This window comes from Burkholderia sp. AU33545, assembly GCF_020419685.1.
Taxonomy (GTDB): Bacteria; Pseudomonadota; Gammaproteobacteria; order Burkholderiales; family Burkholderiaceae; genus Burkholderia; species Burkholderia diffusa.
The window spans coordinates 1-115,343 of sequence record NZ_JAIZRQ010000002.1 but is presented as its reverse complement, the minus strand read 5'-3'; the positions used below and the strand labels follow the sequence as shown (position 1 = coordinate 115,343).

The following is a 115,343-nucleotide window of genomic DNA, read 5'->3' as shown; positions in this document are numbered from 1 at the left end:
AACGCCGTGCAGGTGGTCGATCTCGCGATCAAGCACCGGCTGCGCGCGGTCAGCTACGGCCGCGGGCCGGACGCGAAGACGATCCGCCGCTTCAAGGACGCCGGCATCGTCTGCATGCCGACCGTCGGCGCGCCGAAGCACGCGGCGAAGGCGGTCGAGCTCGGCGCGGACGTCGTGACGGTGCAGGGCGCGGAAGGCGGCGGCCACACGGGCTCGGTGCCGACCACGCTGCTGCTGCCGAAGGTGCTCGACGCGGTGCGCGTGCCGGTGGTCGCGGCCGGCGGGTTCTTCGACGGGCGCGGGCTGGCTGCCGCGCTCGCGTACGGCGCGGCCGGCATCGCGATGGGCACGCGCTTCCTGATGAGCGCCGAATCGCCGGTGCCGCGCGCGACGCTCGACCGGTACGTCGCGGTCGGCGACCCGGCGCGGATCCGCGTGTCGGACGCGCTCGACGGGCTGCCGCAACGCATGATCGACAACCCGTATCTGCTGAAGCTCGAGCGCTTCGGCCCGCTGCGCCGCACGCTGTACGCGCTGAAGACGGCCGAAGCCTGGCGCCGTCAGAACGGGCTGCGCACGACCGACATGCTGGGCCTCGCGATCAAGGCGCTGCGCTCGCACGACTACACGGCGAGCCAGACGCTGATGGCCGCGAACGCGCCGTTCCTGATTCAGCGCGCGATCGTCGAGGGGCGGCCGGACGAGGGCGTGCTGCCGAGCGGCCAGGCGGCCGCGATGATCGGCGCGATCGAATCGTGCGACGCGCTGATCGCGCGGATCGTCGCGGAAGCCGGCGAGCGGCTCGACGCGCTGGCCGCGTTGCGCGGCGCGACGGCGACCCACGCGGCTTGAAAGACATCACAGGGAGGCAGTGGAGATGACTACATCCAAACAACCGGGCGGCGCGATGCCGTTCCGGATCGAGCGCGCCGACGGCATCGCCGAACTGGTGATCGCCCATCCGCCCGTGAACGCGCTCGATGCGCAGGGCTGGCATGCGCTCGCGCGGGCACTCGATGCGCTCGGCGAGGACGACGACGTGCGCGTGATCGTCGTGCGCGGCGAAGGCCGTGGCTTCTGCGCGGGCGTCGACATCAAGGAGCTGGCCGCGCATCCGGAACGGATCGTGTCGGTCAACGCGGGCAACTACGAGACGTTCCGCGCGGTGCACCGCAACCCGAAGCCGGTGATCGCGGCTGTTCACGGCTTCGTGCTCGGCGGTGGGATCGGCATCTGCGGCGCGGCGGATATCGTCGTCGCGGCCGATTGCGCGCGCTTCGGCGTGCCGGAGATCGACCGTGGCGCGATGGGCGGCGGCGCGCATCTGCAACGACTGTTCGGCGTGCAGAAGGTCCGCACGATGTACTTCACCGGCGAGATGATCGACGCGGCGGAAGCGTACCGACTCGGCGCGGTCGAGCAGGTCGTCGCCCGCGATGCGCTGCGCGACGCGGCGCGCTCGATCGCCCGCAAGATCGCGGACAAGAGCCCGGCGATGGTGCGGCTCGCGAAGGAGGCGCTGAACGGCGTCGAGGACGGCGATCTCGAGGACAAGTACCGCTGGGAGCAGGGCTTCACGCTGCAGGCGTACATGACCAACGACTCGACGGAGGCGCGTGCCGCGTTCGTCGAGAAGCGCGACGCGCGGTTCGACGCGCAAGCCGAGGAGGCACGCGCATGAACCTGACCTATACGCAGCAACAGCAGGCGTTCCGCGCGGAAATCCGCGAATGGCTCGCCGCGCACGTGCCGCGCGAGCGGCTGCCGAGCTTCGACACCGAGGAAGGCTTCATCGCGCACCGCGAATGGGAGCGCACGCTGCATTCGGGGCGCTGGAGCATGGTCACGTGGCCGCGCGAGCTGGGCGGGCGCGGTTGCGACCTGATCGAGTGGCTGATCTTCGAGGAAGAGTACTGGCGCGCCGACGCGCCGATGCGCGTGAACCAGAACGGCATCTTCCTGCTCGGCCCGACGCTGATGGATTTCGGCACGGCGGAGCAGAAGGCGCGCTTCCTGCCGGCGATGGCGGCGGGCGAGCACGTGTGGGCGCAGGGCTGGTCGGAGCCGAATGCGGGCTCGGACATGGCCGCGATCCGCACGACGGCGATCCGCATCGGGGACGAATACGTGCTCAACGGCCAGAAGATCTGGTCGACACGCGCGGTGTGGGCCGACTGGCTGTTCGGGCTGTTCCGCAGTGATCCCGAATCGTCGCGTCACCACGGGCTCACGTTCCTGATGGTGCCGCTGTCGACGCCGGGCATCACGGTGCGGCCGATCCGCCAACTGAACGGGCAGACGGGCTTCGCGGAAATCTTCTTCGACGACGTGCGCGTGCCGGTCGAGAACCGCCTCGCGGCCGAAGGCGCGGGCTGGCAGGTCGCGATGGCGACGGCCGGCTTCGAGCGCGGGTTGATGCTGCGTTCGCCCGCCCGTTTCCAGCGCACCGCGCAGGCGCTGCGCGACCTGTATCTCGCGCACCGCGACAGCGCGGATCGCGACCCGACGCTGCGCGAACGCGTGGTGTCCGCGTGGATGGATGCGCAGGCGTACGCGCTGTCGACCTACGCGACCGCGAGCCGGCTGCTGAAGGGCGGCCATATCGGCGCGGAGTCGAGCACCAACAAGGTGTTCTGGTCGGAACTCGATTTGCGGATGCACCAGACCGCGCTCGACATCCTCGGCGCGCACGGCGAGGTCGTCCCGCAGTCGGCCGCGCAGCACGCGATGCTCGGTCACTGGCTCGACGGCTTCCTGTTCGCGCAGGCCGGCCCGATCTATGCGGGCACCAACGAGATCCAGCGCAACATCGTCGCCGAACGGATGCTCGGCATGCCGCGCGCGTAAGCGCGCAGGCGCCACCCTCACTGAACGGACATCGTATGGATTTCGTATTCGATGAAGACCAGGAAGCGCTCGCGGACAGCGTGAAGCGCCTGCTGATGACCGAGATGACCCCGGAGCTGATCCGCGAGCTGTGGGCCACGCCGACGGGCCGCTCCGACGCGCTGTGGTCGCTGTTCGCGTCGCAGGGGCTGACCGCCGTGTCGGTGCCCGAGACGCACGGCGGCCTCGGCCTGACCGAAGTGGAATGGGCGCTGCTCGCGCAGACCTACGGTTATTTCGGCAGCCCGGAGCCGTTGCTCGACACGGCGCTCGTGTCGGCCGGCGTGCTCGCGCGACTGCCCGCCGCGGACTGGCGAGACGCGCTGCTGCGCGACATCGCCGAAGGGCGCGCGCGTGTCGCGCTCGTGCATCCGGTGAACCCGTATGCGGCCGACGTGCACGTCGCGCAAGCGCTGCTGTGCGAGCACCGCGGCGAGCTGCACCGCGTGGATCCCGTGCAGTGCGCGTGGCGCCCGGTCGACAGCGTCGACCCGTCGCGGCGCCTGTTCACGCTCGACTGGGAGCCGTCGGCGGCCACGCGCATCGCGGGCGCCGACGAAGCCGCGCCGTTGCTCGATCGCGCGCTCGACCACGGCGCGTTCGCGGTCGCGGCACAGCTGCTCGGCCTCACGCAGCGCGTGCTCGACGTCGCGATCGACTACAGCGCGCAGCGCAAGCAGTTCGGCAAGGCGATCGGCTCGTACCAGGCGCTCAAGCATCTGCTCGCCGACGTCGCGATTCGCTATGAGTTCGCGCGGCCGGTGGTGGCGCGCGCGGCCCGGGCGATCGCCGACGATCATCCGCAGCGCGCGGTGCTGGTGTCGCACGCGAAGCTCGCGGCGACCGCCGCCGCGCAACTGGCCGCGCGCCACACGATGCAGGTGCACGGCGCGATCGGCTACACGTGGGAGCTCGACCTGCAGATCTTCATGAAGCGGATCTGGGCGCTCTCCGGCAGCTGGGGCGACAACGCATTCCACAAGGCCCGCGTGGCCGACGCGATCGTCGGCCGCGCATTGCCGATCGGCCCCGCGCAGACCTTCGACTTCGAGGAAACCCACTGATGAAACAAGCCTATATCGTCGACGCGCTGCGCACGCCGACCGGCCGCCGCAAGGGCGGGCTCGCGCACGTGCATGCGGCGGACCTCGGCGGCTTCGTGCTGAAGACGCTCGTCGAACGCAACGCGATTCCGGCCGACGAATACGACGACGTGGTATTCGGCTGCGTCGACACGATCGGCCCGCTCGCCGGCAACATCGCGCGCACCTGCTGGCTCGCGGCCGGGCTGCCGCTGCAGGTGCCGGGCGTGACGGTCGACCGCCAGTGCGGCTCGTCGCAACAGGCCGTGCATTTTGCCGCGCAGGCCGTGATGAGCGGCGTGCAGGACGTGGTGGTCGCGGGCGGCGTGCAGACGATGACGCAGATCCCGATCTCGTCCGCGATGACGAGCGCGGCGCCGCTCGGCTTCAACGACCCGTTCTCGGGCAGCACCGGCTGGCGCGCGCGCTTCGGCGATGCGCCGGTGTCGCAGTTCGTCGCGGCACAGCGGATCGCCGATCACTGGAACCTGTCGCGCGACGCGATGGAGCGTTACGCGCTGGAAAGCCATCGCCGCGCTGTGGCGGCGATCGAGGCCGGCCATTTCAAGCGGGAAATCGTGCCGCTCGAAGGCGTGATGCACGACGAAACGCCGCGACCCGACACGTCGCTGGAAAAGATGGCGACGCTCGAACCGCTGATGCCGGGTGGCTCGCTGACGGCCGCCGTCGCGAGCCAGACCTGCGATGCGGCCGCCGCGTTGCTGATCGTGTCGGAGGACGCGCTGAAGCGCTACGGGCTCACGCCGCGCGCGCGCATTCACCACCTGAGCGTGCTCGGCGACGATCCGCTGTGGATGCTCACCGCGCCGATTCCGGCGACCAAGGCCGCGTTGAAGAAGAGCGGGCTCGACTGGTCGCGGATCGACGTTGTCGAAATGAACGAGGCGTTCGCGTCGGTCGCGCAGGCGTGGCTCGCCGACACGCGCTTCCCGCACGAGAAGACCAACCCGAACGGCGGCGGCATCGCGCTCGGTCACCCGCTCGGCGCGACCGGCGCACGGCTGATGACGACACTGCTGCACGAACTGGAACGTACCGGCGGCCGTTACGGATTGCAGACGATGTGCGAAGGCGGTGGCCTCGCGAACGTCACGATCATCGAGCGCCTGTGAGCGCGGCACTTTCACGATCTCTCGATCCAGGAGGCACAAGCATGGGAATCTGTAACGGACGCACCGCCATCATCACCGGCGCCGGCGGCGGGCTCGGGCGCGAATACGCGCTCGCGTTCGCGGCCGAAGGCGCGGCGGTCGTCGTCAACGACATCCGCCACGAGGCCGCGCAAGCCGTGTGCGACGAGATCGCACGACGCGGCGGCCGCGCGCTCGCGAATGCCGACGACATCACCAGGATCGACACAGCGCAGCAGATCGTCGATGCCGCGCGCGAAGCGTTCGGCGACGTGCACGTGCTGGTCAACAACGCGGGCATCTGCCGCGACAAGATGTTCACCAGCATGACCGAAACCGACTGGGATGACGTGATGCGCGTGCATCTGCGCGGCCACTTCTGCCTGTCGAGCGTGCTGGCGCGCGTGTGGCGCGACGCCGCGAAGGCCGGCAATCAGGTCGACGCGCGCATCGTCAACACGAGTTCCGGCGCCGGGCTGCAAGGGTCGATCGGTCAGTCGAACTATGGCGCGGCGAAGGCCGGCATCGCGGCGCTCACGCTGATGCAGGCGGCCGAGCTGCAGCGGTACGGCGTGCGCGTGAACGCGCTCGCGCCGGCCGCGCGCACGTCGATGACCGAAGGCGTGTTCGCCGACATGATGAAGAAGCCCGAGGACGGCGGCTTCGACTACTTCGATCCGGCCAACGTCGCGCCGCTCGTCGTGTGGCTCGGCAGCCCGCTGTCGGCCGACGTGACGGGCCAGGTGTTCGAGGTCGCAGGCGGGATGATCGCGGTCGCCGAAGGCTGGCGCACCGGCCCGAGCGTCGACCGTGGCGCGCGCTGGGCGCCGGCCGAGGTCGGCCCGGCGGTCGCGCGGCTGCTCGCCGACGCGCGTCCCGCGCAGCGTGTGTACGGGAGCTGAGGCATGGATCTGGCGCTCACCGACGAACAGGCGATGATCCGCGACGCGGCGGCCGACGTGCTCGCCGAACGCAGCGCGTCCGCCGACGTGCGCCGCGCGCTCGAGCAATCGGCCGGCCGCGACGACACGCTGTGGGCCGCGCTCGCAGGCGAGCTCGGCTGGAACGCGCTGTCGCTGCCGGAGGCGGCAGGCGGGATGGGGCTCGGCGCGGTCGAACAGACCCTGTTGATGGAACAGCTCGGCCGGCGCGTCGCGTGCGTGCCGTATTTTTCGACCGCGTGCCTGGCTGCGACCGCGCTGGCGAGCTGCCCCGACTCGCCGCCCGCGACCGGCTGGCTCGCGAAGATCGCCGAAGGTGCATGCAGCGCGACGCTGGCATTGCCGTTCGAGCTTCCGGCCGGTGCCGGGCAGTTGCCGGTCGTCGCGGAAGAAGCAGCGGGCGGCTATGCGCTGTCCGGCACGATCGAACAGGTGATCGACGGCGCGCGCGCCGATCTGCTGCTGATTCCCGCGCGGATCGCGAACGAAGGGCAGTCGATCGGCCTGTTCGCGATCGACGTCGCGACGGCGCCCGGCCTGCGCATCACGCCGCTCGACACGCTCGACGCGACGCGGCCGATCGCGCGCATCGTCCTCGACGAAATCCGTGTGAACCGCGACGCGTTGTTCGCCGGCGGCGCCGTTGCCTCGCAGGTGCTCGAGCGAGCCGGTTGGTTCGCGGCGCTCGCGCTGGCCGCCGAGCAGCTCGGCGGCGCACAGCAATGCCTCGACCTGACGCTCGACTACACGGGCCAGCGCGTGCAGTTCGGCCGCGCGATCGCGTCGTTCCAGGCCGTCAAGCATCGCTGCGCGCAGATGATGGTGCTGATTGAATCCGCACGCTCGGCCGTGCTCGGGGCGGCGCACGCATGGGATGCGGAAGCGGGCGGGGCGGTGCCGGGCGCGATGGTGCGCGGCGACGTCGCGGCCGCGAAAGCCGCCGCGAACGACGCGTATGCGTTCTGCGCGCAGGAAGCGATCCAGTTGCACGGCGGTGTCGGCTTCACGTGGGAATACGACCCGCATCTCTACTTCAAGCGCGCGCAGGCGTCGCTCGCGCAGTTCGGCAGCACGCCGCAACTGCTCGAATGGATCGCGCGCCACGCGATCGACGGCGACACGTCGCGGCGCGAGGCGGCACCGACATCGGCACCGGCGTCGATGGCCACGCGTGCGTCCGCCGCGCGCACGGGAGCACTCCAATGAACAGCGAAACGCGCGAACAGCAATTGCGGCACGAAGTCGCCGACTGGGTGCAGTCGCACCTGACCGGCGAATTCGCCTGCCTGAAATTTCGCGGCGGCCCCGGCGACGAGGAAGCGTTTCCGGAACTGCGCAAGGCGTGGGAACGGGAACTGGCGCACGGTGGCTGGACCGGCCTCGGCTGGCCGACCGATGCGGGCGGCCGTGGCTTCACGGTCGCCGAGCAGGTGATCTTCCACGAGGAATATGCGCGCGCCGGCGGCCCCGGCCGGATGGGCCATATCGGCGAAGGGCTGCTCGGGCCGACGCTCGTCGCGTGCGGCACCGACGACCAGCGCGCGCGCTTTCTGCCCGGCATTCTCGCCGGCACGCAGTTCTGGTGCCAGGGCTACTCGGAGCCGGGCGCGGGCTCCGATCTCGCGAACGTGCGCACGCGTGCGGAGCAGGACGCGGACGGCACGTGGCGCGTGTACGGCCAGAAGGTGTGGACGTCGCTCGCGCACGACTCCGACTGGATCTTCGTGCTCGCGCGCACCGATCCGGCATCGAAGGGCAACAAGGGGCTGTCGTTCCTGCTGATACCGCTCGACCAGCCGGGCATCGAGATCCGCCCGATCAGGCAGCTCAACGGCGGCGCCGAATTCAACGAAGTGTTCTTCGACGGTGCGCGCGCGCAAGCACGCGACCTGGTCGGCACGCCGGGCGACGGCTGGCGGATCGCCATGACGCTGCTCGGCTTCGAGCGCGGGATGTCGACGCTCGGCCAGCAGATGCAGTTCGTCCGCGAGCTCGAATGGGTGATCGACGCCGCGCGGGAATCGGGCGCCGATCGCGACCCGGTGCTGCGCCAGCGGATCGGCCGCGCGTGGGCCGGGCTGCGCGTGATGCGCTACAACGCGCTGCGGATGCTGTCCGGCGCGGACGACGCGAACGGCGGCGCCACCGCACCGCTGCGCCGCGAGGCGCTGATCTACAAGTACTTCTGGTCGAACTGGCACCGCGACCTCGGCCAGCTCGCGATGGACGCGCTCGGGCCGCGCGCGAACGTGATCGATCCGGCCGACGAGAAGCTCACCCATCTGCAGCGCGTGTTCCTGTTCTCCCGTGCGGACACGATCTACGCCGGCACCAACGAAATCCAGCTCAACATCATGGCCGAGCGCGGGCTCGGCATGCCCAGAGAACCACGAGGCACAGCATGACCGAACCCCAGATCCAGAAAGCGCCGGCCTACGTGCCGGGCCACCAGCTGCTCGCCGGCAAATCGGTGCTGATCACGGCCGCCGCCGGCGCCGGCATCGGCTTCGCGGCCGCGCGCCGCTGCGCGGAGGAAGGCTGCCGCGCGCTGTTCATCTCCGACATCCACGAGAAGCGCCTCGAACAGGCAGTGGAGACGCTGCGCGCCGAAACGGGGCTGCGGCAGGTCTACGGCCGCCTGTGCAACGTCGCGGTCGAGGACGACGTGCAGGCCCTCGTGGCGGATGCACAGGACAAGCTCGACGGCGTCGACGTACTGATCAACAACGCCGGGCTCGGCGGCGCCAAACGCATCGTCGAAATGGACGATGCCGAATGGTCGCGGGTGATCGACATTAGCCTTACCGGGACGTTCCGGATGACGCGCGCGATGCTGCCGCACATGCAGGCCCGCGGCCGCGGCGCGATCGTCAACAACGCATCGGTGCTCGGCTGGCGTGCGCAGGCGGAACAGGCGCACTACGCGGCGGCGAAGGCGGGCGTGATGGCGCTCACGCGCTGCGCGGCGCTCGAGGCGTCGCCTTACGGAGTGCGCATCAACGCGGTCGCGCCGAGCATCGCGATGCACGATTTTCTGAAGAAGTCGGCCCCGGCCGACTTGCTGAATCAACTGGCGTCGCGCGAAGCCTTCGGGCGCGCCGCCGAAGTCTGGGAGGTCGCGAACGTGATGGTGTTCCTTGCAAGCGATTACGCGTCGTACATGACGGGCGAAGTGCTGTCGGTCAGCAGCCAGCACGCATGATGGAGACGACCCTCGACCCCGTGCGCGCGACGCCCCGCGTGTTCGCGCATCCCGATGAACTCGCGGCGGCCGTCGGCTGCACGCTCGGCGCGAGCGCGTGGCTCGCGATCGACCAGATCCGCATCGACGGCTTCGCCGACGCGACGGGTGACCATCAGTGGGTGCACGTCGACCCGGTGCGGGCGAAGGACGGCCCGTTCGGCGCGTGCATTGCGCACGGCTACCTGACGCTGTCGCTCGTCAACCATTTTCTGCCGCAGATCGTGCGCATCGACGGCGCGCGGCTCGGCGTCAACTACGGCTGCGACAGGATCCGTTTCCCGGCGCCAGTGAAGGTCGGCGCACGCGTGCGGGGCGTCGGCGAGCTGCTGCGCATCGAGCCGCTCGAAGGCGGCGTGCAGGCGTGGATCCGCGTGACCGTCGAGATCGAAGGCGAAGGCAAGCCCGGCTGCGTTGCCGACACGATCAGCCGTTACTACTTCTAGTTCCAGATTCAGAGAGCCAGCTCATGGAAGACGCAGTCATCGTTTCCGTCGCACGCACGCCGATCGGCAAGGCGTTTCGCGGCATGTTCAACGACACCGAGGCGCCCGCGCTGGGCGGCCACGTCGTGCGCACCGCGCTCGAACGCGCGGGCGTCGCGCCGGCCGACGTCGACGACGTGCTGATCGGCTGCGCCGCGCAGCAGGGTACGCAGGGCTACAACATCGGCCGCCTGTCGGCCGCGGCGGCGGGGCTGCCGGCGTCGGTGCCCGGCATGGCGATCGACCGCATGTGTTCGTCGGGCCTGATGTCGATCGCGAGCGCCGCGCGCAGCATCGGCGCGGGCGACGCGCGGATCGTCGTCGCAGGCGGCGTCGAATCGATCTCGCTCACGCAGAACAAGCACAAGAACGGCTACCGCGCGCGTTCGCAGGCCGTGCTCGACCACCAGCCGGCCGCGTACATGGCGATGATGGAAACCGCCGAGATCGTGTCGCGCCGCTACGGGATCTCGCGTGCGGCGCAGGACGAATTCGCGCTGCAGAGCCATCAGCGCACGGCCGACGCGCAGGCGGCCGGCCGCTTCGACGCGGAAATCGCGCCGCTCGACGTGACGCGCGCGCTGTTCGACAAGGAAGGCAACCTGACCGGTCACGAGGCCGTGCGCGCGGCGCGCGACGAAGGCGTGCGCGCCGATACGACGGCCGAGCGGCTCGCGGGGCTCAAGCCGTCGTGGAGCGGCGGCAAGGTCGTCGAGCAGGGCGAGTTCGTGACGGCCGGCAACGCGTCGCAGCTGTCGGACGGCGCGGCGGCGGTGGTCGTGATGTCGCGCGCCGAAGCCGCGCATCGCGGGCTCGCGCCGCTCGGCACCTTCCGCGGGCTGGCCGTGGCCGGCTGCGAGCCGGACGAGATGGGCATCGGCCCGGTGTTCGCGATCCCGAAGCTGCTGGCGCGCTTCGGGATGACCGTGCGCGACGTCGGGCTGTGGGAGCTGAACGAGGCCTTCGCGTGCCAGGCGCTGTATTGCCGCGACACGCTCGGCATTCCCGACGAGCGGCTGAACGTCGACGGCGGCGCGATCGCGCTCGGCCACCCGTTCGGGATGTCGGGCACGCGGATGACGATGCACGCGCTGCTCGAAGGCGCGCGCCGCGGCGTGCGGCATGCGGTCGTGACGATGTGCATCGGCGGCGGGATGGGTGCCGCCGCGCTGTTCGAGGTCGGCGCGTAACGGCATTCGACGCAGCCGGACCGGCAGCCCGGAACGGCCGCCATCCATTCGGAACCATGCGAGGCCGCGGCAACGACCGACGGCCCGGAGACTTGCAGCGGCAGGGCGAGCGCGTCGGCGCGGGCCCGGGCCGCTTGCCAGGACAGGAGACAACCGATGAAACGTACCTTGCCAGGACTCACGATGTCGGCGCTTGTGCTCGGCGCCGCGCTGTTCGCGTTCTCGCCGCGACCGCTGCCGGCGTTCCCGGTCACCGCGATCCATGCGGACCGCCTGCAGATCAACGGGCTCGCCCGCGCCGGCACGCGCATCGTCGCGGTCGGCGAGCGCGGCGTGATTCTGCTGAGCGACGATGCGGGCCGCCGCTGGCGGCCGGCGTCGGTCACGCCCGATCAGGGCTCGACGCTCACGCAGGTGAGCTTCATCACGCCGACGCTCGGCATCGCGGTCGGCCACGACGGCCGGATCGTGCGCAGCGACGACGCGGGCGTGCACTGGCGCGAGGTCCACAGCGACCACGCGCGTTCCGATCCGCTGTTGTCCGTCTGGGGCAGCGCGAACGGCCCGCTGTTCGCGGCCGGCAGTTTCGGCCAGCTGCTGCGCTCGGACGATGCCGGACTCACGTGGCAGCCGCTGAAGACGCCGGCGGGCGACCGCCACCTGAACGCGATCGTCGGCGACAGCCACGGCAACCTGCTGATCGCGGGCGAGAGCGGCACGCTGCTGCGCTCGACCGACAACGGCGCAACCTGGGACACACTCCCGTCGCCGTACGCAGGCTCGCTGTTCGGCGCGCTGATGCTCGCGAACGGCGACTGGGTCGCGTACGGCATGCGCGGCAACGTGCTGCGCAGCACCGATCGCGGCGCGACCTGGACGCACGTCGACAGCCGCCTGCCGGTGTCGTACTTCGGCGCGACCCAGCTTGCCGACGGTGAACTCGTGCTGGTCGGCCAGGGCGGCGCGATCGTCGCGTCGCGCGACGGCGGCCTGACCTTCGACGTGCGCAAGCTCGGCGGCGTGCAGAGCCTCGCGGCCGTGCTCGACATGGGCTCCGGCGCGCTGCTGCTCGGCGGAGAGGCCGGCGTCGCGCCGCTCGCCGCGTCGCCGTCCTGATGCGCGGCGGCGCTTGCCGTCGCCCGCATCCGTTCGCCTCGCCGAGCCGACCCGTTTCGCCCGCATCGTCCGTCCCGTCCGTTCCGACCCGAGAAATCCATGAACGACCTGTCACGCCCCACCGAAGCCGTTCCCGCATCGCGCCTCGCCGCGTTCGTCGAGCGCTGCGCCGACACGATCATCCGGCAGCGCCGGCTGCTGATGCTGCTGTGCGTCGCGGTGACGCTCGCGCTCGGCTTGTCCGCGACGCGCCTGAAGCTCGATCCGGGCTTCAACAAGATGATCCCGATGCAGCACCCGTACATGCAGGTGTTCGAGCGCTACGCGGGCGCGTTCCCCGGCGCGAACACGATCCTCGTCAGCCTGCGCTGGAAGGGCGACGGCGACATCTACAACCAGACGTTCATGGACGCGCTGCGCCACGCGACCGACGACGTGTTCTTCATCCCCGGCGTGAACCGCTCGCGCGTGTTCTCGCTGTTCACGCCGAACGTTCACTACACGGAAGTGACCGAAGCCGGCTTTCGCGGCGACGTGGTCGTGCCCGGCCAGTTCTCGAGTGCGAACCCGGACGATCTCGCGAAGGTGCGCCGCAACGTCGCGCGCTCCGGGCAGATCGGCCGGCTGGTCGGCAACGACCTGAAGTCGGCGCTGATCCGCGCGGAACTGCGCGAGACCGATCCGGCCACCGGCAAGCGGCTCGACTACAGCGCGGTCGCGCGCCAGCTCGAGGAAATCCGTGCGCGCTACGCGAAGCAGGGCATCGACGTCAACATCATCGGCTTCGCGAAGCTGGTGGGCGACGTCGAGGCCGGGATCGCCGGCGTGATGGCGTTCTTCGCGCTGGCGTTCCTCGTGACGGCCGCGCTGCTGTTCGCCTATACGCGCTCGCTGAAAACCACCGTGCTCGCGCTCGTCGTCGCGCTGCTGCCGGTCGTCTGGCTGCTCGGCGCGCTGCCGCTGCTCGGGCTCGGCATCGACCCGATGTCGATCCTCGTGCCGTTCCTGATCTTCTCGATCGGCGTGTCGCATGCGGTGCAGATGACCAACGCGTGGAAGCAGGCGCTGGTGCGTGGCGCGTCGTCGGTCGAAGCCGCGCGCGACGCGTTCCGCAAGCTGTTCGTGCCGGGCACGGTCGCGCTGCTGACCAACGCGCTCGGCTTCATGGTGATCATGCGGATCCGGATCGACATCGTGCGCGAGCTCGGCATCACCGCGTGCCTCGGCGTGCTGCTCATGATCGTCACCAACAAGGTGTTCCTGCCGATCCTGCTGTCGTACACGCGCCTCGAGCGCGGCACGCTCGTGCGCGCCCAGCGCACGGCCGCCGCGGGCGGCAGCGGGAAGTGGTCGCGCTTCGCGGTGTTCGCGCGGCCGGCGCCGGCGCTCGGCGTGTTCGCCGTGGCGCTCGCGCTGCTCGCATACGGCACGCTCGAGTCGCGCAAGCTGGAGATCGGCGACATCGGCACCGGTGCCCCGGAGCTGCGCGCGAACTCGCGCTACAACATCGACAACGCAGCCATCACGCACCAGTACAACATCGGTGTCGACGTGCTGTCGGTGATCGTCGAGACGACCGGTTTCGACGACGCGTGCCTGCACTACCCGGTGATGAGCGCGATCGAGAAGTTCGAGATGAACATGCGCGGTGTGGCGGGCGTGCAGTCGGTCACGAGCGTGTCGTCGCAGGGCAAGGTGTTCATCGCCGCGTTCAACGAAGGCAACCCGCGCTGGGCCGCGCTGCCGCGCTCCAGCGACGGGCTCACGCAGGGCGCCAATGCGTTCGATCCCGACAACGGGATGAACACCGCGAACTGCAAGGCGATCCAGGTGCTGATCTACACGCAGAACCACGAAGGCACGACCATCGCGCACATCGTCGACGAGATCAAGCGCTTCGCGGCCGAGAACCCCACGCCGAACGTCGCGTTCCGGCTCGCGGGCGGCAACGTCGGCGTGATGGCGGCGACCAACGAGGCGGTCGGCGACGCGGAGATCGCGATGCTGCTGTCGATCTTCGGCGCGATCGCGCTGCTGTGCGCGGTCACGTTCCGCTCGTGGCGCGCGGTGCTGTGCATCATCGTGCCGCTCACGCTGGTGTCGATCCTGTGCAACGCGGTGATGGCGCGGCTCGGCATCGGGCTGAAGGTCGCGACGCTGCCGGTGATCACGCTCGGCGTCGGGGTCGGCGTCGACTACGGGATCTACCTGTACGAACGCCTGCAGCACGACCTCCGCCACGGTGCGACGCTGCCGGACGCATTCGCCGACGCGATGCGCCAGCGCGGCACCGCAGCGCTGTTCACGGCCGTCACGATGTTCATCGGCGTCGGCACCTGGGCGTTCTCCGCGCTGAAATTCCAGGTCGACATGGGCGTGCTGCTCGCGTTCATGTTCCTCGTGAACCTGTTCGGCGCGGTGTTCCTGCTGCCCGCGCTGGCCGCATGGCTCGGCGTCGAGCGCGCCGAGCGCCGCGTGTCGCACGAGCCGCAGCCGGCATCGCCGCAGGCCGCGCCGACACCCGCGCTCAAGCCGAGACGCACGCTCGAACCCGGCAATCCGGTGCGCTGAGCGACGCAACCCCCGTTACCCGGTGCGCGGCGGGCCGCCGCGCGTCCCACCAAGAGGAGTCAACCCACATGTCCGCACGCCCTTACAAGATCGAAGCCCAGCCGCTCGCGCAGCGCTATGCGCGCGGCTGGCACTGCCTCGGGCTCGCCCGCGACTACAAGGACGGCAAGCCGCACACGCTGAACGTCTTCGGCCGCAAGCTCGCCGCGTTCGCCGATTCGACCGGCAAGATCAACGTCGTCGACGCGTATTGCCCGCACATGGGCGCCGACCTGAGCCTCGGCAAGGTCGAAGGCGATAACCTCGTGTGCCCGTTCCACGGCTGGGCGTGGAACGGCGAAGGGCAGTGCGCGTCGATCCCGTATTGCAAGCGGATTCCGCCGAAGGCGCGCATCGGCGCGTGGCCGACCTGCGAGGAAAACAACCTGCTGTTCGTGTGGAACGACCCGGAAGGCAACGCGCCGCCGCCGGAAGTCGCGATTCCGCGCCTCGACGTGTGCTTCTCCGACGAATGGTCGGACTGGGTCGTCGACAAGATGGTGATCCAGGCGAATTGCCGCGAGCTGGTCGACAACATCTCGGACGTCGCGCACTTCGCGACCGTGCACCGCGCACCGATCGACTATTTCGCGAACCTGTTCGAGGATCACAAGGCGACGCAGCTGATGGTCGGTCGCAGCGAGAAGCTCGGCGGCGACAGCCTGACGGCGTTGTCGACGTATTTCGGGCCGGCCGTGCACATCACGCAGATGACGGGGCAAAGCGGCGGGCAGCCGATCCATTCGGTGTTGCTGAACTGCCACGTGCCGATCGACATGAACAGCTTCGAGCTGCGCTACGGTGTGATCGTGAAGAAGGTGGCCGGCCTGAGCGACGCGCAGAACATGGAGATCGCGAACGCATACGTGAAGGAAGCGCAGCGCGCGTTCTACGAGGACGTCGACATCTGGCACAGCAAGACGCGCATCGACAACCCGCTGCTGTGCGAAGGCGACGGGCCGCTGTACCAGATGCGCGACTGGTATTCGCAGTTCTACCTGGACGCGGCCGACGTGCGGCCGTCGAGCGTCGCGCGCAAGACGTTCGAGATGAACATCCGCGACGGTGCGACGCCGCCGGCGCTGCATCACGTGTTCGAACCGCGGTGACGGGCGGTAACGGGGTGAACGGGGGCGAACGGGGGCGAACGGGGCGAAAATAGGGGCTGCATCGCTGCGCCTCCAGATCGCCGCGCACCCCCGCCAGGCAAGGCGCGCGCGCTGCCGCGCGCCTGCATCGCATCGAAAGAGCTTGACGGATCGGCCCGCACCGCGTAGTGTCCGAGACCGAAGTCTTCAAGAAGTTCGATTGCTCATCATTGGCCGCACGCGGTGCGGCAGTCGTTGGTCTCTCCCTCTTTTGATTCTTTCTGTGCCTGTCACGGGCGCATGTTCATCGTTCGTATCAATCGTATTAAGGAAGTATTTGTGGATACCGGTACCGTCAAGTGGTTCAACGAAACCAAGGGCTTTGGTTTCATCTCCCCGGACAACGGCGGCGACGATCTGTTCGCCCATTTCTCGGAAATTCGCGGCACGGGCTTCAAGACCCTGGCCGAAGGCCAGAAGGTCAGCTTCGAAGTGAAGCGTGGCCCGAAGGGTCTGCAAGCGTCGAACATCACGCCGCAGTAAGCCGCGTCGGCACCGGCCGTCGAATGGCGGCCGCTGCCGGACGAATTTCGCGCGGATGCCGGCCCGAGCCGGCGTCCTGCGCGTTTCGACGCACACGACCGATGCATCGCGGAATTCACGATGCATCGGTCGTGTGCTTCTCTCATCCATCGCAGGTCCGTACGACGTGCGATCCAACGCCCTCGCGAAGCGCTCGCCGCGTCGCCAGCGGCCCATGCTGCAACCCGAGTAGACCGTCGCCATGCCGCACACGGCGCGGTCCCGACTTTGCGCGGTGCCGATTGCACCGCCGCCACCGACCGCCCGACCGCCGCATTGCGCCGGGCTCCGATTGCAAGACGGACGCGTCGTCCGTCTGAACGAATTGATCCCCGGCATCCCGCCGGCCGCCGTCCCGTTGAGGGGCACGGCGCCGGTGAGCTCGCCGCGGCCGCGGTCATCACCTTGTCTGGAGGAATTGGTTTGGCAAAAGAAGAACTGCTGGAACTGGACGGAATCGTCGACGAAGTGCTGCCGGACAGCAAATACCGTGTCACGCTGGAAAACGGCGTCGTGGTCGGCGCGTATGCGTCGGGCCGCATGCGCAAGAACCACATCCGCATTCTCGCGGGCGATCGCGTGACGCTGGAACTGTCGATGTACGACCTGACCAAGGGCCGCATCAACTTCCGGCACAAGGACGCGAATTCGACGCGTCCGCAGCGCCCCGGGCAACCGCGTCGCTAAAGCAGTAGCGATCGGCCAGCGCAACGCCGCACCGATCGAAACCCGTCCGGCCCGTTGATGCGGCCGGGCACACCGGATGGACGGCGCGGCTCGCGCCGTTCGGCGGTCGCCAGCGGCGGGGCAGTGCTGCGGCGGCCGAGGCCGCATTCTCTCCGGTCGAATCGCCCGATTCGGCTCGCTTTTCCCGCACGCGTCGATTCGCCGCGCGTCGCTTTCCCCACCCACGCCGGTCGTCGGCTGAATGCCCGTGTCCTGCCGCGCGCCGTGCCCGGCTTTACGCGCAGGCCGGCGTAGCCGTACACTCGTCGGCAATTCGCGGCCCGCGCACGCTGCAGCGCCTTTCCTTTCAGTTGCTTTCAGTGCCGCCGCGATCGTGCCAGCAGGACTTTCGTCGCGCGACGCCAGGAGGCGCCATGAGTGCAGACGCAGCCCCCGCAGCTCCTTCAGTTCCCGCAGTTTCGTCGGTTCAGGACCGCATCCGGCACGTGTTCGTGCTGATGCTCGAGAACCGCTCGTTCGACCATCTGTTCGCGCTGTCGGGCTATCCCGACATCGTTGCCGCGTCACCGGGTAACAGCAACGCGTATGGCGATGCGGTCTACCCGTTCGGCGGCGGCGCACCCGACCGGATGCCGACCGATCCGTGCCACGAATTCACCGACGTGCTCGAACAGTTGTGCGGCGCGGGCGTGCCGTTCGTCAAAGGGCGACCTTATCCGAGCATCAACAATTCAGGATTCGTGTCGAACTACGCGACGTCGCATTCCGAAGGCACGCCGCCGCAGCCAGCCGATGCGGGCAAGATCATGCAGGGCGTCAATATCGCGACGCAGGCGCCGTCGCTTTACGCGCTGGCGAACGCATTCGTGCTGTGCGACGCGTGGCACGCGTCGATGCCGGGGCCGACCTGGCCGAACCGCTTCTTCCTGCACGGCGCGTCGTCGGCCGGGCTCGACCATTCGCCGACCAGGGAGGAAATGGCCGGATGGGACGCCTTCGACGGCTTCCCCTATCCGAAAGGTTCGATCTTCGCCGCGCTCGGCGACGACAACTGGCGCATCTACCAGGACCAGTCGGGCGACCCGCTCGGCCACGTGCCGCAGGTGGCATCGCTGAAGGGCGTGAGCTTCTTCGACATCGACGACCTCGCGCATTTCGAGGCCGATCTCGCGGCCGGCTATACGGCGCGCTATACGTTCATCGAGCCCGGCTACGGCGACATCGTGCACGGCACCTACCGGAACGGCAGTTCGCAGCACCCGATGGATGGCCTGGCCGGTGGCGACCAGCTCGTCGCGCGCGTGTACGACGCGATCCGCAATTCGCCGGTGTGGGAGAGCAGCCTGTTCGTGATCTGCTACGACGAGCATGGCGGCTTCTACGATTCGGTCAGGCCGGGCGCCGCGCCGCCGCCGAACGATGGCGCGACGGCGACGTTGAACGCGAGCGGCTTCGGGTTCGACGTGTATGGCGTGCGGGTCCCGGCGATCGTGATTTCGCCGTGGGTCGCGGCCGGGCAGGTCGACCATACGCCGTACGACCATGCGTCGGTCGCCGCGACGCTCGAGCGGCTGTTCGGCCTCGCGCCGCTGACGGACCGCGACCGTCTCGCGAACGACCTGCTGGCGCTCGTCACCACGACCTGCCGCACCGACTGCCCGCAAAGGATCGGATCATGAGTACAACACCGGCCCCCGACCCGCGCGATGCGCTGCCCGTGCGCGACGGCACGAGCCTGGTCGCGTATCTGCACATCCTGAAGAAAGCGCATGCGGCGCTGGTCGGCCATGACAAGGCCCATCAGCGCTTCAGCGAGATCGTGACGCGCGGACAGGCGCGGCAGTACATCGAGGAGCTGATGCCGTCGCTGCTGCAGGCGCGCGCGGCGCATCGGCGGCGCAGGCATGGCGGAAAGCACCGCTGACGCGGTGCGTGGTTGACGCCGCCGGCTCGTGACGCCGGGCGACTGGAGAGCGGCGAACGCGCTACGCGCCGCGCATGAGTAGTGAGCAACGCTGCATCACGCCGACTGCCGCGCGCGCCGCACGCTGACCGCTGCCCCGGCCGCTCCCGCCAGCTGCACCGCCGCGCCGGCGAACATCGCCGCGCGCAAGCCCGCCGTGCCGCCGTGCGCGGCCGCGAACAACGTGCCGAGCACCGCAATCCCGAGCGTCGCGCCGGTCATCCGCGCGACGTTGACGAGCGCGCTCGCAGTGCCCGAGCGCGCGGCATCCACCGAGCCGACGGCAACGGTCATCAGAGGCCCCGTCGCGATCCCCATGCCGAGCCCCGTCAACGCGAGCCCGATCTCGGCGCCGAGCAGGCCCGACGACGCGGCGGAGGCGCCGATCGCCGCGAGCCCGCTCGCGATCACGGCGACGCCACCCGCCGTCGTCAGGCGCGTGCCGACGCGTTCGGACAACGGCCCCGAGCAAGGCGACACGGCGACGAACACGAGCGCCATCGGCAGCAGTGCGAGGCCCGCACCGGTTGAATCGAGACGGCCGATGCTCTGCCATGTGAGCGGCAGCAGGAACAGCACGCCGTACATCCCGAACGTCATGCCGGTGGTCGCGGCGATCGCGCCGCGAAACGCGCCGCGCCGGAAGATGTCGAGTGGCACCAGCGCTGCCTCGCCGTGGCGCCGTTCGATCGCGACGAAGGCGACGAACGACGCGATGGCGATACCGCCCGCGATCACACCGGCGACCGGCGCCTCGCGGAACACGATCGCCGCATACGCGAGCGTGCCGAGCGCGAGCGCGCCCGAGATTTGCGCACCGCCGTCGACATGCCGGCCGCGCGGATCGGACGACTCGGGCACGGCGGGTATCGCGAGCAGCATTGCCACGATGCTCAGCGGCACGACCACGAAGAAAATGCTGCGCCATCCGAAGTGCCGGATCAGCACGCCGCCGAGGGTCGGGCCGATCGCCATCGCGACGCCGTTGCACGCGGCCCAGATGCCGAGCGCGCGGCCGCGCTCGACCGGGTCGCGCCATACGACGCGCACGATCGCGAGCGACGCAGGCAGCAGCAGTGCCGCGCCGACACCGGCCAGTGCGCGTGCGCCGATCAGTACCGACACCGACGGCGCGAGCGCGCACAGCAGCGACGCGACGGTAAACACGACCGTGCCGGCCATGAAGATGCGGCGCCGGCCGTAGAGGTCGGCGAACAGCCCCCCGGTCAGCAACAGCACCGCGTACGTGAGGTTGTAGCTGTCGACGACCCATTGCAGCGCGCCGACGCCCGCATGGAAATACGCACCGATCGCGCGCGTCGCGAGATTGACGACGGCCGTGTCGACTTGCGCCACGAGCACGGCGAGGCAGAGGGTCAGAAGCGTGATGCTGCGTCTTCCGGCGATTGCGATGGCGGCCGGGGCGCGATGTCCTGAATTGGGCAAGATGGGTCGCTCCGTGAAGAATGTTCAATCGATCCTGCGCCGCGCCGGCTGACAGCGTGGTGTCAGCAGGCGCGCCTTCGGGGTGCCACGATCGGGACGATGCAGTCGATGTGGCGATCATGCGATCGGAACGACTCCACACCGATACGACGGCGCTACCACCCGTCATGCCGCATGCTCGACATCCGCCACCCGTCGACCGCGGATACGCACGGCACTGGCCGTTCGACGAGAGTCTGGCCCGGCCCCGATTTCCGGCCCCGTTTCCCGGCCGCATTCCTTTCATCGGTCCTCGCCGGTCAGCGCATCCTGCGTGCCGGCGCGCTCGCCACGTTGGCGCGGTAACGGGGCGCATCAACGAGAACGGGGCGCATCGCGCCCCGTTCCGCAGATTCGCCGGCGTATCGGGCGATGGCAGCCCGATATCGTCGATCACGCAAGTTGCGCCACCGCCTCCCGCGCCCGCACCATCGTCAGCGCCGCGTCCTCGATCATGTCCTCCTGCCCGCCGACGAGCCGCTGGCGGCCCAGTTCGACGAGGATGTCGCGCGCCGGAATCCCGTATTTCGCTTCCGCACGCTTCGCGAACAGCAGGAACGACGAGTAGACGCCCGCATAGCCGAGCGTCAGCGCATCGCGGTCGAGGCGGATCGGTGCGTCCATGATCGGCACGACGAGATCCTCGGCCACGTCGGAAATTGCGAACACGTCGACACCCGTCTCGATCCCCATCCGGTCGCACACCGCGACGAACACTTCCATCGGCGTGTTGCCCGCGCCGGCGCCGAGGCCAGCTGCGGCCGCATCGATCCGGTTTGCGCCCGCGGCAACGGCCGCGACCGAGTTCGCGACGCCCATCGCGAGGTTGTGATGGCCGTGGAAGCCGAGTTCCGTGTCCGGCTTCAGCGCGTCGCGCACCTGGCGGATCCGCGCGGTCACGTCGTCGGGCAGCATGTGGCCGGCCGAATCGGTGATGTAGATGCAGTTCGCGCCATACGACTCCATCAGCTTCGCCTGCACGACGAGCTGCTCCGGCGACGACATGTGCGCCATCATCAGAAAGCCGACCGTATCGAGCCCGAGTGTGCGCGCGAGGCCGATGTGCTGCTCCGACACGTCCGCCTCGGTGCAGTGCGTCGCGACGCGGATCGTGCCGACGCCGAGTTCGTGCGCCATGCGCAGATGCTCGACGGTGCCGATGCCGGGCAGCAGCAACGCCGATACCTTCGCCTGCTTCAACTCCGGAATGACGGCGCTCAGGTATGCCTCGTCGGTATGCGCGGGGAAACCGTAATTGACCGACGCGCCGCCGAGCCCGTCGCCGTGCGTGACCTCGATCAGCGGCACGCCTGCCGCATCGAGCCCGCGCGCGATGTTGCGCATCTGGTCGAGCGTGATCTGGTGCCGCTTCGGGTGCATCCCGTCGCGCAGCGACATGTCGTGGACGGTGATCTTCTTGCCTGCAAGTGACATCGTGTGACTCCTCGACTCAAGCGGTGGCGGCCGCAGCGGCCAGCATCTGTTCGGCGAAACGCTCGGCCGTGGCGGCCGCGGCGGCGGTCATGATGTCGAGGTTGCCCGCGTATTTCGGCAGGTAGTCGCCGAGCCCCTCGACTTCCATGAAGACCGACACGCGATTGCCGTCGAACACCGGGCCGTTCTTCAGCGTGTAGCCTGGCACGTAGCGCTGCACTTCCTTGACCATCGCATGCACGGAGGCTGTGATCGCATCGACGTCGGGCGGGCCGTCGGTCAGGCAGTGGATCGTGTCGCGCATGATCAGCGGCGGCTCGGCCGGGTTGATCACGATGATCGCCTTGCCCTTGCGCGCGCCGCCGACCTGTTCGATCGCGCCGGACGTCGTGCGCGTGAATTCGTCGATGTTCTTGCGCGTGCCGGGGCCGACCGAGCGCGACGAGACCGTGGCGACGATCTCGCCGTACGCGACCGGCTGCACGCGCGACACCGCGTACACCATCGGAATCGTCGCCTGGCCGCCGCAGGTCACCATGTTCACGTTCATCTGCGCGCTGTCGAGGTGCGCGTCGAGGTTCACCGGCGGCACGCAATACGGCCCGATCGCGGCGGGCGTCAGGTCGATCATCTTCACGCCGAGCGCGGTGAGCTTGTCGGAGTTGTCGCGGTGCACGTAGGCGGAGGTCGCGTCGAACGCGATGCGGATGTCGTCGGCGGCGACGTGCGGCAGCAGCCCGTCGACGCCCTGGTCGGTGGTCTTCAGGCCGAATTCGCGGGCGCGCGCGAGGCCGTCGGATGCCGGGTCGACGCCGACCATCCACACGGGTTCGAGCACGGTCGAGCGGCGCAGCTTGTACAGCAGGTCGGTGCCGATGTTGCCGGGCCCGATCAGTGCGCATTTGATTTTCTTCATCAGGTTCGTTCCTTTAGATAAAGCGGACGTCGCAACTGCCGATGCCGGAAATGTGCATCGACAGCGCGTCGCCGGCTGTGACCGGAATCAGTTTCGCGAGCGAGCCGGACAGCACGATCTCGCCGGCAAGCAGCGGCACGTCGTATTCGGCGAGGGTGTTCGCGAGCCACGCGACGGCGTCGGCGGGATGGCCGAGCGCCGCGTCGCCGCGGCCTTGCGCGACGCGCTCGCCGTTCTTCTCGATCGTCATTTCGCACGCGGCGAGGTCGAGCGTGCGTGGGTCGACGCGTGCTTCGCCGAGCACGTACACGCCGCACGACGCGTTGTCGGCGACGGTGTCCTCGATGCGGATCGCCCAGTCGCGGATGCGCGAATCGACGATCTCGAAGCAAGGCGCGACGGCGGCGGTCGCGGCGATCACGTCGGTGCGGTCGATGCCGGGGCCGCGCAGGTCACGCGCGAGGATGAACGCGATCTCGCCTTCGGCGCGCGGCGCGATCAGCGATTCGGTGGCAATCGCCTCGCCGGCCGCGTAGTGCATGCCGGACAGCAGGATGCCGAAATCGGGCTGGCGCACGTTCAGCATGTCCTGCACGGCCTGGCTCGTCACGCCGATCTTCTTGCCGACCACCGCTTCGCCGCGCTCGACGCGGCGTTCGATGAAGCGCTGCTGGATGCGGTAGGCGTCGTCGAGCGACAGCCGGCGCGGGCGGCTCGACAGCGGCGCGACCGGTGCGCGTGCGTGCCACGCGGCGTACAGCTCGTCGCCGAGCGTCGTATGCAGGCGGGAAGACATGAAAGGGCCCTCGAATCTCGAATGGAAAAAGGCCGCCGTCGCGGGCGGCGTCGGGCGCCGGAGCGGGGCTCCGGCGCGTGGGTCGCGGGCGTGCCGCGTCAGCAGGTTGCTTAGTTACCCGAACTGCGGATCGCGTCCGGCGAGAAATACGCCTCGTTGAACTGCGGGCTGTTGTCGAGCTTCGGCATCGGGCCTTCGTTCGTCAGGCGGTCGGCCATGTACGCGCCGGAGATCAGGTCGTGGTAGAACACGACGCCCGGGTAGAACACCTTCGCGTCATACGCATACAGCGTCGTCGCGACGTTGGTGCGCCACAGCTGGCCGCGCGCGTCGTAGTTGTCGGCGAGCAGCGTCATCCACGAGTCCTCGTCGATGTACAGCACGCGCTTCGCATACTGGTGACGGTAATTGCTCTTCAGCGTCGCCTGCAGCACCCACACGCGATGCAGCTCGTAGCGGATGTAGGCCGGATTCTCGTGGCCCTTGGTCAGCAGGTCTGCATACTTCACCGAGGTGTCCATTGCCTTGTAGTTGTCGTACGGCACGTAGATCTCGCGCTTGCCGACGATCTTCCAGTCGTAGCGGTCGCCGGGGCCGTTGTACAGGCGGTCGTCGTCGACGGTGCGGAAGCCGCCCGGGCCCTGCGGCTGGTCATAGCCGTATTCGGGCGCCTGGCGCACGCGGCGCGTGCCGGGGTTGTACATCCACGTGCGCGACGAGTTGTCGGCGCCGGCCTTGTCCCAGTTCGTGAAGCCGACGATCAGCGAGCCGCGGTCGGACAACGGCAGCTCCGTCGCATTGCGGTAGTACGTGCGGTTGTTCAGGTCGCTCTTCACGTCGAACTTGCCGGAGTTGCGCGGCGAGTAGATGTCGTAGCGCACCTTGCCCCACGCGATGTTGCCGTCCGAGTACACGACCGCCTGGTCGTAGGTCGCTTGCTCGGCGCCGATCGCCGACGAGAAGCGCTGGTTCCACAGCAGCTCGGCGGCCGTCTTCGGGATCGGGTAGGGCACCGTCGGCGGCGCGTTCGTGAGGCCGTTAGCGTCGGATGTCATCGTCGAGTCCGGCGCGTACGTGCGGATGTCCTTGTAGACGGAATCCGCGTAGCGGAAGTCGCGATGGCTCGGGTACACGTTGATCTTGAACGTGGCCGGGTAGCGCTTGAACATCGCCTTCTGGCCGTCGGTCAGGTGCTCCGCGTACTGCGCCATGTTCTCCGCGGTGATCGTCGCGACCGGCTTCTCGCTCGAGAACGGATCGGGGTAGCGGCTGCCGCGCTTGTACTGCACGTCGGGCGGCGTGCCGAGCCACTTGCCCGACCACTCCGGCACGCTGCTGTCCTTGCTCGCGGCGCGCACCGCGCCCATCGGCGTGAGTGGGCCGTCGAGCGCCTTCAGGTCGTCCGGCGTGACCTTCGGGAACGACGCCGTCGCGACGAGCGCGCACGCGGCCATCACCGACGCGCGCAGGAGGGGGAGACGAGTTCGTTTCATGAGAAATCCTCTTCTTGCTGAGTGACGAGCGGCCGGGCCGCTCAGAAGTGGTAGGTCGCCGTGGCCAGCACGTAGTCCCGATCGGCAAGCGGACGCGTGACGGGGTTCGGCGAACCGAGGAACTTCGCGTAGACGAGCGCCAGCGACAGGTTGCTCAGGCGCGTGAACGTGACGCCGGCGGTCACGCGGTGGTCGCCTTGGCCCGTCAGCGAGCCGAGCGCGCCGGCCAGCGGCGAGGTACCCGCCAGGTCATGCGTGTACGTGAGCGGCACGTCGAGATCCCAGCCGTTGAACACGTTCTTGTAGCTGAGCGTCCAGGCCAGCTCGAGGGCGAGCGCGTTGCGCGAGTTCGCGAGGGTCGTCGAGCCGTCGACGGCCGAGATGCCGCCGGCGTGCACGTACGTGATTTCACCGACCAGCGACTGCGAATTCGCGAGGAAGCTCGGCCCGATCGAGTAGATGCCGGACAGGTTGAGCTGCGTGACGTTCGCGCGCGTCGCCTGCGCGCCGGTCGGCGTGTTGACGAGCACGGCCGCGCCCTGGCGGTATGACGCTTCGCCCGCGACGTTGACCGGGCCGACCTGCGTCGAGAAGCTCGCGCCGGTCAGCTTGATGTTGTTGAAATAGGTCTGCCGGTACTGAAGCACGGGATAGAACGACGTGACGACGCTCGGGTTCATGTCGTTGTAATGCAGGTGATACACGCCGAGCTCGGTATCGCCGAACACGCGCAAGCGTGCGCCGATACCCCACTGGTTGCGGGCGCTCGGCTTTTCGTCGGCCCCGCGCGGAATGATCATCCCGCCCGGGCCGATGATGAACTGCGCGCCCGGGCCGACCACGTCCGAATAGCTCCAGTAGGTGCCGGGCGCGGTCAGGCGGTTCTGCTGGAACGAGAACTGGTAGTAGCCGAGCAGGCTGAAGTTCGGCGTGATCTGCCACTGCGTCGAGATCTGCGGCACGGGCAGCAGGATGTCCTTCACCTGAGCGCCGGCGACATAGGACTTGGTGGCGTCGGCCGGGCCTTGCGCGCCTGCGATGTTCGGGAAGAACAGGCTTTCGCCCCAGGCGACCACCTGGTCGCCGACCTTGACGTTCAGGCTCGTCGTGCCGATCTTGAAGGTGTTGTACGCGTAGGCGGCGAGCAGTGTCGTGTGGCCGCCCGACCAGTAGCGGGCATCGCTCGTGAAGTTGTTGTACTGGCCCGACTGGTTCACGGTACCCGGAGCGTCGTTGTAGTTCGGGCGGTGATAGGCTTGATCGTAGAACGTACTCGCGCGGACGAACACACCCCAGTCGTCGTGCTTCAGGTTCACTTCGCCGAGCAGGCTGACCTGATTCTCGATCAGCTTGTTCTTCGCGAAGTTGCGATCGCCGTCGTCGCCATTGATGTTCGCGGGCGTCAGCAGATTGCCGCTCGGCGCACGCGTGCGCATGCCGAGGCCGTAACTCAGCGTGAACGTGTAGTCCAGCGTCGTGTCGGCGCCAAGGTCGATCGTGCTGCCTGCGTGCGCGTTGGGAACGGCGCACGTGAGCAGCGCGGCGGCCAGCGTCGACAGCGTGGCGGTGGCCCGCTTGTCGGTACGGCGCGAAATCCGTTGATGCATGGTGTCTCCTCTGGGGTATCGACGACGGTCGACTGTGGTTGTCGTGAGAGGCAGAGTAGGGAGATCGCGGTAGCAGGGAATCGTCAAAATGAACTAGATGACTTCCCTAGGACTGGAAACGATCGGGGCGCGCCGGTCGCGTCGCGCGCGTCAGCGTGGTTCCGTTTGCGCGGCCGCCAGGAACGCGGGCCGTTCGCCGCCGCCGTCGAGCCGCAGGTTCGCGCCGGACGTGTACGACGCATCGGGCGACGCGAGGAACAGGCACGCCGACGCGACGTCGTCGGGCGTCGCGAGCCGTCCGGCGGGAATCGTCGCGCGGATCGCGTCGAGCGCGGCGTCGTCGCCGTAATGGCCTTCGGTCGCGGATTCCGTCTGCACGAGGCTCGGGCTGATTGCGCACACGCGCACGCGCGGCGCCCATTCGACCGCGAGCGACGTGACCGCGTTGACGAGGCCCGCCTTCGCGGCGCCGTAGGCGGCGGTGCCGGGCGAGGGCCGCGATGCGCTGACGCTCGCGATGAACAGCATCACGCCGCCGTGCGGCTGCGGCTGCATGATTGCGTTCACGCGTTGCGCGAGCTGCAGCGGCGCGATCAGGTTCAGCCGCACGATCGATTCGGTGAAGCGCGGCGATGCGTCGGCCGCGAGCACGAACGGCGAGCCGCCCGCGTTGTTGACCAGCACGTCGAGGCAGCCGGTGGCGTCGCGGATCGTCGCGAGCAGCGCGTCGACCTGCTCGATGTCGCGCAGGTCGGCCGCGACGAAGGTGGCCGTGCGGCCGCCGGACGAAGGCGGCGTGTCGGGTGCGCTGCGCCCGCATACGAACACGCGCGCGCCCGCCGCGAGAAACCGCTCGGCGATGCGCCGCCCGATGCCTTTGGTGCCGCCCGTCACGAGCACCGTCTTGCCGCTGTAGTCGAATCCGTTCATCGTCTGTCTCCGTTTCGGTGGCCCGATGATAGGAACAAGCGCGCGCGGTTTCGTAGTCTGAAAGGATGATGCCGGCCGGCGCCGGCGGCGCAATCATCGTGGCAGGCATCCATCGATCGACGAAGGAGACAATCCGCGATGACGACCCCCACGACGACGCCGACCGGCATCTTCACCGACGTACCGGGCGGCCTGCGCCTGCATCATTTCGAGGCGGGCGAAGGCCGCCCGGTGGTGTTCATTCACGGCAGCGGCCCGGGCGCCAGCGGTTTCAGCAACTTCAAGCACAACTACCCCGCGTTCGCGGACGCCGGCCATCGCGCGATCGTCGTCGACTTGCCCGGCTACGGGCAGTCGTCGAAGCCGTCCGACGTCGCCTACACGCTCGATTTCTTCGTCGGTGCGCTGCATGCGCAGCTGTCCGCGCTCGGCATCGGGCCGGCCGTGCTGCTCGGTAACTCGCTGGGCGGTGCGATCGCGCTGAAATACGCGCTCGATTATCCCGACGAAGTCGACGGGCTGATCATGATGGCACCGGGCGGCGTCGAGGATCGCGACACCTATTTCCGGATGGAAGGAATCCAGCGGATGGTGAAGCTGTTCACCAATCGCCAGATGAATGACGACACCATGCGCGAGCTGCTGACGCTGCTGGTGCACGACCCGGCGATCGTCACCGACGGGCTCGTCGCCGAGCGGATGAAGGTGTGCGTCGAGCAGCCGACCGAAGTGCTGTCGACGATGAGCGTGCCGAACCTGACGGGTGCGCTCGCCGACCTGCGCTGCCCGGTGCTCGGCTTCTGGGGCACGGACGATCGCTTCAATCCGGTCGGTGGCGCGCTGACGTTCCTCGAACGCTGCCGCGACGCGCGCTTCGTGCTGCTGAACCGCTGCGGCCACTGGGTCATGGTCGAGCACGCGGCGTATTTCAACCGCGAATGCCTTGATTTCCTGGCGGCGCCTGGCGCGGCCGCGGCGCGATAATGCCGGATGCCCTTGATGACCGGCTCGTTCGAGGCCGGTTCGCCTGACTACACGGAGACACAATGAAACTCATCGAAGACCTGTTCGACCTGCGCGGCAAGGTGGCCGCGATCACCGGCGGCGCGCGCGGCATCGGCGCGGAAACGGCACGCACGCTGGCCGCGGCCGGCGCGAGCGTCGCGATCCTCGACGTGCTGTCGCAACCGGCGGAAGCGCTGGTCGAGGAGATCCGCGCGCAGGGTGGCCAGGCCGCGTTCTGGTCGCTCGACGTGACGCACGAGGCCGACGTGGCGCGCGTGTTCGGCGAGATCGTCGCGCGCTTCGGGCGCCTCGACGTGCTCGTGAACAATGCGGGCATCGAAGGGCACAACGTGCCGACGCACGAACTCACGCTCGCACAATGGCAGCGCGTGCTGGACGTGAACGTCAACGGCGTGTTCCTGTGCACGCGTGCAGCGATTCCGCACATCGAGGCGGCCGGCGGCGGCTCGATCGTGAACCTGTCGTCGATGTACGGGATCGTCGGCGGTCCCGACGTGCCGGCGTATCACGCGTCGAAGGCCGCGGTGCGGATGATGGCGAAGGTCGATGCGATGCTGTATGCGGCGAAGAACATCCGCGCGAACTCGGTGCATCCGGGCTATATCCGCACGCCGATGCTCGAGGAGGCGTTCCGCCAGATGGGCCAGGATCCGGACCGCGCGTTCGAATACATGCAGACGCACGTGCCGATGGCGAAGATCGGCAGCCCGCGCGACATCGCGGCCGGCATCCTGTATCTCGTGTCGCCGGCGGGCCGCTACGTGACGGGTGCGGAGCTGGTGATCGACGGCGGATACACCGCGCGCTGACGCGCCGCGGCGGTCGAAACGATACAGGAGACACGTAGTTGAAAGCGCTCGTGGCAGTGAAGCGCGTGGTCGACGCGAACGTGAAGGTCGGCGTGAAGTCCGACCGCACCGGCGTCGACATCGCGAACGTGAAGATGTCGATGAACCCGTTCGACGAAATCGCGGTGGAAGCGGCCGTGCGATTGAAGGAGGCCGGCGTCGTGACGGAGGTGGTGGCGGTGTCGGTCGGTGTTGCCCAGGCACAGGAAACGCTGCGCACGGCGCTGGCGATCGGTGCGGATCGCGCGATCCTCGTCGAGTCGAACGACGGCGTCGAGCCGCTGGCGGTGGCGAAGATCCTGAAGGCGCTGGTCGACAAGGAACGGCCGCAACTCGTGATCCTCGGCAAGCAGGCGATCGACGACGATTCGAACCAGACGGGTCAGATGCTGGCCGCGCTGGCGGGCCTGCCGCAAGCGACGTTCGCGTCGAAGGTCACGATCGCCGATGGCCGCGCCACGGTTGCGCGTGAAGTCGACGGCGGCGCGGAAACGCTGTCGCTTCAACTGCCGGCCGTCGTCACGACCGACCTGCGCCTGAACGAGCCGCGCTACGTGACGCTGCCGAACATCATGAAGGCGAAGAAGAAGCCGCTGGAAACGGTGAAGCCGGAAGACCTGGGCGTGGACGTCACGCCGCGTCTGAAGACGCTGAAGGTGGCCGAGCCGCCGAAGCGCGCGGCCGGCGTGAAGGTGCCGGACGTGAAGACGCTGGTCGAGAAGCTGAAGACCGAAGCCAAGGTGCTGTAAGAGGGAGCGGACGAACATGACGATTCTGGTAATTGCCGAGCACGATGCGGTATCGGCAGGCGGGGCTTCGCCGATCAAGGCCGCGACGTTGAATGCGGTGGCGGCGGCTGCCGAGGTTGGCAAATTCGTCGGCGGCGACGTTCACGTGCTGGTCGCGGGACACGCCGCGCAAGCAGCGGCAGACGCAGCGGCGAAGATCGCAGGCGTGTCGAAGGTGTTGCTGGCCGACGCGCCGCAGCTTGCGGACGGGCTCGCAGAGAACATCGAAGCGACCGTGCTGACCATCGCGGAGCACTACTCGCACATCCTCGCGCCGGCAACCGCCTACGGCAAGAACGTCGCGCCGCGCATCGCCGCGAAACTGGACGTCGCGCAGATCTCGGACATCACGGCGGTCGATTCGGCCGACACGTTCGAGCGTCCGATCTACGCGGGCAACGCGATCGCGACGGTGCAGTCGAGTGATTCGGTCAAGGTGATCACGGTGCGTGCGACGGGTTTCGATCCGGTTGCAGCCGTTGGCGGCAGCGCAGCGATCGAGAAGATCGAAGCGGCGGCCGATGCAGGCAAATCGCAGTTCGTGAGCCGTGAAGTGACGAAGCTGGATCGTCCGGAGCTGACGTCGGCGAGCATCATCGTGTCGGGCGGCCGTGGTCTGGGCAGCGGTGAAAACTACACCACGGTGCTGGAGCCGCTGGCCGACAAGCTGAACGCCGCACTCGGCGCATCGCGCGCGGCAGTCGACGCCGGCTACGTGCCGAACGACTATCAGGTCGGCCAGACCGGCAAGATCGTCGCGCCGCAGCTGTACATCGCGGTCGGCATCTCGGGTGCGATCCAGCACCTGGCCGGCATGAAGGATTCGAAGGTGATCGTCGCGATCAACAAGGATCCGGAAGCGCCGATCTTCAGCGTGGCCGATTACGGCCTCGTCGGCGACCTGTTCACGCTCGTTCCCGAAGCGGCCGCGGTGCTCTGAGCGATGCCGCTGTTCGAATTCAACGGCATGCGGCCCCGCGTCGATCCGACTGCGTACGTTCATCCGAGCGCAGTCGTGATCGGCGACGTGACGATCGGCGCGGGCTGCTACATCGGCCCGCATGCGAGCCTGCGCGGCGACTTCGGCGCGATCGTCGTCGAGGAAGGCAGCAACGTGCAGGACGGCTGCGTGCTGCACGTCGGCATCGGCGAGACGTGCCGGCTCGGCGTGAACAGCCACATCGGGCATGGCGCGATCGTGCACGGCGCGACGCTCGAACCGGACACGATGGTCGGGATGAACGCGGTCGTGATGGACGGCGCGACGATCGGCGCGACGACGATCGTTGCCGCCTGCGCGTTCGTGAAGGCCGGCTACGACGTGCCGCGCGGCGTGCTGCTCGCTGGCGTGCCGGGGCGCGTGGTGCGGCGGCTCAGCGCCGCGGAGATCGACGCGAAGGCGAATGGCACGCGGGTCTATCAGCGGCTCGCGGTGGATTGCCTGGCGACGCTCAGGCAGATCGACGGCGCGTAAGCGATGCGCGTCATCGATCCGGCGGCGATGATTGCCGGCGAGAAAGCCGTCGTCGGGCGGCGTGAATGCCGCAAACCCGCGTGCGTCGAGCACCGAACGCAGCCGTGCCGACAGCGCGGCGCCATCGATTTTCTCGGGGTTTGTGCGGATGGCGATTGGCCGTCGTGCATGCCGGTCGTGACGTTCGCGCGGGATCGATTGCCTGATGCGGCGTCGTTGTCTTAAGATCGGCGTCAGACCATCCCACCGCCTCCGGCGCCGAATGAAAACGACCTTACGCCTGCGCGTCGCCATCATCGCTTCGGCTTTCGCCGTCTATCACGTATTCATGCACGTCCAGTGGGTCGCCAGCGGTTGCATCGCGTTCCTCGGCAGCCGGCATTGCAGCTTCGAGAACAGTGCCAATTTCGAAGGAATGATGGACCTCGACCTGCTGCTGACCTGCGCGTGGGTCGCGGGCGCGATGATGGGGTGGTTCGCCATCGCACGTGCGCCGAGGAAGCCCGGCTGACCGAGCGGGCGTCCCGCAGCCGCCTATCGAGTGCGCACCGGCGCGGGCCGGTCGTGCAGGAACGCGAGCGACAGCGCCGCGAGACCGCAGCTCGCGATGAGCATCAGCAACGCGCCCTTGCCGGCGTGCACCATCACCCAGCCGCCGACCGACGGAAAGCCGAACGTACCGATGAAATACGACGCGACGAACCACGTCAGCACGCCGTGCCGTTGCGTATCCGCGCAATCGTCGAGCGCCTGCGCCTGGATGACCGGATACATGAGTCCGTAGCCGGCGCCGAGCAGCACGGCCGCGACGGACTGTAGCGATGCATGCTCGGCGGCGCCGAACATGGCGAGCGCACCGAGCATCATCATCATGAGCAACCCCTTGGTCGCGGTTTCGGGGCGCGCCATCCTAACCCATTTCCCGAGCAGCCAGCGCGCACTCAGCACCGTCATCGTGTAAAGGCTGAAGAATGTGCCGGCACGCGCCTGCGTGCCTTGCGTGAGCGTCATCTGGAACGTCATCAGGCCGGAGAACACGCAGGTGCCGAGTGCGATCATCGCGATCGGCGCGGCCGCGCGCGTGCGCGAGATGGCCCGGAGTTCGCGCACCCAGCGGCCACCGGACGCAGCGGCGGGCGGGTGCGGACACAGGCGACCGAACGCCTCGAACATCAGCGACGCGATCGCGCACAGCGCGCCGACCGCATAAAGCGTGTCGTCGATCGACCAGTGGAGCAGGCGCATCGCATACGCCGAGAACGCCGGAGACATGCCGATCCCCGTCATCTGGAAGGTCGCCGAACGGAAGAACCACACGTTTCGGGCGGCGCCGCTCGTGCGCTCGGCAAGCGACATCGGCGCGGCCAGATGAAACGCGCCCCAGCCGAAGCCGACCAGGAAGCCGGACGGCAAATCGGCCGCCGGCGCGCGCCCGACGAGTGCGAAGCCGACGATGCCGGCGCCGATGCACAGCGACGACAGCGCGGCGATTCTCGCGGCGCCGATCTGCCGCGAGAACCAGCCGACCACCGCCAGACCGGCGAAGGTGCCGACGGTCGCGGCGGCCAGTGCGGCTCCGGTATCGAGATCGCTGCCGCCAATCGCACGAAAGCGCATCGACAGCAGGAAGGTTGCGCCGTAGCCGCCCGCGGTGAGCAGGGTGCCGACGAGAAAGAGCAACGCAGTTTGAACGCGCATGACAGCCATCCGGGGCGGCAGAGACGGTCAGGGAAATCGTCGATTGCGAGACAGTATGGACCAGGACCGATGCGGGATGCCCGCATTTGCGATGACGTGATCGTGCCGTCGGTTGATGCCGGACATGGCTTGATCATGGTGCGCCGGACGCGCCGTTTCGTGCGGTGTGGCCCGCGTCGCAGGCGCCGCACGACTACGATGAATTCGTCGGATCAGCGTCGTTGCACGCCTCCGCTCACGGCGTTTTCTTCGATCGTTCGCGCGTCTCGCGCGGCCTTTGCTTTCCCCTGTGCGCTGCACTAGATTCGAAGCATTACTTGCCACCGAACGCGCGAGGTGAAGCCATGACGCCATGGGAAATTCAGGGAACCGAACTGATGAACTGCAATTGTTCATACGGTTGCCCCTGCCAGTTCAATTCGTTGCCGACGCACGGCAACTGCGAAGCGATGGGTGCGATTTCGATCGACAGCGGCCACTACGGCGACGTCGTGCTCGATGGCGTCCGGATCGCGGTCGTGTTCCAGTGGCCGGGGCCGATTCACGAAGGCCACGGACGGTGCCAGCCGATCGTGGACGAGCGCGCGAGTCCCGCGCAGCGCGAGGCCGTGCTGAAGATCATGACCGGTCAGGACACCGATCCGTTCGCGACGATGTTCTCCGTGTTCGCGTCGACGCTCGAGCACGCATACGATCCGATCTTCGCGAAGATCGATTTCGACGTCGATGTCGATGCGCGGCGCGGCCGGATCGGCGTCGAGGGCGTGTTCGACATCGTCGGCGAACCGATCCGCAATCCGGTGACGGGTGCGGAGCATCGCGCGCGGATCGACCTGCCGCACGGCTTCGAATACGAGCTGGCCGAGATCGGTTCGGGCACCGGCCGGTCGCGTGGCCACATCGAGCTGAATCTCGAGCGGAGCTACGCGCAGTTCGCGCGGCTGCACCTGAACAACCACGGGCTGATCCGGCATCGCGTCGCGGCATGATCCCCGTCGGCGATTTTCTCGGGCGCGAGCGCGTCGTCACGCTGCTTGGCATGACCGCGCTCGTCGGCGCGTGCTGGGTCTACCTGTGGACGGGCGCGGGTACCGGCATGTCGGCGCTGGACATGACGGCGGTGGCGTTGTTCCCGCATCGGCTGGCCGACGACATGGGGACCATGGATCCGTCGCTTGCGACCGTGGTCCTGATGTGGTGGGTGATGATGATCGCGATGATGACGCCCAGCGCGGCGCCGCTCGTACTGTTGTACCGGCGGGTGCTGCGGCATCACGGTGCGCACGGAGCCGGGGCGGCTTTGACGTCGGCGTTCCTGCTGGCGGGCTATCTGGCCGCGTGGCTCGCGTTTTCGGTCGCCGCGGCCGTGCTGCAGACGCTGCTGCAGCCCGCCGGCCTGATCTCCGGAATGATGCTGTGGTCGAAGAGCGCCGTATTGTCCGCGATCGTCCTCGCGCTGGCCGGCGCCTATCAATTCTCGCCGCTGAAACAGGCGTGCCTGCGTCAATGTCGGTCGCCGGTCCGGTTTCTCACGACGTACGGGCGCCCGGGACTCACGGGCAGCTTCCTGCTCGGCGTGCGGCACGGCGCGTATTGCGTGGGCTGCTGCTGGCTGCTGATGGCGCTGCTGTTCGTCGGCGGCGTGATGAACGTCGTGTGGATCGTCGCGTTGTCACTGTTCGTGCTCGTCGAAAAGGTGCTGCCGGGCGGCGAGCGCGTTGGCCGCGCACTGGGCGTCGTGCTGATCGCGTGGGCGGTTGCGACGTTGCTGGTGTAGCGGGCGCGTTCGTCGTTGGCGGAACAACGGAGTGTCCCGATGAAAATCCGATACCTCGCCGTCACCGTTCTCGGCGCGATGGCCGTCGTTGCGACGCCGGTGCGTGCGGGCGGGAGCATGCCCGACATGAACATGGGCGACATGAAGATGTCGGCGCCGGATTCGGCGTTGACCGATGCCGAAGTGAAACGGATCGATGCCGCGCACGGCATGGTGACACTGAAGCACGGCGCCCTCGAGAACGTCGGGATGGCGCCGATGACGATGGCGTTCAAGGCCGGCGACCCGGCGATGATCGAGTCGCTGCACGTGGGCGACAAGATCAAGGTCCGGGTCGAGCGCGTGGGGGGCACGCTGACGATCGTGAAGCTCGTGCAACGGCAGTAACGGTCGCGCAAGCGACCGCTTGCCTGGCGACCGTCACGGGCCGGTCGCCGGCGCTAACCCGGTCCGTCACCGGAATCGCCGCCGGCTTCGGCAAAATTCAACTCGATGCCATTGCCGGCCGGGTCGGTGAAAAACAGCTGCAGCTGGCGCGTGAGCGGCACGTACGTGCGTGCGTACCTGACCTGCGCGTCGGCCAGGCGCCGTTCCATGTCGGCGGCGTTCTCGCATGAAAATGCCATATGGTCGAACGTGTTGACGACGTGCGGCGGCCGGATCTCGCCGGGCCGCGCTTCCGACAGATGGAGGATCGCCTGCGCCCCCGCGTAGAGCCAGTAGCCGTTGCTCTGGAACGGCGGTCGGTAGCCTGGCTGGAGGCCCACGACGTTCACATAGAAATCGCGCAGCGTATCGAGCGTGGCACGATCCGCGCGCAGGTTGTAATGATTGAGTCCGATGACTGACATGGCAGGTTGTCCGGTTCGAGCAAGGTGCGCACCGCACAGCATCGCGCAACGCGGGGTGTCGTGTCACCCCCGAATGCCTTTGACCGCCGCTGCCGGGCGCGCGAGCCCGCGCGCCGGCAGTGGCGTCGACATCACGATCGACGTGCGCGTTTCGCCGTAGAGGTTGATGCGCTCGATCAGTTGCTCGAGGTGCGCCATGCTGACGGCGACGAACCGCATCACGTAGGAATCCGCGCCGGTCACGTGATGGCACTCGACCACTTCGGGAATCGTCTCCAGCAGCTTCAGGAATTTCGCCTTCGCCGGCTGCTGCACCGTGATGCCGATCAGCGCGCTCACCGGGTAGCCGGCCGCGGCCGGATTGACCCGCGCCGTGTAGCCGTCGATCACGCCCGCCGATTCGAGGCGCTTCACGCGTTCCGTGACCGCCGGCACCGACAGGTGAACCTGGCGCGCCAGTTCCGTGTAGCTGATGCGGCCGTTGGCCTGCAGCAGCGCGAGTATCTTCCAGTCGAGTTCATCCATCGCGGCGGAGTTTTTAAGGTGAAAGGCTCATTTTTCCTTAAAAACCGCCTTCGGCGGCGACCGGACTTTCCCTACGATGCGGTTCATGTCATTGCACGTCGCGAGGAGCCGGCCATGCTGTTCATCAAGTCCGTCGTGATGGGGTTGTCGATCGCGGTGCCGGTCGGCCCGATCGGCATGCTCTGCATCCAGCGCAGTCTGAGCCGCGGCTTTCACGCGGGGTTCGCGACGGGCATCGGCGCCGCGTGCGCCGACGCGATCTACGGGCTGCTCGGGGCGCTGGGCGTCGCCGGCATCGTCACTGCGTTTCCGATGCTGACCGTCACGCTGAAAATCGTCGGCGGCGCGTTCCTCGTGTGGCTGGCCTGGTCCATCGCGCGGCAGGCGCCGGCCGCGTCTGCGGTGCACGACGTGCCGCGCGCGACCGTGCTTCGCGATTTCCTGACGACCTTCGGCCTCACGCTGTCGAACCCGATGACGATCCTGTCGTTCGTCGGGATCTTCGCGGCGCTCGGCCCGCTGGCGGGCACGCATGAAGGCGCGATGGGGCCGCCCGTGACCTTGATGGTCGCGGGCGTGTTCCTCGGATCCGCGACGTGGTGGCTGTGCCTGAGCAGCGCGACCGCCGCGTTGCGCACGAAGATGCCGCTGACGTTCATGCGCGGGCTGTCGCGCGTATCCGCAGTCGTGATCGCGGTGTTCGGCGCGATCCAGTTGATCGCGGGCATGCACGGCGTCGTCTGGTCATGACGCGAATCGCGGCATCGACACACCGCGCGCGCGGTCAGAACGTGTAGCTGACCTTGCCGAACGCGGTGCGGCCGAGCGTGTTGTAGCCGTACGCGGTCATGTACTGACGGTCGAACAGGTTCGACAGCGTCGCCGACACCGTCAGGTGCGAATTGATCCTGTACGACGCGCGCAGGTTCACGGTCAGGTACGACGGCAGATACGTCGTGTTGGCCGGGTCGTCGAACGTCGTGCCGCCGTAGTTCAGCGACGCGCCCGTGCTCAGTGCATGCAGGTGCAATTCGTCCCACGTGTGGTCGACGTTGACGCTGACCGTCTGGCGCGGCCGGCGGTTGAGCCAGCTGTCGTTGGTTTCGTCCTGGGGATTCAGGAAACCGATCGCGATGCTCACTGGCGTATGGCGGCCGATCGTGCCCTTGTACGACAGGTCGATGCCGCGGATATGCGAGCGACCGATGTTCATCGGCGAGCGCGTCGCGGGGTTGTATGCGATCAGGTTGCTGATGCGCGTGTCGTAGATCGCGGCGCTGAACGTGCCGTACGCCGTGTTCGCGTCGAGCGCGGCCTCGACCGAATCGCTGCGTTCCGGGCTCAGGTCCGGATTGCCGTAGCCCGGGTAGTACAAGTCGTTGAACGAGGGAAGGCGGAACGCGTTGCCGTAGGACACGCGGGCCGTATAGACCGGCGTGATGGCCCACGACAGCGCGGCATTGCCGGTGTTGACGGCTTTCCCGGCGATGATCTCGTGCCGCCCCGCGACGAACATCGTCACGCTGCCGAGCGTCGCCGACTGATGCAGCGAGAACGCGGAGTCGTTGCGCGTGGGCACGCCGTCGGGCACGTCGACCGGCAGGAATGCCTGTTCGCGCGTGAAGTCGTACGCGAGCTTCGTCTCGCCCGACAGCGGCAGGCCGAACAGTCGGAAGCCATGCTCCTGGTGGGTCAGCGACGTCGACGAACTGATGCGCTGCGAATTGATCTGGTCGGTCGGGATCGTCGGGTCGCTCGCATACAGGAACTGGCGGTCGTTCGCATAACCGAACGACTGGTCGAACTGGGTGTCGGGTGTGATGTCGAGATGGAACGCGATGCCGGTCGTCAGCTGATGATCGAGCTCGCGATTCGCAAAGCCGGCGCTGTCATAGGACAGGTCGGAGCGGTGATACAGCGCGAACGTCGAGATCGACCAGTTGTCGCGCGCGTAGCCGAGTCGCGCATCGAGGTCCTGCGCATGATACGGATTGCGGCCGGCCTCGTGGCCGTACGCGAACGGTCGCGTCGCGTCGATGCCGGCCGTGTTGTAGTCGTGCAGGCCGAGCGTGTAGGTGAGGCCGCCGAGCGCGGCGAGCGGCCCCGTCGACGGCACGGTGCCCGACGTGCGCAACTGCGTGTCGAAGGTCTTGTTCGAGCCGCCGCCGAACGACACGGTCGTCTGGTTCGGCTGGCCGGCGGCGCGGCGCGTGAACAGTTGCACGACGCCGCCCATCGCATTCGCGCCGAACGATGCGGCGGCCGGCCCCGAGATCACCTCGACGCGTTCGAACGCGTCGGTCGGCAGGTCGGCCCACGGCGCGATGCCGGTCGTCGGCGAGCCGATCCGGATGCCGTCGATGAACACCGCGACCTGGTTGGCGGACGAGCCGCGGATGCTCACGGACGCGGACGAGCCGGGGCCGCCGTTTTGCGAGACGGTCACGCCCGGCAGCGTCGCGAGCGCCTGCGTGATGCTCGGGTCGCTCGGCGACAGCCGATCGAGATCGGCGCGCGTGAGCACCTGCGTCGTCGCATAGCGCTGGTCGAACGATTCGGGCAGGTGCCGTGTGTCGGTCACGCTGATCGTCGGCAGGTCGGCGGCTTCGGCGGGTTGGGGCGGCTGCGGGAGCGCCGCGTCGCCTGCGGCATGGGCGATCGGGGCGAACAGCGCCGTGGCGGCGGACGTGGCGAGAAGGTGGCGAAGATTCATGAGGCAATGAACGTGATCGTGTTGCAGGTACGGCGAGCGTAAGCGGGTGGCGGTGCGTACCGCCCGGGTTCGTGTTGGTCTATCGCGAGACCGGGGAGCGTGGGCGGTCGTCGCGAGGATCGGACGACACGGCACGGCGCACGCGTGCGCACACGCCGCGCCCATGGCTGGCTGGCGCGACGGCACGACGCTTCCGGCGAGGAAGCGGAGGCGGAAAGACTGGACATCTGAAGGGTCCTGAGGTCGGGCCGTCCATGCAACGGGGCGACCGCCAAAGGTGGCGCCTGGCGCTCCGGGACACCCCGCCCGGCGCGGCTGCTTGGACCTCGGGTCGATGGCAGGTCTCCTGGCTCGCGGGTCGCTATTCGCACCGGCCTTCCCGGTTTCCCAGTGGCGTGGGGTAGTGCGGATTCGCCGCTCACAGTTGCGGGGGCAGCCGCAGATTCGAGGCGCTGCCTCTTCTGCGTTCCCTTTTCATCCCGTCTCCGGGAACCATCAGCGCGCAAGCGTAATGGCGAGCGCTCCGGCGCGTCAATTGGCGAAGCGCGCAGGGATGCGAAAAAACGTCAGTGATCGCCGGATTCTTCCCAAATCCTTTCCTGCGAGACATGCGGGCCGCTTTACATCTGATGAAATGGGGCGCTGGCCGCGCGGCAATCGCGCCGGAACCGGCTCGGCGCGACACCCGTCCATCGCACGAACGCCCGCCGGAATGCTTCCTCGCCGCCGAACCCGAGATGCGCGGCGATTCGCGCGACCGGCCAGTCCGACTCGCGCAGGCAGCGCCGTGCGACGTCGGCGAGACACTGCTCGTGCAACGCGTGATAGCCGCTGCCTTCGGCAGCCAGCCGCCGTCGCAACGTCGCCTCGCTGACGCCGAGCCATCTCGCCAGTTCGGCGAGCGTGGGCAGCGCCTGCTCGCGCGCGAGCGCCGCGTCGAGAAAACCGCGTACCTGCTGCGCCCATGACACGACGGCCGGCGCCGCATCGATCAGACGAAACGGAAAATCGACGAGGAACGTGGCCAGTTCGCCCGGCAGGCGGATCACGGGGGCATCGAGCCGCGCGGCGTCGAATGCGAAGCCATAGGTTTTGCGGCCGACGTCGACCGGCGCATTGAACAGCCCGAGCAGCGGCATCGCGTCGTCGCGGCGCTGATGGCCGAGCCAGACTTCGTCCGGCCGCAGCGGCTGCCCGATGAGCCAGCCGAACAGTTGCAGATAGCAGAACAGGCCCGTCAGGTCGACGAGGCACGCGGCCGGGCTGCGCGTGCGACGCAGCGAATCCATCCGGAACGTCGCGCGAGCGTCACGCACCGCGAGCGACAGCGCACCGGCGCGCGGCGTCAGCATCTCGCAGAACTCGGCCGCGCAGCGGATCGCGTCGCCGAGCGTCGTGCAACTGAGCAGGCAGCGGCACATCAGGTCGACTTCCTGCTTGCGCATCGGCGGATGGCCGTTGCCGCGCGCGACTTGCGCCTCGAGTCGCTCGATGGCGTCGCGGTACAGCGCGACGAAGCCGCCTGGCGTCGTCGACGCGACGTCAGCGGCCGATGTCGCCGGTCGTTCCACTGGCGGTGCGCCGCTGCGCGTCAACTCGTCCCGCAGGCGGTCGCCGAGGCCCGGCAGCATGCGATCGCGTGCCGGCAATGCGCGTTGTTTCATATCTCTGCCGATCTGAGCGTTGCGACAGGGGCGGGTGAGCGGGCCGGTAGGGGTTCGCCGGCCGTCGCCACGCAAGAATGTTATCCACGCCGGCCGCTTCCGGCCTCGCCGGAACGGCGTAGGCGGCCGGCATCGCATTGCGCCACGAACGAACCGAGACGACCCGCGAATGATCCAGATCGTAGACGAAATCACCCTCGCACCCGAACGCATTCCCGACGTGCTGGCGCTGCTGCGCGACCGTTATTTGCCGGGCCGCGCGGCGCGCGGACTGACGGCGGCCGGCCGCTGGGTGTCGCCGCCCGTCGCGGTGCCGGGGCAGCCGAGCACGCTGTGGCTGACGTGGCAGGTTGCCGATGCGCCGGCGTACTACCGGATGCGCGCGCTGACCGACGGTGACGTCCTTGCGTTCTGGACGGCCATCGATGCGCTGTGCGACGCCCGCCGCCGCCATGTGATGACGGACGCCGATGCACCGCTGCCTGCACTGACGGAGGTCGACCATGCGGCATGACACGGCGCAGATATTCGTTTCGGCGACCGACGATGCCAGCGCGGTCGAGCGTGCATTGCGCGACGCCGCGCATGCGCTGCCCGGCGCGACCCGCGTTGCGCTGGCACGCAATCTGGAAGGCTGCTGGAACGCTGGCGACTACACGCTCGACGTGCTGCGCGACGAACGGGCGACCGACCACGCGCCGGGCTTCACCGCGCTGGCCCGCATACCGGGCGTCGTGCGGATCGACGGCGCCGCATGCCGGGCGATCGGCGGCGGCCTGCGCGAGCCGGCGCTGCGCGACGGCGTATGGCGCACGCTGATGTTGCGCGTGCGGCCGGAGGCCGACGAAGCCCAGGTACGCGACCTCGAGCGCGAGTTGCTGCGCATGCCCGCGTTCATGCCCGGCATCCGCAACTGGCGGCTGAGCAGGATCGTGACGCCGGGTGCGTGGACCCACGTCTGGCAACAGGAATTCGCGCACCTCGGCGATCTGCTCGGCGAGTACCTGCTGCATCCGTATCACTGGGGCTGGGTCGACCGCCGCTTCGACGCCGAAAGCCCCGACTGGACGGTCGATGCGATCGCGCACGCGTTCTGTCCGCTCGCGTCGAGCCTGCTGGCCGACACGGCGGCGTGACGCGCGGCGCACGCGACCCGCCGCCATGCAAACGACAACCCTGGAGACACCACCGTGCGAGCCTTGCTGATCGACCGCATCGGTCATTCCGACGCGCTGCGAATGGCCGATGTTCCGGCACCGAGGCCGGGCCCCGGCGACGTGCTGATCCGCGTCGCGTACGCGGGCGTCAATCCCGCCGACTGGAAATGCCGCGAAGGCTATCTCGGCGCGTTCATGCGGATCACGTTTCCGTTCGTGATCGGCTTCGACGCGGCCGGTGTCGTCGAGGCGGTCGGCGATGGCGTGGAAGGATTCGCGCCCGGGATGCGCGTGTTCGCGCAGACCGACGTCGTCGCGGGGCGCTGGGGCGCGTATGCGGAATACGTCGCGGTGCGGCACGACTCGGTCGTGCGCCTGCCCGACATGGTCGGCTTCGCGGAAGCGGCGGCCACGCCGACCCCCGCGCTGGCGGCGTGGGCCGGCCTGTTCGACGACGGCGGGCTGCGTGACGGGCAGACCGTGCTGGTGCACGGCGGCGCCGGCGCGGTCGGCACGTTCGCGATCCAGCTTGCCGCGCAGGCGGGCGCGCGCGTCGCGGCGACGTGCTCGGCCCGCAACCGCGCGAGCGTCGAGGCGCTCGGCGCGGCGGCGAGCATCGACTATCGCGCACAGGACATCGCCGCGGCCGTGCGGGCGTGGGCGCCCGGCGGCGTCGATCTGGTGCTCGACGCGGTCGGCGGCGCCACACTGGCCGATGCACTCGACCTGCTGGCACCGGGCGGCACGCTCGTCAACATCATGACGCTCGCGGCAGGCGACGCGGAGCGATTGGCCGCGACGGGCGCCGAAGCCGCGAAGCGCGGCCTGCGCACCGCGATGACGTACAGCCGGATGCCGAGCGGCGCCACGCTGGCAGCGATCGCGGAACGGCTCGGCCGTGGCGCGCTACGCGTGCCGCGCTTCGAGCGCTTTCCGCTCGACAGGGCGGCGCGCGCACTCGATCTCGTTCAAACGGGCGACGCGAAAACCAAGTTCGTGTTGCACGTTGCGGATATCGCGGGCTGACGCAGAACGGCCCGCACGTGACACCCCTTTTACCGGAGACATCATGACCGACACCCGAACCGCGACGCTTGCGGGCAAATGCGCGCTCGTGACCGGCGCGAGCCGCGGCATCGGCCGCGCGATCGCGCAGCGCCTCGCGTCGGAAGGCGCGACCGTCGTCGTGACGGCGCGCAGCCTCACGCAATCCGCGACGACCGCCGGCACGCTCGCCGAAACGGTCGCGCTGATCGAGCAGGCGGGCGGCCGCGCGATCGCACTGGCGGCCGACCTGTCGAACCCGGCCGAGCGCGACGCGCTCGTCGGGCGCGCGGCGATGGCGGCCGGCGGCCTCGACATCCTCGTGAACAACGCGGGCGTGGCCGACTACGCGTGCGTCGACGCGATGCCGATGGCGATGTTCGACACGACGATCGAGCACTATCTGCGCATCCCGTTCGCGCTGAGCCAGGCAGCGATTCCGCTGATGCGCGCACGCGGCGCCGGCTGGATCGTGAACGTCGGCTCGGTCACGGCGCTCGCGCCGCTGCGGCCGTTCGACGATTTCTCGCGCGCGGGCGGCGCGACCGTCTATGCGGCGGTCAAGGCCGCGCTGTCGCGCTTCACGCAAGGGCTCGCGGCCGAGCTCGAAGCCGACGGCATCGCGGTGAACCTGGTCGCGCCGAGCACCGCGATCCGCACGCCAGGCGCGGCCCGCTACATCCCCGAAGGCTATCCGACCGAGGACGTCGCGTATCTCGCGGAAACCGCGCTCGCGCTGTGCAGCCTGCCGGCAAGCGAGCGCACGGGCCTCGTCACGCACAGCCTGCATTTCCCGCTGTCGCAGGGGCTCGCGGTGCGCTCGCTCGACGGCCGCACGCCGTTGCCGCCACCCGTGATTCCCGCATACGCGCATCCGCGCATCGACCCGACAGGACATTGACATGACGACTTCGATTCGCTTCGACGGCGGTACCGCCGTGATCACCGGCGCGGCCAGCGGTATCGGCAGCGGGCTCGCGCGCCACGCCGCCGGGCTCGGCATGCGCGTGGTGCTGGCCGATCTCGACCGGGGGAAGCTCGACGCGTTCGCCGCGACGCTCGACACCGACGTGCTGTGCGTGCCGACGGACGTCAGCCGCCCTGAAGCCGTCGATGCGCTGGCCGACGCCGCATGGCAGCGCTTCGGCGGCGTCGACCTGCTGTTCAACAACGCAGGCGTGATGGCGACCGGCTTCAGCTGGGAAATCACGCCGGAACGGTTCGAGCGCAGTTTCGCGATCAACGTGCACGGCGTGATGAACGGGATCCGCAGCTTCGTGCCGCGCATGCTCGAGCGCAACATGCCCGCGCGCATCGTCAATACGGCGTCGGTCGGCGGGTTCCTGCCGAGCCCGTTGATGTCGCCTTACTCGGCGACGAAATTCGCGGTGGTCGCGCTGACCGAATCGCTGCACGGCGAGCTCAAGATGCTCGGCGCGCCGGTCGGCGTGTCGCTGCTCGCGCCGGGCCCGGTGCAGACGGGCATTTTCAACGACCCGTTCGGCGCCGCGCACGAGCGGCCCGAGGTGCAGGGCTTCGTCGACACGATGCGCGCGATGCTGAACGCGCACGGACTCACGCCCGACGCATTTGCGGCGCGGGCGTTCGACGGCATTCGCGACGGGCGTTACTGGCTGATTCCGCAGCCGGAGACGATCGACGGCGCGCTGCAGCGGCGCACCGCGGACATCCTCGCCGCGCGCGATCCGTCGCTGCCGTCGTTGTGAAGTCATGGCGCGGGCCGGCCGACCGACGCGGCCGGCTCTCGCCGGGTTACATATGCGTGCCGGCGTGCGTGCGGCCGCTGGGTTCGCCGCCGCGGTCGGGTGGCGTATTGTTCTGATCGATCTTCGCGAGCACGAAGCCGGCGTGCGGCAGCGCGGCGGGCGAACGGTGGGCGGCCTGCGCGACCGGGTCGTGCGGCGAAGTGGCGGAAAAACCGGATGACGTCGCGCCCGGTTGCGCGAACGCCGTGAGGGATGCTGCCGCGAGGGCGGCGGCGACGATCGCGTGCGTGTTCATGGCGACTCCTTCTTCACGACTGACTGCGGGACAACGCATTCAGTGTAGGGCGCGAAACTTAACGCGACGTGAAGGAGCGGCGGCGCGCGGATGACGGGATGTTCATGCGGTCATCCGCGCGCCGCGACGCTCACGCGGATGCGGCGACCAGCGCGCAGAAGTTCTCGAGATCGACGTTGCCGCCGCTGATCACGATGCCGACGCGCTTGCCTTTCAGTTCGTCCTTCATCCGGCGCGCGGCCGCGAGCGACAGGCAGCCGGTCGGCTCGACGACAATCTTCATACGGGTCGCGAAGAAGCGCATGCAGTCGACCAGTTCCGCGTCGGTCGCGGTCAGGATGTCGTCGACGTCGCGCCGCAGGATCGGGAACGTCAGGTTGCCGAGGTGCTGCGTCTGCGCGCCGTCGGCGATCGTGCGCGGCGTGTCGATATGGACGATCGACCCGGACCGGAACGATTGCTGTCCGTCGTTGCCCGCTTCCGGCTCGACGCCGTACAGCTTCGCGTGCGGCGACAGCGCGCGCGTCGCGAGCGCCGTGCCCGACAGCAGGCCGCCGCCGCCGAGCGGCGTGAACACCGCGTCGAGCGGCCCGACCTCGTCGAACAATTCCTTCGCCGCCGTGCCCTGGCCCGCGATCACGTCCGCGTGGTCGTACGGCGGCACCAGCGTGAGCCCGTGCTTCTCCGCGAGCGCGCGGCCGATCTGCTCGCGGTCCTCGGTATAGCGGTCGTAGGTCACGACGTTGCCGCCGTAGCCGCGCGTCGCGGCCATCTTCGCGGCCGGCGCGTCCTGCGGCATCACGATCGTCGCCGGGATGCCGAGGATGCGCGCCGACAGCGCGATCGCCTGTGCATGGTTGCCGGACGAGAACGCGACGACGCCGTTGCGTCGCTGCGTCCCGTCGAAGCGCGACAGCGCGTTGAACGCGCCGCGGAACTTGAACGCGCCCATGCGCTGCAGGTTCTCGCACTTGAAGAACACCTGCGCGCCGAGCGCTTCGTCGATCGTTCGCGACGTCATCACGGGCGTGCGGTGCGCGTGGCCGTCGAGCCGTGCCGCGGCGGCCGCGACGTCGTCGTAGGTGGGGAGGGTCGGAGTGTTCATGAGTCGCTCGTCGGAAGAGTCGGTCAACAGGTCAGCGGGGCGCATCCGCCTCACGCATCATTTCGCATCGTTGTATACGGTGGCGCGCGACACGCCGAGGTGCTGCGACACGATTTCCATCGCGCGGCGCACCTCGAGGAAGCCGTCGGCCTTCAGCGTCTGCATCAGCTCGCGGCGCTGGTCGGTCTTCAGTTCGCGCGGCGTGGTCGCGAGGCGCGTCGCGAACGCGTCGATGCGCTGCCGGATCGCGTCCGCGCCGGCCGGGTCGAGCGTTTCGGCGACCGGCGCGCCTTCGGTGCTGCAGAACTGGTTCAGCATCCCCTGGAAACCGCGGAACAGTGTGACGTCCGCGTTCAGGCACAGCGCGGCCACATAGCGGCCGTTCGAATCCTTGATGCCGATCGACGTGCTTTTCGCCGTGCGGCCGTCGGCGAAGCGGTTCGCGTAGTTCGCGAGCACCTGGGGGAAGTCGTCGTCCTCGATGCGGGCGAGCCCGAGTTCGGTCGCCGGATCGCCGATCGCGCGACCCGACAGGTTGTTATGGATCGCGAGGATCGCGTGCTTCGGCGTGCGCAGGTCGTGCACGACGACTTCGGTGAACGGCGCGAACATCGCGCCGAGCCCTTCGGCGATGCGCAGCACCTGCTCGATCAGCGACGCCTGTTCCGACTGCGGCCTGGAGCGGGGCGTGGTCATGGTTTGGCCTCGAGCGCGGGCGCGTCGGTCGTTTCCGGCCGCGTGATGTCGGCCAGCAGCGGGCGGGCGATCCGCACGTAGTCGGACGCGTCGAGCACGACCGAGCGGTCGAGGCGGCCCGCGTTGAACGCGATTTCGTCGTTGAGTTCGATCAGTGCGGGGTCGACGACGAGCGTCACGTTCGCGTCGAACACGAACGGCGGCACGGCGCCCATCACGCAGCGCGTGACCGTGGCGGCAAGTTCGGGCGGCGCGAGTGTCGCCTTGCGGCGGCCGACCGCGTCGGCGACCTTGCGGAAATCGATCTTCAGATGGCCGGGGATGACCGCGAGCGCGGTGACGTCGCCGCCGTCCTTGAACGAGCAGAGCATCGCCTTCGCGCCCTGTTCGGGACGCGTGCCGCGAATCGCGGCGATCACGTCGGATTTGCCTTCGGCCGGGTGATCCAGCACGCGGAACCGCGCGCCGGAGGTGTTCAGCAGCTCGCACAGCGCGTCAAAAACGGGATAGTCGCTCATGTCGATCCGGGCAGGAGGGCGCATCACGGTACGCGGGGACGGCGTGCCTCGGTTTGCCGTCGATGAATTGTCCAAGTATAGACGTTTTGTCATGTGCATGGCAAAGCCCCGAGACAGGGATCGCCATGTTGGTCCTCCCACCAACTGCCGAAAGGCTGTTTCATATCGCGGAATGCGCGCGGAATTCCCGCCGCGCCGCCGTCCCGCCGCTTGAAAACCGGTTTTGCATCGCAAAACGCACTGCTTATCTCATTGAAAAACAAGCAAAATTTATATCTTATGTCTTATATAAGACTTCGCCGAAAGCGCATCGGGCGGCGTTACTATTGAGTCCATGCAGTTCGCTTCGTCATACGGAGCGGGCAAGCTGAACCCTTTACTCAAATGCGCTTCGTTCCCAGGAGATTGACATGTCCCAATATCAAGACGACATCAAGGCAGTGGCTGGCTTGAAGGAAAACCACGGCAGCGCGTGGAATGCCATCAATCCCGAGTATGCCGCCCGCATGCGTGCCCAGAACAAGTTCAAGACGGGCCTCGACATCGCGAAGTACACCGCGAAGATCATGCGCGCCGACATGGCCGCGTACGATGCCGATCCGTCCAAGTACACGCAGTCGCTGGGTTGCTGGCACGGCTTCATCGGCCAGCAGAAGATGATCTCGATCAAGAAGCACTTCAACAGCACCGAACGCCGCTACCTGTACCTGTCGGGCTGGATGGTCGCCGCGCTGCGCTCGGAGTTCGGCCCGCTGCCGGACCAGTCGATGCACGAAAAGACGTCGGTCAGCGCGCTGATCCGCGAGCTGTACACGTTCCTGCGCCAGGCCGATGCACGTGAACTCGGCGGCCTGTTCCGCGAGCTGGATGCTGCCAAGGACGCCGCTGCCAAGGCCGCCATCCAGGAAAAGATCGACAACCACGTGACGCACGTCGTGCCGATCATCGCCGACATCGACGCCGGCTTCGGCAACGCCGAAGCAACGTACCTGCTGGCCAAGCAGTTCATCGAAGCGGGCGCGTGCTGCATCCAGATCGAAAACCAGGTGTCCGACGAGAAGCAGTGCGGCCACCAGGACGGCAAGGTCACCGTGCCGCACGAGGACTTCCTCGCGAAGATCCGCGCGATCCGCTACGCGTTCCTGGAACTGGGCGTGGACGACGGCATCATCGTCGCCCGTACCGACTCGCTCGGCGCCGGCCTGACCAAGCAGATCGCCGTGACCAACGAGCCGGGCGACCTGGGCGACAAGTACAACGCGTTCCTCGACTGCGAAGAGCTGTCGGCCGACCAGCTGGGCAACGGTGACGTCGTCATCAAGCGCGACGGCAAGCTGCTGCGTCCGAAGCGCCTGCCGAGCAACCTGTTCCAGTTCCGCGCCGGCACGGGCGAAGCGCGTTGCGTGCTCGACTGCATCACGTCGCTGCAGAACGGCGCCGATCTGCTGTGGATCGAAACCGAAAAACCGCACATCGCGCAGATCGGCGGCATGGTCAGCGAAATCCGCAAGGTCATCCCGAACGCGAAGCTGGTGTACAACAACAGCCCGTCGTTCAACTGGACGCTGAACTTCCGTCAGCAGGTGTACGACGCAATGAAGGCAGAGGGCAAGGACGTGTCGGCATACGACCGTGCGCAGTTGATGAGCGTCGAGTACGACGAGACCGAACTGGCCAAGCTCGCCGACGAGAAGATCCGTACGTTCCAGGCCGATGCATCGCGTGAAGCAGGCATCTTCCACCACCTGATCACGCTGCCGACGTACCACACGGCCGCGCTGTCGACCGACAACCTCGCGAAGGAATACTTCGGCGAACAGGGCATGCTCGGTTACGTGGCGGGCGTGCAGCGCAAGGAAATCCGTCAGGGCATCGCGTGCGTCAAGCACCAGAACATGTCCGGCTCGGATATCGGCGACGACCACAAGGAATACTTCAGCGGCGACGCAGCGCTGAAGGCAGCGGGCAAGGACAACACGATGAACCAGTTCTCGTAATCGTCATACCCGCGGCACGACGCCAACCCGTTCATGACGGGTTGGCGTTTTTTTTATCCGCGCACGGCCTTCACGACGTATTGGCTCGTCGGCACCACGTCGATCTTGTCGAAATCGATGAAGCGTCCGCAGCTGTCCATCATCTCCGCGACGTTGCGCTGGAATTTCTCCTCGTCGCCGACTGCATCGAAGAACGCGTACGGATCGGTCATCGCGGCGGCCGGGAAGCATTCCTCGACGATCGCGTCGTAGCCGGGCGCCGCATGCGTGAGCGCGCGCACGACCACGTTCTGCACGTACAGGAAGTTGTCCTGCGTGTCGATCGCGACGCGCGTGTGATGGCCGTGCCATACGTCGAGCCATGCTTCATGCGTGAGGCGCGGCGGGCGCTTCAGGAACGCGAGCTGCGAGAAGCCGCTCGTGCGCTCGCCGGGCCGCGCCGGAAAGCGCGTGTTCGGAATCGGCTGCGATTCCGTGACGAGATACGCGGCCATGTGCGGGACGATCGCGCGCACCGCGTCGTCGAACGGCTGGCGGAACATCGGGTTCGCGCTGTCGATCCACACCGCGACGATGCCGTCGATGCCCGGGTGCGTGTTGGTCTGCTTCAGGCCGGCGGCCGGCGCGACATCGGCGTCGGCAACGTTGATCTGCACGCCGTGCGCGCCTAGCGACAGCAGCTTGTCGGCGAGCTGCGCGCGCACGCTGCGGCTCCATTGTTCGGGCGCGGCCTGCGCATCGCGCCACAATACATAAATGACTTTCTCCATTGCTCCGGCTCCAAAGGGGATGACGAGGTCGGCGGCGCTGCCGCCGGGTTTCAGGAAGCGTTGACGGCCGGATCGGTCGAACCGGTCGCGTCCTGCGCGCCCGGTGCGAAGCGGTTGGCGGTCAGCGTGAACGACGGCGGAATCGGCGACGTGACGGTTTCGAACAGGCGCTCGTGACGCGTCGCGTGAATACGCCACACGCCGTCGCGCTTCACGTACTGGTCGTCGTAGAACGCGGTGCCGTGCAGCAGGTAGTTGTCCTCTAGATTGATCGCATGATCCTCGAGAAACCACACGCCGCACGCATGATCGGCGGACACCAGCGTGAGCTCGGGGTGGTGGCCGTGATGCATCGTCAGGAAGGTCGGCTTGCCGAGCAGTTCGCGCAGGCTGGACACGAATGCGTCGCGGCCGTCGTACGCATAGCGGCCGCCGTACAGGCGCGCCTCGCAGTCCTCGGTCAGGCATTGCGCGAGCAGCGACCAGTCGTGTGTATCGACCGCGCGGAAATACCGGTACTTCAGCTGGCGGATCTGCTCGTACTCGTGGAGCGTGCGGGTCGTCTCGTCCATCGCCGTGTCTCGTGGTGGTGTCATCGGATGGTAGGAATGAAGCCGCCTGCGTCACATCGTCTGTTCGGACGAACGCCGCGGGAGCTGCGTTCAAGTTCGCGGATACGCGACATCGGGGTTCATCCAAACAGGTGATGGCCGGCCTTCCATGCGCCTGTAACGTGGTGTCGACGCGGCTTCGATCCGCGCACACGAGACCAAGGAGACGGCATGACCCCGATCGAACGAATGGAAGCGCGCGTGCGCAGGCTGGAGGACGCCGACGCGATCCGCCGCCTGAAGGCGCGCTACTTCACGTGCTGCGACCGGAAGGATCCGCAAGGGATGCGCGACTGCTTCGCGCCCGGCGCGGTGCACATCGACTACGGCCGAATCGGTACGTTCGACCACCGCGATGCGCTCGTCGACGTGTTCGAGCGGCTCGGCTGCCATCCGCACATCGTCGAGATGCACCACGGCGTGAATCCCGACATCACCGTGCTCGACGACACGCATGCGCGCGGCACGTGGGGCCTGCATTACCAGATGCTCGACACCAACGCGCGCACGCTCACGCAGCTCGGCGCGACCTACGACGACGAATACCGGAAGGTCGACGGCGAATGGAAGATCGCGGCCACCCGCTGCGTCGTCACGTCGACGTTGTCCGCCCGCTACGACGGCGATGCGCCGGGCGTGCTGTTCGCCGGCGCGCAGCCGCCTGCCGCGTGACGACGCGCACGACCCACTCAGGTTGAAAACATTCCCCAGGAGACATCGAACATGGCACAGAACAACGAGGCGCCCGTCGCCGTCGTGACGGGCGCGTCGCGCGGTGCAGGCAAGGGCATCGCGCGCGCGCTCGGCGCGGCCGGCATGACCGTCTATGTGACGGGGCGCTCGCAGAACGAAGGCGACGCGCCGCTGCCCGGCACGATCCACGAAACCGCGCGCGAAATCGACGCGCTCGGCGGCCGCGGGATCGCCGTCGCGTGCGACCACGCGGACGACGCACAAGTGAAGGCGCTGTTCGAGCGCGTCGAACGCGACAGCGGGCGACTCGACATCCTCGTCAACAACGCGACCTACCTGCACGACCAGCTGATCCTGCCAGGCCCGTTCTGGGAGAAGTCGCTCGATCTCGTGAACATCCTCGACGTCGGGCTGCGCTCGGCGTACGTCGCGAGCTGGCACGCCGCGCCGCTGATGGCGAGGCGCCACAGCGGGCTGATCGCGTTCACGTCGTCGTTCGGCGCGAGCTGCTACATGCACGGCGCCGCGTACGGCGCGCAGAAGTCCGGCGTCGACAAGTTCGCGAAGGACATGGCCGTCGACCTGAAACCGTTCGACGTCGCGGCCGTGTCGATCTGGATGGGGCCGCTGCGAACCGAACGCACGACGCGCGTGTGGGACGAGCATCCGGACCTCTACAAGGAGTTCTCGCTCGTCGCCGAAAGCCCGGAATTCACCGGCCGCGTGATCCATGCGATCCACGCCGATCCGCAGCGCATGGCGTTGTCGGGGCAGGTGCTGGTCGGCGCGGAAGCCGCGCTGCAGTATGGCATCGCGGAACTCGACGGCAAGCAGCCGCCGTCGTATCGCGAACTGCTTGGCGGGCCCGTGCAGGCTCATCCGGCGATCGTCGCTTAAGGAGCGCACATGGGCATCCTCGAAGGCAAGGTCGCGCTCGTGACGGGCGCGGGGCAGGGCGTCGGGCAAGGCATTGCGCACGCGCTCGCGGGCGAAGGCGCACAGGTGGCCGTGGTCGGCCGCACGCGCGACAAGCTGGTCGCGACTTGCGATGCGATCCGCGCGCGCGGCGGTATCGCGGAGCCGTTCGTGTGCGACGTGATGGACGCCGCGCAGATCGCGCGGTGCGTCGATGCGGTCGTCGAGCGGTTTCGCGGCGTGCAGATCCTGATCAACAACGCGCAGGTCGTGCCGCTCGGCCGCCTGCTCGACGTGACCGACACGGATTTTCTCGCGGGCCTCGAGTCGGGGCCGATCGCGACGCTGCGCATGATGCGCGCGTGCCATCCGCATCTGAAGGGGGACGGCGTGATCGTCAATTTCGCGTCGTCGGCCGCGGTGCGCTGGGACGCGTCGGGCTATGGCGCCTACGCGGCGACCAAGGAAGCGATTCGCGCGCTCACGCGTGCTGCCGCATGCGAATGGGGCGCCGACGGCATTCGCGTGAACGCGGTCGCGCCGCATGCGCTGTCGCCGGGGCTGAAGGGCTGGGTCGACGCGAACCCGGACGAAGCGGCGGCGTTCTTCCGCACGATCCCGCTCGGCCGCGTGGGCGACTGCGAGCAGGACATCGGGCGCGCGATCGTGTTTCTCGCGAGCCGCGACGCCGCGTACCTGACGGGCGCCACGCTGCCGCTCGACGGCGGGCAGGCGTATTGGGGCTGACGGCGAACGCGACGCACATCGAGGGCCGGCACCGATGCGCGTCGCAGCGCGTCGCGGCCGGCAAACGGGAATCGGAAAGCATCGAGGAGAGAACGACATGGGTCGACTGGAAGGGAAGGTGGCGATCGTCACGGGCGGCGCGCGCGGGATGGGCGCCGCAACATGCAGGCTGTTCGTCGCGGAGGGCGCGCGCGTCGTGATCGGTGACGTGCTCGACGCGGAAGGCGAGGCGCTGGCGCGCGAACTCGGCGACGCGGCACGCTTCATGCGGCTCGACGTGAGCGACGAACAGAACTGGGCGCGCGTCACCGATGCGACCGTCGAGCAGTTCGGCCGCATCGACGTGCTCGTGAACAACGCGGCCGTGCTGATGTTCGGTGCGATCACCGAATTGTCGAAACGTGATTTCGAGCGCGCGGTATCGGTCAATCTCGTCGGCACGTTCGTCGGCATCCGCACGATCGCGCCGCGCATGATCGCGCAGAAGAGCGGATCGATCGTCAACATCTCGTCGGTGGACGGGCTGCGCGGCGTGAACGCGCTGGCCGCCTACGTATCGAGCAAATGGGGCGTGCGCGGGTTGACGAAGGTGGCGGCGCTCGAACTCGGCCACCAGGGCGTGCGCGTGAATTCGATTCATCCCGGTGGCGTCAACACCGCGATGTCGAACCCGACCGGCGCGCCGCTCGACGAGATCAACAAGCACTACACGCACGTGCCGCTGCAGCGCGTCGGCTTGCCTGACGAAATCGCGCGTGCGACGCTGTTTCTCGCGAGCGACGAAGCGTCGTACTGCAACGGCGCCGAACTGTCCGTCGACGGCGGGATGGCGGCAGGCGCGTATTACCCCGGATTGCCGGGCGCGCCGTTTTGAGCAGTAGCGCACACAACGCACGCGCGATGGATGTTTGTGTACGCAACCTAATTCAGGGTTTGCCTGAGTAGCGAAAACGCGAATCTGCGCCGCGACATGTTCGCGTGCATCGCATGCGAGCATGTCGCGCGATTTTTCCGTTTTCGCGAAACCCTTGCAGGACGGATGTTCCAGCCGTTTCGTCCCCAAAGCTCACGCGTCGGCGCAGTAAAAAGGACATGCCCGCAAGCGGCATGCCGGCGCGTCGTCACAGTTGTTTCTTGTTGCAACGCAACGCCCGCCCAATAACGGCGATGGTATGCTGGCCGGCATGGAGTTGTACGGCAGGTTGCTTGCATGGCGAAACTCGCGTTCGCACGCTCATACGAGACATCACATTCTCTCGCCCGCATCGCGGCATCGACACGCGCTCCGCTCGCGTGTGCCGCCTTGCGCGTCGCTGCATCCTGCGCTCCGATCGCATTCCCCATCTCGCGGGCTCGTCCCGCATCCCCCATCCCCGCCCAATAGTCTGGAGACATTCCCATGTCGCAAAACAACCTGGCCGAAGCGACGCACGGCCCGCTGATCGCTCCCCCGGCATTCGTCAAGCATCGCAAACTGATCGACTGGGTGTCGCGTATCGCGGCGCTCACGGAGCCCGATCGCGTCGTCTGGTGCGACGGCTCGCAGGAAGAAAACGACGCGCTGTGCCAGGCGATGGTCGACCAGGGCACGCTCAAGCGCCTGAACCCGGCGAAGCGCCCGAACTCGTATCTCGCGCAGTCCGATCCGTCCGACGTCGCGCGCGTCGAGGACCGCACCTTCATCTGCACCGAATCGCCCGACGACGTCGGCCCGACCAACAACTGGATCGCGCCGGAAGAAATGCGCGAGACGCTGAACGGTCTGTTCCGCGGTTCGATGCGCGGCCGCACGCTGTACGTCGTGCCGTTCTCGATGGGCCCGCTCGGCTCGCCGATCGCGCACGTCGGCGTCGAGTTGTCCGACAGCCCGTACGTGGCCGCGAACATGCGGATCATGACGCGCATGGGCCGCGACGTCTATGACGTGCTCGGCGAGGACGGCGAATTCGTGCCGTGCGTGCACAGCGTCGGCCATCCGCTCGAAGCAGGCCAGAAGGACGTGCCGTGGCCGTGCAACCCGGTCAAGTACATCGTGCATTTCCCCGACACACGCGAGATCTGGAGCTTCGGCTCGGGCTACGGCGGCAACGCACTGCTCGGCAAGAAGTGTTTCGCGCTGCGCATCGCGTCGACGATGGGTCGCGACCAGGGCTGGCTCGCCGAACACATGCTGATCCTCGGCGTGACGTCGCCGGCCGGCAAGAAGTATCACGTCGCGGCGGCGTTCCCGTCCGCGTGCGGCAAGACCAACTTCGCGATGCTGATCCCGCCGCGGGGTTTCGACGGCTGGAAGGTCACGACGATCGGCGACGACATCGCATGGCTGAAGCCGGGCCGCGACGGGCGCCTGTATGCGATCAACCCGGAAGCCGGCTTCTTCGGCGTCGCGCCGGGCACGGGCGTGAAAACCAACCCGAACGCGATCTCGACGCTGAAGGAAAACGTGATCTTCACGAACGTCGCGCTGACGGAAGACGGCGACGTGTGGTGGGAAGGCCTGACCGACACGCCGCCCGCGAAGCTGACCGACTGGCAGGGCAACCCGTGGACGCCGGAGATCGGAAAGGAAACCGGCCGCAAGGCCGCGCACCCGAACTCGCGCTTCACGGCGCCGGCATCGCAATGCCCGTCGATCGACGCGGACTGGGAAGACCCGGCCGGCGTGCCGATCGACGCGTTCATCTTCGGCGGCCGTCGCTCGACGACCGTGCCGCTCGTGACCGAGGCGCGCGACTGGATCGAAGGCGTGTACATGGCCGCGACGATGGGCTCGGAGACGACCGCCGCGGCAGCCGGCCAGCAGGGCGTCGTGCGCCGCGACCCGTTCGCGATGCTGCCGTTCTGCGGCTACAACATGAGCGATTATTTCGCGCACTGGCTGAAGATCGGCAAGCAGATCGAAGGCGCCGGCGCGACGCTGCCGAAGATCTACTGCGTGAACTGGTTCCGCAAGGATGCGAACGGCAAGTTCGTGTGGCCGGGCTTCGGCGAGAACATGCGCGTGCTGAAGTGGATGCTCGATCGCCTCGAGGGCAACGGCGGCGGCGGCGACCATGCGTTCGGCGTGTCGCCGGCCTATGACGACCTGCACTGGAACGGGCTCGACTTCACGCGCGAGCAGTTCGAGGCGGTGACGTCGATGAACGCCGACGAATGGCGCGAGGAACTGAAGCTGCATGCTGCGTTGTTCGACACGCTGAAGCTGCGTTTGCCCACCGAGCTGACCGACACGATGAAGAAGATCGAACAGCGCATCGGCGGCTGACGATCCGAATCGGTGTAACGAAGTAACGACGTGGTGGCATGAACGTCCCGCCGCCGGCATGCATCGCCGGCGGCGGGACGTTTTTGTTTCTGCTTCGTTTCAGCGTGGCGCGTGTTGCGCGGGCAGTGCGCTCACGCGCCGCATTGCGCGACCACTTCGTTCACCGCGCGCTGCACGTCGCCGCGCCGGTAGCGCAGCAGCGCGATATCGGCCGGATCGGGTTCGTACGACACGACGTTGCCGCGCCCCGTGTAGATCGCCATATCGGGCAGCAGCGGATGCTCCTGGTCGAGCGACGGCACCGGCTGCGGATTGCCCGCCGCGCGGAAGAAGGCCGCGAAATAGTCGGCGAAGCTCAGGTTCTCGTCGCCGACGAGATAGGCCTTGCCGGATGCGCCGCGTTGCAGCGCGCCCCAGATCGCTTCCGACAGCGACTGCGTCGAGATGAAGTTGCTGCCGCCGGCCGGCCCGTACACCGGCAGGCCGGCGAGCTTGCCCTGCGCATAGCCCGTGTACGCGGCGAACATCTCGTTGCGCAGCCCCGGCACCGACCCGACGACGAACGGCGCATTGACGCTGCACACCGCGAACGACGGCGACGCGAGCGCGCGCACGCGTTTGTCCGCGAGATGGCGCGAGCGCACGTACGGCACCGTGTCGACGAGTGCCGGCGCGACCTGCGGATAGAAGCTGCCGACCAGCACCGCGCGCTTCACGCCCGCGTCGCGCGCGAGCGCGAAGAAGCGCGGTACCGCGTCGACGTTCGCGCGTTCCCAGTGCGCGGCTTCGTCGGTGCCGGGCGGCAGGTGGCGAATGTCGTTGCCCGCCGCGAACACGACCGCGTCGAACGGCGCGAGATCGTCACGCGTGAAGTTGCCGGCCACGTAGTCGCGCAACAGCACGTCGAATTGCGCGAGCGCGCTGCCAGGCGCGGGCGGCTTGCGGGCGGCAAGCGTCACGTCGTTGCCTTGCGCGCGCAGATGCAGCGCGGCGTGGCCGCCGATGAGGCCGGTGCCGCCGATGATCAGGATGTTCATGGTGTCTCCGAGGGCGGCGCAGGCGCGCCGCATGAATTGAACCGACGATTGAACGGATGAAGCCGCACGGAAGTGCGCTCAGAAGTTGAAGCCGTTGCCCGTGACGACCGGCAGGTTGGTCCAGAAACCGTTCGGGTCGCGATACCAGCCGGCCGCCGCGAGCGCGCCGCCGTCCACGTGCAGCGTCGTGCCGGTGACCCACGCGGCGAGCGGGCTCGCGAGGAACAGCGCGGCGCCCGCGATGTCGCCGGCGGCACCGAAGCGCCCGAGCGGAATCCAGCGCGGGATGTGCGCGCGATGCTCCGCCGCGACCATCGCGCTCACGGGCACCTGCGGCGTCTCGGTGGTCTCCGGCGCGATCTGGTTCACGCGAATGCCGGCCGGCCCGAGTTCGAGCGCGAGGCTTTTCGTGAAACCGGTCAGTGCGGCCTTGAACGACGCATAGACGGTGCAGTTCGGAATCGCGCGGAAGCCCTCGATCGACGACACGCCGACGATGCTGCTGCCCGCGCCGCGCTTGCGCAGCAACGGCAGCATCGCCTGCGTGACGACGAACACCTGGCGCAGGTTCACGTCGAACAGCCGCGCGATGTCGTCGTCGGTATGATCGTCGAACGGTTTCGCGATCTGCAGGAAATCGCCGACGTTGTTGACGAGCACGTCGAGGCCGCCGAAGCGTGCGTCGATCGTCTGCGCGAATGCGTCGACCTCGTCGCGGCGCGTGACGTCCACGACGCCGACGAGCGCGTCGACGCCCGCGGCTTCGAGCGCCTGGCGCACGTCCTGCGCGCGAGCGGGGTCGAGCTCGGCCACCGCGACGCGCGCACCCGCCGCGCCGAATCCTTCCGCGCACGCGCGGCCGATGCCCGCGCCGCCGCCGGTGATCAGTACTGTCTTGCCGGTAAATGAAATCACCACAACACTCCTTCGAACGAAAAAGCCACGAGCCGCATCACAGGGACGAAACGAGTTGCGCGTTGTCGATCCGCAGCTCCGCGCCGTTCACGAAACGCGATTCGTCGGAGGCAAGGAACAGCACGAGATTCGCGACGTCCCGCGGATCGCACATGCGTGCCATCGGATCGCTGCCGATGCCGAGTGCGGTTGGATCGAGATCGGGCATCAGCGCCTGCGTCATCGGCGTCCAGATCCCGTCCGGATGGATCGAGTTGCAGCGGATCCGGTAGCCGCTGCGCTTGCAGTGCACGGCGACGCTGCGCGCGAGCGCAGTCACCGCGCCTTTCGACCCGGTGTACGCGCACATCATCGGCAGCCCGCCGAGCGCGGCGACCGACGACATCATCACGATCGAGCCCGGCGTGTCGTTGCCTTTCATCGCGCCGATCGCGTACTTGCAGCCGAGGAAATAGCCGTCCGCGTTGACACGCAGCACGCGCCGCCAGGTGTCGAGGCTCGTGTCCTCGATCGAGCCGACCGGGCAGATCGCCGCGTTGTTGACGAGTACGTCGAGGCGGCCGAAGCGGTCGAGCGTCGACGCGATCGCGTGCCGCCAGCCGTCCTCGTCGGCGATGTCCTGGCGCACGAACAGCGCGGTGTCGCCGATTTCGCGCGCGAGCGCGCGGCCCGCATCCTCGTCGATGTCGGTGAGCACGACGCGCGCGCCCTCGGCGGCCAGCAGCAGCGCATCGGCGCGGCCGACGCCACTCGCCGCGCCGGTGATCAGCGCGACCTTGTTTGCGACTCGATTCATGTTGGGTTCGATTTCCTGCGACGTTGAAAGAAGGCGGGCGCTCATGCGGCGCCCGGCGCGCGGCCGGCCTTGACCGCGTCGAGCGCGGCCGCGCCGTAGATCTGCGCGATCGTGGCGTCGACGCGCGGGTTGGTGCGCAGCTCGTGGCCGCCGTCGACCGCGAAGCTCTGGCCGGTGACCCAGCCCGACTCGGGGCCCGCGAGATAGCGCACCGCGTGCGCGATCGCTTCCGGTTCGCCGAGCGTGCCGAGCGGAATCTGTTCGAGGAAGCTGTCGACCAGCGCACGGTCGTCGAACATCGGGGCGGTGGCTTCGGAGCGCGTGAGGCCCGGCCGCACCGCGTTCACGCGGATCTTCGCGCCGGCCAGCTCCTCGGCCGCACCGCGCACCAGCGCCTCGAGCGCGGCCTTCGCGGTGCAGTACGCGGTCAGCCAGCGGAAATTGATCTGCGCGGCGGTCGACGAGATGCAAACGATGGAGCCGCCGCCGCTGTCGGCGAGCCGCGGCGCGGCGTGACGGATCGCGGCGAACGCGCTGGACAGGTTCAGGTCGATTTCCGCGCGGAAGCTGTCGGCGTCGTGCATCAGCAGCGGGCGGAACCCGGCGCCGCCGACGGTCGGCACGACGATGTCGAGACGGCCGTCGAACGCCCATGCGGTATCCAGCGCGGCCTGCAGGTCGGCGTCGTCGCAGGCGTCGCCGGCATGGATCGCGACGCGGCTGCCGGGCACTGCCTCGGCCAGATGCCGCTGCGTGCGTTCGAGCGCGTCGCGGCGGCGGCCCATCAGCACGACGGCCGCGCCATCGGCGGCGAGCGCGTGCGCGCAGGCCGCGCCGATGCCGCCGGCGCCGCCCGTGACGAGCGCGGTGCGGCCGGCGAGGGGGAGGGGCGAGCGCATCGTTCAGCCCTCCAGCGGCAGGTCTTGCGACCAGTCGACGTGCAGCGTGCGCGCGGCGAAGCGCCACGTGCCGCCGTCGAACACGCAGCGGTCGCGATAGCGCAGCCCCCAGTCGAGCTTGCGCTTCACGCCGTCGCGCACATAGACGTGGCACGCGACGCCGTAGGTCTCGACATCGGCTTCGCCGCCGTCGAGCGTGACGAGCTGGTTGTGCACGTGATGCTGGGTCGTCTCGTAGCGCTCGATCACGCTCATGCCGGCGACGATCGCGTCGCGGTCGTCGAAGCGGAAACCGGGGCCGTCGAGCTGCGCATCGGCGGTGAAGAGGGTGGCGAGGCGCGGCCAGTCGCGCCGATCGACGGCTTGCGCGTAACGGCACGCAAGTTCGTACAGCGCGTGGCGGGGATTCGAATCGGTCATGCGGTACTCCCGTGAGTGAACGGAAAGCGTTTGCCGCGCCGCGAGCGCGGACGCGGCGGCGTTGCGACGTTGACGCGCAGGTTCGCATCGGACCGATCGATGCTCATCATCCATACGGAGCAGGGTAAGGATCGGGGAAAACACCCGGGCCGACGGCGGCGCAACGTCCGATGCTGCGATGCAGCGGCGGATGCACGGCATGCGGCCGACGGTGATGCGGCCGATCGCAACAAGCCGGGTCAGACGGTTCGCGGGTCTTTCAGTCGAACCGATCACGCAGTAATGCTGCAGTGCGGTGCGCCGCATGAAGCGCGATTCGTGTTTGCCCCTAGTCGAAATGGACGATGGCTGGCGGGCCGGCGCTGGCTACCGTGCAGTCATCCGGCGCCGTTGCACGTGGTCAGTCGCCGGATACGAACCGCGATAGCGGCCAACCGGAGGGGACGACGATCATGAGACTGACGACTCGCAAGCTGTGCGTATTGGCGATAGGCACGTTCGCGGCCATGGCGGTGGCGCGATATGGTGCCGAGCAGGTCCCGTCGCCGCCGTATGCGGCCGGCATCCTGCAATGCCGCTCGGTCGACTCGAACGGCTTGCCGACGGGTTGCGTACCCATCGATCCGTCGCACTTCGGCTTCGCCGCGCTGCGCGGCATGTGACGCTGGCGCGGCCGTGCGCCGCGCCGATTCGATGTCGCCCGGAAGCCGTCGCGATGCGGTGGCGTCCTCGCGGACAGACCGGGTGGAGCACCGCGATACATGCGCCGCGGGTCGCCCATCCGGTTTCCCGTCGTCGTTCGAGTTTCCGCCCACGACACCCGGCGCGGCTCGCATGCGCGCTCTCGAGCGCTCGCATCGACACCGCGCCGACGTCCGTGTCGGGCTGCCTGCCCGGCGGTGCTTCGCCACGACCACCGCCTTTCACCCATTCCCTTCACGCAGAACCATTACGCGATGCCATCCGACTATTCCCTGACCCGCCCCCTGAACGTCCGCGACGTGCGTCGCTGGGACGCCGAACACGACGTCGTGATCGTCGGCTTCGGCGCGGCCGGCGCGTGCGCGGCGATCGAAGCCGCGAGCCCGGCGCCGACACGCTGATCGTCGAGCGTGCATCGAGCTACGGCGGCACGAGCGCGCTGTCCGGCGGCGAGATCTACCTCGGCGGCAGTGGCGGCACGCCCGCGCAGCGGCAGGCCGGCTTCAGCGACGATACCGAGGACCTGTACCGCTACCTGATGCTCGCGGGCGGCCGAGACGCGGACGAGGCGAAGGTGCGTCTCTACGCGAACGAGAGCCTCGCGCATCACGACTGGCTCGTCGCGCAGGGCCTCACGTACAAGAACACGTTCATCGCCGAGCGGATCGTCGAACCGGAAACGGACGATTGCCTGATCTGGTCCGGCAGCGAGGAGGCCTGGCCGTTCAGCGAGGCCGCGAAGCCGTGCCCGCGCGGGCACACACCGCAATGGCCGGGCTGGGGCGGCGGGCAGATGCTGATGCGCGTGCTGGCCGGGCGCGTGCAGGCGCTCGGCGTGTCGACACGCTACGACACGCGCGCCCTGGCGCTGATCGTCGACGATGCCGGCGCGGTGCGCGGCGTCGTGCTGCGCGCGTACGGCGAAACGGCATGCGTGCGGGCGCGCCGCGCTGTGATCCTGTGCGCGGGCGGCTTCGCGATGAACCGCGACATGGTGCGCCGGCACGCGCCGCAGTTGCTGCGCTCGGACGAACCGATCGGCAGCCCGGGCGACGACGGCTCAGGCATCCTGCTCGGCCAGAGCGCGGGCGGGGCCGCGATCCACATGGACCAGGGTTTCGTCAGCCTGCCGTTCTACGCGCCCGAATCGCTGATCCGCGGGATCTTCGTGAACGCGCGCGGCCAGCGCTTCATCAACGAGGACGGCTATCACGGCCGCACCGGCCATCACGCGTTCCACCAGACCGACGACCGGATCTACCTGCTGGTCGACCAGGCGACCTATCAGGAGCCGCCCGCGATCGCGCGGATCGGCATCGCGGCGGCGGGTGAGACATGGGAGGAAGTCGAACGCGACCTGCAGATGCCGGCCGGCACCCTGACGGCGACCGTCGACGTCTACAACCGCCACGCGGCCGAAGGCGTCGATCCGTTGTTCCACAAGGCGAAGAAGTGGCTGACGCCGCTGATCGAGCCGCCGTTCGTCGCGCTCGATTGCCGGATCGACTACGCGTTCTATCCGCATTTCACGCTGGGCGGGCTCGACACGCTGCCGACCGGGCAGGTGCTCGACGCCATGCGCGTGCCGGTGGCGGGCCTTTATGCGGCGGGCCGCACGAGTTGCGGGCTGCCGCGCTGGGGCGCCGGGTACAGTTCGGGGCTGTCGCTGGCCGATGCGACGTTCTTCGGCCGGCAGGCCGGCCGTCATGCCGCGCGTTCGGCGAGCGAGGCGGAGCGCCGCGCCGCGTAGCGTCGCCTGAACAGGCAAGCACGACGCCCCGGGCAACCGTGTTGCACCGGGGCGTCGTCGTTTCAGGCGGACGTCGGTGGCGCGTCGACAGGCCGTCAGCCGAGATCAAGCGCGTTCGTCAGGTCGCCCGGCGGCGTCGCGCCGCGCGACGCGAACGCCTTGTCGCGCGCGGCGACGCCGTCGAGCGGCGCGAGCCCGTGCACGCGGCTGATGAAGCGCAGGATCGAGTTCGTGTCGTACATCGTGTGGTCGACGTAACCCTTCTTCGCGAACGGCGAGATCACGAGCGCGGGAATCCGTGAGCCGGGGCCCCAGCGATCGCCGACCGGCGGCGCGACGTGATCCCACCAGCCGCCGTTCTCGTCGTGCGTCATCACGATCACGGTGTTCGCCCACTGCGGGCCGCGCCGGATGCGCTCGATCACGTTCGCGATGTGGCGATCGCCGGATTCGACGTCCGCATAGCCCGCGTGCATGTTCAGGTTGCCTTGCGGCTTGTAGAACGCGACGGCCGGCAGGCGGCCCGCGTCGATGTCGGCGATGAAGCGGTTGGTCGACGGCTCGTCGCCGAGGCCCGCGTCGCGCAGGTGCTTGCGGCGCGCGTCGGTGCCGGGCGCATAGTTCGCGAAGTAGTTGAACGGCTGATGGTGATACTGGAAATCCGGCACCGTGCCCGTGTCGCGGTGCTCGAGCGCGTATTGCCACGCGCCGCTGTACCACGCCCAGTCGACGTTCTTCTCCGACAGGCGGTCGCCGATCGTCGCATGGGCTTGCGGCGGGATCACGCGATGGTCGGCCGGATCCGCGTATGCCGCGTTGCCCGGATCGGCCGGCGGAACGTAGCTCGGCTGGTACGGCGGCGCCATCGTGTTCACGCCGTAGCCGTCGGGCGTCAGCGGGCCGTCGACCGCGAACTTCGGCGGGCCCTCGAGCGCGGATGCCGGCGAATCGGCGGCGAGCGTCAGCCGTGTGCCGGCCGGATCGTCGCCGTCGACCTTCGACAGCAGCTTCGCCGCGTGCGGATGCCGGTGTGCATCCGGATAGATCGGCGGCTGCGCGGAAATCAGGAACATGTGGTTCAGCCACGAACCGCCGAAGGCCGCCATGAAGAAGTTGTCGCACAGCGTGTATTGCCGCGCGAGGTTCCACAGCCGCAGCGTGTCGGCCGAATTGCGGTAATGGCCCATCACGAGGCCGCCCGAATCGGCCCACGCGGCAAACTGGTTGTTGCGGCCGCCCGCGATCTGCATCTGGTTCTGGTAGAAGCGGTGCCACAGGTCGCGCGTGATTACGCCATTGGGCAGCGGCTTGCCCTGCGCGTCGGTGATCCGGAACGGCGCGTTCGGCAGCTTGTCGATGTCGCGCTCGGCGATCGCGTAGCGCTTGCCGTTCACTTCCTGCGCTTGCGGCACGAGTCCGCCCCAGATTTTCGGCAGCACCGGCAACGGCGTCTTGCCGTCGCGATCGAGCTGCTGCGCATGCTCGGGCCGCACCTCGCTCAGCGGGTAGCGCACACCGGGGAAGTCGCCATACAGGTTCGCGAAGCTGCGGTTTTCCGCATAGATCACGACGATGTGGCGCACCTGCCGGCGCAGCGCCTCGTCGAGCCGCAGGTCGGCGGCGGTGCGCGGCGCGCCGCCCGGCGTGGTCTCGCAGCCGCCGAGCGCGACGCCGGCGCCGAGCGCGGCGAGGCCGCCGAGCATACGGCGGCGGTCGGGATCAACGGGAAGGTCGTCGGGGCGATCGGGGGTGTCGTTCACGTCGTGAGCTCCTCGGATGGGCGGTTGTCGTTCGATGCGCGGCGGCGTCACGCGGCCTGCCGCGACGCGGGACGGGACGCAACGGCCGGCGTCGCGCCCGGGCGGGGCGATGCCGGCTGTCACGGAAATGTCATGAACGCGACTATAACGTGGCCGCCCGCCTCGATGAAAGCTGTTTGTCGGACAATGCGCGACGCTTGCGCGCGAACTAGACTTGAATCACGGGCGGCGCGTTGCCGTGCGTCGTCCGCGCGAACGGCGCGTGGCGCGCCTTCGCGGTGTCATTCATGCGACGAAACGAGGCGAAGATGACGCGGATGCGTTCCGTCTGCGCGTGGCTGCCGATGCCGCGTGCCGGCCCGGCGCGCGGGCACGCATAAGCGCGCGGCGGCGCGACCGGCCGGCCCGATGCCATGGACAGGAAATTCGACTACGCAGGATTGCTGATCGCGGCGGGCTTCTTCGTGCTGTTCGCCGCGCAGTTGCTGATGCTGCGTCCGACGTCGACGCTGATCGCGTACAGCGATTTCCATCGGCTCGTCGCCGCGCGGCTCGTCGACGATCTCGAGATCGGATCGACGACGATCACGGGCACGCTGACGATGCCGCAGGCCGGCGCGATGCTGCCGGCGTCCGAAGTCGCGGCCCTGAAGTCGGAGGGCACGCCGCCGCGCTTCGCCACCAACCGCGTGACCGACCCGCAGTTGATCGACACGCTGACCGCCGCCGGCATCCGCTTCCACGGCGCGTCCGACACCGGCTGGATCGCGTCGCTCGCGTCGTGGCTGGTGCCGCTCGTCGCGTTCGTGTTCATCTGGAACCTGATGCTGCGCAAGCGCGGCGGGCTGCAGGATTTCACCGGGATGGGCAAGAGCCGCGCACGCGTCTACGTGCAGCAGGAAACCGGCATCACGTTCGACGACATCGCGGGCATCGACGAAGCGAAGGCCGAGCTGCAGCAGCTCGTCGCGTTCCTGCGCGATCCGGATCGCTACCAGCGGCTCGGCGGCAAGATTCCGAAGGGCGTGCTGGTTGTCGGCGCGCCCGGTACCGGCAAGACGTTGCTCGCGCGCGCGGTGGCGGGCGAGGCGGCCGTGCCGTTCTTCTCGATCAGCGGCTCGGCGTTCGTCGAGATGTTCGTCGGCGTCGGCGCGGCGCGCGTGCGCGACCTGTTCGAGCAGGCGCAGCAGAAGGCGCCGTGCATCGTGTTCGTCGACGAGCTCGATGCGCTCGGCAAGGTGCGCGGGGTCGGCCCGATGTCGGGCAACGACGAGCGCGAGCAGACGCTCAACCAGTTGCTCGTCGAGATGGACGGCTTCCAGGCCGGCTCCGGCGTGATCATCATGGCCGCGACCAACCGGCCGGAGATTCTCGATCCCGCACTGCTGCGCCCGGGCCGCTTCGACCGTCACATCGCGATCGACCGGCCCGACGTGAACGGCCGCCGCCAGATCCTCGGCGTGCACGTGAAGCACGTGAAGCTCGCGGCCGACGTCGACCTCGGCGAACTCGCGTCGCGCACGCCGGGCTTCGTCGGCGCTGATCTCGCGAACGTCGTCAACGAGGCCGCGCTGCATGCGGCGGAGCTCGGCAAGCCGGCGATCGGGATGGACGACTTCGACGAGGCGATCGATCGCGCGCTGACGGGCCTCGAGCGCAAGAGCCGCGTGATGAACGCGCAGGAGAAGCTGACGATCGCCTATCACGAAGCCGGCCATGCGCTCGTCGCGGAAAGCCGCGCGCATTGCGATCCGGTAAAGAAGGTGTCGATCATTCCGCGCGGCGTGGCCGCGCTCGGCTATACGCAGCAGGTGCCGACCGAGGATCGCTACGTCCTGCGCCGCAGCGAGCTGCTCGATCGGATCGACGCGCTGCTCGGCGGGCGTGTCGCGGAAGAACTCGTATTCGGCGACGTGTCGACGGGCGCACAGAACGATCTCGAACGCGCGACCGCGATGGCGCGCCACATGGTCATGCAGTACGGGATGAGCGAGCGGATCGGGCTGGTGAGCTTCGACGACGGCGATGCGCGCACCGGCATGCCGGGCGCATGGCATTCGGGCGAGGGGCGCTGCAGCGAGCACACCGCACGGATGATCGACGACGAGGTGCATACGCTGCTGACCGATGCGCATGCGCGCGTCGCGTCGACGCTCGGAGAACGTCGCGATGCGCTCGAGCGGATCGCACGACGGCTGCTTGCGTGCGAGGTGCTCGAACGCGATGCGTTGCAGGCGCTGATCGACGGGCGCGAGGCGCCTGGCGCCGTGCCATCCACGACCGATCCCGGGCCCGGCGCGGGCGCGAATACGCCGGAGCAGGCGTCGGCGATCGAGCGCGATTTCGTCGCATACGGGCCGCCGCGCGAACCCGAACGCTGAAGCGCGAGCCTGTCGCCGGCAGGACGTGGTGCGTCAGGACTCGGTCGCGGCGGCGACTTCCGCCGCTTCGGCGAGCGCGTCGAGAAAGCGCGTGCGCCACCAGTGCACGTCGGTCTTGCGCACGATCGCCATCAGCGCGTCGTGGCGCTGGCGGCGTTCGTCGAGCGGCATCGTGAGCGCGCGCTGGATCGCCTGCGCGGTGCCTTGCGTGTCGTACGGATTGACGAGCAGCGCGGGCTTCAACTGCTCGGCCGCGCCCGCGAAACGCGACAGCACGAGCACGCCCGGATCGGCCTCATCCTGCGCGGCGAGAAACTCCTTCGCGACCAGGTTCATGCCATCGCGCAGCGGCGTGACGAGCGCGACGCGGCTCGCGCGGTAGAGGCCCGGCAAGCGCTTGCGCGCGACCGTGCGGTGGATGTAGCGCATCGGCATCCACTCGAGTTCGCCGTAATCGCCGTTGATCGCGCCGCACAGGCTGTCCATCTCGCGCCGCAGGTCGTCGTACGCGCCGAGATCCTCGCGGCTTGGTGCGGCGATCTGGATCAGCGTCGCGCGGTCGCGGTTCTCCGGATATTGTTCGAGCAACTGACGGAACGCGTGCACGCGCTGCGGCAGCCCCTTCGTGTAGTCGAGCCGGTCGACGCCGACGAGCAACTGGCGACGCGAATACTCGTCGCGCATCCGCTCGAACATGTCGATGCCGTCGCGGTTCTCCGCGAGCGCCGCGAATTCGTCGACGTTGATGCCGATCGGGAACGCACCGGCCGACAGCGTGCGGCCGAACGCGTGCAGGCGGCCGTCCGGTAGCCGCGCGGCGCCGGCTTCCGCCTCGACGTAGTGCTCGAAGTGAAGGAGATCCGATTCGGTCTGGAAGCCGACGAGATCGTAGGCGAACAGCGAGCGCATCAGCCACTCGTGCTCCGGGATCGCGGCCATGATCGGTGGCGGCGGCATCGGAATGTGCAGGAAGAAGCCGATCGGATTCCTGCAGCCCATCGCACGCAGTTCGGCGGCGAGCGGAATCAGCTGGTAATCGTGGACCCAGACGACGTCGTCGGGGCGCAGCAGCGTGCTCAGCTTGCGCGCGAACAACTGGTTCACACGCCGGTAGCCGTCCGCGAAGCGGCGGTCGAACTGCGCGAGATCGAGGCGGTAGTGGAACACTGGCCACAGCACGTTGTTCGAGTAGCCGAGGTAATACGCGTCGTAATCCTGCGGATCGAGATCGATCGTCGCGAGCTGGATGCCGCCGACGTTCTGGATCTGCACGTCGTCGCCGTGCGCGGGGCGTTCGCCGTCGCCGCGCAGCCTGCCGCTCCACCCGAACCAGACGCCGCCCGATTCCTGCAGGCTGTCTTTCACGGCCACGGCAAGCCCGCCTGCCGCGGCTTTACGGGGATCTGCAATGCGATTGGATACGACGACGAGTCGGCTCACCAGCTCTCCTGCGAATGGTTGGGGAAGGTTCGTGCGGCCAGGGCGCGAGGCGGACGCCGCCATCGACGCGTGGCGCGATGGGGCCGCGATACGAGCGGACGGGAATCAGGGAACGCGATTCGCCGTTCGAACGTGGAGTGCTTTTTTTAGGATACTCGTCATTCGCATGATTTAAAAGTGCATGACCGCGATCGACGAATTCGCAGGCGGTTCAACACTTGCCGTTTCGCGTGCAGGGCGGGCGGGACCGGAAATTGCGCGGCAGCGTGTGCAACGGGAGGCGGCGATCCTGGAGAAAGGGGATCGTGGACGTACGCGCCCGATCGTATTCCGTGTCGATCGAAATTGCTTCGATCGATCGCGATGTGCGTGGTCGACGCGGCGAGGATGCGTGCCGCGGACACATGGAGCGTGCCGCGCGACGCCCGGCGTTTCAGGTTCGCACGAGCGCGACGACCGTCGCACGCAGGCGGTGGCGATGCGCAGCCGGGCCGTGTTACGTGCGACGCGTTACGCGTGACACGCGTGACACGTTATGCGGCAGCAGCCTGCCAGTGCGACGCGCTGTCGTCTGCGTGCGCACGCGCGTGTGCCGACGCTGCATGTTCGCCGGCCGGCATCCGGAACGCGGACACCGTCTCCGACAGATCGCGGCCCTGCGCCTCGAGCGATTTCGACGCGGCCGCGGCCTGTTCGACGAGTGCCGCGTTCTGCTGCGTCGTCTCGTCCATCTGCGTGATCGTCAGGTTCACCTGGTCGATGCCGCGGCTCTGTTCGGCCGATGCGGCCGCGATTTCACCCATGATGTCGGTGACGCGCGCGACGGCTCGCGTCACGTCCGACATCGTCTTGCCGGCTTCGCCCGCGAGCGCCGAGCCGTCCTGGATCGTCTGTACCGATGCCGAGATCAGCTCCTTGATTTCCTTCGCAGCGGTGGACGAACGTTGCGCGAGGCTGCGCACCTCGCTCGCGACGACCGCGAAGCCGCGGCCCTGTTCGCCCGCGCGTGCCGCCTCGACTGCCGCGTTCAGCGCGAGGATGTTGGTCTGGAATGCGATGCCTTCGATGATCCCGGTGATGTCCGCAATTTTCGACGAGCTGTTGCCGATCTCCGTCATCGTATCGACCACGCGGCCGACCACCGCGCTGCCGCGCAGCGCGACGTCCGACGCGTTCGCGGCGAGCGTGCTCGCCTGCTGCGCGTTCTCCGCGTTCAGGCGCACCGTCGACGTGAATTGCTCCATCGTCGCGGCGGTCTCCTGCAGCGATGCGGCCTGTTCCTCGGTGCGCTGGCTCAGGTCGAGATTGCCCGATGCGATCTCGCCTACCGCATGCGCGATGCTGTTCGACGAATCGCGCACGCGACCGACTATGTCGATCAGCCGCGCATTCATCGTGCGCAGCGCGTCGAGCAGGTCGCGCGTCTCGTCGTTGCCGCTCACGCTGATACGGCTGCCGAGATCGCCATTGGCCACCGTGCGCGCGACGTCGACTGCCGCGACGATCGGTGCGGTGATCCTGCGCGTCAGCCACAGGCCGCCGCCAACCGCCACCGCGATCGCGATTGCGCAGATGGCCAGCAGCAAGTTGCGCTCGAGCGCGTAGCGATCCGAGAATGCCTGCGCGATCGCGACTTCACGCTCGTGCGTATAGGTTGCGTACGCATCGGTCGCGCGAACAAGTTGCGCAAGCAACGGACGGCAGCGATTGTCGATATCGGCGGTTGCCTCGTCCTTCTTGCCGGCCTGCGCGAGCCCGACGATATTCAGCGCGACGGGCCCGTAGCTCGCTTCGACGCGCACGATCTCGGCGACCAGTTCGCGCGCGCGGTCGGTCGTGTCGGTCGCATTCACCATCATGTCCTTCAGCTTCGCGAGGCGGTCCTGCACGTCCTTGTGCGCCTGCTGCACTTCGGCCAGTTCGAGCTGGATGTCGGACGGCGTGGTCACGAGCACCAGATTGCGCGCGGCGATCGCGCGCCGGTCGACCGCCGTACGGATTTGCGCGGACAGGTTTGCGCGCGCATTGACGCCGTTCATGTACCGGGAAAACTCGTCGTTCGTATCGGACAGCGCTTTCAGCGCCATGCCCGACACGGCCACGACGACCACGGCGAGCAAACCGAAGCCGCCAAGCAGTTTTGCCTTGATCGTTATTCTGGCGATTTTCACGATGTGCCTCTGTGCGAGTGGTTGGCGATGGGAATTTGTTGTTCGACCGCGTGCAGGCCCGTGCCGTCATTAACGGGAATGCCGGATATTTCTTTACCCATCGAAAACCCTGATATTTATTCTTTTTCGCTGGAAACCCCGCCGGTTGGGCTTTCTCGATCCGGAGAAAGGCTCGGAATCACCAATGATCGTCGCGTTCATACGCGGACATGAAAATCGACTTTTTACCGAAAGTTAATACGTTCTGGTCGGTTTCTCAAATCGCCAGATTGGTATGTTCCTTGATTTACGGGTAAATCGCGCATTTGCGTTCGGACGCTCGGGAACGCCCGATTTGGCCCTGTAAAAGAGGCTAAGAATGCGCGCCCGTTCGACCCGGCCCGCGGCCGGCGCCGCGGGCCGTCCGGCGATCAGAACGTCGTGCGCAGGCCGGCCATCATGTTGCGGCCGCCTTGCGGTGCGAAGCCGCGCACGACCGAGGTCGCATAGCGGATCTCCTGGTTCGTCAGGTTGTCGCCGCGCAGGTACGCGAGCCAGTGCGTCGCGCCGACACGGAACTTGTACGTGAGCATCACGCCGAGCGACGTGTAGCCGTCGGTCGGAACGTCGTTGTCGGGCACGCGGTGCTGCGACCACGCGTGCGTGACCTGCGCGCGCGCACCGAACGGGCCGTAGCCATAGTCGGCCGCGAGCGTCGCGCGCAGCGGCGCGATGCGCGGCAGCGGCTGGCCGGTGTCGACGTTGCGTGCATGCGTGTAATCGGCGGTCAGTTCCAGGTCGACCGTGTGACCGCGCCGCGACAACGCGCGCCACTTGCCGTCGAGTTCGACGCCGTAGAACTCGGCGCGCACGCCGCGATAGATTGCTTCGTCGAGCGTATCGCCGGCGCCGGGCGCGACCGGTTCGCCGTCGTCGTTCACGATGCGGCCCGTGTTGTACTCGGTCAGGTAGTTGGAGAAGCGGTTGTAGAACACGCCGACGCTGCCGCGGTTCGGGCCGCTCGCATAGCGTAGCGACAGGTCGGTCGACACGGCCTTTTCCTTCGACGCGTTCGGGTTGCCGATCAGGAACTGGCCGGTCGCGTCGTGCGGGCCGTTCGAGTACAACTCGTAGAAGGTCGGCGCGCGTTCGGTGTACGCGACGTTCGCCGCGACCGACCACACGGGCGTCAGCGAGAACAGCGCGCCGGCCGATACGCTGCCGGCATTGAAGTCGCGCGGCTGCGCGACCGCGAATTTCTCGATACCGGCCGGATCGGGATCGATCTTCACGTGCTCGAAGCGCCCGCCGAGGCTCAGCTTCAGCGCGGGGACGACCTGCCATTCCTCGAGACCGAACAGCGCGACGCTGTTCGTTCGCGTGGACGGCACGAGCATTTCGTCGCCGAGCGCCGAGAACGTGTTCTGGCCGAACTGAATACCGATCGCGCCTTCGAACGGGCCGATCCGGCGATGCCGCGCCTCGATGCGCGCCTCGTAGCCGCGGTTGCGGAAGGTGGTGGCCGTCTCGCCGTTGTCGACTTCCTTGTGGCGATAGTCGGTGTACGCGAAGTCGAACTTCAGCGTCGTGAACGGTCCGCTCAGGTTGCGCACCTCGGACGCGAGCGCGAGGCGCTCCTGGCGCATCCGCAAGCGCACGTCGTCCTCGGCGACGGAGCCGTAGTTCGACTCGTAGCCGCTGTACGACAGGCCCGCGAAGCCATCGGCCCACGTGTACGACGCGCCGAGCGCGCCGCCATGCACGCGGCCGTCGCTGTTCGGCACGTTGCCGTACGGTTGCGGCGTGTCGGGGCCGTCGATCGCCCGTTGCTGGCTGCTGCGCGCGTAGCCGGGAATCCGCAGCTTGCTCGTTTCCCGGTCGAATGCGTCGACATGGAACGCAAAGCGGCCGTTGCCGCCTTCGACCTGCGCGGCGCCCGCGCGCACCGAATTGGCGCCACCGTAGCGCGCGTCGAGCGCGCCCGTCACGCCTTCGATCGCCTCTCGCGGAATCCGGTTGTCGATCGTGTTGACGACCCCGCCGACCGCGTTGCCGCCGTACAGCAGCGCGGCCGGCCCGCGCACGATCTCGACGCGCTCGATCGACAGCGGATCCTGCGGCACCGCGTGGTCGTACGACAGCGACGACGCGTCGTAGGCGGCGACGCCGTTCTGCAGCAGGCGGATCCGGTCGCCGTCCATCCCGCGGATGATCGGGCGGCCGACCATCGGACCGTAGGTGGTGGTCGATACGCCGGGCAGGCCGTCGAGCGTTTCGCCGAGCGAATCGGCCTGGCGGCGCGTCAGCGCGTCGCCGGACAGTTGCACGGTCGGCGAGATCAGCTCGGTGTCGCCGAGCGGGTTCGCGGTCACGAAAATCGGCGTGAGCGGCGTGGTGTGCGTCGGCGTCGACGAGGCGCGCGTATCGGCCTGTGCGTGCGCGACGGCGGCGAACAGCATCAGCGAAACGGGCGGTAGCGGGCGAAGCGGTAGACGAGGGAGGTCGCGCATGGTCGGTGAATCGGTTGGAATGGGTTGGAATCGGATCGGGAAACGAGACATGCGGGTCATCACTTGATACGATATATTGTTGTGTCTGCGACGCGCAGTGACCCGTTTGGATATGACTCGGCGTAACCCGGCCACCCGGGCGGAACGGCTTCAGATGGACGAGTTCGCGAAATGATATGTTATATCATTACAAATTCCAAGCGAAACGGCGGTAGCCCACAGGGTCTCCGACAACCGACCGAAATGGCCGAGAACGCAGCGGCGGGACGTTCAAACCGGCACCGGCGGTGCGAGCAACCATGACTCGCGATGAATGCGCCGCCGGCGCGCACGATTTCTGCCCCGTTGATGCGCATCAATGCGTTCCGGTTTCGAGCCCGGATACTGGCGCGGTCATCGACCAGACAGGAGCGACGCATGACTCAAACCATGAAAGCGGCGGTGGTGCACGCGTTCGGCGAACCGTTGCGCATCGAGGAAGTGCCGATCCCGACGCCGGGCCCTGGCCAGATCCTCGTCAACATCAAGGCGACGGGTGTCTGCCATACGGACCTGCACGCAGCCGACGGCGACTGGCCCGTGAAGCCGACGCTGCCGTTCATTCCCGGACACGAAGGCGTGGGCGTCGTCGCGGCGGTCGGCGCGGGCGTCACGCACGTGCGCGAGGGCGACCGCGTCGGCGTGCCATGGCTCTACACGGCGTGCGGCCACTGCGAGTACTGCCACACCGGCTGGGAAACCCTTTGCCACGGGCAGCAGAACACCGGCTATTCGGTGAACGGCAGCTACGCGGAATACGTGCTGGCCGATCCCGACTACGTCGGCCATCTGCCCGCGCAGGTCGCGTTCGACGAGATCGCGCCGATCCTGTGCGCGGGCGTAACCGTCTACAAGGGGATTCGCGTCACCGACACGCGTCCGGGCCAGTGGATCGCGATTTCGGGTATCGGCGGGCTCGGCCACGTGGCCGTGCAATACGCGCGCGCGATGGGCCTGCACGTCGCGGCGATCGACGTGTCTCCGGCCAAGCTCGAACTCGCTCGCCAGCTTGGCGCACAACTGACGATCGATGCGTCGACCGACGATCCGGCGAAGGTCATCCAGAAGGAGATCGGCGGGGCGCATGGCGTGCTGGTCACGGCCGTGTCGCGCAGTGCGTTCGCGCAGGCGCTCGGGATGGTGCGGCGCGGCGGCACGGTGGCGCTCAACGGCTTGCCGCCCGGCGATTTCCCGTTGCCGATCTTCTCGACCGTGCTGAACGGCATCACGGTGCGCGGCTCGATCGTCGGCACGCGTCGCGATCTGCAGGAATCACTCGATTTCGCGGCGGACGGGCTGGTGCGCGCGCATATCCATCGGGACCGGCTCGGCAACATCAACGAGATATTCGCGCGGCTGCGCGAAGGGAAGGTCGACGGCCGCATCGTGCTGACCGACATGCATTGACGCGCAAGCGGGCACGCTGCCGCGACGCGAGGGGCGTCACGGCAGCGCTGCGCTCACGCGTGCATCACGGCGTGAAGAACACGTCGGTGCGGTTCGTCAGGTTGCCCGCGTTGGTCTGGACGAAGAACGGATGGAACGACGACGACGGCAGCACGTCGAGCCCCTGGTAATCGCCGATGAAGAAGCCTTCCGCGTTCGGCGCGAGCTTCATGTCGAACGGGCCGCCGACGCGCCGCTCGTCGGCGAACGTGGTGCCGCCGTCATGCGAGATCTTGCGCCAGAAGCCGGTCGGCAGCGTCGTCGTGTTGCCGGCCTGCAGGTCGCGGAAGTCGTAGTAGGTGACCATCACCGAGCCGGCATTGTCGACGCGCACCGACGGATTGAACGCGGCACGCCCGGTCGGCGTGTTCACTTGCAGCGGCGCGCTCCAGCTCGCGCCGCCGTCCTTCGACGTCGACAGCGCGATCTCGTCGTAGTTGCCGCCGTTGAAGCGGCTGTCCTGCCAGACGACGTACAGTTGCCCGGATGCCGGATCGATCGCGGGCTCCGGAATGATGTCGCCGGTGCGTACCGGTTCGCCGGTGTTCGGATCGGTCACGCCGACCGTCTGCAGCCCGGCGATCACCTGCGGCTTCGTCCAGGTCGCGCCGTCGTCGGTCGACTTGATGAACGCGACCTTGCCGGCCGCCTTGCTGAACGGCGGCTGGATCAGGTCGAAGAAGTCGTAGAGCGTACCGGTCTTCGGGTCGACGACGATCTGGTTGCCGATCGTCTGCTGACGCGACGGCACGTTGACGATGACTTTCGCTCTGCTCCACGTCTTGCCGCCGTCGACCGTCTTCGAGAAGAATGTCGGCCCGCGATATGCCTGCGTGTGCAGGTTCGCGTACGGGTTGCCGTTCGGCAGTTCGAGGCGGTCCCACACCGCGTAGGCCGTGCCGGCCTTCACCGGGTTCGCCGTGACCGATTCCTTGTCGTTGAAGAACTGTGTCGTCGGTTCGTCGTTCGCGATCAGTACGGCCGGGCTGCTCCACGTCTGTCCGCCGTCGGTCGACACCGAGGCCGCGACCGCATTGCCGTTGTTCGACTGGTTGAACGAGATCGATACCGAATACGCGGTGCCGTCGGGCCCGAACGACACCCACGGATCTGACGCGCGCTCGTACTTGAGGCCGCCCGGCGCGCAGGCGCTGAACGGTTGCGGCGTGCGCGCCCAGGTCGCACCGCCGTCGAACGTGTAGCCGGCGACGAGCCCGTGGGCGCCGCCGTTCGACCAGCGATCCTGCTGCCACACGCCGATCATGTTGGTCGGGTTCGCCGGATTGACCGAGAGCCATGGTTCGACCTCGGCGTTCACGTAGTTCGTGCCGGGGCCGCCGATGGTGCAGGCGGCGAACGGGCTCGGGCCGGACACGACCACGGGGTCGGCATGCGCGGCCGCGGCGGCGGCCATCGCCATTCCCATCGTGGCGGACAGGCGGGTGAGGCGGGTGACAAGCGAGTGGGATACCATCGTGTGTCGCATGGACTGCTCCTCGTTCACGTGCGGCGGCGATGTCAGGGCGCAGCGGCACGTCGCGCACCGGTACGCGGCGGCAATGGATGCCGTGCCACGCGTCGGATCGTGTCGTTCAGGAGGCCGCTTCAGTCATCGCAATCCGCGTGTGCTGGATGCCGCCAGCACGTCGGTCAAGACACCTCTTCGTTTTCATTGCTTGTCGAGTGCGCCCAAGGATGCGGACGCGACGGGAAGGCCAGTCCGTGCATATGACGAATGCGTCGAAGTGGATAGCAATGTAGGCGATCGGTATGCGGCGCGGGAGGCAATTTTTTGTAACAGGACGTAGCCGGAAAGCGTTCCCGAAGCGGTGCATCCGGAACGCAAAATTTGCCGCCTGAAAGTTCGGAAACCGAATCGAAAGCGCGAATCGGAATCGCTATCGATTACGCGGCATCGTGCCGATGCGGCGCACCGCCGGCGCCGTTCAGCGTTCGGTCGGAAAGCGGTCCTGCAATGCGTGCAGCCAGCGCGCGACGACGTCGAGTTCGGCGTCGGAAAACCCGTCACACAGCTTGCCGTTCAGCTCGCGCAGCGCCACGCGCGCACGCTTGAGCGCCGCTTGTCCTTCGTCGGTCAGGAACAGGCGCGTTGCACGCCCGTCGTCCGAATCGGCGTGACGCGCGAGCAGGCCGGCCTTCGCCATCCGGTCGGCGAGCCCCGTCATCGCGGACGGCGCCAATTGCAGCGCCGCGCCGACTTCGCCGATCAGCGCGCCGTCCTGCCTCGCGAGGCAGAACAGCACGCCGGCCTGCGCGGCGCTGGCGCGCGCATCGGTCTCGGCCTTGCGATCGACCCAGCGCTGCACGCGCCGCTGGCCGATGGTCAACAGGAAAAACAATCGTCGGTCTTCGCTCAAGCTCGGTTCCCGGCTGCAATGGAAAGGGACGGGCGACCCGCCGCGCGCGGCGCGTCGAGTGCCTGCGCGAGCCAGTCTGCGACCGCTGGCCACAGCACGGTGCCTGGCCGGCTGCGGAAGAAACCCATGTGTCCGACCGGTCCGCTGCCCGCGGCGTTCGGATCGATCTGGCGGCGTTCGACGGCCGCCCGGGTCAGGTAGCTTACCAGCAGGTCGATCGCGGGCGGGTTCGCCCACGGATCGTCGTCGAAGCCGAGCGCGAGAATCGGCAACTGCTGCTTCGAGAAGCGCTCGGCTGCCCCGAGCGTCGGATCGTCGAAGAAGTAGCGCGGCAACGTGGTCCAGCGGCTCCACTCGCGGAACACGCCGGCGGGGAGGTCCTCGCCGAGCCCGAGCCGCTTGCCGGGCACGTAGCCGAGCAGCGCGGACGCGAGCGGGCCGAGCACGCGCAGGATCAGCCGCACCTTCAGCCGCTCGGCCGCGCGGGAAATCAGCCGCGTGCTGCCCGCGTGCGCGGCGACGAGCACGGCCGCGCGCAGGTGCGCGGTGCCGGCCGACAGCCCGATCGCGTGACCGCCGACGCTATGCCCGACCGCCAGCAGCGGCAACCCTGCGTACGCGTCGCGCGCCCACGCGATCGCGGCGCCCACGTCGAGTTCGACCCAGTCGCGCATGCGAGCCTGCAGCGCGCTCAGCCGCGCGGGCCGCGACGCACCGATGCCGCGATAGTTGTAGGTCAGCGCCGCGAAGCCGCGTTCGGTCAGGAAGCGCGCGAAGCCAGCGTACAGCCGCTCCGGCACGGCGGTAGCCGGATGGATCAACACCAGCGCGCGCGGTGGCGTGTCCGGCAACCACAGCGTACCGCGCAGCGTATAGCCGTCGGCGGCGCAAAACTCCACGGGGTCTGACGTCATGGCCATCCTCATTCGGGTAGTTATTTCGTATGCGAAATATAGTGGGTGATTTATTTCGTGCACGAAATATCTATCGAGGAATCATTCGAACGGTGGTGCGCGAAGCGTGGCGGCCGGCGTCGCTTCGTGGCGACTCATCCATAAAACATTTGCATCTTTGCATAGAAGAATATTGCGTTTGTCTCATGAAGTGGATCGCCGTATCTTCGTCGGTTCCATCCGTGCGCCGGCCGTCGCGGCAAGCGGACCCATGGGCGACGCCGTCGCGCGGCCGTCCGCCAACCACCGGGGAGATCACGTTGTTGAGCCGAATCGTCACGGCGTTGCTGCTCGCGCTCGCCGCGCAGCCGGGCATCGCCAAAGACACCGTCACGCTGCGCGTCGGTGAACAGAATTACTTCAACATCCAGGCGTCGATGGAGGCGTCCGGCGTGCTGAAGGACCTGCCTTACACGATCGAGTGGAAGCACTTCCAGGCCGCCGCGCCCGTCGCCGAAAGCCTGAACGGCAATGCGATCGACATCGGCTTCCTCGGCGATTCCGCGCTGCTCACGCTGGCCGCGCGCGGCGCGCCGGTGAAAGTGATCGCGGTGTCGCGGCAGAGCCTCGACGGCGTCGCGATCCTCGTGCCGAAGAACTCGCCGGTGCGCACCGTCGCCGACCTGCAGGGCAAGACCGTGGCCGTCTGGCGCGGCGCATGGAGCCAGCAGCTCGTGCTGCGCGCGCTCGAACACGCTGGCCTGCGCGCGGATTCCGTCAAGTACGCTTACCTGATGCCGATCGATGCGACCAACGCGCTCGCGAACGGCTCGGTCGACGCCGTGTCGCTGTGGGAGCCGTTCGTCAGCACGCTCGCGCTGCGGCAAGGCGCGCGGCCGGTGACGACCGCGCAGGGCCTGATGCCCGCGCTGAGCTTCGTCGCGGCGAACGAGCAGGCGGCTACGGCCAGGCGCGCGGAGATCACCGATTTCCTGAAGCGCGTGGTGGCCGCACGCCAGTGGGTCGACAGTCATCCGCGCGAGTATGCCGACCTGTGGGCGAAGCGCGCGAAGCTCGAGCCGGACGTCGCGTACCGCTGGCTCGACAACGCGCACCAGCGCGTGGGCCCCGTCGACGACACGGCCGCGAAGGATGCGCAGAACACGGCCGACTTCCTGCACAAGGCCGGCGTGATTCCGGCCGCCTACGACACGGCGAAGCTGCTCGACCGGTCGTATGCGGGCGCATTCGCGGCGCCCGCGCAAAAGACGGCCGCCGCGCAGTGACCGTGCCGCCACGTCCGCCCGTTCCGAACCACCATCTCAAGGACAGCCCGACATGCCCGTCGACATCATCGGCATGATCACCGCGACGCCCGGCGCGGAGGTCGACGTACCGGGCGGCGCCGCCGTTCAGCCCGACTACGTGCGGCGCTTCGCGCAGGCGCACGAAGCCGCCGGCTTCGACCAGATCCTGGTCGGCCATTTCAGCAACGCGGCGGATGGTTTCATCGTCGCGTCGTTCGCGGCCGCCGCGACCGAACGCATCCGCATCCTGCTCGCGCACCGGCCGGGCGTGATCGTGCCGTCGGCGGCCGCGCGGCAGATCGCCACGCTCGACGTGTTCAGCGGCGGCCGGCTCGCGCTGAACGTCGTGTCGGGCGGCGATGATGCCGATCTGCAGCGCGACGGCGATTTCGTGCCGCACGACGCACGCTATCGCCGCACCGGCGAATATCTCGACGTGCTGAAACGCATCTGGCTCGCCGACGCGCCGGTCGATCACGACGGCGCGTTCTATCGGCTGCGCGGTGCGTCGCCGGTCGTGAAGGGCACGCAGCGCCCGCACGTGCCGATCTATTTCGGCGGTTCGTCGCCGGCCGCGCTGGCGGTGGCCGGGCAACACGCGGACGTCTACATGACGTGGGGCGAGCCGCTCGCCGCGGTGCGCGAGCAGATCGCGCGCGTGCGGGCCGCCGCGGCGCCGTTCGGACGCGCGCCGCGCATCAGCGTGTCGTTCCGGCCGATCGTCGCGAGCACCGAAGCCGCCGCGTGGGAAAAAGCCGAGCGGATCCGTGCGCGCGTGCGCGCGGCGCGGCTCGCGAACGGCCAGCCGATCGACGGTCACGCACCGCAGAATGCGGGCTCGCAACGGTTGATGGCAGCGGCCGCGCAGGGCGACGTGCTCGACGAGCGGTTGTGGATGGGCGTCGCGAACCTGACCGGCGCGCGCTGGAATTCGACCGCGCTCGTCGGCACGCCGGAACAGGTTGCGCGGGCGCTCGGCGCGTATTACCGGCTCGGCGTGTCGACGTTCCTGATTCGCGGTTTCGATCCGCTCGACGATGCGCTGGCCTACGGGCGCGATCTGATTCCGGCGATTCACGCGCATGTCGCGGAACTCGACCGGTATCACGCGGCGGTGACGGCGTAGGCGGCGAAGGTCGTCTTGTCGTTTCGCCCCGGCATGTCGATCGCGGAATGCCGGGGCGATTTCATTTCATGGGTCGGCGCATCGAGTCAGAACGACGGCAACCCCGGCGGATTCGTCTCGGCGCGCGCGACCGCCTCGCTCTGCAACCCCCAGCGCGCCAGCGCCTGCCCGTAGCGGCCGTTGCCGATGAGCGTGTTCGTCGCGAGCGTCAGCGCCGGCGCGAGCCCGCTGCCGCGACGCGTCGCGATCGCGACATCCGCATTCGCCGGCCAGCCCGCGTTGACGACGCCGACCCGGCGAATCCTGCCGTCGCGCGCGGCCTCGTAAGCCAGCGAGGCATTCGGGTTCAGCTCGGCATCGGCGCGGCCCGACAGCAGCGCGACGCGGGCGGCCGCATCGTCGTCGAAATAGAGCAGTTCGGTCGCCTTCAGCCCTTGCGCGACATTGCGCCGGCTCCATTCGAGCAGGATGCGCTCCTGGCTCGTGCCCGCACCCGTGATGATGCGCAGGCCCGCGACATTCTTCGGCTCGGCAATCTTCGTGATCGGACTCGCGGTGCGCACGTAGAAGCCGTGCAGCCCGAGCCGATAGGTCGTGAAATCGTATTTCTCCTTGCGCTTCTCGGTCACGCCGACGTTCGAGATCACGGCATCGTACTTGCCCGACGTGAGCCCGAGGGGCCAGTCTGCCCACGCGATCGGCACCAGCACCAGCGTGCGGCCGAGCGCGTCGGCGACGAGCTGCGCATAGTCGGGATCGGCCCCGACCACGGTGCGTGCGTCGGTCGCATAGGTCGACACCGGTGGCGCGTGCGGAGAAATCGCGACCGTGAAGGCTCCGTCGCGTACCCAGCGGTAGCTGCTTGCCGCACGAATCGCCGCATCGTCGCGCGACGCGCGGATCCGGCCGGCCTGGCGCGGATCGAGGTCGGCCGTCGCGGCGGCGTCGGCCGCGTGCCACGTGAGGCCGGCGGCGGCCGCCAGCGTGGCGGTCATGAACTGGCGTCGGTCGATCATCGTCGGGTGCCTCGGAGGTCGTGAGCGGCGCGCATCAGAGCACCCGCGACAGGAACGCGCGCGTGCGCGGATGGGCCGGCGCGTCGAGCACGACGGCGGGCGGGCCCGACTCGACGATGCGGCCGCGCTCCATGAACAGCACGTGGTCCGCGACTTCGCGCGCGAAGCCGATCTCGTGTGTGACGATCACGAGCGTGGTGCCCGAACGCGCCAGCTCCTTGATCACGTCGAGCACTTCGTTGACCAGTTCGGGATCGAGCGCCGACGTCGGCTCGTCGAACAGCAGCACCTTCGGGCGCAACGCGAGCGCCCGCGCGATCGCGACGCGCTGCTGCTGGCCGCCAGACAACTGGCGCGGGTACGCATCGGCCTTGTCCGCGAGGCCGACGCGCGCGAGCAGCGTGCGCGCGGTGCGCTCGGCGGCCTCGCGCGTGACGCCGCCGACGGCGACCGGCGCCTCGATCAGGTTCTCGAGCACCGTCAGGTGCGGAAACAGGTTGAAGTTCTGGAACACCATCCCGACCGCCGTGCGCCGCTTCAGCACGTCGCGCTCCTTCAGCTCGTGCAGCGCGTCGCCGTCGCGCCGATAGCCGATCAGCTCGCCGTCGATGTCGATGAAGCCGTCGTCGATGCGTTCGAGATGGTTGATCGTGCGCAGCAGCGTCGACTTGCCCGAGCCGGACGGCCCGACGATCACCGTCACGCTGCCGCGTGGCGCGACGAACGACACGTTGTCGAGCACACGCTGCGTGCCGAACTGCTTCGACACGTTGTGCACGGCGACTTCGCCGCCGGTGCGCGGCACGGGCGCGTCAGCGGTCGTGCCCTGAAGCGTCGCATCGGCCGTTGCGCTGCGTGTCGCCGCACGCCGCCGCAGCGCACCGATGCGCGCCAGCACGAACGTCAGCGCCGACGGCGGCGGATTGCGCAGCGCGCCGCGCGCATAGTGGCGCTCGACCTGGACCTGGATCGCGGACAGCACGGTCAGGATGATCAGGTACCAGACGGTCGCGACCATCAGCAGCGGAATCACCTCGAGATTGCGGCGATAGATGACCTGCACCGTGTAGAACAGTTCGGGCATCGCGAGCACGTAGACCATCGACGTGCCTTTCGCGAGCGTGATCAGGTCGTTGAACGCGGTCGGCAGGATCGAGCGCATCGCCTGCGGCAACACGATCCGCGTGGTCTGGCGGCCGCGCGGCAGGCCGAGCGCGGCGGCCGCTTCGAGCTGCCCCTGGTCGACCGCGAGAATGCCGCCGCGAATCACTTCCGCGGAAAACGCCGCGTGGTTCAGCGTGAGGCCGAGCACGGCCGCGAGGAACGGGCTGATCAGGTCGGTGGTCGGCGTGTCGAACCACACGATGTTGGTGAACGGCACGCCGAGTCGCACGTGTTCGTACAGGTAGCCGAGGTTGTTGAGGATCAGCAGCAGCACGATCAGCGGAATCGACCGGAACAGCCACACGAACGTCCACGCGCTCGCGGCGAGCAGGCGCGAGCGCGACAGCCGGGCCAGCGCGACCAGCGCGCCGAGCGCGAAGCCGAACACCGCGCCGAGGAGCGTCAGCACCAGCGTGCGCGCGAGCCCGGACAGCACCGGCGGCGACAGGAACCATTCGGCGAACACCGGCCAGCCCCATTGCGGGTTGCCGAGAATCGAATGCAGCGCGAGCGCGATCAGCACGAGCGCGAGCACGGCGCCGACCGTGCGCGACCGGTGCCGGGCCGGCACGATCCGCGGGCGCGTGCCGGCGTCACGGGCGTGGGAGGAAGCAAGCGGCGGCAGCGCGCCGCCGAGATGTGTCGTGTCGCTCATGTCGGTGAGGGTCCTCGATCGAGTTGGCCGGATGCGGCGGGCGAGGCGCAGCGCCGGCGTCAGGCGTGCGCTTCGGCCGCGTCGCCGTGTTGTTGCACCGCGCCGGGCGCCGCATGGCGGCTCGCCTTGCGCGGCAGGCCGAGGTGGTCGCGCAGCGTGCTGCCCGGCAGGTCGCGGCGGTAGCGGCCGCGCGCCTCGAGCACCGGAATCACGAGTTCGACGAAGTCGTCGACGCCCTGGGCCTGCACCGGGAAGCCGAGGATGAAGCCGTCGCCGGCACCGGCGTCGTGCCAGCGGATCAGCTCGTCGGCGACGTGCTCGGCCGTGCCGATGAAGTTCGGTCGCGGCGTCGCGACGGCGAGTGCCGTCTCGCGCAGCGTGAGGTGCTTGCGCTTCGCGTCGGCCTTGATCCGGTCGGTGGTCGAGCGGAAGCTGTTGCGACCGATGTCGCCGAGTTCGGGGAACGGTGCGTCGAGCGCGTACTGCGTGAAATCGTGGTGATCGAAATAGCGGCCGAGATACGCGAGCGCCTCGTCGATCGTCAGCAGGTCGCGAATCGCCTGGTATTTGTCTTCCGCCTCGGCCGCCGTGCGGCCGACGATCGGCCCGACGCCGGGGAAGATCTTCACGTCGCCCGGCTTCCGCCCGTGCTCGACCGCGCTTTGCTTCACGCGCCGCGTGAACGCGGCCGTTTCGTCGAGCGACGGCGAATGCGTGAACACGGCGTCCGCATACTTGCCCGCGAGCCCGATGCCGGTGTCGGACGAGCCGGCCTGGAAGATCACCGGCTGCCCCTGCGGCGAGCGCTGGATGTTCAGCGGGCCGGCAACCTGGAAGAAGCGGCCGTGGTGGTCGAGCGTATGCAGCTTGTCGCGATCGAAGAAGCGCCCGGTCGCGCGATCGCGCACGAACGCGTCGTCGTCCCAGCTGTCCCACAGCCCCTGCACGACGTCGAGGTATTCGTCGGCGATTTCGTAGCGCAGTTCGTGATCGGGATGCGTCTTGCCGAAATTCTTCGCGGTGCCTTCGAGCGGCGTCGTCACGACGTTCCAGCCCGCGCGCCCGCCGCTGATCGCGTCGAGCGACGCGAGCTGACGCGCGACCGTGAACGGCTCGCTGTACGACGTCGAGATCGTGCCCGCGAGGCCGATCTTCTTCGTCGCGACCGCGAGCGCCGACAGCACGGTGAGCGGCTCGAAGCGGTTCAGGAAGTGCGGGATCGACTTCTCGTTGATGTAGAGGCCGTCCGCGACGAACGCGAATGCGATGCCGGCGGCTTCCGCCTTGCGCGCGATGCCGATCGCGAAGTCGAGGTTGATGCTCGCGTCCGGCGGGTTGCTCGGATGCCGCCACGCGTTCATGTGGCTGCCTGCGCCTTGCAGCATCAGGCCGAAGGGAATCGATGGTCGGGTCGTCATGGGCGCGTCACGCGTTCTGGTCGGGGGAAGGGAAACGTTCGGCGGCGAGGACCGCCTGCACGGGCGTGATCGACTGCGCGCCGCCGAGCCATTCGGCCGACGCGAGCCGCGCCGCGTAGTCGGTCACCGGCGAGTCGATCACGAATGCATCGACGTCGAGCCGCCGGCTCAGCGCGTCGAGCGCGCGGTGCACGCGCTCGGGCGTATCGGCCAGCACGGTCGGACGCAACTCGTCGATCCGGTAGTCGGACGCGCCGCTCTGCCGCGCGAATTCGGCGGCGGCGTGCGCGCTCGCCAGGTTGAAGCTCTGGCCGCCGGCGAATTGCAGCTTGAAGATCTTCAGCGGCCCGATCAGTTGCTCGGCTTCGTCGCGGGTCGGCGCGGCGACGGCGTACAGCGCGACGATCGGGCGTGTGCCGCCCGCGTCGCGGTACGCGGCCAGCGAGCGTTCGAGGTTCGCGTCGTCGCCGTTGAAGTGCCCCGCATAGCAGAAGCGCCAGCCGTGGCGGGCGGCGAGCGCGCCGCTGTCGGGCGAGCCGCCGAGCAGGATGCGTTCGGGCGCGTGCGGCGGCACCGGCATCGCGACGGCGCCGGCGAGCGGATGGTCTTCGGCGACACCCCAGCCGAGGAACGCGTCGAGTTCCGCAAGCTGGCCCGCGAAGTCGGGCTTCTTCGCCTTGTCGTGAAACCACTGCAGCGCACGCGTGGTCAGCGGTAGCCCGCCGGGCGCCTTGCCGATGCCGAGATCGACGCGGCCCGGCCCGAGCGCGGCAAGCAGCTTGAACGACTCGGCGACCTTGAACGGGCTGTAGTGTTGCAGCATCACGCCGCCGGAACCGACGCGAATGCGCGACGTGTGCGCGAGCAGGTGCGCGACGACGATCTCGGGCGCGGAGCTCGCGAAGCCCGGCGCGCCGTGATGCTCGGCAATCCAGAAGCGCTCGTAGCCGAGCTGTTCGGCGCGTCGCGCGAGGGTGGTCGTGAAGCGCAGCGCGTCGGCGGCGGTCGCGCCGTCGGCGATCGGGCTTTTGTCCAGCAATGAAAGCGAATAAGACATGGTGTCGGCGTTCCGGCGAGGGCGTGGACGGGCGGCGCTCAGATCTTCGGCAAGCCCGGCGGATTCGTGCGCGACTGGTCGATCGCTTCGGAGGCGAGGTTCCAGCGATCGAGAATCTGCTGATAGCGGCCGTTCCTGATCAGCCCGTTCAGCGCGATCGTCAGCGGATCGGCGAGCCCGCTGCCGCGGCGCGTCGCGATCGCGATGTCGGCCGTGCGCGGCCAGCCGCCGCTGATTGCGCCAACGAGGCGCGTCTTGCCCTGCTGCGCGCTCTGGTAGGCGAGTACCGAGTTCACGCTGAACACGGCATCGGCGCGGCCCGACTGCACGGCGACGATCCGCATCGCCTGGTCGTCGTAGTACTGGACCTGCACGGGCTTCAGGCCGTGCGCGACGTTCTCGCGATCCCACGCGAGCAGGATCTTTTCCTGGTTGGTGCCGGCATCGGTGACGATGCGCAGCCCCGCGACGTCCTTCGGCTCGCGGATCGACTGGATCTTGCTGTCGATGCGCACGTAGAAGCCGACCTGGTCCTTGCGGTAGGTCGAGAAATCGAACTTCTGCTTGCGCTCCTCGGTGACGGTGACGTTCGAGATCACCGCGTCGACTTTCCCCGATTCGAGCGCGAGCGGCCAGTCGGCCCACGCAAGCGGGACGATCTTCAGCTTGCGGCCGAGGCTGTCGGACACGAGCTGGCCGACGTCCGCGTCGAAGCCGATCACCGTGCGCGCGTCGGTCGCATACGAACTGATCGGCGGCAGGCTCGGCGCGACGCCGATCGTCAGCGTGCCGGCCTCGGCGAACCTGAACGACGCGGGCACCGCGCGCTCGACGGCCGCATCGGCCGCACCGCGCGGGCGGCCACGTTGCTCGGGGCTCAGGTCGAAGGTCGCGGCGGCCGCGGCGATCGCGGTCACGCCGATCAGCGCGGCGGCCAGCGTGCGGATTGCGCGCGGCGTGAAGGGTACGGCTCGTTGCATGGATGTGTCCTGTTGTCGTCGTGTCTTGGGGAACGGGAGAGCGGAATCGGATGGCGCGGGGCGTTCAGCGCGGCAGCACGGCCTCGGGCAGCGGCGCCCGCAGGTCGGCGAGCGTCGACGTGCGCGACGGATCGGCGAGATCCTTGCCGAAGCGCAGGTGGAAATACGCTTCCGGGTCGATCGACGAATCGAACAGCCGCGTATAGCCGGTCCGGTCGTACAGCGCCCACGCTTCGGGCTGGCGAAAGCCGGTGGTCAGGTACACGCGTCGATAGCCCTGCTGCGCGGCGCGCAGTTCGAGTGCGTCGACGATCAGGCGCGCGAGCCCCTGTCGGCGCAGGTCCGCGCGGGTCCAGATGCGTTTGAGTTCGGCGGTCTGCGCGTCGTAGCGCTTGAACGCGCCGCCGCCGATCGTTTCGCCGTCGCGCAGGAGCAGCACGAACGCGCCTTCGGGCGGCGCGAACAGCTCGGCCGGGTAGCGCGCGAGCTCGTCGCGTGCGGACGCACGGCTGTCGGGGCGGTATGCGTCGTAGCGCGTCGCGTATTCGTCGATCAGCGCGTCGATCAGCGGCTGGGCGCGGACGTCGAGCGGCGTCGTGTCGATGAGGCGGTCGTTCGTGGCCATGGGCATCGCGAAGGGCGCGCGATGCGGACGTTCCTGGCGGGGGCGGGCCACGGGGCCCGCCCGGTCTGTTCCGTTATCGCGACGCGGTTGTCGTGATGACGGCGGCCACGGTGCTTCCTGCGCTGCATCCGGCGTGCCGCCGCCGTTTCGAACACGTTAGCGGCGCGACCGGCAAAGACGAACGAAGCAATTTCGATAAGGATTTCGCGGGGCGCGTCAGAAGGCTTGCAGGGGGAGTGGGGTGGGCGGAGAAACCGGTGTCGATCAGGCGGATTACCCGATGACGCGCGGCGGCGTCGAAGCCTCCGCCAGCTGAAACAGGCAATCGCCGCGCCGCACCTGTGCGGGCACGCGCTTGCACACCACTTCGCCGTCGCCCTTGAAGCGGTGCAGCACCGGTTCGCGCAGCGGCGTGTCGGGGAAGTGCACCCACGCGGCCGGCTGGCCGGCCTTCACCTGGTCGCCGAGTTCGACGAGCGGTTCGTACAGCCCGCGCTCGTACGCGTAGACGAAGTGGCGATCGCCGTCGACGCGCAGGAAGCGCGTGACGGTCGGCGGCGCGTCGGGCACGAGCGCGCCGTGCAGCAGGCCGATATGGCCGAGGTAGTGCAGCAGCCCGTGGCGGCCGAGCCGGATCAGCGACGGATCGGCCATCCCCGCGCCGCCGAGCTCGGTCACGATCGAGATCGCGCCCTGCCGGCGCGCGGCCGATGCCGAGTGCACAGGGTTCGGCGCGTGCAGCAGCGCGTTCGGCAGCCCGAACGCGACCAGCAGCCCGTTGAGCTTCGCCGCCTCGTCGTCGTCGAGCGGGTCGATCGCGAGCATGTTGCCGCCCTGGTACAGCAGCGAGCTGCCGCCCGAATGCAGGTCGACCAGATACTGCGCGCGCGACAGCAGCGCATGCTCGATGTAATGCGCGATCATCTGCGTCGGCGTGCCGGTCGGGTCGCCGGGGAAGCTGCGATTCAGGTTGCCTTCGTCGAGCGGCGACACGCGCAAGCCTGCATCGGCCGCGGGGAAATTCGCCATCGGCAGCAGGATCAGTTGCCCGCTCACCATCTCCGGATCGATCTCGCGCATCAGCTGCGACACGATGATCTGGCCTTCGTATTCGTCGCCGTGGTTGCCGGCCATCACGAGCGCGACCGGGCCGTCGCCATTGCGGATCGACGCGATCGGGATCGGCAGCCAGCCGTATGCGGAGCGATGTACGGAATGCGGCAGGCGCAGGTAGCCCGCATGCTTGCCTTGTGCATCGAGATCGATTTCGCAGTGGATGGGATTTCGGTGGGAGGAGGAAGCGGTCATGGCGGCATCGTTCGATGAACGGAATCTGCCATCTTATCGGGAAACGACCGCCGCGCGGCGTGCGCGATGCGGGCGATGCCGGACGCTGTCAAGCGGCCCGCGCGCGAACCTGCGACATGCGCCATCCGAGCAGCCGCACGCGATGTTGCAGCGGTGATACGCATGCCGGCGCGCGGCCGCCCGCGCACGCCGTATTGCGCCTCGGCCCCTTGTCGCGCGGGGCTGGAGCGGGCGATCGCTTCAGCGACCGGATGTTTCAGCTTCGATACGGCCTTCTTCCCACAGCGCCCAGAAACGGCTGCCGGCGCGATAGGGATTTGCGCGTCGCGCCGCGTGATCGGTGACGCCCTGGCGAAATGCGCCGTACAGCGTCAGCGGCGGATTGTCGACACACGCGGCTTCACGCGCGGCGGGCGCGCGGTGATCGGAAACGAGCCGCCGGATCAGCGAGGCGCCGTCGATCACGTCAAGTTGATCGCTCGCTTCCGCACGGCTGAGGACTTCGACGGTATTCATGTGTGGGCTCCCTGACATCCTGTTTCCCAGTCAAGGAGCAATAAGGGTGCCAGCCGCGAAAATCCGCTTGCCGCACCGATCGTGCGGGCTTCTGCGGCGAACGTGACGCGCGGTGCGGGCCGATGTTACGGAACACGTCACGTGACACGGGCGAGCGCGGCGGAACACGTGCGCGTATGCGCCTAGCCACGCGACGCGTTTCGGGAATCAATCGCGGGGAAGCGAAAAGGGACACGCAGGAGGGACGCGCAGTAAAGCGCGGAGGCCGTCGGCGTCAACGAACGCGCGCGCTCAGCTCGTGGTCGCGGGCGCCACGCGCCTGCTTCCTGCCGAATAGAAGCGGTAGATTCCCTTGCCGGCCGACTTCGCTTCGTACAGCGCGCTGTCGGCCTGCCGGATCAGTTCGTCGGCGGAGCCGTGCCCGTCGTCGAGCGCGATGCCGATGCTGATCCCGAAGCTGACGGTCTCGCCGATCGACAGCGCGTACGGCGCCGAGATCTGCCGGATGATCCGCGCGGCGAGGAGCGAGCAGGCCTGCATCGTGGTGGCGTCGAGCGCGACGACGAACTCGTCGCCGCCGATCCGCGCCGCCAGCTCGCCGGGCGGCAGAGTCTTGCCGAGCCGCTCGGCGACCTGCGTGAGCACTTCATCGCCGGCCTGGTGGCCGAACCGGTCGTTGATTGCCTTGAAGCCGTCGAGGTCGAGATACATGACGGCGAGCGTGGCGCCCGGCAGGCGCGGCCGATGCGCGAGCATCCGCTTGAGTTGCGCATGCAGTTCGTGGCGGTTCGGCAATCCCGTCAGCGCGTCGTGTCGCGCGAGGTGCCGGATGTGCTGCTCGCTGCGGCGGCGCGTGGTGACGTCCTCGACGATGATCACCGCGTTGCCGTCGGGCACGCGATGGCGTGTCAGTTCCAGCTGTCGGCCGTCGGCGAGCGTGATGTCGAGCGGCACCGGTTCGTCATGGTTCAGCCAGACGTCGCATTGCACGGCGAGACCTGCACCGTCGGAATCGGTCACCGCGTTCGCGCCGAGCGCCGCGACGACGTCGGGTAGCGGCGTATCGAGCATGATCTCGCGTGGCGAGCCGAACAATTGCGCGGTACGACGGTTCGCGACGATCACGCGGCTCTCGCCGTCGATCATGCACAGGCCGTGCGGCATGTAGGTGAGGGCGGCGTCGAAGCGCGCGACGAGCTCGGCGTTGCGCTGGCGCGCGGCGATCAGCGCGACCAGCACGCGGTAATGACGCTGGACGACCGTGCGCATGGCCGCGAGATAGATCGCGAGCGGTGGCAGCAGCAGCCATGCGCCGGGCCGGTCGACCAGCAACGCGCCGAGGCCGATCGGCAGGACGCCGAGCGTGACCTGGGTCATCGCGAGCCGCGGCAGCGCCGAATTGCGCGACGCGATCCCGCCGAACACGCCGCCCGCGACCATCACCGACAGCGTGCCGAGCTCGGCGTCGGGCGCCTCCACGCAGCCCATCACGCCGAGGCCGAGCACGAAGCACGCGACGAGCGACACGGGCGCATAGCGCAGCGCCCAGTATTCGGCGCGATCGTCGCCGGCGGCACGGTGCACTGCATACGCGCGTGCGATCGCGAGCCGCGCGGCGAGCAAGCCGACGTCGACGATGAGCCACACCAAACACCAGAGTTGTTGCAGCCGGATCAGCGCGATCGCCGCGACGAACGCGCTGGCGAGGCCGGACAGCGCCATCGGGCGTACGTCTTCGAACAGCGTGACGAGCATCGACGGGCGTAGCCCGGCCGTCACGCGGTGATTGCCGCAGGGGGGAGTGGCGAGAACGGCGTTCAGGAGGCTTGCCTTGACTGCCATGGCTATTTTGACCTCGACACGATGCGGCGCATTGCCGAGCGCCCCGCACGGCACGTGGCGGGGCGACCGGCGAGCCGGATGCGCACGACATTACCATGAAACGCCGGCCGCGCGTGACGTGCGGGGGCGTCGGCGAGTCGTCTCAGACCACGCCGGCGTGCGCCGTGCGCATTCGCCGACGCGGGGGCAGGCGTCGTTGCCCACGGGACGATGTCGGGCAGTCGCCCGCGGACCGGTTTCGGCGCGCACCGCTCATGGCAGGCCCCTGGCGCGCGATCGGCCCGCGGCGATCGATACGCCCGCCGCGACACCGCCCGGTCGCGCACGTGTGTCGCCCGCGACCGGGCGCCGCAGCCCGTGTGAATCCCGTTATAAGAAATTCAATAAGTATTTCATGTGGGAAATACTATAGGCGATATATCTAAAACAATGCCAGAATGCGCGCCGCTCCGAACGCCGCGACACCCTATCGCCGTCCGAGCCGCATCAGGAGGTTCCCCCCACATGAAAAACCACGGCCTGTCACGGCGGGGTTTTCTGAAAGCCAGCGTGCTGGCGGGCGTCGCGGTGTATGTCGCGCCCATCGGCAGCCGCGCGTTCGCGGCGCTCTTCGAAGAAAAACTCCTCACGCCCGTCAAATGGGATAGCGTCACCGGCATCCCCCAATTCCGCATCGACGGCATCGCGAAAGTCACGGGCTCGAAAGTGTTCGCCCGTGACGTACGTGCCGCCGACATGCCGCACTGGCCGCAGCAGCAGTCGCACGCGCTGATCCTCCGCGTCACGCAGGCCGACCGCACCTACGAAGGCTTCGACCTGTCGCTGCTCGGCGACGAACTGAAGCCGGACCGCGTGGTCACGGCCGACGATCTCGCGCGCGACGGCGTCGCGTTCCCGGCGTTCTATGGCGACGACATGCTGTTGCCCGCCGGCAAGACGCCCGCGTATCTCGGCCATGCGGTCGCGATCCTCATCTACCACGACTTCGCGCGCTTCCGCTTCGCGAAGAACGCGCTCAAGTTCCGCGACGACGTGATCCGCTACGGCGCGGTCACGGGCCCGCTCGAGCGCGATCCGTGGGGCACGTTCCGCTTCGTTCGGGTAGGCGGCAAGACGGCCTATGACGACGACGTCTATTCGAGCCTGAAGGACGCGCCGATCTTCCCGAGCATGATGCGCAAGCACCTGCCGGTCTGGCCGGACGGCAAGGAGCACGGCAAGCTCGACGAGCAGGGCATGTTCCTGGCCGGGCAGATCGCCAGCGAGTTCGACCATCCGCCGGCCGACTGGCTCGTGTTCGACCGCGCGTACAGCACGCAGTCGGTCGACACCGCCGCGCTCGAACCCGACAACGCGAACTGCTGGTACGACGCCGCGACGCAGGCGCTGCACCTCGTCGTGCCGACGCAGTCGCCGCTCGAAGTGGCGGAGAACGCGGCCGCGATGGTCGCGAAATGCCGCTTCCCGGTGAAGAAACTGTTCGTGCATCCGTGCTACACGGTCGGCTACGGCTCGAAGGATCACTGCAACGTGCCGTTCTACGGCCTCGTCTGCGCGCTGTACGCGGACGGCCGCCCGGTGCGGTTCGCGAACGACCGCTACGAGCAGTTCCAGACATCGCTGAAGCGTCACGCGTTCAGGATGCATTACCGGATCGCGGTCGATCGCAACACGGGTCTCATGCAGTCGTTCAAGGGCGACTTCGAGGCGAACGGCGGCGGGCGCTCGAACTTCTCGCCGTCGGTGGCGATGGTCGGCGCGACGGCCGCGCAATCGATCTACTACTTCCCGAAGAGCGACCTCGCGGCCGTCGCGATCGCGTCGCGCGCGATCGACGCAGGCTCCGCGCGCGGCTACGGCACGCTGCAGAGCATGGCCGCGACCGAGATGGCGGTCGACGAGATCGCCGCGCAACTGAACCTCGATCCGATCGAGTTCCGCCTGCGCAACGCGCTGCGTTCGGGGATGAAGAACACGCAGGGCGCGATTCCCGCCGGCGCGCTGCGCGTCGACGAAGTGCTGGAACGTGCGAGGCAGCATCCGTTGTGGACGCGCCGTGCGGCGCGCAAGGCCGAATTCGAGGCGGCGAACCCGGGCAAGCGCTACGGCGTCGGCTTCGCGTGCGTGCAGAAGGATTTCGGCACGGGTGCCGAGGCATCGTTCGCGAAGGTCGAATTCGACGAGAACGGCAGGGTGTCGCTGCATCACACGGCTGCCGAGATCGGCACCGGGATGTCGACGTCGCAGGCCGTCGCGGTCGCGAAGTGGCTCGGTCGCCCGGCGACCGAGGTGCGCGTCGCAGTGACCGAATGGCCCGATCTGCCGGTCGAGACGAGCGGCGATCCGTACCTGATGTCGCAAGCCGACCAGGACCGGCTGAGCACGAATCCGCGCTGGTCGCCGGGCTATGCGTCGCCGTCGAGCGCGACGAACTCCGCGTACTACTTCACGCACAGCACGCGCGAAGCCGCGCGCGCGGTGTTCCGCTATGGGCTGTGGCCGGCCGCGATGTCGATCTGGACGCGCGGCCTCGGCGGCGGCCAGGCCGCGCCGTACACGATCCGCATCGAGGACGCGCGCTGGGTCGACGGCAAGCTGACCGCCGACGGCCTCGAGCCGCTGACGTTCGAGCAGCTCGCGAAGCAGGCGCATGCGCTCGGCCTGGCGACCGGCGCCGTCGTACACGTGTTCAACCGCTGGCAATGGACCGACGCCGAGTTCGACGTGGGCGGCGCGGTCGATCGTCTGCCGATCGACGGGCTGTCGCTGCGGATCGGCGCGCCGAAGACCGGCGACGACGGCCCGATGCCGGGCACCGCCGCGCCGGCCGGCGCGACCGCGATGCACGGCACGCTGGCGCCGACCGCGAACGGCTATCGCGTGCTGGACCGCAAGCGCGTGTTCATCCCGCCGACGAGCCGCAACAACGCGGCCGTCACGTACTACACGGCGGTCGGCACGCTCGTCGAGCTGGCCGTGCACGAAGCGACCGGCAAGGTCGAGCTGCTCACGCATCACTCGATCATGGAGTGCGGCAACCAGATCTCGCCGCAGCTCGTGTCGGGCCAGTTGCAGGGCGGCCTCGCGATGGGCATCGGCCATGCGCTGCACGAGTACCTGCCGCTTTACGAAGACGGCCCCGGCAACGGCACGTGGAACTTCAACCGCTACCAGCTGCCGCGCGCGACCGACGTCGCCGTGTGGTCGCAGACGGGCGACATCCTGCCGCCGCTGTCCGAGACCGATCCGCCGAAGGGTGTCGCCGAAGTGGTGATGATCCCCGTCGTCGGCGCGATCGTGAACGGCATCGCGCACGCGATCGGCCATCGTTTCACCGACTTGCCGGTGACCCCGCAAAAGATTCAGGAGGTGCTCGCATGACGACAGCCCAAACCGCCGCGTCGGCCGCGAGCGCCAGCGCGTCCGCGACCGGCGCATCCGCGCCGAACGCGGCTTCGGCCGCTCCGGCATCCGCGGCACCGGCTGCCGCACCGGCCACCGTCGAGCGTCCGCTCGTCCGCTTTCAGCAGAAACCGCTGTCGGTGAACATCAACGGCAAGTCCGTCGGCCCGATGCAGGTGCCCGAAGGGCTGATGATGATCGAGTTCCTGCACGAGTATGCGGGCCTCACCGGTTCGCGGCTCGGTTGCGGGCAGGGCATCTGTCACGCGTGCGTCGTGATCGTCGACAAGCCGGACGGCACGAGCGAGGAAATGCGCACGTGCATCACCGGCGCGCACTTCTTCCACGGCCGTTCGATCCGCACGATCGAAGGTCACGCGAAGCGCAACGAAGCCGGCGAAGTGGTCGAGCTGTCGCCGATCCAGCAGAAGTTCCTCGAGCACTTCAGCTTCCAGTGCGGCTACTGCACGCCGGGCTTCGTCAACGCGGCGACGGTGCTGATCGAACGCCTGAAGCGCGAGCCGGTCGCGAAGGCCGACGTCGAGCGCACGATCACCGACGCGCTGAACGCGCACATCTGCCGCTGCACCGGTTACGTCCGCTATTACGAAGCCGTGAAGGACGTGATCCTGACGACGCCGGGACTCGTGAAGGACGCCGCATGAAACGCACATTCGCCCATCGTGCCGCGCGGGCCGCGGGCCTGCCGGCACTCGCGGCCGCCTGCGCGCTGCTGCTCGCCGCCTGCGGCGGCCATGACGCGCCGGCTTCGAGCGCGGCTTCCGGCGCGCCCGGTGCCGACCAGGTCGCGCGCGGTCGCTATCTCGTGAAGGCCGCAGACTGCGCGGCCTGCCACACCGCGAAGGACGGCGCGCCGTTCGCGGGCGGTGCGCCGCTCGAATCGCCGTTCGGCACGTTCTACGGCTCGAACATCACGCCCGACAAGGACCACGGGATCGGCGGCTGGAGCGCAGACGACTTCTACGCCGCGCTGCATGACGGCAAGGCGCCGGCCAAGCGCCTGTATCCGTCGATGCCGTATACGTCGTACCGGCAGCTCACGCGCGCCGATACCGACGCGATGTACGCGTACCTGAAGACGGTGAAGCCGATCGCTCAGGAAAACCGCCCGCACGAACTCAAGTTCCCGTACAACCTGCGCTTCGGCATGGTGTTCTGGGACATGGTGTTTCTGAAGGACAGCCTGCCCGATGCATCGACCGGCCAGTCCGCCGACTGGCAGCGCGGCCGCTATCTGGCGGGCGCGCTCGGCCACTGCGCGGAATGCCACACGCCGCGTGCGTTCACGGGTCAGCTCGACGGCGCGAAGCCGTTCGCCGGCGCCGCGCTCGGCCGCGTGGCCGCGCCGGACATCACGCCGGCCGGCCTCGCCGCGCGCGGCTGGACGGGCACCGACCTGCAGACGTTCTTCGGCGTCGGCATCGCGCCGCAAGGCTCGGCGTTCGGCGAAATGTATCCGGTCGTGCACCTGAGCACGCAATACATGACGAAGGACGATCTGCGCGCGCTGTCCGTGTACCTGCTCGGCGATACGCCGCCGGCGCCGCAGGCGGTGAAGCCGGTATCCGCCGATGCCGCGCAGCTCGCGGCCGGCCGCTCGGTGTATCTCGCGGTGTGCGCGGGCTGTCATGGTTTCGACGGCGAAGGCAAGCCGCACGTGGCGGTGCCGATGAACGGCAATTCGACGCTGCGTCAGGGCGATGCGCGCAACCTGCTGGTCGCGATGCTCGACGGCATCGACGAGCAGAAGTTCGCCGGCTTCGAGAACCTGCAACCGATGCCGGGTTTCGCGCACACGCTGAGCGACGACGAACTCGCGCAGCTCGCGAACTACTTGCGCGCGACGTGGGGCGGCCAGCCCGCGAGCGTCACGCCGGCCGACGTGAAGGCCATGCGTCGGTAAGTCGTGCGGCGCGGCGGGGCGTCGCGCGCGAGGTGGCCGGCTTTCGGCCGCGCTCGTGCGTAACGCCCCGCTCGAGCCTTTCCGGCGGTGCTTCAGTAGCCGCCCCCTCCGCCGCCACCACCCCCGCCTCCGCTGCCGCCCGCGCCGCCATACCGGCTCATCCCGGGGCCTGGCGATACGCCGCCACCCGACGACGTACATCCGGCCGACAGCACCAGCATCAGTGCCGCGAGCAGCGCCGCGGCCAATCTTGCCGAATTCATTTCACTCTCCTTTCGCCGAGAATGCCGCGCGGCAGGATGGTTCGCGTGAACCGGCGACCGCGCGATGACGAAACGTTTCCGGCGGGCGGTTTATTCCATGCTTTTTGCGTATCGGCACATGGCGACATGGAGCGGGGCAGGCGCTCGCGCATGCAGCCGGGGCGCGGCGCGCCCCGCAGATTCGCTGCATCACGGGTAACGGGTGGTGAGTAGCCGGAATGCCGCCGTCGCGGCGGCATCCGGTCAACGATAGACGAGATCGGCGCGGCGGTTCTGCGCCCACGAATCCTCGTCGTGGCCGAGCGCAACCGGCTTTTCCTTGCCGAGGCTGACCGCTTCGAGTTGCGACGCCTGCACGCCCAGCGTTTCCAGTGCGCTCATCACGGCTTGCGATCGGCGTTGGCCGAGCGCGAGGTTGTATTCGGACGTCCCGCGTTCGTCGGTGTTGCCCTGGATCAGCACGCGGCGCGACGGGTGGCTGCGCAGGTAGTCGGCGTGCGCCTGCAGCAGCGTCTGGTATTCCGGCTTCACGGAGTACTGGTCGAAATCGAAGTAGACGCTGCGCTTCGCGAGCGGGCTGTTCGGATTGTTGAGATCGTCCGCCGCCACCGTCGCGACCGCTTCGCTCGATGGGGCCGGCGCCATCTCGGCATTCTCGGGCGTTTTCGCCGCGTGGTGACAACCCGCCAGCAGCGCGAAGGCTGCCATGACCGCAAATCGGTTCGTTTTGCTCATCGTGCGTCTCCTGCGGTTGACTGCGAGGAAAGCGTGGTGCGCGCGAACTGTCGCGTCACGCATCCGGCGAGACGGCACGAAAGTGCCGGCTTCCGTGCGCGATGCGCTTTCGTAAGCCGGCGATGCGCCATATGAAAGATTGTCTCGACCGGAACGCCGAAGCACGGCGCCGCTGCAACTAGATTAGGAAAAATGTCACAGCGTGACCAGTTTCTCGGCATTTTTCACACGGGAACGACGCAGGACGCATTCTTGCTTGCGCGGAAACCGCGGCATGCGCGGCGATGCGTGATGCGCCATGCCGGTGCGGGCGCGACTCGTGTCGCCGGGTCGTCAGAACTTGTGCCGCAACCCGAGCGCGACCACCAGCTGGTTGCTATTGGCTGACGGCGTCATCGTCCAGACGGTCGCGTTGAACGCGGGATTGCCGTTGCCGCCGCTCACGCTTTGATAGACGGCTTCGAGATACGCGTCCGTGCGCTTCGAGAACGCGTAGTCGGCCTGCGTGACCACATGGTTCCATTTCGGGCGCGTCTGGCCGGTGCGCGTATCGAAACGGCCCATCGTATACGTGTACGCGGCGGCTACGCTGAACGCCGGCGTGACGAAGTAGCGGCCATCGACCGTGAAGTTGTCGAAGACGAGCGATTCGCCCTTCAGCGGGGTGATGCCGCTGCCCTGGAGCACGCCGCTCACGCCGTCGGTGGCCGAGTGCGACCATGCGGCGCCGACCGAATGCGGGCCGAACGCATAGCGCCCGGCCACGGCCCAGATCTGCTGGTTGCCGCCCGTGATCGTCGCCGAGCCGTCGACCGTGCTCAGTGCGCCGTCCGGATTCGGCGCATTGCGGTCGCGGCTGATCTTCAGGTAACCGGCGCCGAGCTTCAGCGGTCCGTTCGCATATCCGAGCCCCGCGCTCCACACGGCGTTGTTCGAGAACGCGCCGGCCGTGTTCGAGAAACCGTACAACGCGCCGAACGTCAGCCCGCGATACGTCGGGCTCGTGTACTTCACCGCGTGGTTGATGCGCAGGTTGCGGTTCGAGTCGTCGTTGTCGTACGGATGCACCGCGAGGTTGCCGCCCCAGCCGGGGCCCGACGCGCCGAGCGGCGTCACGAAATCGAGGATCAGGTCGTACTGGCGGCCGAACGTGAGCGTGCCGGCCGTGCGCGAGCTCACGCCGAGCCACGCCTGACGGCCGAACATGTCGACGCCTTTCTGCGACAGCTTGCCGTTCGTGCCCGTGAAGCCGTTCTCGAGCGTGAAGACCGCCGCCATCCCGCCGCCGAGATCCTCGCGGCCGCGCAGCCCCCAGCGCGACGCGTTCAACGCGCCGCTCGTCAGCCCGACGCTGCCGCTGCCGGGCGAACCGGCACCTTGCGTACGCTGGTTGGTCGCGTAGGTGATCGACGTATCGATCAGGCCGTACAGCGTCACGCTGCTCTGCGCGTGCGCGACGCACGGAATCAGGCCGGCCGCGCAGGCGGCGAGCACTGCCCCCGGGAGCGCCCCGGTACGACGGCCGCGGCGGACGGCATGCGGCGTGGCAACGCGCGCGTTGGCGGGCTGGATGGTTTTATAGGAATGCATAGGATTTTTTATCGTTGGTCTCCGGCCCGATCGCCGGTGGGTCGCGTCGGCGCGCCGGCCGACTGATCGAGCGGCCATTATTGGAGATCGCGCGACCGTCGATTAAGCCGCTGCACAGGAAAGGTCCTCTGCGAAATCGCGTGGAATCGTGGCGTTTCGATGCGGGGTGTTTCCGTCGAATCGGCGCGCAATGGAACCATCGCGTGTGCGGAAGGATTCGGCAGGGCCGGGGCGGCTCAGCGTGAGCGTCGGTACTTTCACGAGCCTGCGGCGGATGTCGTCCGGGTGGTGATCCAACGCGCAGGGTCGTGTGTTGCTCGTTGGCGGCGGCATGTATTTCAGGTCTCGTGCGCGCCACCCGGCAAAATTTGCCGCCCGAAGCGGCAACGGTCGAATTGCCGCGTCGGGTTCATTCCGTTCGTAGCAGGAGTCTGCCCGCGCTGCCGCAACCCGGCCGGCGACTACGTAATGCGCGACTTTTTCACGCGTGCCCGTTCTGCACAATGGACCATTGCGCGTGGCCCGTCTGCCGCTGTGCCGGCACGTCACGCATGCCGCGGGAGAATGGACATGGTGTTGATGGCTGTGGGCGGGGGCGGGCCGGTGAACGTGCCGCAGCCGCAGAATGACGACGATCCGGCACCGAAGAACGGGGCAGGCAGCACCCCGCCGGCCCAGACGCCGGAACAGCAGGCCCTCGCGGCCGCGCAGGCCGAGACGCAGCGCTTGCTGCAGCTCGCGCAGGCCGAAATGGCGACGCTCAAGCGTCTGCACGACCAGGGCGCGTCGCAGGCCGATCTCGACAACCAGGTGAAGAAGGCCGAAGCCGCATGGGGCTCGGTGCAGGCGGCCGTCGAGAACCAGATGCGCGTCGCGGCGGACGGCGGCGGCGACACGAACAAGGCGATCGCGGGCGTGGCATCGGATCTGCGCAATGCGTCGCCGAACGATCCGGTGTTCGGCTCGGTGCTCGACGATGCGCAAAAGGCGGTGTCGGCCGAATCGGCGCCCGAGCGGGCGACCAACGTGAAGGCGTTCCAGTTCGCGATGGCGATGCAGAAGGATCAGGCCGCGAACGCCGACGTGCAGCAGTACAACGCGTTGCCGGGCGGCATCCGGCGCGCCGATCCCGACACCGGCGCGCAACTGCGCCAGGCGGCCACCACGGCCGACACGAACGCCGACGACGCATACACGGCACTCACCACCGCGTTGCGCCACGAATACAGCACGTCGGCCGCGACGCTGCGCCTGAACAACGCGAAGGCCGACTATGCGGCGTGGCAGAAGGAGCCCGGCGGATTGCGCCGCGCCGACGAGGCCGACATCACGCAGGAGCTGTCGCAGGCGCAGAGCCAGTACGACAAGGTCGTGACGGGCGGCGACGACACCGCGCTGACCTACGTGACGGCCGACGAGCAGAAACAGGTCGTCGCGTCGGTGAAGCAGAATCACGACGGCATGTGGTACACCGGGCTCGTCGACGCGCTGGGCGAGGAAAGCCAGCTCAAGCGCACGATCGCGACGATCAATCCCGACGATCCGTCGCTGTCGCCGCAGATGAAACAGCTCGCGCAGTCCGACCCGGTCACGTTCGCGCTGTTGCAGGACACCGGTGTGACCGTCGATCCGAACGACCCGAAACTGTCGCCGCAGGAGAAGACGCTTGCCCAGCAGAATCCGCTCGCCGAGGCGTTCGTCAAGCTGACGGGTGTTCCGGTCAGCACGGACGGCAAGAGCGAATCGGAAGCGCAAGCCCTGAACGCGCAGATCAACCAGGCGGGCGGCGTGTTCGCGTATGCGATGGCGCACGCCGACCAGAACCAGCCCGGGTACCAGAAGATCAAGCTGCTGCTCGCCGCCGCGCCCGACGTGCGGCTGCAATACACGAAGCAGCAGGTCGCGCAACTGATGGAGAATCCGGGCAGCAATCCGGGCGCGGCGCTTCAGGTGCTGAACACCAACATGAATGCGTCGTTCTCGCTGGACGAACGCCAGACGCTGTGGACGCAGGCGGGCCAGCCGCATTTCAACGCGAACTTCATCCATTCGCAGATCGATCCGCTGATGCAGAAGCCCGATTCGCAAGCGACGGACCAGGCCAGCATGCAGGCGCGTTACGACGGCCGGATGAATGCCGACAAGGCCGGCAAGTGGATGCAGGACATCCTCGCCAATGCCCCGCCCGAATTCGCGGGCGTCGTGCTCGATACCGTCGAGAAGGATTTCGGCAACAAGTGGACGCAGTCGAACACGGGCACGCCGCAGCCTTACGGCGACGGCATCGAGTTCTACAAGGGCCTCAGCACGGCGGTCGGGCTCGCCGATCAGCAGCCGACCGCGAGCGGCGAGCCCGTGCATCGTGAAGACGACGTCGCGAGTTGGCTGCTCGACGCCAACGGCAACGCGAAGACGATGATCTATACGTTGCGCGGCAGCGATGCCGGCTACGGGTTCGACGGTGTGCGGCAGGCGCTGTCGTCGGGCGTCGACCCGTCGTTGTCGAAGGCGCTGCTGTCAAAAATGCAGAACGACGACCGGTTCCGCTCGGGCTTCGCGAACGACTTCCAGCTGCGTTACGACCAGGGCACCAAGAGTGCCCAGGACAAGCAGAACAAGGACGCCGCCAACGCCAGCTACAAGCTGTTCCAGGCCGATCCGGACAAACAGCTGAAGGCGTATTTCGACGACTTCCAGAAGCACTTCGACGACAAGTCCTATACGTTCACCACCGGCTCCGATCAGATGACGAACTTCGTCGGCGCCGGGCTCGGGATCCAGCCGGACGACCCGGGCGCGACGCCGACCGACCGGAACGACGTGCCGTCGATGGCGCTGCTCGAACAGTTGATCGTCAGCAACGGGCAGTTGCAGAACGGTAGGGCGGTCAACAGCCAGTCGCTGTACGCGAAAAATTCGGCCGCGACGCAGATGATCCAGAACGTCGTCGATCAGATCCGCAAGGTCGGCGGCGACCACGCGGTCGTGTCGCTGGTGCCGATCTACTACGTGTCGAAGGGGACCGGCACCGCGCCGAGCGCGCTCTTCAAGGTGCAGGTGGAGGGACATCCGGACCAGTACAAGCTGATCGACGATCGCGGCTGGAAGTACGACACCGTCGACGACTACCAGCACAACAATGCCCTGTCCGACGACGGCAAGCTGTACGTGCCGAAAAGCCTGACGAACGGTCCGGCGTCCGGCGGTTTCTCGCAATACGAAACGATCGACGCGCACAAGACCGAGTGGTACCAGCACGCCGAACACATCCTCGAAATGGGTGCCGGCATTCTTGCCGCGGCCGGCGGTGTCGTGCTGGTTGCGAGCGGCATCGGGGCGCCGGTCGGCGGCCTGATGCTCGGTGCCGCGTGGACGGCTGTCGGCGCGGGCATGGCCGTCGGCGTGCCTGCCGCGATCGGCGACCTGAAGAACCTGAGCGATCACGGCCAGTCGATCGGCTTCGGCAACGTACAGGCGCGCGGCGACTGGATCAGCCTGATCGGCAGTGGCGCGGGCTTCGCCGGCGCCGGGCTCGGCGTGGCGGCAAAGTCGCTCGCGGAGGCATCGTCGCTGCTGCGCACGACGGGGCGGGTCTCCGACCTGCTGACGGCCGCATCGCGCGGCGACGGCGCCGCGGCCGACGTGGCCAGTGTCGGCCGTTTCACGCAGGAAGCCGACGCGTTCCAGTCGCTCGCGCAGACGACGGGCCGCACGGCCGGCGTATTCAATGTCACGGGCGGCCTGATCGGCGGCTACCAGATGGGCGACCAGGGCGTGTCGCTGGTCAAGAACTGGGACGCGATGTCCGATTCCGATCGCGCGCAGCAATTGCTCAACCTCGGCATCGGCATCGCGCAGATGGGGCTCGGTTCGCACACGCTGATGGAGCGGCCGATTCGAGCCATCACGAAGACGCCCGCACCGTCGACGGTGTCGCGGCCGGTCGCGATCAACGTCGTCGACACGTTGTACGGCAACGGACTGGCGAACCAGCGTCTCGCGGTCGGCGAGATCGGCAACCCGTGGCAGCACGCGGAGGCGCAGGCGAACAGCTTCGGCGAACCGGCCGACGACGGCGGCACGGTCGCGCCGGCCGACAAGGGGCTGCGGGCGCGCGTCGCCGCGTGGTTGCGCGCGCACCGCATGCAGGGCACGCCGGACGACGCCGCGATCGTGCCGCGGCTCGCGCCCGACGGCGAAGCGACGCCGGCCGTCGCCGACGCGCTGGCTGGCGACGGTGCATCGACGGCCCGGGCCGGCATGCCGACAAACGGTGCGCATCCAGCGTCCTGGGAGATCCCCGCGCATGTCGCGGCCGATCCGGCGATGCTGAGCGAGGTGGTCGGAGGAATCATCGAGAGCGGCAACCGGCTCGAGGACGTCGAGTACTACGTGTACGCGCTGGAGGATCCCGAAGGCAACGTGCGCAACCCCGAGGAAGACGGGCTGCCCGCGACCCAAAAGGGCAACATCGTCGACGACATGAGCGCGGCGCGGGCGGACCAGCGGCGTGCGAACGCGGCCGACGACGCGAAGGCGCGTGCGGCGGTTGCGCCCGACGAAGACGGCACGATCGGCGTGACGCGCTACACGACGTATCACGACGCGCTGATGGTCGGCGCCGACGGCGTGGCCGGCGGCCGCTACCGGATCGCGCTGGTCGATCAAGGGGCGCTCGCCGCGGACGGCTCGGTGCCGCCCGAAGCGGTGGTCGGCCACGTCGGGCTGACCGACGCCGGCGATGCGTTCATGCTGTCGATGAACGATGCGTACGACCGCACGCTGCGTGTGGCGTACCCGCGCGGCTTCGATCCGCAGAAGCCGTTGATTCGCAACGAGGGCGGCCGGCGCGTCGACGTGATCAACGCGCCATTCGGCATGAGCGAAACGCAGTGGGCCGCGTACCCGCGCCGCGAGGCCGACCTCGCGATCTATTCGGACAACCCGAGTCAGCCCGAGAACCGGCTGCCGGCGGGCGAGCGGCCGTTGATGCCGGTGCCGCCCGGCTATTTCGCCGTGTACGCGCATGCGTGGGCCGATGCATTCGCGAGCGCGACCGGCAAGGCGATGAGCGCCGAAGACATGGCCGAGCTGATTCGCCAGAGCGGCTGGGACGGCAAGTCGCCGGTCATTCTTTATGCGTGCGGCGCCGGCACGCGCGTGAGTCCGCTCGCGCAATTGCTCGCGAACGTGCTGGGCGTGGACGTGTACGGCGCAAGCGGATTCGTCGCATGGCGTTCGCCGCGCTATCGGGCCGACGGCAGCCCCGACTCCGGTTATGCGAGCGGCATCCTGATCGAACCCGGCGCGCCCGATCAGGCCGGCGTGCCGGACCATTCGGTCAGAGGCGAACCGCGTACGTACCGGTTCTCGCCGGCGCTGGCGGTCATCGACCAGGGCGCGCATCCGGTCGACTGGAGCGGCGTCGCGCCGCGCCCGGTGTCGAATCAGTGGGGCGGCAGCGCCACGACGGGCGACGCGCGCGTGCCGATCGGCGTGTACGTGTGGCGCCTGTTGACGAAACGCGGCTCGATCATCAATCCGCGCAGCGGCCGGTCGGCCAGCGCGCTCGAGATGACGCATGCGCTGGAAGAACTGGCGTGGAAAGGCTATACGCCGGGCACGCCGATCGCGCTGGACGGGCCGCGCAGCGGCGCCAATCCCGAGTTGCTGCAGGAATTCGCGGATCTGATCCAGGCGCCGGTATTCGGCCGGCTGGGCGACGACGACGCAGCCGGATGGCGGCGGGCGCTCCCCAATCCGGGCCGACGGCTGGCGCGCTTCGAGATCGAGCCCGACGTGAACGGGAAGTTCTCGCCGGGCGGCGCGCAGCCGGTCCGGATCAATCCGCTGGAACTGCGGCCCGTGCCGGGTTCGAACGTCGTGAACCTGCTCGGGCACGCGACCGCTCGGCAGTTCCTGAAGGTGTCGGGGTTCGACATCGCCGAGTCGCACGGCACGGCGCCGCGCGACGTGACCCTGGACAGCGCGGCCGCCGTCACGGAAGGCGGCAAGACGATTTCGCCGCGGCAATTCGCGCGCAAGCTGCTCGACGATCCGGCCTATACGGAAGGCAACGGCGTGCTGCTGACGGGCTGCTATCTCGGTGCCGGCGGTTACTCGTTCGCGCAGGAACTCGCGTACGAACTGCAGGTGCCCGTGATCGCGTCGATCACGTCCAACTCGGTGCGCGGCACCGGTGCGCTGGAACTGCATCCGATCGACGACAAGATCGTCCTGCCGGCAAACGATCCCGACGTCGCGACGCGGCTCTATCTGCATCTGCCCGAGGCGCCCGATGCGAGCGATCCGCCGATGGTGTTCGCACAGCGCGGCGAACCGGCGGCGCGCACGGCCGTGCACGACCATGCACCGGTCGAGCCGGTGCGCGCGATCGACGCGCAGATCGATCCGGACTCGGACAGCGGCCGTCGCGGCGCCGGCGGTACGCAAGGCGATGGCGGACGCCAGGACGTGACGCCGGGCGGGCCCGCGCATCCGCGGCTCGCCCCCGACGCGGAACCGGGCGAACCGCCAGTCTACGAGCCGACTCCGCTCGTCGAAGTCGGGCCGGGGCAGATCTACAAGGCGGACGAATGGGCCGCACGCGTCGAGCAGGTCGCCGAAGCCGAGGCCGACGACAGCCTGTCGGGGAAAACGCAGAAAATCTATCCGAAGACCAGCCGCGTCTATACGGACCGCCGGATCGCCAACGATGGCGTCGTCACGACGACGGTTCATGGTCAGTCGGTGCTGCAGCCCGGGTTCGACGACGTGACCGGCATCGACGCGACGCAACATCCCGAGTTCCTGCGTCCGGCCGATACACTGCTGATGCCGCCCGACGATCCACTCCATCCGATCGGCGCGCGCGGGCTGATGTCGCCGCCCGGTCATCACGTCGTGTTCGGCCACGGGATATCGGCCGACGCGATGCTGGGCCCGGAAGGCCGTCCGCTCACGCCGGACGAGGTGGCCGAGCGCGTGGCGCCGCATCTCGAACCGGGGCAGGACGTCACGCTGTATTCGTGCTTCGGCGGATCGAACAAGCACGATCCGCTGCGCATCGCGCCCGGGCAAGTACGGGCGGCCAGCACGACCTTCGCGGCGGCACTCGCGCAGCGCCTGTCCGAGCTGACCGGACGGCCGACATCGGTCTGGGCGCCGCCGGACATCCTGCTCGTCGAGCCCGACGGTTCGACCACCGTACGCGGCACGCGGCTGACCGGCCAGGTCGACAAGGATCGTCTGCCGATGCAAAGCTTCCGCGGCGATCCGGCACGCGCGGGCCGGCAGGCGCTCCCCGCAGGACGCGACGCGGAACCGGCCGCGACGACCGCCCGTACCGCGTCGCGCCCGCTCGCCGATCCGCCGCCGCGCCCGACGGTGCCGCGCGTGGCCGATCCGACGTTTGCCGATCCCGACTACGATTTCACCGCGATTCCGGACGACACGTTCGAATCGGTCACGCTCGATCATCCGTTCCGCACCGCGCTGGCCGAACGGCCCGGCGTGATCGGCGACGCGGCGCGCGTGACACAACCCGGCGGCACGGTGAGCCAGCGCTGGCCGAGCGGCTTCCTGGACGGCCCCGAACCGACCCGCGTGATCGACGGGGTGATGCAGGCGTTCGACGCGGCCGGGTTGACCAACCTGCGCGTGGAATTCGTGACGCGCGACGGCAGCATCGAACTCGGCAGCGGCACCGATTTCGGTGCGCTCGATCCCGAGGACGGCTGGTTCCGGTTCAACGGCACGGTGCCCGATGCACCGGCTACCGCTGCCACGCACGCGCCGGCCCGTTCGGCGACCGATGCCCGGCTCGCATTGCCGGAAGGCGCGCGGACGGTCGCGCACGACGATCTCGGGCAGGCAATCGATACGGCGCATACCGGCCCACGGAACCACGCATACGTGCGCACCGATGCGTTGCCGGACGGCACCGCCTTCGCACGGGACGACCTCACACCACAGGAACGTGTCGCGGCCAGCGCGTCAGCGAACCTCGCCGTGGTCGAGGGCCAGGCACCGATCGACGTCGTGCTGCTGTCGGCGCTCGGCCACGATCCGGCTCGCGCGTTGCGCATCACGACGCCCGATGGCGGCGAGCTGGTCAAGCCGGCCGGTGTCGACATGTACGTCGTGCGCACCCGCGACGCGGCGACCGGCGAGGTGTCGTACCGGCTCGTCGGCATCGATCGCTCGGGCTTGCCGGAAGGCTATGCGGCCGTGCATGCGGGCGGCATGCGTGCGGTCGGGGCGACCGACGGGCGCCCGACCTGGCCGACGATCGGCCAGGCGGGGCCGGCGGCCGGCCGCCTTGCCGGCACGGCCGGCGAATCGTCCGGCGCGGCGGCGCCTGCCGCCGTATCCGGTCATGCGAACCAGCCGGGCGTGCCGCAGGGCGCCGCGGTGGCCGAAGCGAGCGATCCACAGGCGGTTGCCGCGACGTGGCTCGACAGCCTCGGCCGACGCACGCTCACGCGCGTCGATGGCCAGCGCGCGCCGACGCTCGACGGGTTGGGCCGCCAGCTCGGCCCGAACGCGCACGTGCTGATCACCGCGCATACCGACGCGCCGGCCGCCGAGGCCGAACACGCGGCGCCGGCGTTCGTCGCGGTGCTCGAGACCGACGAGCACGGCGCGCTCGGCCCCGTGCGGATGCTGGACGGCAAGCGCGTGCCGGGCGCGCTGCGCAAGGCGCTCGGGAAGACCGGCAGCAGCGGGCGCACGGCACGCCGTCAGTTCGATTTCTTCGTGTCGCCGGTGGCGCACGACGAGCTGATGCAGTTCGGCGGCGCGTCGAAGATCGAGACGCGGGACGGCAAGTCGTCGTGGTCCGTGACGGCGTCGGGTCATCCGGTCGACGCCGCGCTCGCCGCAGACGTGGCGAAACTGCACGACGCACCGGGTTTCAAGCGGCCGCGTCAGGCCGTGCGTGCCGTCGAGGGTGAGCGGCGCTGGATTCACGTGGTCGAAGACGAGACGGGCAAGGTACTCGGCTACGCGGAGCGCAACACGAACCACGAATGGAAGTACTACGAAAAAGCGCCGCTCGGCGACACCGAGGTTCCCGAGCAGGATCTGCGCACCGTGTTCCGGCGACGGCGCAGGGGCGGCATTCCGGTCCTGCGCTCGCCGCGGCGCGGCATCCGGTTCGTCGTGAGCGACGTCAAGCCGGAAACCGTCGATCGAATCGGCGGCTTCCGGCCGGCGAAGGAAACCACCCCGGCAGAGAAACCGCCGCACCGTTCGCTCGGCGATCTTTTCCAGTCGAAGGTGCCGCTTCGCCGGCCGCTCGAGCGCGCGGAGCAGGGCGGTGAAGGCAACACGGCAACGCGGCCGCCGGTCGATCCGCATTTGCTGCCGTCGCACACATCCGCGCTCAATGCGGTCGATTTCAGCGGCAACAGCGTGCCGCACCTGCTGACTGCGATCCGCAACGGTGCGGTTGACGGCAACCAGCACGTGATCTACGTGTTCAGGACGGACGGCGCCGTGGCCGAGGCGCTCGGCGATCCGGTCGGCGTGATCGCCGCGCGCAACGGCGAGATGCGGTGGTTCGACGCCGTCCGGCACGCCAACAACCCGCATCACCAGGGCGTACCGCTCGACGAAATGCCGATCGGCAACGACCGGTTCGGCTCGGACGTGCATTTCCTGCTCACCCAGTTGCCGCCGCGCGCGTTCCTGCGGAGTGCGCGGCCGACGCGCATCGCGGCGCTCGAAGCGCGCGCGAAGGCGCTGCGCGAGCAGCTGTCCGACGCGGAAGCGCGTGGTCAGCATTCGGCGCCGTTCAGGGCGCTCGCGGCCCGGACGCGGCACGGTTACAACGAGGTGCTCAACGACTTGCAGCGCTTGCGGCGCAGCGGCACCGCACCCGCGCCGCTGTCGATCGAGCCGTACCAGCCCGGGCTCTCGTCGTCGACCGTCGTCGCGTTCAGCCTGCGCAATGGTGCGGCGAAAACCGAGCAGTATTTCCCGACGCACGACCAGATCGAGGCCTACAACAAGCAGGCGCAGCGTGCCGGCAAAGTGAATCTCGTGCTGAAGGGCGAGCCGCAGGCCGTGATGGTCGACCCGGGCATGTGGCGCACGCTGCTCAACAAGCTGTACGTCGGGCGCGACGTGTCGACGTCGGCGTCGCGCTTCCTGCCGGTGCCCGGCAAGCTGCGCGCACGCACCCGGCGCTTGGGCGCGGCGACCGTCGCCGACCAGCGGATCCGGTATTTCTTCACGCGCTCGAGCGAAGCATTGCAGGACCGCATGGTGCCGATGGCACGTTCGCTGTCGCTGAGCGACGATCCGGCGCTGATGCGCAAGATCGTCGAGCAGTACGGCGGTGTGACGCCGGTCGTCACGCTCGTGGTCGATCCTCATCTGCTCGCGGCCGTGCTCGGCAAGGCGCACGATCCGGATTTCCTGCGCGCGGTGAAGGCGCTCGGCGACCAGAAGAACGCCGTGTTCGACGGCGAGAACGGGATGATTCATCCGGCGCCGGGCACGGATGGGACGGCACTCGCGCTCGATCATCTCGCACATCTGAATCGCTGGCTCGACGAGGCGGCGCACACCGGCTTCGCGATCCGGCTCGAAACGGCGCCATCGCGCGCGCTCGTGTCCGGCACCGACTACCGGTACCAGTCAGGCACCAACGACGCATACCACGACTACGTGCGCGTCATGACGGCGCTCGAGAAGTGGTCGAACGAACATCCCGATACGACGGCGCCCAACGTGATGGTCACGTTTCACGGATGGGACGCGGTGCCCGAATCGGTGCCGGGCGCAGGGCACGAGAAGCTGTTGCGCGCCGTGCTCGAGCGCGAGGGGCTCGAATGGGTCCACGTCGGCCTGTCGCTCGGCACGCACGGCGCCGACTTCATCGGCAACCAGGACCTGACCGGCGCACTCGCGAAACTGATCGTCGAGAACCGCGCGCGACCGGAAATCATCGATCGCCTGCACGGTGCCGATGCGCTCACGCGCGTGTTCGAGCGCGTCGACCGCCAGACGCTGGCGAACCAGCATCAGCTGCTGTTCGCGGAGGTCGAGCGGATCGGTGCCGCGCAAGGGATGACGCCCGCCGAAGTGGCCGCGCTGCGCCAGAAGCTCTACGAAGGCAACACGACCGTGTGGCTGAACCAGGCGCGCAAGGCGACGATCGAGCATGCGACGGAACACTGGAAGGGCGACGGCAACGAGCCCGGCAACAAGACGGAGAAGGGCGCGCGCAGGTTCGCCGCACGCTGGCTGGAGCAATACGGCGCCAGCGTGCCGGACCGCGTGACCACCCGAGCGCAGCCATCCGCCGGGGACCCGGCCGACCACTGGCGCGCGGTCGTGCGCGATCCCGCGCTGATCAACGATGGCACCAAGCCGATCGGTACCAGCCGGCGGGAGACCGCACAGCTCGCCAAGGTCGAGATTCCCGACGCGAAGCGCGCGCAGGCGGAGCTGCACGCACTGCGCGTGCACGACGAGCCTATTGGCACGAACCGACGTCCGCCGTCGCGACGGCGGATTGCCGGCGAAATGACCGCCGCCACGCTGGCCGGCGGGACCGGCGCGGGCGCGCTCGTCGCGACGGGCAAGGAGTTCGTGGGTACCGCGACGAATTCGCTGTACGCCGGGCTGCGCGTCGGCCGCGTGTTCCAGGCGCTGCATCACGGCGCGGTCGCCAGCCTGAAGAACGGCGATCCGCGCGTGTTCGATCGCGTCGTCGACCGCCTCGTGCGCGGCCTGCAGAAGCAACTCAAGGCGAACGGGTTCGACGCCGACGCGCGAGGTACGCAGCTCGAACAGATTGCACACGAAGGCAAGGCCGCCGCCGCGCAGTTGCGCGCGCTGAACGAGGACGGGACGCTGTCGTTCGACGAAACCGCGACGCACACGCAGGCGATCGCGGCCGACATGCTCGCGCAGATGCAGGGCGTGGTCGGCGGGACGTCACTGAAACTGCTGCACCATGGCAGCCCGCGGCACGCGGTTGGTCGGTTAGGGCGGCTGTTCGCACTGGGAGGGTACGGTGGCTCGATCACGATCAACGGGGCCAAGTTCCTCCATGGCGACGGGCTGGCCGGCGGGCAGGCTTTGGGCGGGATCATCAGCGCCGTCGCTACCGGGATCGTCTACAAGGGTGGTTCGCGCGGCGTGAATGCGGAGAATCGCAGTCAGCTGGCGCGGATCGCGAGCGCGACCGGCGACTACGTGACATCGGCCGTTGGTCTGGCAAGCGGCATCCACGGCGCAATGGCCGCCCACACGTTCGGCGACGGGATGACCGGCATGCTCGGTGCGATGTCCGGCGCGCTGCTGGGCGCCGGCCGCCTGCATACGCAATTCCCGAATGCCACGCCGTGGCTCGCGCGCTTGCCGACAGGCATCGCGCTGTTCCCGGTGGCGATCTTCGGGATCATGCAGGGGTACGGCGTGATCTCGGCGTTGACGGGATCGGACGACAAGGACAAGCATCCCGGTTCCGGTCCGTCGCCGACGCCTTCGGGTTCGAGCAGCACGACGCCGACGCCCGGGGCCTCGCTCGCACCGACGCCCGGGGCGACGACGGCGCCGGCGGCTCAGCCGAGTGCGTCTGCGTCATCGACGCCCAATGCGCCGCCGTCCGGGACGCCATCCGCGCCGGCGCAGCCTTCGACGGGTTCGCCGCGCCCGACGCCAACTCCGCTGACGGTGCAGGTGGTCGCCGGCGATTCGTTGTGGACCATTGCGGAAAGTCACGAAGGGTCATTGCTTGCAGCCGCTCGCGTACCGGCCGACGAACAGCAACGGATGTCGGACGGTCAACGGATCAACGTCGCGTTGAACGAGATCCTGCAGCTCAACCCGAACCTGGCGAGCAATCCGGGGGAGATCAATCCGGGGCAGCAGGTGATCGTCGGGTGAGGGGGCGCGCGGAACGCGTGCGTGGTCTGGCCGTCGCACGGGGCATACGCGCTCACTTCGACGATCGGGCAGGGAGGGCGATCAGGATTCCGCGCGTGAATGGCAGCGATCTGTGGGAGGCGATCTTTAACAGGCCGTTCAAATACTCCGGTCCGTCCTGCACGATGTAGGTTCCCGAGATCAAGGAAGAGCAGGCCGACGCGAGGAAAGAGCAATGTGGCGCCGGCGCTGCCGAGCGATCTTGGTCATATGCTGACCGACGATCGGCACGGTCTGGTGGTCAATGTTCAATGTACAGGCCAGCCGGGCGAATGAGCCGAAATCGAACGCTTCGCGGTGGTCGCCGCGAACGGCCGAAGCGAAAATACGTCCGGCCCGACAGTAACTCAACGATCTGCTAGCCCTGGTTCAGCACGGATACCGCGTACCGCGGATTTGCCCGCCGCCGTGGTAATCGGGTTCAAGAAGTCCGCCGAGACTGCTGGGGACGGCAGCAGCGGGTGGATGCGCATGTTCAGCAACGCGGGGAAGTGGATGGGTTGATCCGCCTGACACAGTGGGAAACAGCGCGCCGGGACGACTCAACTCTTTTTTCGGGATTCGGCCGGATGCCCGGTGAGCGGCGGGTCCGCGACCGCCTTGGCAATGTTTCCTGCGCAGGTGTTATATTGCGCGCGCATGCGTCCCGACCGGTGAACCAAGAAAGACAGTATCCGCGTACCGGCACGCCAGAGAACGAAAACAGAAACGGGTCCGTCGCGCCATCGGTCCATCGTCTCCGTGACCAGCGCCATGGGTCCATGCAACGAGGGGATCAATATGAACCGGGTCTATCGGCTGGTCTGGAGCCGCACCTTGCGTGCTCCGCAAGTGGTATCTGAACGCACAAAGGCGGCGCACGGCGGGGGCCGCGCCAGCGATGGTGCCACGCCCGCGCGCCGCTGCACTTCCATTGTTTCCATCGGCGTGTCGCTTGGTCTGGCTGGCGCGGCCTTACCCGGCTGGGCCACCACGTGTTCTACCAGCACCATCGCCAATTGCAGCGCTGCCGGCGGCAACGGCCTTCCGAACCGCAGCGGCAACGGTGGCAGTGGCAATGGCGGTGGCGGCGGTTCATCCGCGCTAGGTCCCGGTAACGCCACGATACAAGTGCCCGGCGGGGCTACTTCGGGTGGCACGGGCGGTACCGGCGCGGTGAACGATAGTGGGCAGGTTGGCCCGGCTGGCGCAGTGGGCGCAACGACCGCCGGGAATACGGTCGTTGGTGCCGATGTTTCCGGGGGGGCCGGACAGGGGTTCGACGGCTTCAACTTTGCCGCAGGTGGCGGCGGCGGCGGCGCTGCCGTGTATTCCACCGGCGCCAGTATCTTCATCACCCCCGGGGTGACCCTGCAAGGCGGTGCGGGCGGGAATGGCGGGGCCGGCACATCGGGGCCTGCGTCGAATGGCGGCGGCGGCGGCGGTGGCGGCGCAGGATTGATCATGGTCGTGCCTTCCGCAGAAGTGAACAACCAAGGCTTGCTGGTCGGCGGCAATGGCGGCGCCGGCGGTGGCGGCGGCAATCCTGGCGGCGGCGGTGGCGGCGGCGACGGGCTACTCACCTTGGGGCAGTCGATCCTGGTCACTAACCAAGGCACGATCACGGGCGGGACGGGCGGTGCCGGTGGGGGTGGCGGCACCACCGCCGGAGACAGCGGTGCAGGTGTCAATCTGGCCGGCGGCTTTAACGTGCTGGACAACTTCGGCACCATAACGGGCGGTGCAGGCAACGGCGGCGCGGCGGGCGTGGGCGTCATCGCAAACAACGACTTCATCGTCAACGGGGGAACGATCAGCGGTGGCCTGTTAAGCGATGGCGTCACGCGCGCGGCGGCCATTCGCTTTAACGGCACGCACAACACGCTGCAGTTTGTCACGGGCTCCAACATCATCGGCAACCTGGACGTAGCGGCAGGCGCAGCTGCCTCGGTCGTCGCCGGGAGCGCCGGCCTTTCGCTTGGCAACAACATCACGCTTGGCGATACCGCGTCGCAGGTCACGTTCGATTCCAGCCTCAACACCTTTGTGATGTCGGGCGCCGTGTCCGGCGCGGGCAACGTGGCCGTGAGCGGCAACCGAACGATCACGCTGACGGGTGACAACACCTATACCGGCGACACCACAATCAGCGCCGGCGCGCTGCAGATCGGCAATGGCGGGACCACCGGCTCCGTCGCAGGCAACATCGTCAACAACGGCACGTTGGCGTTCGACCGCAGCGACACGGTGTCGTATGGCGGCACCATCAGCGGGACGGGCAGCCTCGTGCAGGCCGGTGCAGGTACGCTGGCGATCTCCGGTGCCGCCGGCTATGCGGGGAGCACCACCATCAACGCCGGCACGCTCGCGCTGATCGGTGCCGGCAGCATCGCCGCTTCCAGCGGCGTCATCAACAACGGCACGTTCGACATCTCGGGGACGACCTCGGGTGCCACGATCAATGCGCTTACCGGCACGGGCACGGTTGCGCTGGGTGGCCGCACGCTGACGCTCGCCAATGCGGCCGGCACGTTTGGTGGAGCGATCAACGGGACGGGGGCAGTGACCGTCGGCGGTGGTACGCAGACGCTGTCTGGGGCGAATACCTACACGGGCGCCACCACCGTCAATGCCGGCACACTGGCGTTGACCGGTGCCGGCAGCATCGCCGCTTCCAGCGGGGTCGTGAACAACGGCACGTTCGATATCTCGGGGACAACCTCCGGTGCCACGATCAATGCGCTCACCGGCACGGGCACGGTTGCGCTGGGCGGCCGCACGCTGACGCTGGCCAATGCGGCCGGCACCTTCAGTGGTGCCATTGGCGGCACCGGCGGGCTCACCGTTGCGGGCGGCGCGCAGACACTGTCGGGTGCCAATGGCTTTACCGGAGCAACGTCGATCAACGCAGGCACGCTCGCGCTGTCAGGCACCGGCAGCATTGCCGCGTCCAGCGGCGTCATCAACAACGGCACGTTCGACATCTCAGGGACGACCTCCGGTGCCACGATCAATGCGCTCACCGGCACGGGCACGGTTGCGCTGGGTGGCCGCACGCTGACGCTCGCCAACGCGGCTGGCACCTTCAGTGGTGCCATTGGCGGCACCGGCGGGCTCACCGTTGCGGGCGGCACGCAGACACTGTCGGGTGCCAATGGCTTTACCGGAGCAACGTCGATCAACGCAGGCACGCTCGCGCTGTCAGGCGCCGGCAGCATTGCCGCGTCCAGCGGCGTCATCAACAACGGCACGTTCGACATCTCGGGGACGACCTCCGGTGCCACGATCAATGCGCTCACCGGCACGGGCACGGTTGCGCTGGGTGGCCGCACGCTGACGCTCGCCAACGCGGCTGGCACCTTCAGTGGTGCCATTGGCGGCACCGGCGGGC

General features: G+C 68.4%; 92 protein-coding genes, 2 pseudogenes and 1 riboswitch (1 of these 95 running past the window's edge). Of the genes and pseudogenes, 52 read left to right on the top strand and 42 right to left on the bottom strand.

Annotated elements, in window-relative coordinates; translation table 11 throughout:
* The 18 genes from LGM71_RS06380 to LGM71_RS06295 form a co-directional block, all read left to right on the top strand.
* Positions 1-852: the 3' portion of an NAD(P)H-dependent flavin oxidoreductase gene (locus LGM71_RS06380; protein ID WP_226114310.1), read on the top strand. The gene continues 237 nt to the left of window position 1, outside the view; 852 of the gene's 1,089 nt are visible here — the last part of the coding sequence; the start codon falls outside the window, past its left edge; it ends in the stop codon at positions 850-852.
* Between the two features lie 25 nt (positions 853-877).
* On the top strand, positions 878-1,681 hold the full coding sequence (locus tag LGM71_RS06375; RefSeq protein ID WP_059600539.1) for an enoyl-CoA hydratase family protein: 804 nt from the start codon (positions 878-880) through the stop codon (positions 1,679-1,681).
* Positions 1,678-2,847 (top strand): acyl-CoA dehydrogenase family protein, encoded by a 1,170-nt coding sequence (locus tag LGM71_RS06370; RefSeq protein ID WP_226114309.1) that lies wholly within the window; start codon positions 1,678-1,680, stop codon positions 2,845-2,847. Before LGM71_RS06375 ends, LGM71_RS06370 begins: the two co-directional genes overlap by 4 nt.
* 35 nt (positions 2,848-2,882) lie before the next feature.
* Positions 2,883-3,950: an acyl-CoA dehydrogenase family protein gene (locus LGM71_RS06365; protein ID WP_226114308.1), complete on the top strand. Its 1,068-nt coding sequence runs from the start codon at positions 2,883-2,885 to the stop codon at positions 3,948-3,950.
* Positions 3,950-5,101, top strand: a complete 1,152-nt coding sequence (locus tag LGM71_RS06360) for an acetyl-CoA C-acetyltransferase (protein ID WP_174911298.1) — start codon at positions 3,950-3,952, stop codon at positions 5,099-5,101. Before LGM71_RS06365 ends, LGM71_RS06360 begins: the two co-directional genes overlap by 1 nt.
* A 41-nt stretch (positions 5,102-5,142) precedes the next feature.
* Positions 5,143-6,021 (top strand): SDR family oxidoreductase, encoded by an 879-nt coding sequence (locus tag LGM71_RS06355; RefSeq protein WP_226114307.1) that lies wholly within the window; start codon positions 5,143-5,145, stop codon positions 6,019-6,021.
* A 3-nt stretch (positions 6,022-6,024) separates the two neighbouring features.
* Positions 6,025-7,266 (top strand): acyl-CoA dehydrogenase family protein, encoded by a 1,242-nt coding sequence (locus tag LGM71_RS06350; RefSeq protein ID WP_226114306.1) that lies wholly within the window; start codon positions 6,025-6,027, stop codon positions 7,264-7,266.
* Positions 7,263-8,465 carry an acyl-CoA dehydrogenase family protein gene (locus tag LGM71_RS06345; protein ID WP_226114305.1) on the top strand — a complete coding sequence of 401 codons (1,203 nt, stop codon included), beginning with the start codon at positions 7,263-7,265 and terminating at the stop codon, positions 8,463-8,465. Before LGM71_RS06350 ends, LGM71_RS06345 begins: the two co-directional genes overlap by 4 nt.
* The gene (locus LGM71_RS06340) at positions 8,462-9,262 is read left to right on the top strand and encodes an SDR family oxidoreductase (protein WP_059600532.1); all 801 of its coding nucleotides are present in this window, start codon (positions 8,462-8,464) and stop codon (positions 9,260-9,262) included. The genes LGM71_RS06345 and LGM71_RS06340 overlap by 4 nt, the downstream gene beginning before the upstream one ends.
* Positions 9,262-9,747, top strand: a complete 486-nt coding sequence (locus LGM71_RS06335) for a MaoC family dehydratase (RefSeq protein ID WP_226114761.1) — start codon at positions 9,262-9,264, stop codon at positions 9,745-9,747. The genes LGM71_RS06340 and LGM71_RS06335 overlap by 1 nt, the downstream gene beginning before the upstream one ends.
* Before the next feature lie 23 nt (positions 9,748-9,770).
* Positions 9,771-10,976 (top strand): acetyl-CoA C-acyltransferase, encoded by a 1,206-nt coding sequence (locus LGM71_RS06330; RefSeq protein WP_226114304.1) that lies wholly within the window; start codon positions 9,771-9,773, stop codon positions 10,974-10,976.
* A gap of 156 nt (positions 10,977-11,132) precedes the next feature.
* Entirely contained in the window at positions 11,133-12,092 is a 960-nt protein-coding gene (locus LGM71_RS06325; RefSeq protein ID WP_226114303.1) for a WD40/YVTN/BNR-like repeat-containing protein, read from the top strand.
* Positions 12,093-12,191: 99 nt separating this feature from the next.
* The gene (locus tag LGM71_RS06320) at positions 12,192-14,663 is read left to right on the top strand and encodes an efflux RND transporter permease subunit (RefSeq protein ID WP_226114302.1); all 2,472 of its coding nucleotides are present in this window, start codon (positions 12,192-12,194) and stop codon (positions 14,661-14,663) included.
* A 68-nt stretch (positions 14,664-14,731) separates the two neighbouring features.
* On the top strand, positions 14,732-15,811 hold the full coding sequence (locus LGM71_RS06315) for a Rieske 2Fe-2S domain-containing protein (protein WP_124622820.1): 1,080 nt from the start codon (positions 14,732-14,734) through the stop codon (positions 15,809-15,811).
* 318 nt (positions 15,812-16,129) lie between these two features.
* A complete protein-coding gene (locus LGM71_RS06310; protein WP_006483056.1) occupies positions 16,130-16,333 on the top strand; it encodes a cold-shock protein in 204 nt (67 codons plus the stop codon).
* Positions 16,334-16,795: 462 nt separating this feature from the next.
* Positions 16,796-17,059: a translation initiation factor IF-1 gene (gene infA, locus LGM71_RS06305; RefSeq protein ID WP_059600526.1), complete on the top strand. Its 264-nt coding sequence runs from the start codon at positions 16,796-16,798 to the stop codon at positions 17,057-17,059.
* A gap of 413 nt (positions 17,060-17,472) precedes the next feature.
* Entirely contained in the window at positions 17,473-18,738 is a 1,266-nt protein-coding gene (locus LGM71_RS06300; RefSeq protein ID WP_226114301.1) for an alkaline phosphatase family protein, read from the top strand.
* Complete coding sequence (locus LGM71_RS06295; RefSeq protein ID WP_226114300.1) at positions 18,735-18,983, top strand: hypothetical protein; 249 nt, start codon at positions 18,735-18,737, stop codon at positions 18,981-18,983. Before LGM71_RS06300 ends, LGM71_RS06295 begins: the two co-directional genes overlap by 4 nt.
* Before the next feature lie 96 nt (positions 18,984-19,079).
* On the opposite strand, the gene LGM71_RS06290 is transcribed toward LGM71_RS06295, so the two are convergent.
* From LGM71_RS06290 to LGM71_RS06260, 7 genes are all read right to left on the bottom strand, one after another.
* Positions 19,080-20,468: an MFS transporter gene (locus LGM71_RS06290; protein WP_226114299.1), complete on the bottom strand. Its 1,389-nt coding sequence runs from the start codon at positions 20,466-20,468 to the stop codon at positions 19,080-19,082.
* A 432-nt stretch (positions 20,469-20,900) separates the two neighbouring features.
* The gene (gene dmpG, locus LGM71_RS06285) at positions 20,901-21,941 is read right to left on the bottom strand and encodes a 4-hydroxy-2-oxovalerate aldolase (RefSeq protein WP_226114298.1); all 1,041 of its coding nucleotides are present in this window, start codon (positions 21,939-21,941) and stop codon (positions 20,901-20,903) included.
* A gap of 16 nt (positions 21,942-21,957) precedes the next feature.
* Complete coding sequence (locus tag LGM71_RS06280; protein ID WP_151049463.1) at positions 21,958-22,857, bottom strand: acetaldehyde dehydrogenase (acetylating); 900 nt, start codon at positions 22,855-22,857, stop codon at positions 21,958-21,960.
* A 13-nt stretch (positions 22,858-22,870) separates the two neighbouring features.
* A complete protein-coding gene (gene dmpE, locus LGM71_RS06275) occupies positions 22,871-23,653 on the bottom strand; it encodes a 2-oxopent-4-enoate hydratase (protein WP_124903970.1) in 783 nt (260 codons plus the stop codon).
* Between the two features lie 110 nt (positions 23,654-23,763).
* Positions 23,764-25,146: a DUF1329 domain-containing protein gene (locus tag LGM71_RS06270; protein WP_151049461.1), complete on the bottom strand. Its 1,383-nt coding sequence runs from the start codon at positions 25,144-25,146 to the stop codon at positions 23,764-23,766.
* Between the two features lie 41 nt (positions 25,147-25,187).
* Positions 25,188-26,753: a DUF1302 domain-containing protein gene (locus tag LGM71_RS06265; protein ID WP_124622805.1), complete on the bottom strand. Its 1,566-nt coding sequence runs from the start codon at positions 26,751-26,753 to the stop codon at positions 25,188-25,190.
* Between the two features lie 150 nt (positions 26,754-26,903).
* Entirely contained in the window at positions 26,904-27,683 is a 780-nt protein-coding gene (locus LGM71_RS06260) for an SDR family oxidoreductase (RefSeq protein WP_151049457.1), read from the bottom strand.
* Between the two features lie 138 nt (positions 27,684-27,821).
* Here LGM71_RS06260 and LGM71_RS06255 point away from each other — a divergent pair, with 138 nt between their 5' ends.
* The 7 genes from LGM71_RS06255 (at position 27,822) to LGM71_RS06225 (ending at position 32,330) form a co-directional block, all read left to right on the top strand.
* Positions 27,822-28,667 (top strand): alpha/beta fold hydrolase, encoded by an 846-nt coding sequence (locus tag LGM71_RS06255; RefSeq protein ID WP_226114297.1) that lies wholly within the window; start codon positions 27,822-27,824, stop codon positions 28,665-28,667.
* Positions 28,668-28,729: 62 nt separating this feature from the next.
* Positions 28,730-29,518 carry an SDR family NAD(P)-dependent oxidoreductase gene (locus LGM71_RS06250; RefSeq protein ID WP_226114296.1) on the top strand — a complete coding sequence of 263 codons (789 nt, stop codon included), beginning with the start codon at positions 28,730-28,732 and terminating at the stop codon, positions 29,516-29,518.
* A gap of 38 nt (positions 29,519-29,556) precedes the next feature.
* On the top strand, positions 29,557-30,306 hold the full coding sequence (locus LGM71_RS06245; RefSeq protein ID WP_226114295.1) for an electron transfer flavoprotein subunit beta/FixA family protein: 750 nt from the start codon (positions 29,557-29,559) through the stop codon (positions 30,304-30,306).
* Positions 30,307-30,322: 16 nt separating this feature from the next.
* Positions 30,323-31,285: an electron transfer flavoprotein subunit alpha/FixB family protein gene (locus tag LGM71_RS06240; protein WP_226114294.1), complete on the top strand. Its 963-nt coding sequence runs from the start codon at positions 30,323-30,325 to the stop codon at positions 31,283-31,285.
* Positions 31,286-31,288: 3 nt separating this feature from the next.
* Positions 31,289-31,819 (top strand): transferase hexapeptide repeat family protein, encoded by a 531-nt coding sequence (locus LGM71_RS06235; protein ID WP_226114293.1) that lies wholly within the window; start codon positions 31,289-31,291, stop codon positions 31,817-31,819.
* Between the two features lie 3 nt (positions 31,820-31,822).
* A complete protein-coding gene (locus LGM71_RS06230; RefSeq protein WP_226114292.1) occupies positions 31,823-32,044 on the top strand; it encodes a hypothetical protein in 222 nt (73 codons plus the stop codon).
* Positions 32,045-32,081: 37 nt separating this feature from the next.
* Positions 32,082-32,330, top strand: coding sequence for a hypothetical protein (locus LGM71_RS06225; protein WP_059600512.1), 249 nt, complete (start codon positions 32,082-32,084; stop codon positions 32,328-32,330).
* A 23-nt stretch (positions 32,331-32,353) separates the two neighbouring features.
* Here the strand turns inward: LGM71_RS06225 and LGM71_RS06220 are convergent, their stop codons facing one another.
* Positions 32,354-33,517 (bottom strand): MFS transporter, encoded by a 1,164-nt coding sequence (locus tag LGM71_RS06220; RefSeq protein ID WP_226114291.1) that lies wholly within the window; start codon positions 33,515-33,517, stop codon positions 32,354-32,356.
* A 344-nt stretch (positions 33,518-33,861) separates the two neighbouring features.
* On the opposite strand from LGM71_RS06220, the gene LGM71_RS06215 reads away from it, so the two are divergent.
* From LGM71_RS06215 to LGM71_RS06205, 3 genes are read left to right on the top strand one after another with little or no spacing between them, the layout of a single operon-like run.
* Complete coding sequence (locus LGM71_RS06215; RefSeq protein WP_226114290.1) at positions 33,862-34,506, top strand: DUF1326 domain-containing protein; 645 nt, start codon at positions 33,862-33,864, stop codon at positions 34,504-34,506.
* On the top strand, positions 34,503-35,294 hold the full coding sequence (locus LGM71_RS06210; RefSeq protein WP_226114289.1) for a DUF2182 domain-containing protein: 792 nt from the start codon (positions 34,503-34,505) through the stop codon (positions 35,292-35,294). Before LGM71_RS06215 ends, LGM71_RS06210 begins: the two co-directional genes overlap by 4 nt.
* Positions 35,295-35,333: 39 nt before the next feature.
* On the top strand, positions 35,334-35,681 hold the full coding sequence (locus LGM71_RS06205) for a copper-binding protein (protein ID WP_124900885.1): 348 nt from the start codon (positions 35,334-35,336) through the stop codon (positions 35,679-35,681).
* Between the two features lie 53 nt (positions 35,682-35,734).
* Here the strand turns inward: LGM71_RS06205 and LGM71_RS06200 are convergent, their stop codons facing one another.
* On the bottom strand, positions 35,735-36,145 hold the full coding sequence (locus LGM71_RS06200; protein ID WP_226114288.1) for a VOC family protein: 411 nt from the start codon (positions 36,143-36,145) through the stop codon (positions 35,735-35,737).
* Between the two features lie 63 nt (positions 36,146-36,208).
* Positions 36,209-36,670 (bottom strand): Lrp/AsnC family transcriptional regulator, encoded by a 462-nt coding sequence (locus LGM71_RS06195; protein ID WP_124900883.1) that lies wholly within the window; start codon positions 36,668-36,670, stop codon positions 36,209-36,211.
* 114 nt (positions 36,671-36,784) lie between these two features.
* Here LGM71_RS06195 and LGM71_RS06190 point away from each other — a divergent pair, with 114 nt between their 5' ends.
* Positions 36,785-37,420 carry a LysE family translocator gene (locus tag LGM71_RS06190; RefSeq protein WP_174911678.1) on the top strand — a complete coding sequence of 212 codons (636 nt, stop codon included), beginning with the start codon at positions 36,785-36,787 and terminating at the stop codon, positions 37,418-37,420.
* A 34-nt stretch (positions 37,421-37,454) separates the two neighbouring features.
* Here LGM71_RS06190 and LGM71_RS06185 read toward each other — a convergent pair whose 3' ends face one another.
* Positions 37,455-39,383, bottom strand: coding sequence for a TonB-dependent receptor domain-containing protein (locus tag LGM71_RS06185; protein WP_226114287.1), 1,929 nt, complete (start codon positions 39,381-39,383; stop codon positions 37,455-37,457).
* Between the two features lie 318 nt (positions 39,384-39,701).
* Positions 39,702-39,895: riboswitch (cobalamin riboswitch) on the bottom strand.
* Positions 39,896-40,003: 108 nt separating this feature from the next.
* Entirely contained in the window at positions 40,004-41,047 is a 1,044-nt protein-coding gene (locus LGM71_RS06180) for a helix-turn-helix domain-containing protein (RefSeq protein ID WP_226114286.1), read from the bottom strand.
* Between the two features lie 169 nt (positions 41,048-41,216).
* Here LGM71_RS06180 and LGM71_RS06175 point away from each other — a divergent pair, with 169 nt between their 5' ends.
* Genes LGM71_RS06175 through LGM71_RS06155 form a run of 5 tightly spaced genes read left to right on the top strand, consistent with a single transcriptional unit; the run spans position 41,217 to position 44,975 of the window.
* Complete coding sequence (locus LGM71_RS06175) at positions 41,217-41,561, top strand: hypothetical protein (RefSeq protein WP_226114285.1); 345 nt, start codon at positions 41,217-41,219, stop codon at positions 41,559-41,561.
* Positions 41,551-42,183: a Dabb family protein gene (locus tag LGM71_RS06170; RefSeq protein ID WP_226114284.1), complete on the top strand. Its 633-nt coding sequence runs from the start codon at positions 41,551-41,553 to the stop codon at positions 42,181-42,183. Before LGM71_RS06175 ends, LGM71_RS06170 begins: the two co-directional genes overlap by 11 nt.
* Positions 42,184-42,237: 54 nt before the next feature.
* Complete coding sequence (locus LGM71_RS06165; protein ID WP_226114283.1) at positions 42,238-43,230, top strand: NADP-dependent oxidoreductase; 993 nt, start codon at positions 42,238-42,240, stop codon at positions 43,228-43,230.
* Between the two features lie 43 nt (positions 43,231-43,273).
* Positions 43,274-44,149: an SDR family NAD(P)-dependent oxidoreductase gene (locus LGM71_RS06160; protein WP_226114282.1), complete on the top strand. Its 876-nt coding sequence runs from the start codon at positions 43,274-43,276 to the stop codon at positions 44,147-44,149.
* 1 nt (position 44,150) lies between these two features.
* A complete protein-coding gene (locus LGM71_RS06155; protein ID WP_226114281.1) occupies positions 44,151-44,975 on the top strand; it encodes an SDR family NAD(P)-dependent oxidoreductase in 825 nt (274 codons plus the stop codon).
* A gap of 46 nt (positions 44,976-45,021) precedes the next feature.
* Here LGM71_RS06155 and LGM71_RS06150 read toward each other — a convergent pair whose 3' ends face one another.
* From LGM71_RS06150 to LGM71_RS06135, 4 genes are all read right to left on the bottom strand, one after another.
* A complete protein-coding gene (locus tag LGM71_RS06150; RefSeq protein WP_059600498.1) occupies positions 45,022-45,270 on the bottom strand; it encodes a hypothetical protein in 249 nt (82 codons plus the stop codon).
* A 130-nt stretch (positions 45,271-45,400) separates the two neighbouring features.
* Positions 45,401-46,375 (bottom strand): threo-3-hydroxy-L-aspartate ammonia-lyase, encoded by a 975-nt coding sequence (locus LGM71_RS06145; protein WP_226114280.1) that lies wholly within the window; start codon positions 46,373-46,375, stop codon positions 45,401-45,403.
* Positions 46,376-46,432: 57 nt separating this feature from the next.
* Positions 46,433-47,071, bottom strand: a complete 639-nt coding sequence (locus tag LGM71_RS06140; protein ID WP_151051035.1) for a transcriptional regulator — start codon at positions 47,069-47,071, stop codon at positions 46,433-46,435.
* Positions 47,068-47,589: a YbaK/prolyl-tRNA synthetase associated domain-containing protein gene (locus tag LGM71_RS06135; RefSeq protein WP_124900874.1), complete on the bottom strand. Its 522-nt coding sequence runs from the start codon at positions 47,587-47,589 to the stop codon at positions 47,068-47,070. The genes LGM71_RS06140 and LGM71_RS06135 overlap by 4 nt, the downstream gene beginning before the upstream one ends.
* A 410-nt stretch (positions 47,590-47,999) precedes the next feature.
* Between LGM71_RS06135 and LGM71_RS06130 the strand changes: the two genes are divergently transcribed.
* A complete protein-coding gene (locus LGM71_RS06130; protein ID WP_059600494.1) occupies positions 48,000-49,586 on the top strand; it encodes an isocitrate lyase in 1,587 nt (528 codons plus the stop codon).
* 53 nt (positions 49,587-49,639) lie between these two features.
* Here the strand turns inward: LGM71_RS06130 and LGM71_RS06125 are convergent, their stop codons facing one another.
* Entirely contained in the window at positions 49,640-50,356 is a 717-nt protein-coding gene (locus LGM71_RS06125; protein ID WP_226114279.1) for an EthD domain-containing protein, read from the bottom strand.
* A gap of 50 nt (positions 50,357-50,406) precedes the next feature.
* A complete protein-coding gene (locus tag LGM71_RS06120) occupies positions 50,407-50,928 on the bottom strand; it encodes a nuclear transport factor 2 family protein (RefSeq protein WP_226114278.1) in 522 nt (173 codons plus the stop codon).
* Between the two features lie 210 nt (positions 50,929-51,138).
* Between LGM71_RS06120 and LGM71_RS06115 the strand changes: the two genes are divergently transcribed.
* The 5 genes from LGM71_RS06115 to LGM71_RS06095 all read left to right on the top strand — a co-directional run bounded on the left by LGM71_RS06115 (position 51,139) and on the right by LGM71_RS06095 (position 56,587).
* Positions 51,139-51,639: a nuclear transport factor 2 family protein gene (locus LGM71_RS06115; RefSeq protein ID WP_059600491.1), complete on the top strand. Its 501-nt coding sequence runs from the start codon at positions 51,139-51,141 to the stop codon at positions 51,637-51,639.
* A 51-nt stretch (positions 51,640-51,690) separates the two neighbouring features.
* Entirely contained in the window at positions 51,691-52,557 is an 867-nt protein-coding gene (locus LGM71_RS06110; protein WP_226114277.1) for an SDR family NAD(P)-dependent oxidoreductase, read from the top strand.
* Positions 52,558-52,566: 9 nt separating this feature from the next.
* The gene (locus tag LGM71_RS06105) at positions 52,567-53,322 is read left to right on the top strand and encodes an SDR family NAD(P)-dependent oxidoreductase (RefSeq protein WP_226114276.1); all 756 of its coding nucleotides are present in this window, start codon (positions 52,567-52,569) and stop codon (positions 53,320-53,322) included.
* A 97-nt stretch (positions 53,323-53,419) separates the two neighbouring features.
* Positions 53,420-54,196 carry a glucose 1-dehydrogenase gene (locus LGM71_RS06100; RefSeq protein WP_226114275.1) on the top strand — a complete coding sequence of 259 codons (777 nt, stop codon included), beginning with the start codon at positions 53,420-53,422 and terminating at the stop codon, positions 54,194-54,196.
* A gap of 525 nt (positions 54,197-54,721) precedes the next feature.
* Positions 54,722-56,587, top strand: a complete 1,866-nt coding sequence (locus LGM71_RS06095) for a phosphoenolpyruvate carboxykinase (GTP) (protein ID WP_226114274.1) — start codon at positions 54,722-54,724, stop codon at positions 56,585-56,587.
* Between the two features lie 131 nt (positions 56,588-56,718).
* Here the strand turns inward: LGM71_RS06095 and LGM71_RS06090 are convergent, their stop codons facing one another.
* The 5 genes from LGM71_RS06090 to LGM71_RS06070 all read right to left on the bottom strand — a co-directional run bounded on the left by LGM71_RS06090 (position 56,719) and on the right by LGM71_RS06070 (position 60,654).
* The gene (locus tag LGM71_RS06090; RefSeq protein ID WP_226114273.1) at positions 56,719-57,624 is read right to left on the bottom strand and encodes an NAD-dependent epimerase/dehydratase family protein; all 906 of its coding nucleotides are present in this window, start codon (positions 57,622-57,624) and stop codon (positions 56,719-56,721) included.
* Positions 57,625-57,702: 78 nt separating this feature from the next.
* Positions 57,703-58,536, bottom strand: coding sequence for an SDR family NAD(P)-dependent oxidoreductase (locus LGM71_RS06085; protein WP_319000375.1), 834 nt, complete (start codon positions 58,534-58,536; stop codon positions 57,703-57,705).
* Between the two features lie 40 nt (positions 58,537-58,576).
* Positions 58,577-59,335 (bottom strand): SDR family oxidoreductase, encoded by a 759-nt coding sequence (locus LGM71_RS06080; RefSeq protein WP_124622749.1) that lies wholly within the window; start codon positions 59,333-59,335, stop codon positions 58,577-58,579.
* Positions 59,336-59,376: 41 nt separating this feature from the next.
* Positions 59,377-60,234, bottom strand: a complete 858-nt coding sequence (locus LGM71_RS06075) for an SDR family NAD(P)-dependent oxidoreductase (protein ID WP_226114271.1) — start codon at positions 60,232-60,234, stop codon at positions 59,377-59,379.
* A 3-nt stretch (positions 60,235-60,237) separates the two neighbouring features.
* Positions 60,238-60,654, bottom strand: coding sequence for a nuclear transport factor 2 family protein (locus LGM71_RS06070; protein WP_059525569.1), 417 nt, complete (start codon positions 60,652-60,654; stop codon positions 60,238-60,240).
* 452 nt (positions 60,655-61,106) lie between these two features.
* Between LGM71_RS06070 and LGM71_RS06065 the strand changes: the two genes are divergently transcribed.
* Both LGM71_RS06065 and LGM71_RS06060 read left to right on the top strand, forming a co-directional pair.
* Positions 61,107-61,316, top strand: a complete 210-nt coding sequence (locus LGM71_RS06065) for a hypothetical protein (protein ID WP_151052416.1) — start codon at positions 61,107-61,109, stop codon at positions 61,314-61,316.
* Between the two features lie 294 nt (positions 61,317-61,610).
* Positions 61,611-63,106: pseudogene (locus tag LGM71_RS06060) on the top strand (FAD-dependent oxidoreductase).
* Positions 63,107-63,201: 95 nt separating this feature from the next.
* On the opposite strand, the gene LGM71_RS06055 reads toward LGM71_RS06060, so the two are convergent.
* Positions 63,202-64,866 carry an acid phosphatase gene (locus LGM71_RS06055; RefSeq protein ID WP_226114270.1) on the bottom strand — a complete coding sequence of 555 codons (1,665 nt, stop codon included), beginning with the start codon at positions 64,864-64,866 and terminating at the stop codon, positions 63,202-63,204.
* Between the two features lie 413 nt (positions 64,867-65,279).
* Here LGM71_RS06055 and ftsH point away from each other — a divergent pair, with 413 nt between their 5' ends.
* The gene (gene ftsH, locus LGM71_RS06050; RefSeq protein WP_226114269.1) at positions 65,280-67,247 is read left to right on the top strand and encodes an ATP-dependent zinc metalloprotease FtsH; all 1,968 of its coding nucleotides are present in this window, start codon (positions 65,280-65,282) and stop codon (positions 67,245-67,247) included.
* Positions 67,248-67,280: 33 nt separating this feature from the next.
* On the opposite strand, the gene otsA is transcribed toward ftsH, so the two are convergent.
* The 3 genes from otsA to LGM71_RS06035 all read right to left on the bottom strand — a co-directional run bounded on the left by otsA (position 67,281) and on the right by LGM71_RS06035 (position 73,347).
* Complete coding sequence (gene otsA / locus LGM71_RS06045) at positions 67,281-68,687, bottom strand: alpha,alpha-trehalose-phosphate synthase (UDP-forming) (protein ID WP_124622739.1); 1,407 nt, start codon at positions 68,685-68,687, stop codon at positions 67,281-67,283.
* Between the two features lie 533 nt (positions 68,688-69,220).
* The gene (locus tag LGM71_RS06040; protein ID WP_226114268.1) at positions 69,221-70,858 is read right to left on the bottom strand and encodes a methyl-accepting chemotaxis protein; all 1,638 of its coding nucleotides are present in this window, start codon (positions 70,856-70,858) and stop codon (positions 69,221-69,223) included.
* A gap of 410 nt (positions 70,859-71,268) precedes the next feature.
* A complete protein-coding gene (locus LGM71_RS06035; RefSeq protein ID WP_226114267.1) occupies positions 71,269-73,347 on the bottom strand; it encodes a TonB-dependent receptor in 2,079 nt (692 codons plus the stop codon).
* A 417-nt stretch (positions 73,348-73,764) separates the two neighbouring features.
* Here LGM71_RS06035 and adhP point away from each other — a divergent pair, with 417 nt between their 5' ends.
* Positions 73,765-74,793 carry an alcohol dehydrogenase AdhP gene (adhP, locus tag LGM71_RS06030; protein WP_124900859.1) on the top strand — a complete coding sequence of 343 codons (1,029 nt, stop codon included), beginning with the start codon at positions 73,765-73,767 and terminating at the stop codon, positions 74,791-74,793.
* A 64-nt stretch (positions 74,794-74,857) separates the two neighbouring features.
* Here adhP and LGM71_RS06025 read toward each other — a convergent pair whose 3' ends face one another.
* The 3 genes from LGM71_RS06025 to LGM71_RS06015 form a co-directional block, all read right to left on the bottom strand.
* The gene (locus LGM71_RS06025; protein ID WP_226114266.1) at positions 74,858-76,318 is read right to left on the bottom strand and encodes a sialidase family protein; all 1,461 of its coding nucleotides are present in this window, start codon (positions 76,316-76,318) and stop codon (positions 74,858-74,860) included.
* Positions 76,319-76,778: 460 nt separating this feature from the next.
* On the bottom strand, positions 76,779-77,210 hold the full coding sequence (locus LGM71_RS06020) for a MarR family winged helix-turn-helix transcriptional regulator (RefSeq protein ID WP_124622729.1): 432 nt from the start codon (positions 77,208-77,210) through the stop codon (positions 76,779-76,781).
* The gene (locus tag LGM71_RS06015; RefSeq protein ID WP_174911757.1) at positions 77,207-78,124 is read right to left on the bottom strand and encodes a serine aminopeptidase domain-containing protein; all 918 of its coding nucleotides are present in this window, start codon (positions 78,122-78,124) and stop codon (positions 77,207-77,209) included. The genes LGM71_RS06020 and LGM71_RS06015 overlap by 4 nt, the downstream gene beginning before the upstream one ends.
* A gap of 299 nt (positions 78,125-78,423) precedes the next feature.
* On the opposite strand from LGM71_RS06015, the gene LGM71_RS06010 reads away from it, so the two are divergent.
* Complete coding sequence (locus tag LGM71_RS06010) at positions 78,424-79,389, top strand: ABC transporter substrate-binding protein (RefSeq protein WP_124622725.1); 966 nt, start codon at positions 78,424-78,426, stop codon at positions 79,387-79,389.
* 52 nt (positions 79,390-79,441) lie between these two features.
* Complete coding sequence (locus tag LGM71_RS06005; RefSeq protein WP_226114265.1) at positions 79,442-80,536, top strand: LLM class flavin-dependent oxidoreductase; 1,095 nt, start codon at positions 79,442-79,444, stop codon at positions 80,534-80,536.
* 86 nt (positions 80,537-80,622) lie between these two features.
* Here the strand turns inward: LGM71_RS06005 and LGM71_RS06000 are convergent, their stop codons facing one another.
* The 9 genes from LGM71_RS06000 to LGM71_RS05955 form a co-directional block, all read right to left on the bottom strand.
* Positions 80,623-81,552, bottom strand: coding sequence for an ABC transporter substrate-binding protein (locus LGM71_RS06000; RefSeq protein ID WP_226114264.1), 930 nt, complete (start codon positions 81,550-81,552; stop codon positions 80,623-80,625).
* A 34-nt stretch (positions 81,553-81,586) separates the two neighbouring features.
* A complete protein-coding gene (locus tag LGM71_RS33140) occupies positions 81,587-83,371 on the bottom strand; it encodes an amino acid ABC transporter permease/ATP-binding protein (protein ID WP_264160385.1) in 1,785 nt (594 codons plus the stop codon).
* Positions 83,372-83,430: 59 nt separating this feature from the next.
* Positions 83,431-84,789 (bottom strand): LLM class flavin-dependent oxidoreductase, encoded by a 1,359-nt coding sequence (locus tag LGM71_RS05985; protein WP_226114263.1) that lies wholly within the window; start codon positions 84,787-84,789, stop codon positions 83,431-83,433.
* A 7-nt stretch (positions 84,790-84,796) separates the two neighbouring features.
* The gene (locus LGM71_RS05980; RefSeq protein ID WP_226114262.1) at positions 84,797-85,846 is read right to left on the bottom strand and encodes an LLM class flavin-dependent oxidoreductase; all 1,050 of its coding nucleotides are present in this window, start codon (positions 85,844-85,846) and stop codon (positions 84,797-84,799) included.
* A gap of 38 nt (positions 85,847-85,884) precedes the next feature.
* A complete protein-coding gene (locus tag LGM71_RS05975) occupies positions 85,885-86,826 on the bottom strand; it encodes an ABC transporter substrate-binding protein (RefSeq protein WP_124622716.1) in 942 nt (313 codons plus the stop codon).
* 64 nt (positions 86,827-86,890) lie between these two features.
* Positions 86,891-87,451, bottom strand: a complete 561-nt coding sequence (locus LGM71_RS05970) for a GNAT family N-acetyltransferase (RefSeq protein WP_124622715.1) — start codon at positions 87,449-87,451, stop codon at positions 86,891-86,893.
* A 273-nt stretch (positions 87,452-87,724) separates the two neighbouring features.
* The gene (locus LGM71_RS05965; RefSeq protein ID WP_124622713.1) at positions 87,725-88,759 is read right to left on the bottom strand and encodes a succinylglutamate desuccinylase/aspartoacylase family protein; all 1,035 of its coding nucleotides are present in this window, start codon (positions 88,757-88,759) and stop codon (positions 87,725-87,727) included.
* Positions 88,760-88,999: 240 nt separating this feature from the next.
* Positions 89,000-89,275 carry a hypothetical protein gene (locus tag LGM71_RS05960; protein WP_059600470.1) on the bottom strand — a complete coding sequence of 92 codons (276 nt, stop codon included), beginning with the start codon at positions 89,273-89,275 and terminating at the stop codon, positions 89,000-89,002.
* Positions 89,276-89,566: 291 nt separating this feature from the next.
* Positions 89,567-91,117 carry a diguanylate cyclase domain-containing protein gene (locus tag LGM71_RS05955; protein ID WP_226114261.1) on the bottom strand — a complete coding sequence of 517 codons (1,551 nt, stop codon included), beginning with the start codon at positions 91,115-91,117 and terminating at the stop codon, positions 89,567-89,569.
* A 504-nt stretch (positions 91,118-91,621) separates the two neighbouring features.
* On the opposite strand from LGM71_RS05955, the gene LGM71_RS05950 reads away from it, so the two are divergent.
* Genes LGM71_RS05950 through LGM71_RS05940 form a run of 3 tightly spaced genes read left to right on the top strand, consistent with a single transcriptional unit; the run spans position 91,622 to position 96,443 of the window.
* Entirely contained in the window at positions 91,622-94,498 is a 2,877-nt protein-coding gene (locus LGM71_RS05950) for a xanthine dehydrogenase family protein molybdopterin-binding subunit (RefSeq protein ID WP_226114260.1), read from the top strand.
* Positions 94,495-95,184, top strand: coding sequence for a (2Fe-2S)-binding protein (locus LGM71_RS05945; RefSeq protein WP_226114259.1), 690 nt, complete (start codon positions 94,495-94,497; stop codon positions 95,182-95,184). The genes LGM71_RS05950 and LGM71_RS05945 overlap by 4 nt, the downstream gene beginning before the upstream one ends.
* Positions 95,181-96,443, top strand: a complete 1,263-nt coding sequence (locus LGM71_RS05940) for a cytochrome c (protein WP_226114258.1) — start codon at positions 95,181-95,183, stop codon at positions 96,441-96,443. The genes LGM71_RS05945 and LGM71_RS05940 overlap by 4 nt, the downstream gene beginning before the upstream one ends.
* A 92-nt stretch (positions 96,444-96,535) precedes the next feature.
* Here LGM71_RS05940 and LGM71_RS05935 read toward each other — a convergent pair whose 3' ends face one another.
* From LGM71_RS05935 to LGM71_RS05925, 3 genes are all read right to left on the bottom strand, one after another.
* Positions 96,536-96,706: a hypothetical protein gene (locus LGM71_RS05935; protein ID WP_174911803.1), complete on the bottom strand. Its 171-nt coding sequence runs from the start codon at positions 96,704-96,706 to the stop codon at positions 96,536-96,538.
* 243 nt (positions 96,707-96,949) lie between these two features.
* The gene (pal, locus tag LGM71_RS05930; RefSeq protein ID WP_059468012.1) at positions 96,950-97,441 is read right to left on the bottom strand and encodes a peptidoglycan-associated lipoprotein Pal; all 492 of its coding nucleotides are present in this window, start codon (positions 97,439-97,441) and stop codon (positions 96,950-96,952) included.
* 333 nt (positions 97,442-97,774) lie between these two features.
* On the bottom strand, positions 97,775-99,031 hold the full coding sequence (locus tag LGM71_RS05925; RefSeq protein ID WP_226114257.1) for a porin: 1,257 nt from the start codon (positions 99,029-99,031) through the stop codon (positions 97,775-97,777).
* A gap of 570 nt (positions 99,032-99,601) precedes the next feature.
* On the opposite strand from LGM71_RS05925, the gene LGM71_RS05920 reads away from it, so the two are divergent.
* The 3 genes and pseudogenes from LGM71_RS05920 to LGM71_RS05915 all read left to right on the top strand — a co-directional run.
* Positions 99,602-111,934: an LWXIA domain-containing protein gene (locus tag LGM71_RS05920; RefSeq protein WP_226114256.1), complete on the top strand. Its 12,333-nt coding sequence runs from the start codon at positions 99,602-99,604 to the stop codon at positions 111,932-111,934.
* 174 nt (positions 111,935-112,108) lie between these two features.
* Positions 112,109-112,243 (top strand): annotated as a pseudogene (locus LGM71_RS33360) (IS5/IS1182 family transposase); the annotation flags it as partial.
* Positions 112,244-112,753: 510 nt separating this feature from the next.
* Positions 112,754-115,343, top strand: a 2,590-nt coding sequence (locus LGM71_RS05915; RefSeq protein ID WP_226114255.1) for an ESPR domain-containing protein, incomplete at its 3' end; no start/stop codon positions are given.

Bases quoted from the DNA above. Each gene is read 5' to 3' on its own strand.
- LGM71_RS06375 (WP_059600539.1), top strand. From the start codon at position 878: ATGACTACATCCAAACAACCGGGCGGCGCGATGCCGTTCCGGATCGAG.
- LGM71_RS06370 (WP_226114309.1), top strand. From the start codon at position 1,678: ATGAACCTGACCTATACGCAGCAACAGCAGGCGTTCCGCGCGGAAATC.
- LGM71_RS06365 (WP_226114308.1), top strand. From the start codon at position 2,883: ATGGATTTCGTATTCGATGAAGACCAGGAAGCGCTCGCGGACAGCGTG.
- LGM71_RS06360 (WP_174911298.1), top strand. From the start codon at position 3,950: ATGAAACAAGCCTATATCGTCGACGCGCTGCGCACGCCGACCGGCCGC.
- LGM71_RS06355 (WP_226114307.1), top strand. From the start codon at position 5,143: ATGGGAATCTGTAACGGACGCACCGCCATCATCACCGGCGCCGGCGGC.
- LGM71_RS06350 (WP_226114306.1), top strand. From the start codon at position 6,025: ATGGATCTGGCGCTCACCGACGAACAGGCGATGATCCGCGACGCGGCG.
- LGM71_RS06345 (WP_226114305.1), top strand. From the start codon at position 7,263: ATGAACAGCGAAACGCGCGAACAGCAATTGCGGCACGAAGTCGCCGAC.
- LGM71_RS06340 (WP_059600532.1), top strand. From the start codon at position 8,462: ATGACCGAACCCCAGATCCAGAAAGCGCCGGCCTACGTGCCGGGCCAC.
- LGM71_RS06335 (WP_226114761.1), top strand. From the start codon at position 9,262: ATGGAGACGACCCTCGACCCCGTGCGCGCGACGCCCCGCGTGTTCGCG.
- LGM71_RS06330 (WP_226114304.1), top strand. From the start codon at position 9,771: ATGGAAGACGCAGTCATCGTTTCCGTCGCACGCACGCCGATCGGCAAG.
- LGM71_RS06325 (WP_226114303.1), top strand. From the start codon at position 11,133: ATGAAACGTACCTTGCCAGGACTCACGATGTCGGCGCTTGTGCTCGGC.
- LGM71_RS06320 (WP_226114302.1), top strand. From the start codon at position 12,192: ATGAACGACCTGTCACGCCCCACCGAAGCCGTTCCCGCATCGCGCCTC.
- LGM71_RS06315 (WP_124622820.1), top strand. From the start codon at position 14,732: ATGTCCGCACGCCCTTACAAGATCGAAGCCCAGCCGCTCGCGCAGCGC.
- LGM71_RS06300 (WP_226114301.1), top strand. From the start codon at position 17,473: ATGAGTGCAGACGCAGCCCCCGCAGCTCCTTCAGTTCCCGCAGTTTCG.
- LGM71_RS06295 (WP_226114300.1), top strand. From the start codon at position 18,735: ATGAGTACAACACCGGCCCCCGACCCGCGCGATGCGCTGCCCGTGCGC.
- dmpG (WP_226114298.1), bottom strand. From the start codon at position 21,941: ATGTCACTTGCAGGCAAGAAGATCACCGTCCACGACATGTCGCTGCGC.
- LGM71_RS06280 (WP_151049463.1), bottom strand. From the start codon at position 22,857: ATGAAGAAAATCAAATGCGCACTGATCGGGCCCGGCAACATCGGCACC.
- dmpE (WP_124903970.1), bottom strand. From the start codon at position 23,653: ATGTCTTCCCGCCTGCATACGACGCTCGGCGACGAGCTGTACGCCGCG.
- LGM71_RS06270 (WP_151049461.1), bottom strand. From the start codon at position 25,146: ATGAAACGAACTCGTCTCCCCCTCCTGCGCGCGTCGGTGATGGCCGCG.
- LGM71_RS06265 (WP_124622805.1), bottom strand. From the start codon at position 26,753: ATGCATCAACGGATTTCGCGCCGTACCGACAAGCGGGCCACCGCCACG.
- LGM71_RS06260 (WP_151049457.1), bottom strand. From the start codon at position 27,683: ATGAACGGATTCGACTACAGCGGCAAGACGGTGCTCGTGACGGGCGGC.
- LGM71_RS06255 (WP_226114297.1), top strand. From the start codon at position 27,822: ATGACGACCCCCACGACGACGCCGACCGGCATCTTCACCGACGTACCG.
- LGM71_RS06250 (WP_226114296.1), top strand. From the start codon at position 28,730: ATGAAACTCATCGAAGACCTGTTCGACCTGCGCGGCAAGGTGGCCGCG.
- LGM71_RS06240 (WP_226114294.1), top strand. From the start codon at position 30,323: ATGACGATTCTGGTAATTGCCGAGCACGATGCGGTATCGGCAGGCGGG.
- LGM71_RS06235 (WP_226114293.1), top strand. From the start codon at position 31,289: ATGCCGCTGTTCGAATTCAACGGCATGCGGCCCCGCGTCGATCCGACT.
- LGM71_RS06230 (WP_226114292.1), top strand. From the start codon at position 31,823: ATGCGCGTCATCGATCCGGCGGCGATGATTGCCGGCGAGAAAGCCGTC.
- LGM71_RS06225 (WP_059600512.1), top strand. From the start codon at position 32,082: ATGAAAACGACCTTACGCCTGCGCGTCGCCATCATCGCTTCGGCTTTC.
- LGM71_RS06220 (WP_226114291.1), bottom strand. From the start codon at position 33,517: ATGCGCGTTCAAACTGCGTTGCTCTTTCTCGTCGGCACCCTGCTCACC.
- LGM71_RS06215 (WP_226114290.1), top strand. From the start codon at position 33,862: ATGACGCCATGGGAAATTCAGGGAACCGAACTGATGAACTGCAATTGT.
- LGM71_RS06210 (WP_226114289.1), top strand. From the start codon at position 34,503: ATGATCCCCGTCGGCGATTTTCTCGGGCGCGAGCGCGTCGTCACGCTG.
- LGM71_RS06205 (WP_124900885.1), top strand. From the start codon at position 35,334: ATGAAAATCCGATACCTCGCCGTCACCGTTCTCGGCGCGATGGCCGTC.
- LGM71_RS06200 (WP_226114288.1), bottom strand. From the start codon at position 36,145: ATGTCAGTCATCGGACTCAATCATTACAACCTGCGCGCGGATCGTGCC.
- LGM71_RS06195 (WP_124900883.1), bottom strand. From the start codon at position 36,670: ATGGATGAACTCGACTGGAAGATACTCGCGCTGCTGCAGGCCAACGGC.
- LGM71_RS06190 (WP_174911678.1), top strand. From the start codon at position 36,785: ATGCTGTTCATCAAGTCCGTCGTGATGGGGTTGTCGATCGCGGTGCCG.
- LGM71_RS06185 (WP_226114287.1), bottom strand. From the start codon at position 39,383: ATGAATCTTCGCCACCTTCTCGCCACGTCCGCCGCCACGGCGCTGTTC.
- LGM71_RS06180 (WP_226114286.1), bottom strand. From the start codon at position 41,047: ATGAAACAACGCGCATTGCCGGCACGCGATCGCATGCTGCCGGGCCTC.
- LGM71_RS06175 (WP_226114285.1), top strand. From the start codon at position 41,217: ATGATCCAGATCGTAGACGAAATCACCCTCGCACCCGAACGCATTCCC.
- LGM71_RS06170 (WP_226114284.1), top strand. From the start codon at position 41,551: ATGCGGCATGACACGGCGCAGATATTCGTTTCGGCGACCGACGATGCC.
- LGM71_RS06160 (WP_226114282.1), top strand. From the start codon at position 43,274: ATGACCGACACCCGAACCGCGACGCTTGCGGGCAAATGCGCGCTCGTG.
- LGM71_RS06155 (WP_226114281.1), top strand. From the start codon at position 44,151: ATGACGACTTCGATTCGCTTCGACGGCGGTACCGCCGTGATCACCGGC.
- LGM71_RS06150 (WP_059600498.1), bottom strand. From the start codon at position 45,270: ATGAACACGCACGCGATCGTCGCCGCCGCCCTCGCGGCAGCATCCCTC.
- LGM71_RS06145 (WP_226114280.1), bottom strand. From the start codon at position 46,375: ATGAACACTCCGACCCTCCCCACCTACGACGACGTCGCGGCCGCCGCG.
- LGM71_RS06140 (WP_151051035.1), bottom strand. From the start codon at position 47,071: ATGACCACGCCCCGCTCCAGGCCGCAGTCGGAACAGGCGTCGCTGATC.
- LGM71_RS06135 (WP_124900874.1), bottom strand. From the start codon at position 47,589: ATGAGCGACTATCCCGTTTTTGACGCGCTGTGCGAGCTGCTGAACACC.
- LGM71_RS06130 (WP_059600494.1), top strand. From the start codon at position 48,000: ATGTCCCAATATCAAGACGACATCAAGGCAGTGGCTGGCTTGAAGGAA.
- LGM71_RS06125 (WP_226114279.1), bottom strand. From the start codon at position 50,356: ATGGAGAAAGTCATTTATGTATTGTGGCGCGATGCGCAGGCCGCGCCC.
- LGM71_RS06120 (WP_226114278.1), bottom strand. From the start codon at position 50,928: ATGGACGAGACGACCCGCACGCTCCACGAGTACGAGCAGATCCGCCAG.
- LGM71_RS06115 (WP_059600491.1), top strand. From the start codon at position 51,139: ATGACCCCGATCGAACGAATGGAAGCGCGCGTGCGCAGGCTGGAGGAC.
- LGM71_RS06110 (WP_226114277.1), top strand. From the start codon at position 51,691: ATGGCACAGAACAACGAGGCGCCCGTCGCCGTCGTGACGGGCGCGTCG.
- LGM71_RS06105 (WP_226114276.1), top strand. From the start codon at position 52,567: ATGGGCATCCTCGAAGGCAAGGTCGCGCTCGTGACGGGCGCGGGGCAG.
- LGM71_RS06100 (WP_226114275.1), top strand. From the start codon at position 53,420: ATGGGTCGACTGGAAGGGAAGGTGGCGATCGTCACGGGCGGCGCGCGC.
- LGM71_RS06095 (WP_226114274.1), top strand. From the start codon at position 54,722: ATGTCGCAAAACAACCTGGCCGAAGCGACGCACGGCCCGCTGATCGCT.
- LGM71_RS06090 (WP_226114273.1), bottom strand. From the start codon at position 57,624: ATGAACATCCTGATCATCGGCGGCACCGGCCTCATCGGCGGCCACGCC.
- LGM71_RS06080 (WP_124622749.1), bottom strand. From the start codon at position 59,335: ATGAATCGAGTCGCAAACAAGGTCGCGCTGATCACCGGCGCGGCGAGT.
- LGM71_RS06075 (WP_226114271.1), bottom strand. From the start codon at position 60,234: ATGCGCTCGCCCCTCCCCCTCGCCGGCCGCACCGCGCTCGTCACGGGC.
- LGM71_RS06070 (WP_059525569.1), bottom strand. From the start codon at position 60,654: ATGACCGATTCGAATCCCCGCCACGCGCTGTACGAACTTGCGTGCCGT.
- LGM71_RS06065 (WP_151052416.1), top strand. From the start codon at position 61,107: ATGAGACTGACGACTCGCAAGCTGTGCGTATTGGCGATAGGCACGTTC.
- ftsH (WP_226114269.1), top strand. From the start codon at position 65,280: ATGGACAGGAAATTCGACTACGCAGGATTGCTGATCGCGGCGGGCTTC.
- LGM71_RS06035 (WP_226114267.1), bottom strand. From the start codon at position 73,347: ATGCGCGACCTCCCTCGTCTACCGCTTCGCCCGCTACCGCCCGTTTCG.
- adhP (WP_124900859.1), top strand. From the start codon at position 73,765: ATGACTCAAACCATGAAAGCGGCGGTGGTGCACGCGTTCGGCGAACCG.
- LGM71_RS06025 (WP_226114266.1), bottom strand. From the start codon at position 76,318: ATGCGACACACGATGGTATCCCACTCGCTTGTCACCCGCCTCACCCGC.
- LGM71_RS06015 (WP_174911757.1), bottom strand. From the start codon at position 78,124: ATGACGTCAGACCCCGTGGAGTTTTGCGCCGCCGACGGCTATACGCTG.
- LGM71_RS06005 (WP_226114265.1), top strand. From the start codon at position 79,442: ATGCCCGTCGACATCATCGGCATGATCACCGCGACGCCCGGCGCGGAG.
- LGM71_RS06000 (WP_226114264.1), bottom strand. From the start codon at position 81,552: ATGATCGACCGACGCCAGTTCATGACCGCCACGCTGGCGGCCGCCGCC.
- LGM71_RS33140 (WP_264160385.1), bottom strand. From the start codon at position 83,371: ATGAGCGACACGACACATCTCGGCGGCGCGCTGCCGCCGCTTGCTTCC.
- LGM71_RS05985 (WP_226114263.1), bottom strand. From the start codon at position 84,789: ATGACGACCCGACCATCGATTCCCTTCGGCCTGATGCTGCAAGGCGCA.
- LGM71_RS05980 (WP_226114262.1), bottom strand. From the start codon at position 85,846: ATGTCTTATTCGCTTTCATTGCTGGACAAAAGCCCGATCGCCGACGGC.
- LGM71_RS05975 (WP_124622716.1), bottom strand. From the start codon at position 86,826: ATGCAACGAGCCGTACCCTTCACGCCGCGCGCAATCCGCACGCTGGCC.
- LGM71_RS05970 (WP_124622715.1), bottom strand. From the start codon at position 87,451: ATGGCCACGAACGACCGCCTCATCGACACGACGCCGCTCGACGTCCGC.
- LGM71_RS05965 (WP_124622713.1), bottom strand. From the start codon at position 88,759: ATGACCGCTTCCTCCTCCCACCGAAATCCCATCCACTGCGAAATCGAT.
- LGM71_RS05960 (WP_059600470.1), bottom strand. From the start codon at position 89,275: ATGAATACCGTCGAAGTCCTCAGCCGTGCGGAAGCGAGCGATCAACTT.
- LGM71_RS05955 (WP_226114261.1), bottom strand. From the start codon at position 91,117: ATGGCAGTCAAGGCAAGCCTCCTGAACGCCGTTCTCGCCACTCCCCCC.
- LGM71_RS05950 (WP_226114260.1), top strand. From the start codon at position 91,622: ATGAAAAACCACGGCCTGTCACGGCGGGGTTTTCTGAAAGCCAGCGTG.
- LGM71_RS05945 (WP_226114259.1), top strand. From the start codon at position 94,495: ATGACGACAGCCCAAACCGCCGCGTCGGCCGCGAGCGCCAGCGCGTCC.
- LGM71_RS05940 (WP_226114258.1), top strand. From the start codon at position 95,181: ATGAAACGCACATTCGCCCATCGTGCCGCGCGGGCCGCGGGCCTGCCG.
- LGM71_RS05935 (WP_174911803.1), bottom strand. From the start codon at position 96,706: ATGAATTCGGCAAGATTGGCCGCGGCGCTGCTCGCGGCACTGATGCTG.
- pal (WP_059468012.1), bottom strand. From the start codon at position 97,441: ATGAGCAAAACGAACCGATTTGCGGTCATGGCAGCCTTCGCGCTGCTG.
- LGM71_RS05925 (WP_226114257.1), bottom strand. From the start codon at position 99,031: ATGCATTCCTATAAAACCATCCAGCCCGCCAACGCGCGCGTTGCCACG.
- LGM71_RS05920 (WP_226114256.1), top strand. From the start codon at position 99,602: ATGGTGTTGATGGCTGTGGGCGGGGGCGGGCCGGTGAACGTGCCGCAG.